The sequence below is a fragment of the Amycolatopsis sp. cmx-11-12 genome (genome assembly GCF_046269425.1).
Lineage (GTDB): Bacteria > Actinomycetota > Actinomycetes > Mycobacteriales > Pseudonocardiaceae > Amycolatopsis.
This window is the reverse complement of the sequence record NZ_JADNQM010000002.1, coordinates 1-112,507: the sequence shown is the minus strand read 5'-3', so window position 1 is coordinate 112,507 and position 112,507 is coordinate 1. Positions and strand designations below refer to the sequence as shown.

General features: G+C 68.8%; 108 protein-coding genes and 1 pseudogene (1 of these 109 cut by a window edge). 65 read left to right on the top strand and 44 right to left on the bottom strand.

Going from position 1 to position 112,507, the window contains the following annotated elements; all coding sequences use genetic code 11:
• Window positions 1-567: the 3' portion of an HAD family hydrolase gene (locus ACLARN_RS02905; protein ID WP_409489741.1), read on the top strand. It extends 96 nt beyond the left edge of the window; only the last 567 of its 663 coding nucleotides appear in the window; the start codon falls outside the window, past its left edge; its stop codon occupies window positions 565-567.
• 88 nt (window positions 568-655) lie between these two features.
• Here the strand turns inward: ACLARN_RS02905 and ubiA are convergent, their stop codons facing one another.
• Window positions 656-1,525 carry a 4-hydroxybenzoate octaprenyltransferase gene (gene ubiA, locus ACLARN_RS02900; protein ID WP_409489740.1) on the bottom strand — a complete coding sequence of 290 codons (870 nt, stop codon included), beginning with the start codon at window positions 1,523-1,525 and terminating at the stop codon, window positions 656-658.
• 318 nt (window positions 1,526-1,843) lie between these two features.
• On the opposite strand from ubiA, the gene groES reads away from it, so the two are divergent.
• Window positions 1,844-2,137, top strand: a complete 294-nt coding sequence (gene groES / locus ACLARN_RS02895; RefSeq protein WP_007031106.1) for a co-chaperone GroES — start codon at window positions 1,844-1,846, stop codon at window positions 2,135-2,137.
• A gap of 100 nt (window positions 2,138-2,237) precedes the next feature.
• Window positions 2,238-3,851: a chaperonin GroEL gene (groL, locus tag ACLARN_RS02890; RefSeq protein WP_409489739.1), complete on the top strand. Its 1,614-nt coding sequence runs from the start codon at window positions 2,238-2,240 to the stop codon at window positions 3,849-3,851.
• A 337-nt stretch (window positions 3,852-4,188) separates the two neighbouring features.
• Here the strand turns inward: groL and ACLARN_RS02885 are convergent, their stop codons facing one another.
• Window positions 4,189-4,491: a WhiB family transcriptional regulator gene (locus ACLARN_RS02885; protein ID WP_034305019.1), complete on the bottom strand. Its 303-nt coding sequence runs from the start codon at window positions 4,489-4,491 to the stop codon at window positions 4,189-4,191.
• Window positions 4,492-4,740: 249 nt separating this feature from the next.
• Here ACLARN_RS02885 and ACLARN_RS02880 point away from each other — a divergent pair, with 249 nt between their 5' ends.
• The 5 genes from ACLARN_RS02880 (at window position 4,741) to ACLARN_RS02860 (ending at window position 9,145) form a co-directional block, all read left to right on the top strand.
• A complete protein-coding gene (locus ACLARN_RS02880; protein ID WP_409490002.1) occupies window positions 4,741-5,655 on the top strand; it encodes a MerR family transcriptional regulator in 915 nt (304 codons plus the stop codon).
• Window positions 5,656-5,664: 9 nt separating this feature from the next.
• On the top strand, window positions 5,665-6,504 hold the full coding sequence (locus tag ACLARN_RS02875) for a hypothetical protein (protein WP_409489738.1): 840 nt from the start codon (window positions 5,665-5,667) through the stop codon (window positions 6,502-6,504).
• A gap of 140 nt (window positions 6,505-6,644) precedes the next feature.
• Complete coding sequence (locus ACLARN_RS02870) at window positions 6,645-7,241, top strand: response regulator transcription factor (protein ID WP_003073605.1); 597 nt, start codon at window positions 6,645-6,647, stop codon at window positions 7,239-7,241.
• 383 nt (window positions 7,242-7,624) lie between these two features.
• Window positions 7,625-8,197 carry a sigma-70 family RNA polymerase sigma factor gene (locus ACLARN_RS02865; protein ID WP_409489737.1) on the top strand — a complete coding sequence of 191 codons (573 nt, stop codon included), beginning with the start codon at window positions 7,625-7,627 and terminating at the stop codon, window positions 8,195-8,197.
• Entirely contained in the window at window positions 8,198-9,145 is a 948-nt protein-coding gene (locus tag ACLARN_RS02860) for an anti-sigma-D factor RsdA (protein WP_409489736.1), read from the top strand. It begins immediately after the preceding gene.
• Between the two features lie 73 nt (window positions 9,146-9,218).
• Here the strand turns inward: ACLARN_RS02860 and ACLARN_RS02855 are convergent, their stop codons facing one another.
• Window positions 9,219-9,605 (bottom strand): DUF5319 domain-containing protein, encoded by a 387-nt coding sequence (locus tag ACLARN_RS02855; protein WP_076163060.1) that lies wholly within the window; start codon window positions 9,603-9,605, stop codon window positions 9,219-9,221.
• Between the two features lie 123 nt (window positions 9,606-9,728).
• Here ACLARN_RS02855 and guaB point away from each other — a divergent pair, with 123 nt between their 5' ends.
• The 4 genes from guaB (at window position 9,729) to ACLARN_RS02835 (ending at window position 13,626) form a co-directional block, all read left to right on the top strand.
• Window positions 9,729-11,240 carry an IMP dehydrogenase gene (gene guaB, locus ACLARN_RS02850; protein WP_409489735.1) on the top strand — a complete coding sequence of 504 codons (1,512 nt, stop codon included), beginning with the start codon at window positions 9,729-9,731 and terminating at the stop codon, window positions 11,238-11,240.
• 81 nt (window positions 11,241-11,321) lie between these two features.
• Window positions 11,322-11,804, top strand: coding sequence for a DUF3574 domain-containing protein (locus ACLARN_RS02845; protein WP_409489734.1), 483 nt, complete (start codon window positions 11,322-11,324; stop codon window positions 11,802-11,804).
• A 171-nt stretch (window positions 11,805-11,975) separates the two neighbouring features.
• Window positions 11,976-13,109 (top strand): GuaB3 family IMP dehydrogenase-related protein, encoded by a 1,134-nt coding sequence (locus ACLARN_RS02840; RefSeq protein WP_076163063.1) that lies wholly within the window; start codon window positions 11,976-11,978, stop codon window positions 13,107-13,109.
• Window positions 13,110-13,281: 172 nt separating this feature from the next.
• On the top strand, window positions 13,282-13,626 hold the full coding sequence (locus ACLARN_RS02835; protein WP_409489733.1) for a hypothetical protein: 345 nt from the start codon (window positions 13,282-13,284) through the stop codon (window positions 13,624-13,626).
• A gap of 90 nt (window positions 13,627-13,716) precedes the next feature.
• Here ACLARN_RS02835 and ACLARN_RS02830 read toward each other — a convergent pair whose 3' ends face one another.
• A complete protein-coding gene (locus ACLARN_RS02830) occupies window positions 13,717-14,340 on the bottom strand; it encodes a DinB family protein (protein ID WP_409489732.1) in 624 nt (207 codons plus the stop codon).
• Between the two features lie 22 nt (window positions 14,341-14,362).
• Window positions 14,363-15,349: a helix-turn-helix transcriptional regulator gene (locus tag ACLARN_RS02825; RefSeq protein WP_409489731.1), complete on the bottom strand. Its 987-nt coding sequence runs from the start codon at window positions 15,347-15,349 to the stop codon at window positions 14,363-14,365.
• Window positions 15,350-15,460: 111 nt separating this feature from the next.
• Here ACLARN_RS02825 and ACLARN_RS02820 point away from each other — a divergent pair, with 111 nt between their 5' ends.
• The 4 genes and pseudogenes from ACLARN_RS02820 (at window position 15,461) to ACLARN_RS02805 (ending at window position 20,078) form a co-directional block, all read left to right on the top strand.
• Window positions 15,461-15,928, top strand: a complete 468-nt coding sequence (locus ACLARN_RS02820) for a VOC family protein (RefSeq protein ID WP_409489730.1) — start codon at window positions 15,461-15,463, stop codon at window positions 15,926-15,928.
• Window positions 15,929-16,076: 148 nt separating this feature from the next.
• Complete coding sequence (locus ACLARN_RS02815) at window positions 16,077-17,783, top strand: GMC family oxidoreductase N-terminal domain-containing protein (protein ID WP_409489729.1); 1,707 nt, start codon at window positions 16,077-16,079, stop codon at window positions 17,781-17,783.
• Window positions 17,784-17,848: 65 nt separating this feature from the next.
• The gene (locus ACLARN_RS02810) at window positions 17,849-18,571 is read left to right on the top strand and encodes a maleylpyruvate isomerase N-terminal domain-containing protein (protein WP_409489728.1); all 723 of its coding nucleotides are present in this window, start codon (window positions 17,849-17,851) and stop codon (window positions 18,569-18,571) included.
• Window positions 18,572-18,623: 52 nt separating this feature from the next.
• Window positions 18,624-20,078 (top strand): annotated as a pseudogene (locus tag ACLARN_RS02805) (FAD-binding oxidoreductase).
• On the opposite strand, the gene ACLARN_RS02800 reads toward ACLARN_RS02805, so the two are convergent.
• From ACLARN_RS02800 to ACLARN_RS02790, 3 genes are all read right to left on the bottom strand, one after another.
• Window positions 20,075-21,520 carry an aldehyde dehydrogenase family protein gene (locus ACLARN_RS02800; RefSeq protein ID WP_409489727.1) on the bottom strand — a complete coding sequence of 482 codons (1,446 nt, stop codon included), beginning with the start codon at window positions 21,518-21,520 and terminating at the stop codon, window positions 20,075-20,077. The pseudogene ACLARN_RS02805 and the gene ACLARN_RS02800 overlap by 4 nt on opposite strands.
• A gap of 19 nt (window positions 21,521-21,539) precedes the next feature.
• A complete protein-coding gene (locus ACLARN_RS02795; RefSeq protein WP_409489726.1) occupies window positions 21,540-22,574 on the bottom strand; it encodes a zinc-dependent alcohol dehydrogenase family protein in 1,035 nt (344 codons plus the stop codon).
• Window positions 22,575-22,649: 75 nt separating this feature from the next.
• Entirely contained in the window at window positions 22,650-23,180 is a 531-nt protein-coding gene (locus ACLARN_RS02790; RefSeq protein ID WP_409489725.1) for a DinB family protein, read from the bottom strand.
• 127 nt (window positions 23,181-23,307) lie between these two features.
• Here ACLARN_RS02790 and guaA point away from each other — a divergent pair, with 127 nt between their 5' ends.
• Entirely contained in the window at window positions 23,308-24,864 is a 1,557-nt protein-coding gene (gene guaA, locus ACLARN_RS02785; RefSeq protein WP_409489724.1) for a glutamine-hydrolyzing GMP synthase, read from the top strand.
• Between the two features lie 217 nt (window positions 24,865-25,081).
• On the opposite strand, the gene ACLARN_RS02780 is transcribed toward guaA, so the two are convergent.
• Window positions 25,082-25,318, bottom strand: a complete 237-nt coding sequence (locus tag ACLARN_RS02780) for a hypothetical protein (protein ID WP_409489723.1) — start codon at window positions 25,316-25,318, stop codon at window positions 25,082-25,084.
• Window positions 25,311-26,579: a PspC domain-containing protein gene (locus tag ACLARN_RS02775; protein ID WP_409489722.1), complete on the bottom strand. Its 1,269-nt coding sequence runs from the start codon at window positions 26,577-26,579 to the stop codon at window positions 25,311-25,313. The genes ACLARN_RS02780 and ACLARN_RS02775 overlap by 8 nt, the downstream gene beginning before the upstream one ends.
• A gap of 110 nt (window positions 26,580-26,689) precedes the next feature.
• Here ACLARN_RS02775 and ACLARN_RS02770 point away from each other — a divergent pair, with 110 nt between their 5' ends.
• The 3 genes from ACLARN_RS02770 to ACLARN_RS02760 are packed head-to-tail and all read left to right on the top strand — an operon-like array spanning window position 26,690 to window position 29,129.
• Complete coding sequence (locus ACLARN_RS02770) at window positions 26,690-28,045, top strand: PspC domain-containing protein (protein WP_409489721.1); 1,356 nt, start codon at window positions 26,690-26,692, stop codon at window positions 28,043-28,045.
• A gap of 7 nt (window positions 28,046-28,052) precedes the next feature.
• Window positions 28,053-28,760, top strand: coding sequence for a response regulator (locus ACLARN_RS02765; protein ID WP_125680018.1), 708 nt, complete (start codon window positions 28,053-28,055; stop codon window positions 28,758-28,760).
• Window positions 28,761-29,129: a DUF4345 domain-containing protein gene (locus ACLARN_RS02760; protein WP_409489720.1), complete on the top strand. Its 369-nt coding sequence runs from the start codon at window positions 28,761-28,763 to the stop codon at window positions 29,127-29,129.
• A gap of 166 nt (window positions 29,130-29,295) precedes the next feature.
• Here ACLARN_RS02760 and ACLARN_RS02755 read toward each other — a convergent pair whose 3' ends face one another.
• Window positions 29,296-30,234, bottom strand: coding sequence for a DMT family transporter (locus ACLARN_RS02755; RefSeq protein ID WP_409489719.1), 939 nt, complete (start codon window positions 30,232-30,234; stop codon window positions 29,296-29,298).
• A 100-nt stretch (window positions 30,235-30,334) separates the two neighbouring features.
• Between ACLARN_RS02755 and ACLARN_RS02750 the strand changes: the two genes are divergently transcribed.
• On the top strand, window positions 30,335-31,234 hold the full coding sequence (locus ACLARN_RS02750; RefSeq protein WP_409489718.1) for a LysR family transcriptional regulator: 900 nt from the start codon (window positions 30,335-30,337) through the stop codon (window positions 31,232-31,234).
• Window positions 31,235-31,352: 118 nt separating this feature from the next.
• Entirely contained in the window at window positions 31,353-32,021 is a 669-nt protein-coding gene (locus tag ACLARN_RS02745; protein WP_409489717.1) for an alpha/beta hydrolase, read from the top strand.
• A 51-nt stretch (window positions 32,022-32,072) separates the two neighbouring features.
• On the opposite strand, the gene ACLARN_RS02740 is transcribed toward ACLARN_RS02745, so the two are convergent.
• The 7 genes from ACLARN_RS02740 to ACLARN_RS02710 form a co-directional block, all read right to left on the bottom strand.
• Window positions 32,073-33,122, bottom strand: coding sequence for a serine/threonine-protein kinase (locus tag ACLARN_RS02740; RefSeq protein WP_409489716.1), 1,050 nt, complete (start codon window positions 33,120-33,122; stop codon window positions 32,073-32,075).
• Between the two features lie 13 nt (window positions 33,123-33,135).
• Window positions 33,136-34,740 (bottom strand): serine/threonine-protein kinase, encoded by a 1,605-nt coding sequence (locus tag ACLARN_RS02735; RefSeq protein WP_409489715.1) that lies wholly within the window; start codon window positions 34,738-34,740, stop codon window positions 33,136-33,138.
• 220 nt (window positions 34,741-34,960) lie between these two features.
• Window positions 34,961-35,803: a hypothetical protein gene (locus ACLARN_RS02730; protein ID WP_409489714.1), complete on the bottom strand. Its 843-nt coding sequence runs from the start codon at window positions 35,801-35,803 to the stop codon at window positions 34,961-34,963.
• Window positions 35,804-36,057: 254 nt separating this feature from the next.
• Window positions 36,058-37,305, bottom strand: coding sequence for a hypothetical protein (locus ACLARN_RS02725; protein ID WP_409489713.1), 1,248 nt, complete (start codon window positions 37,303-37,305; stop codon window positions 36,058-36,060).
• A gap of 337 nt (window positions 37,306-37,642) precedes the next feature.
• Complete coding sequence (locus ACLARN_RS02720; RefSeq protein WP_409489712.1) at window positions 37,643-37,948, bottom strand: hypothetical protein; 306 nt, start codon at window positions 37,946-37,948, stop codon at window positions 37,643-37,645.
• Between the two features lie 139 nt (window positions 37,949-38,087).
• Window positions 38,088-38,363 carry a chorismate mutase gene (locus ACLARN_RS02715; RefSeq protein ID WP_409489711.1) on the bottom strand — a complete coding sequence of 92 codons (276 nt, stop codon included), beginning with the start codon at window positions 38,361-38,363 and terminating at the stop codon, window positions 38,088-38,090.
• Between the two features lie 170 nt (window positions 38,364-38,533).
• The gene (locus ACLARN_RS02710) at window positions 38,534-38,953 is read right to left on the bottom strand and encodes a DUF1707 domain-containing protein (RefSeq protein WP_409489710.1); all 420 of its coding nucleotides are present in this window, start codon (window positions 38,951-38,953) and stop codon (window positions 38,534-38,536) included.
• A gap of 90 nt (window positions 38,954-39,043) precedes the next feature.
• Between ACLARN_RS02710 and pcrA the strand changes: the two genes are divergently transcribed.
• Window positions 39,044-41,452 carry a DNA helicase PcrA gene (pcrA, locus tag ACLARN_RS02705; protein WP_409489709.1) on the top strand — a complete coding sequence of 803 codons (2,409 nt, stop codon included), beginning with the start codon at window positions 39,044-39,046 and terminating at the stop codon, window positions 41,450-41,452.
• Between the two features lie 660 nt (window positions 41,453-42,112).
• Here the strand turns inward: pcrA and ACLARN_RS02700 are convergent.
• Entirely contained in the window at window positions 42,113-42,799 is a 687-nt protein-coding gene (locus ACLARN_RS02700; protein WP_409489708.1) for a M23 family metallopeptidase, read from the bottom strand.
• 624 nt (window positions 42,800-43,423) lie between these two features.
• On the opposite strand from ACLARN_RS02700, the gene ACLARN_RS02695 reads away from it, so the two are divergent.
• From ACLARN_RS02695 to ACLARN_RS02655, 9 genes are all read left to right on the top strand, one after another.
• Window positions 43,424-45,304: a hypothetical protein gene (locus ACLARN_RS02695; protein WP_409489707.1), complete on the top strand. Its 1,881-nt coding sequence runs from the start codon at window positions 43,424-43,426 to the stop codon at window positions 45,302-45,304.
• Complete coding sequence (locus tag ACLARN_RS02690; protein ID WP_409489706.1) at window positions 45,301-45,660, top strand: hypothetical protein; 360 nt, start codon at window positions 45,301-45,303, stop codon at window positions 45,658-45,660. Before ACLARN_RS02695 ends, ACLARN_RS02690 begins: the two co-directional genes overlap by 4 nt.
• 117 nt (window positions 45,661-45,777) lie before the next feature.
• Window positions 45,778-46,947, top strand: a complete 1,170-nt coding sequence (gene sucC / locus ACLARN_RS02685) for an ADP-forming succinate--CoA ligase subunit beta (RefSeq protein WP_005165132.1) — start codon at window positions 45,778-45,780, stop codon at window positions 46,945-46,947.
• Window position 46,948: 1 nt separating this feature from the next.
• Window positions 46,949-47,836 carry a succinate--CoA ligase subunit alpha gene (sucD, locus tag ACLARN_RS02680; protein WP_409489705.1) on the top strand — a complete coding sequence of 296 codons (888 nt, stop codon included), beginning with the start codon at window positions 46,949-46,951 and terminating at the stop codon, window positions 47,834-47,836.
• Between the two features lie 301 nt (window positions 47,837-48,137).
• Window positions 48,138-48,962, top strand: coding sequence for a DUF5336 domain-containing protein (locus ACLARN_RS02675; RefSeq protein ID WP_409489704.1), 825 nt, complete (start codon window positions 48,138-48,140; stop codon window positions 48,960-48,962).
• A 143-nt stretch (window positions 48,963-49,105) separates the two neighbouring features.
• Window positions 49,106-50,566 (top strand): DUF6350 family protein, encoded by a 1,461-nt coding sequence (locus ACLARN_RS02670; RefSeq protein WP_409489703.1) that lies wholly within the window; start codon window positions 49,106-49,108, stop codon window positions 50,564-50,566.
• A gap of 76 nt (window positions 50,567-50,642) precedes the next feature.
• Window positions 50,643-51,260 (top strand): phosphoribosylglycinamide formyltransferase, encoded by a 618-nt coding sequence (purN, locus tag ACLARN_RS02665; RefSeq protein ID WP_409489702.1) that lies wholly within the window; start codon window positions 50,643-50,645, stop codon window positions 51,258-51,260.
• Window positions 51,257-52,819: a bifunctional phosphoribosylaminoimidazolecarboxamide formyltransferase/IMP cyclohydrolase gene (purH, locus tag ACLARN_RS02660; protein ID WP_409489701.1), complete on the top strand. Its 1,563-nt coding sequence runs from the start codon at window positions 51,257-51,259 to the stop codon at window positions 52,817-52,819. The genes purN and purH overlap by 4 nt, the downstream gene beginning before the upstream one ends.
• 249 nt (window positions 52,820-53,068) lie before the next feature.
• Entirely contained in the window at window positions 53,069-53,824 is a 756-nt protein-coding gene (locus ACLARN_RS02655; RefSeq protein WP_409489700.1) for a hypothetical protein, read from the top strand.
• On the opposite strand, the gene ACLARN_RS02650 is transcribed toward ACLARN_RS02655, so the two are convergent.
• Window positions 53,821-54,528, bottom strand: coding sequence for an SRPBCC domain-containing protein (locus ACLARN_RS02650; RefSeq protein WP_409489699.1), 708 nt, complete (start codon window positions 54,526-54,528; stop codon window positions 53,821-53,823). The genes ACLARN_RS02655 and ACLARN_RS02650 overlap by 4 nt on opposite strands.
• A gap of 180 nt (window positions 54,529-54,708) precedes the next feature.
• Between ACLARN_RS02650 and ACLARN_RS02645 the strand changes: the two genes are divergently transcribed.
• Together ACLARN_RS02645 and ACLARN_RS02640 are read left to right on the top strand one after the other, a co-directional pair.
• Entirely contained in the window at window positions 54,709-55,206 is a 498-nt protein-coding gene (locus ACLARN_RS02645; RefSeq protein WP_409489698.1) for a pyridoxamine 5'-phosphate oxidase family protein, read from the top strand.
• Window positions 55,207-55,217: 11 nt separating this feature from the next.
• Window positions 55,218-55,667, top strand: a complete 450-nt coding sequence (locus tag ACLARN_RS02640; protein ID WP_409489697.1) for a VOC family protein — start codon at window positions 55,218-55,220, stop codon at window positions 55,665-55,667.
• Window positions 55,668-55,675: 8 nt separating this feature from the next.
• On the opposite strand, the gene ACLARN_RS02635 is transcribed toward ACLARN_RS02640, so the two are convergent.
• Window positions 55,676-56,269, bottom strand: a complete 594-nt coding sequence (locus tag ACLARN_RS02635; protein WP_409489696.1) for an HD domain-containing protein — start codon at window positions 56,267-56,269, stop codon at window positions 55,676-55,678.
• A gap of 228 nt (window positions 56,270-56,497) precedes the next feature.
• Between ACLARN_RS02635 and ACLARN_RS02630 the strand changes: the two genes are divergently transcribed.
• The 6 genes from ACLARN_RS02630 (at window position 56,498) to ACLARN_RS02605 (ending at window position 64,143) form a co-directional block, all read left to right on the top strand.
• On the top strand, window positions 56,498-57,202 hold the full coding sequence (locus tag ACLARN_RS02630; protein WP_409489695.1) for a hypothetical protein: 705 nt from the start codon (window positions 56,498-56,500) through the stop codon (window positions 57,200-57,202).
• Between the two features lie 14 nt (window positions 57,203-57,216).
• Window positions 57,217-58,818: a DNA polymerase Y family protein gene (locus ACLARN_RS02625; RefSeq protein WP_409490001.1), complete on the top strand. Its 1,602-nt coding sequence runs from the start codon at window positions 57,217-57,219 to the stop codon at window positions 58,816-58,818.
• Window positions 58,819-58,976: 158 nt separating this feature from the next.
• Complete coding sequence (locus ACLARN_RS02620; protein ID WP_409489694.1) at window positions 58,977-62,330, top strand: error-prone DNA polymerase; 3,354 nt, start codon at window positions 58,977-58,979, stop codon at window positions 62,328-62,330.
• A 105-nt stretch (window positions 62,331-62,435) separates the two neighbouring features.
• Complete coding sequence (locus ACLARN_RS02615; protein WP_409489693.1) at window positions 62,436-62,945, top strand: hemerythrin domain-containing protein; 510 nt, start codon at window positions 62,436-62,438, stop codon at window positions 62,943-62,945.
• Window positions 62,946-63,013: 68 nt separating this feature from the next.
• Window positions 63,014-63,496: a VOC family protein gene (locus tag ACLARN_RS02610; RefSeq protein WP_409489692.1), complete on the top strand. Its 483-nt coding sequence runs from the start codon at window positions 63,014-63,016 to the stop codon at window positions 63,494-63,496.
• Between the two features lie 59 nt (window positions 63,497-63,555).
• Window positions 63,556-64,143 carry a pentapeptide repeat-containing protein gene (locus ACLARN_RS02605; RefSeq protein ID WP_409489691.1) on the top strand — a complete coding sequence of 196 codons (588 nt, stop codon included), beginning with the start codon at window positions 63,556-63,558 and terminating at the stop codon, window positions 64,141-64,143.
• Between the two features lie 71 nt (window positions 64,144-64,214).
• On the opposite strand, the gene ACLARN_RS02600 is transcribed toward ACLARN_RS02605, so the two are convergent.
• Window positions 64,215-66,941, bottom strand: a complete 2,727-nt coding sequence (locus tag ACLARN_RS02600) for a TNT domain-containing protein (RefSeq protein ID WP_409489690.1) — start codon at window positions 66,939-66,941, stop codon at window positions 64,215-64,217.
• Between the two features lie 153 nt (window positions 66,942-67,094).
• Between ACLARN_RS02600 and ACLARN_RS02595 the strand changes: the two genes are divergently transcribed.
• On the top strand, window positions 67,095-67,394 hold the full coding sequence (locus tag ACLARN_RS02595) for a DUF3017 domain-containing protein (RefSeq protein ID WP_409489689.1): 300 nt from the start codon (window positions 67,095-67,097) through the stop codon (window positions 67,392-67,394).
• Window positions 67,395-67,398: 4 nt separating this feature from the next.
• On the opposite strand, the gene ACLARN_RS02590 is transcribed toward ACLARN_RS02595, so the two are convergent.
• Window positions 67,399-68,571, bottom strand: coding sequence for an MFS transporter (locus ACLARN_RS02590; protein WP_409489688.1), 1,173 nt, complete (start codon window positions 68,569-68,571; stop codon window positions 67,399-67,401).
• Window positions 68,572-68,766: 195 nt separating this feature from the next.
• Entirely contained in the window at window positions 68,767-69,084 is a 318-nt protein-coding gene (locus ACLARN_RS02585) for an ArsR/SmtB family transcription factor (RefSeq protein ID WP_409489687.1), read from the bottom strand.
• 278 nt (window positions 69,085-69,362) lie between these two features.
• Here ACLARN_RS02585 and ACLARN_RS02580 point away from each other — a divergent pair, with 278 nt between their 5' ends.
• Window positions 69,363-70,532 carry an MFS transporter gene (locus ACLARN_RS02580; RefSeq protein WP_409489686.1) on the top strand — a complete coding sequence of 390 codons (1,170 nt, stop codon included), beginning with the start codon at window positions 69,363-69,365 and terminating at the stop codon, window positions 70,530-70,532.
• Window positions 70,533-70,535: 3 nt separating this feature from the next.
• Here ACLARN_RS02580 and ACLARN_RS02575 read toward each other — a convergent pair whose 3' ends face one another.
• Window positions 70,536-70,724: a DUF1918 domain-containing protein gene (locus ACLARN_RS02575; protein WP_409489685.1), complete on the bottom strand. Its 189-nt coding sequence runs from the start codon at window positions 70,722-70,724 to the stop codon at window positions 70,536-70,538.
• A 115-nt stretch (window positions 70,725-70,839) separates the two neighbouring features.
• Here ACLARN_RS02575 and ACLARN_RS02570 point away from each other — a divergent pair, with 115 nt between their 5' ends.
• Genes ACLARN_RS02570 through ACLARN_RS02560 form a run of 3 tightly spaced genes read left to right on the top strand, consistent with a single transcriptional unit; the run spans window position 70,840 to window position 72,633 of the window.
• On the top strand, window positions 70,840-71,484 hold the full coding sequence (locus ACLARN_RS02570; RefSeq protein ID WP_409489684.1) for a spermidine synthase: 645 nt from the start codon (window positions 70,840-70,842) through the stop codon (window positions 71,482-71,484).
• Complete coding sequence (locus tag ACLARN_RS02565) at window positions 71,466-72,059, top strand: hypothetical protein (RefSeq protein ID WP_409489683.1); 594 nt, start codon at window positions 71,466-71,468, stop codon at window positions 72,057-72,059. The genes ACLARN_RS02570 and ACLARN_RS02565 overlap by 19 nt, the downstream gene beginning before the upstream one ends.
• Window positions 72,060-72,066: 7 nt before the next feature.
• A complete protein-coding gene (locus ACLARN_RS02560; protein WP_409489682.1) occupies window positions 72,067-72,633 on the top strand; it encodes a GNAT family N-acetyltransferase in 567 nt (188 codons plus the stop codon).
• On the opposite strand, the gene ACLARN_RS02555 is transcribed toward ACLARN_RS02560, so the two are convergent.
• Both ACLARN_RS02555 and ACLARN_RS02550 read right to left on the bottom strand, forming a co-directional pair.
• Window positions 72,634-73,221, bottom strand: coding sequence for an HhH-GPD-type base excision DNA repair protein (locus tag ACLARN_RS02555; protein WP_409489681.1), 588 nt, complete (start codon window positions 73,219-73,221; stop codon window positions 72,634-72,636).
• Window positions 73,222-73,259: 38 nt separating this feature from the next.
• Window positions 73,260-74,138, bottom strand: a complete 879-nt coding sequence (locus tag ACLARN_RS02550; protein WP_409489680.1) for a LysR family transcriptional regulator ArgP — start codon at window positions 74,136-74,138, stop codon at window positions 73,260-73,262.
• 66 nt (window positions 74,139-74,204) lie between these two features.
• Here ACLARN_RS02550 and ACLARN_RS02545 point away from each other — a divergent pair, with 66 nt between their 5' ends.
• Window positions 74,205-74,819, top strand: a complete 615-nt coding sequence (locus tag ACLARN_RS02545; protein ID WP_409489679.1) for a LysE/ArgO family amino acid transporter — start codon at window positions 74,205-74,207, stop codon at window positions 74,817-74,819.
• On the opposite strand, the gene ACLARN_RS02540 is transcribed toward ACLARN_RS02545, so the two are convergent.
• Together ACLARN_RS02540 and ACLARN_RS02535 are read right to left on the bottom strand one after the other, a co-directional pair.
• Window positions 74,820-75,647 carry an aldo/keto reductase gene (locus ACLARN_RS02540; RefSeq protein ID WP_409489678.1) on the bottom strand — a complete coding sequence of 276 codons (828 nt, stop codon included), beginning with the start codon at window positions 75,645-75,647 and terminating at the stop codon, window positions 74,820-74,822. It lies immediately after the preceding gene.
• Between the two features lie 2 nt (window positions 75,648-75,649).
• Window positions 75,650-76,513: an NAD-dependent epimerase/dehydratase family protein gene (locus tag ACLARN_RS02535; RefSeq protein ID WP_409489677.1), complete on the bottom strand. Its 864-nt coding sequence runs from the start codon at window positions 76,511-76,513 to the stop codon at window positions 75,650-75,652.
• Window positions 76,514-76,628: 115 nt separating this feature from the next.
• Between ACLARN_RS02535 and ACLARN_RS02530 the strand changes: the two genes are divergently transcribed.
• Window positions 76,629-77,063: an Lrp/AsnC family transcriptional regulator gene (locus ACLARN_RS02530; protein WP_409489676.1), complete on the top strand. Its 435-nt coding sequence runs from the start codon at window positions 76,629-76,631 to the stop codon at window positions 77,061-77,063.
• 3 nt (window positions 77,064-77,066) lie between these two features.
• On the opposite strand, the gene ACLARN_RS02525 is transcribed toward ACLARN_RS02530, so the two are convergent.
• From ACLARN_RS02525 to ACLARN_RS02515, 3 genes are all read right to left on the bottom strand, one after another.
• Window positions 77,067-78,062, bottom strand: coding sequence for a DUF2203 family protein (locus ACLARN_RS02525; RefSeq protein ID WP_409489675.1), 996 nt, complete (start codon window positions 78,060-78,062; stop codon window positions 77,067-77,069).
• Window positions 78,063-78,083: 21 nt separating this feature from the next.
• A complete protein-coding gene (locus ACLARN_RS02520) occupies window positions 78,084-78,674 on the bottom strand; it encodes a hypothetical protein (protein WP_409489674.1) in 591 nt (196 codons plus the stop codon).
• 74 nt (window positions 78,675-78,748) lie between these two features.
• Complete coding sequence (locus ACLARN_RS02515) at window positions 78,749-79,180, bottom strand: hypothetical protein (RefSeq protein ID WP_409489673.1); 432 nt, start codon at window positions 79,178-79,180, stop codon at window positions 78,749-78,751.
• Between the two features lie 326 nt (window positions 79,181-79,506).
• On the opposite strand from ACLARN_RS02515, the gene ACLARN_RS02510 reads away from it, so the two are divergent.
• Together ACLARN_RS02510 and ACLARN_RS02505 are read left to right on the top strand one after the other, a co-directional pair.
• Entirely contained in the window at window positions 79,507-80,730 is a 1,224-nt protein-coding gene (locus tag ACLARN_RS02510; RefSeq protein WP_409489672.1) for an NADP-dependent isocitrate dehydrogenase, read from the top strand.
• 202 nt (window positions 80,731-80,932) lie between these two features.
• Window positions 80,933-81,238: an SH3 domain-containing protein gene (locus tag ACLARN_RS02505; RefSeq protein WP_409489671.1), complete on the top strand. Its 306-nt coding sequence runs from the start codon at window positions 80,933-80,935 to the stop codon at window positions 81,236-81,238.
• Window positions 81,239-81,299: 61 nt separating this feature from the next.
• On the opposite strand, the gene ACLARN_RS02500 is transcribed toward ACLARN_RS02505, so the two are convergent.
• Window positions 81,300-82,043 carry an MBL fold metallo-hydrolase gene (locus ACLARN_RS02500; protein ID WP_409489670.1) on the bottom strand — a complete coding sequence of 248 codons (744 nt, stop codon included), beginning with the start codon at window positions 82,041-82,043 and terminating at the stop codon, window positions 81,300-81,302.
• Window positions 82,044-82,099: 56 nt separating this feature from the next.
• Between ACLARN_RS02500 and ACLARN_RS02495 the strand changes: the two genes are divergently transcribed.
• Both ACLARN_RS02495 and ACLARN_RS02490 read left to right on the top strand, forming a co-directional pair.
• Window positions 82,100-82,906, top strand: coding sequence for an exodeoxyribonuclease III (locus ACLARN_RS02495; protein ID WP_409489669.1), 807 nt, complete (start codon window positions 82,100-82,102; stop codon window positions 82,904-82,906).
• A gap of 11 nt (window positions 82,907-82,917) precedes the next feature.
• A complete protein-coding gene (locus ACLARN_RS02490; protein WP_409489668.1) occupies window positions 82,918-83,769 on the top strand; it encodes a hypothetical protein in 852 nt (283 codons plus the stop codon).
• Here ACLARN_RS02490 and ACLARN_RS02485 read toward each other — a convergent pair.
• On the bottom strand, window positions 83,763-84,263 hold the full coding sequence (locus ACLARN_RS02485) for a cupin domain-containing protein (protein ID WP_409489667.1): 501 nt from the start codon (window positions 84,261-84,263) through the stop codon (window positions 83,763-83,765). The two genes, ACLARN_RS02490 and ACLARN_RS02485, sit on opposite strands and share 7 nt — an antisense overlap.
• A gap of 65 nt (window positions 84,264-84,328) precedes the next feature.
• Between ACLARN_RS02485 and ACLARN_RS02480 the strand changes: the two genes are divergently transcribed.
• Entirely contained in the window at window positions 84,329-84,826 is a 498-nt protein-coding gene (locus ACLARN_RS02480) for a MarR family winged helix-turn-helix transcriptional regulator (protein ID WP_409489666.1), read from the top strand.
• A 59-nt stretch (window positions 84,827-84,885) separates the two neighbouring features.
• Here the strand turns inward: ACLARN_RS02480 and ACLARN_RS02475 are convergent, their stop codons facing one another.
• On the bottom strand, window positions 84,886-85,764 hold the full coding sequence (locus ACLARN_RS02475) for a glycoside hydrolase family 19 protein (RefSeq protein WP_409489665.1): 879 nt from the start codon (window positions 85,762-85,764) through the stop codon (window positions 84,886-84,888).
• A 399-nt stretch (window positions 85,765-86,163) separates the two neighbouring features.
• On the opposite strand from ACLARN_RS02475, the gene ACLARN_RS02470 reads away from it, so the two are divergent.
• A complete protein-coding gene (locus ACLARN_RS02470) occupies window positions 86,164-86,505 on the top strand; it encodes a hypothetical protein (protein ID WP_409490000.1) in 342 nt (113 codons plus the stop codon).
• Between the two features lie 608 nt (window positions 86,506-87,113).
• Here the strand turns inward: ACLARN_RS02470 and ACLARN_RS02465 are convergent.
• Entirely contained in the window at window positions 87,114-87,860 is a 747-nt protein-coding gene (locus ACLARN_RS02465) for a S1 family peptidase (protein ID WP_409489664.1), read from the bottom strand.
• Between the two features lie 163 nt (window positions 87,861-88,023).
• Here ACLARN_RS02465 and trpS point away from each other — a divergent pair, with 163 nt between their 5' ends.
• Both trpS and ACLARN_RS02455 read left to right on the top strand, forming a co-directional pair.
• On the top strand, window positions 88,024-89,043 hold the full coding sequence (gene trpS / locus ACLARN_RS02460) for a tryptophan--tRNA ligase (RefSeq protein ID WP_409489663.1): 1,020 nt from the start codon (window positions 88,024-88,026) through the stop codon (window positions 89,041-89,043).
• Window positions 89,044-89,084: 41 nt separating this feature from the next.
• A complete protein-coding gene (locus tag ACLARN_RS02455) occupies window positions 89,085-90,107 on the top strand; it encodes a YhjD/YihY/BrkB family envelope integrity protein (RefSeq protein ID WP_409489662.1) in 1,023 nt (340 codons plus the stop codon).
• A gap of 7 nt (window positions 90,108-90,114) precedes the next feature.
• On the opposite strand, the gene ACLARN_RS02450 is transcribed toward ACLARN_RS02455, so the two are convergent.
• Window positions 90,115-90,327 carry a hypothetical protein gene (locus ACLARN_RS02450; RefSeq protein ID WP_409489661.1) on the bottom strand — a complete coding sequence of 71 codons (213 nt, stop codon included), beginning with the start codon at window positions 90,325-90,327 and terminating at the stop codon, window positions 90,115-90,117.
• A 62-nt stretch (window positions 90,328-90,389) separates the two neighbouring features.
• Window positions 90,390-91,628 carry a D-alanyl-D-alanine carboxypeptidase family protein gene (locus ACLARN_RS02445; protein WP_409489660.1) on the bottom strand — a complete coding sequence of 413 codons (1,239 nt, stop codon included), beginning with the start codon at window positions 91,626-91,628 and terminating at the stop codon, window positions 90,390-90,392.
• 43 nt (window positions 91,629-91,671) lie between these two features.
• On the opposite strand from ACLARN_RS02445, the gene ACLARN_RS02440 reads away from it, so the two are divergent.
• Complete coding sequence (locus tag ACLARN_RS02440; RefSeq protein WP_409489659.1) at window positions 91,672-91,926, top strand: SCO4848 family membrane protein; 255 nt, start codon at window positions 91,672-91,674, stop codon at window positions 91,924-91,926.
• Window positions 91,927-92,006: 80 nt separating this feature from the next.
• Entirely contained in the window at window positions 92,007-93,425 is a 1,419-nt protein-coding gene (locus ACLARN_RS02435; protein WP_409489658.1) for a S8 family peptidase, read from the top strand.
• 350 nt (window positions 93,426-93,775) lie between these two features.
• Here ACLARN_RS02435 and ACLARN_RS02430 read toward each other — a convergent pair whose 3' ends face one another.
• Window positions 93,776-94,693, bottom strand: coding sequence for a hypothetical protein (locus tag ACLARN_RS02430; RefSeq protein ID WP_409489657.1), 918 nt, complete (start codon window positions 94,691-94,693; stop codon window positions 93,776-93,778).
• 162 nt (window positions 94,694-94,855) lie between these two features.
• On the opposite strand from ACLARN_RS02430, the gene ACLARN_RS02425 reads away from it, so the two are divergent.
• Complete coding sequence (locus tag ACLARN_RS02425; RefSeq protein ID WP_409489656.1) at window positions 94,856-96,073, top strand: M14 family zinc carboxypeptidase; 1,218 nt, start codon at window positions 94,856-94,858, stop codon at window positions 96,071-96,073.
• A gap of 71 nt (window positions 96,074-96,144) precedes the next feature.
• Here the strand turns inward: ACLARN_RS02425 and ACLARN_RS02420 are convergent, their stop codons facing one another.
• From ACLARN_RS02420 to sdhC, 5 genes are all read right to left on the bottom strand, one after another.
• Window positions 96,145-97,014 (bottom strand): hypothetical protein, encoded by an 870-nt coding sequence (locus ACLARN_RS02420; RefSeq protein ID WP_409489655.1) that lies wholly within the window; start codon window positions 97,012-97,014, stop codon window positions 96,145-96,147.
• A 251-nt stretch (window positions 97,015-97,265) separates the two neighbouring features.
• On the bottom strand, window positions 97,266-98,036 hold the full coding sequence (locus ACLARN_RS02415) for a succinate dehydrogenase iron-sulfur subunit (protein WP_400834200.1): 771 nt from the start codon (window positions 98,034-98,036) through the stop codon (window positions 97,266-97,268).
• Window positions 98,036-99,790 (bottom strand): succinate dehydrogenase flavoprotein subunit, encoded by a 1,755-nt coding sequence (sdhA, locus tag ACLARN_RS02410; RefSeq protein WP_409489654.1) that lies wholly within the window; start codon window positions 99,788-99,790, stop codon window positions 98,036-98,038. Before sdhA ends, ACLARN_RS02415 begins: the two co-directional genes overlap by 1 nt.
• Before the next feature lie 29 nt (window positions 99,791-99,819).
• Entirely contained in the window at window positions 99,820-100,233 is a 414-nt protein-coding gene (locus ACLARN_RS02405) for a succinate dehydrogenase hydrophobic membrane anchor subunit (protein ID WP_005165555.1), read from the bottom strand.
• Window positions 100,234-100,235: 2 nt separating this feature from the next.
• Window positions 100,236-100,679 carry a succinate dehydrogenase, cytochrome b556 subunit gene (gene sdhC / locus ACLARN_RS02400; RefSeq protein WP_101612306.1) on the bottom strand — a complete coding sequence of 148 codons (444 nt, stop codon included), beginning with the start codon at window positions 100,677-100,679 and terminating at the stop codon, window positions 100,236-100,238.
• A 578-nt stretch (window positions 100,680-101,257) separates the two neighbouring features.
• On the opposite strand from sdhC, the gene ACLARN_RS02395 reads away from it, so the two are divergent.
• The 7 genes from ACLARN_RS02395 (at window position 101,258) to ACLARN_RS02365 (ending at window position 112,194) form a co-directional block, all read left to right on the top strand.
• Window positions 101,258-104,722 (top strand): glycosyl hydrolase family 95 catalytic domain-containing protein, encoded by a 3,465-nt coding sequence (locus ACLARN_RS02395; protein ID WP_409489653.1) that lies wholly within the window; start codon window positions 101,258-101,260, stop codon window positions 104,720-104,722.
• A gap of 643 nt (window positions 104,723-105,365) precedes the next feature.
• Entirely contained in the window at window positions 105,366-106,502 is a 1,137-nt protein-coding gene (locus ACLARN_RS02390) for a BMP family protein (protein WP_409489652.1), read from the top strand.
• A gap of 81 nt (window positions 106,503-106,583) precedes the next feature.
• Complete coding sequence (locus ACLARN_RS02385) at window positions 106,584-108,158, top strand: ABC transporter ATP-binding protein (protein WP_409489651.1); 1,575 nt, start codon at window positions 106,584-106,586, stop codon at window positions 108,156-108,158.
• On the top strand, window positions 108,155-109,243 hold the full coding sequence (locus ACLARN_RS02380) for an ABC transporter permease (protein ID WP_409489650.1): 1,089 nt from the start codon (window positions 108,155-108,157) through the stop codon (window positions 109,241-109,243). The genes ACLARN_RS02385 and ACLARN_RS02380 overlap by 4 nt, the downstream gene beginning before the upstream one ends.
• Window positions 109,240-110,514, top strand: coding sequence for an ABC transporter permease (locus ACLARN_RS02375; RefSeq protein ID WP_409489649.1), 1,275 nt, complete (start codon window positions 109,240-109,242; stop codon window positions 110,512-110,514). The genes ACLARN_RS02380 and ACLARN_RS02375 overlap by 4 nt, the downstream gene beginning before the upstream one ends.
• Before the next feature lies 1 nt (window position 110,515).
• The gene (locus tag ACLARN_RS02370; protein WP_409489648.1) at window positions 110,516-110,914 is read left to right on the top strand and encodes a cytidine deaminase; all 399 of its coding nucleotides are present in this window, start codon (window positions 110,516-110,518) and stop codon (window positions 110,912-110,914) included.
• Window positions 110,911-112,194 (top strand): thymidine phosphorylase, encoded by a 1,284-nt coding sequence (locus ACLARN_RS02365; protein WP_409489647.1) that lies wholly within the window; start codon window positions 110,911-110,913, stop codon window positions 112,192-112,194. The genes ACLARN_RS02370 and ACLARN_RS02365 overlap by 4 nt, the downstream gene beginning before the upstream one ends.
• Window positions 112,195-112,507 lie beyond the last annotated feature (313 nt).

The following is a 112,507-nucleotide window of genomic DNA, read 5'->3' as shown; positions in this document are numbered from 1 at the left end:
GAGGTGGCCGACAGGCTCAAGCGACTCGTCGGGCCCGATCTGCCTCGTGAGGTGAGCGCTTCGGCGGATCCGTTCGACGTGCTCCGGTACGCGGCTACGTGTGGCCCGAACGCCGCGCACGTCGTCGAGCGGCAGCTCAGTCGTCTGGAGAACGAGGCTGTTTCGTCGGTGTCGCCCGCTCCGGGTGCCGTGGAGGTGATCCGCGAGTGGGTCGCGCAGGGGTTCACGGTGACGATCGTCAGCAACAACTCCGTCGAGGCGATCCGGGCGTTCCTGACCGTGCACGAACTCGTCGAGCAGGTCCGCCGGATCAGTGCGCGGGCGTCGAGCGACCCCGCGCATTTGAAGCCGCACCCGACCCTGATCGAGGCCGCGGTGAAGGCCCTCGGCACTTCGCCCGGGAAGTGCGTGATGGTCGGTGACTCCGCCGCGGACGTCCTCGCCGCTCGCGCCGCCGGAGTCGCTACGGTCGCCCTCGCGACTACGTCGGCGAAGCGCCGGTCCCTCGCCGCCCTGCGCCCCGATGCCCTGGTGAGCGACCTCACCGACTTGCGTTTAGCCCCCTAATCGCGATCCGGCGGCCGCGCTGCCTCCCGGCTGCAGCCCCAGGGCCCCGACTTGCGTTTAGCCCCCTAATCGCGATCTGTAGGGGCGCTCACCAGAGGGAATTCGCCAGCAGGCCCAGGAAGAGCACCAGCCCGACGTGGTTGTTGCTCATGAACGCCCGGAAGTAGCCGTCGCGCTCGCGTCGCGCGATCAGCCTCTGCTGGCGGACGAACAACGCGCCCGCGATCCCGACGGCGAGGTAGAACTCCCAGCCGAGCGAGCCCACTCGACCGACCATCGCCATGAGCACCAGCATCGTTCCCTGCAGAACGCCGATGGCCAGCCTGTCGTGGCGGCCGAACAGGATGGCCGTGGATTTCACGCCGATCTTCAGGTCGTCGTCCCGGTCGACCGCGGCGTACAGCGTGTCGTACGCGACCACCCACAGGAGATTGGCGAGGAACAGCAGCCAGCAGATCGGCGGCAGGGATTCCCCGGCGGCGGCGAAAGCCATCGGGATCGACCATCCGAACGCCGCGCCCAGCACCACCTGCGGCAGATGCGTGTAGCGCTTCGCGAACGGGTATGCGCACGCGAGCGCCAGTGCCACCACCGACAGCAGAACAGTGGTGACGTTGAGCGTCAGCACCACCAGGAAGGAGAGCGACACCAGCACGGCGAACAGGTAGCGAGCTTCTCTCGCCGTCGCCGCACCGCTGGGAAGCGGACGGTGCGCTGTTCGCTTCACGTGACCGTCGAACCCGCGGTCCGCGTAGTCGTTCACCACACAGCCGGCCGCGCGCATCAGCCACACCCCGGCCACGAAGGTGGCGAGGAGCCACGGTGACGGCTCACCGGCCGTCGCGATCCACAGCGCCCACAGCGTCGGCCACAAGAGCAGGAGCGCGCCGATCGGCTTGTCCGCCCACATCAGGCGCAGGTACACCGGCAGCTTGTTCCGCTCAAGGAGCGGCAGCATCTTCGTCCCCCTCAGCCCGACCGCAGGTCACAAGCTAGTTCCGTGACCGTCCGCGCTGCCCGGACTCGGGTCTAAGAGACAAGGAGCTCTAGCCGGACGGGCATGCGCATGCGGAACCCTGGCGGAACAAAACGGCCGGTCAGGCAGCTGGACACGGCATTTTCGCGAGGTGAGCGGACCCTCCTTGCGAAGCTGGCACTCACATGGCTAGAGTGCTAATTGCACGGCCCGAACACGCCCCGGCACCCGCGACGGCGGGGGTGGTAGGAGCCGTAACTCATCCTGCCAACGCTTTCGACGACCGTGGAGGTCAACCCGGTGAGCGTGAACATCAAGCCGCTCGAGGACAAGATCGTTGTCCAGACGAGTGAGGCCGAGGAGACGACCGCTTCCGGTCTCGTCATCCCCGACACCGCCAAGGAGAAGCCCCAGGAGGGCAAGGTTCTGGCCGTGGGCCCGGGCCGCATCGACGACAAGGGCAACCGCGTCCCGCTCGACGTTTCCGTCGGCGACGTCGTCATCTACTCCAAGTACGGCGGCACCGAAGTGAAGTACAACGGTGAGGACTACTTGATCCTTTCCGCTCGCGACGTGCTGGCCGTCATCAACTGACGTCCGCTCTCAGCGCATGACGCCCCGGGCCCCGCATTGCCGGGGGACGGGGCGTTCGTGTTTTCCGAGCTTTAGAACTGGAAGGTAAGCGGAACACGCCATGCCCAAGCAGATCAGTTTCGACGAGGACGCTCGTCGCGCGCTCGAGCGCGGGGTGAACAAGCTCGCCGACGCGGTCAAGGTCACCCTCGGCCCGCGCGGTCGCCACGTCGTGCTCGACAAGAAGTTCGGTGGCCCGACCATCACCCTCGACGGCGTCACCGTCGCTCGCGAGATCGAGCTCGATGACCCGTTCGAGAACCTCGGCGCCCAGCTCGCCAAGAGCGTCGCCACCAAGACGAACGACGTCGCCGGTGACGGCACCACGACCGCGACAGTGCTCGCCCAGTCGCTGGTGAAGGTCGGCCTTCGCAACGTCGCCGCCGGTGCCAACCCGACGGCCGTCGGCCGCGGCATCGAGGCCGCCGCGGAGAAGGTCATCGCGATCCTCAAGGAGAAGGCGACCCCGGTCAAGGGTCGCGACAACATCGCCCAGGTCGGCACCGTCACCTCGCGTGACGCGGCCATCGGCGCCCTGCTCGGCGAGGCCGTCGAGCGGGTCGGCGAAGACGGCGTCATCACGATCGAGGAGTCGTCCACGCTGGCGACCGAGCTCGTGATCACCGAGGGTGTGCAGTTCGACAAGGGCTTCCTATCGGCGCACTTCGCGACCAACCCGGAGGAGCAGAAGGCGATCCTCGAGGACGCCTACATCCTCCTGGTCCGCGAGAAGATCTCGGCTCTTGCCGACCTGCTCCCGGTGCTGGAGAAGGTCGTCGAGGCCAAGAAGCCGCTGCTGATCGTCGCCGAGGACGTCGACGGCGAAGCGCTGTCGACCCTCGTGGTGAACTCGCTGCGCAAGACGATCACCGCCGTCGCCGTCAAGGCGCCGTTCTTCGGTGACCGTCGCAAGGCGTTCCTGGACGACCTCGCGGTCGTCACCGGCGGCGAGGTCATCTCGGCCGAGATCGGGCACAAGCTGTCCGAGACCACGCTCGCCCAGCTGGGCGGCGCCCGCCGGATCGTCGTCACCAAGGACGACACCACGCTCGTCGACGGTGCCGGCACCAAGGACGACATCGCCGGGCGTGTTTCGCAGATCCGCAAGGAGATCGAGAACACCGACTCCGACTGGGACCGCGAGAAGCTGCAGGAGCGGCTGGCGAAGCTCGGCGGCGGTGTCGCGGTGATCAAGGTCGGCGCGGCCACCGAGACCGAGCTCAACGAGCGTAAGCACCGCATCGAGGACGCCGTGGCTTCGACCAAGGCGGCCGTCGAAGAGGGCATCCTGCCCGGCGGTGGCTCGGCGCTCGTGCACGCGGTCAAGGAGCTCGACGGCGGCCTCGGCCTCGAGGGCGACGAAGCGACCGGTGTGCGCATCGTCCGCGACGCGCTGTCCGCCCCGCTGTTCTGGATCGCGACCAACGCGGGCCACGAGGGTGCGGTCATCGTGAACAAGGTCCAGGAGCAGAGCTGGGGGCACGGCTTCAACGCCGCCACCGGTGAGCTCACCGACCTGCTGGCCGCCGGCATCGTCGACCCGGTCAAGGTGACCCGGTCCGCGGTGGCGAACGCCGCCTCCATCGCCCGGCTCGTGCTCACGACGGAGAGCTCCATCGTCGAGAAGCCGGCCGACGAGGAGCCCGCCGCGGCGGGTCACGGTCACGCGCACTAGCTCCATCTGTTCCACCACGAAGCGGGGCGGCACTCCACACGGAGTGCCGCCCCGCTTCTTTGTCCCTGGTCCGCCCACTTGCGTTTAGCGGGCAAACTGCGATCTGGCGCGCGGCCGCGACGGAGCGACTTTCGCGGGCTAAGTGCGATCCGGCGGCGGGGTGCCCCGCGACGGCACCGACCTGCGTTTAGCGGGCTAAACGCGATCTGGGGCGGCGGGGAGCGGGTGCCGAGCAGGGCGACTTTCGCGGGCTAATCGTGACGCGTCCGGGTCTGGACGAGCGGAAGGGCGGCACCCCACCCGGATGCCGCCCTTCCGCGTTGCCGACTCGGCCGGATCAGCCGTTCGACATGCTCAGTTGGCGCTTGTCCGCCTTGATGATGTGCTCGCGTTCCGACTCCGACAACCCACCCCAGATCCCGTAGGGCTCGTGCACGGCGAGTGCGTGGTTCCGGCACATGGCCAGCACCGGGCAGGCCAGGCACACGGCTTTGGCCCTCGCCTCGCGGCGGGCTCTGGCAGGCCCGCGTTCGCCGTCAGGGTGAAAGAAGGACGCGCTGTCCATGCCTCGGCACGACCCTTCGAGCTGCCAGTCCCATACATCGGCGTTGGGTCCCGGGAGCCTGCGTGTGTCCGCCATCCTGACCGCCTCCGTCATCCGGTCGAAGCGTTTAACCTGCTCTGCTGCGCTGCGGATACTCCATTCGGTGCAACGGCGGTAACGTTAGAAGCGCGCCAATACTTGTTCAAGAGATTCAAGACGATTCAGCCGTTAGGCATCCCCCGGATGTGTGAGCCGCACTTTCCGTTCCGGTTGCCGCGGCCCCGGCCTGCCTGGATATTGGGTCGAGTGGGATCTCGGATCAGCAGTGAAGAACCCACCCTGCCGGTGGCCTCAGTCGCTCGCCGGCTCGGGGTCGCACCGTCCACCCTGCGAACCTGGGACCGCAGATACGGCGTAGGACCGAGCCGCCACACCAACGGCCGTCACCGCCGCTATGGCAGCTCCGACATCGGCCGTCTCGAACTGATGCAGCGCGCGTTGCTCCGCGGCGCCTCGACGGCCGAAGCGGCGAAGTACGCGCTCGAGCAAATGCCCCGGACGGTGGCGGAGCACCCGGAAACTCCTGTGGTCCAAGTGGAGGAACAGGCCGCCGCGCCGCCCGCCGAGGATCACGACGTCCCGTCCCGCCTCGCCAGGCGCTTGAGCACGGCCGCGCTCGCGATGGATTTCGGCGCGGTTCAGCGCATGCTCGCCGACACGATCCGCGAACTCGGCGTCCTGCCGGCCTGGACCGGCGTCGTGTCACCGGTGCTGACCGCGCTCGGCGCACGCTGGCGCGGGGTCAGCGCCGGCGCGGAGGTCGAGTACCTGCTCGCCGAATGCGTGTACGCGGCCCTGGTCCGCGCGACACCGGTGCTCCGCGAACCGCGCAACCAGCGGCCGGTCCTGCTGACCTGCGTCCCGGACGAGCGCGACAACATGCCGATGTACGCGCTCGCCGCGGCGCTCGCCGGACGCCGGATCGGGGCCCAGCTGTTCGGCGCCTCCCTGCCCGCCGAGGTGCTCGCGGTGACCGTCCGCCGCAGCGTCCCGGCCGCGGTGGTGCTGTGGTCGGGACGGCACGCGACCGCCGATCCGCGCCTGTTCGCCAGGGTGTCCCGCGGCCGCCAGCGCAGCAGGCTGTTCGCCTGCGGTCCGGGCTGGGATCCCGCGACGCTTCCGGACAAGATCGAACTGCTCGGCGAATTGACGACGGCCGCCGACCGGATCGAGCACGTTCTTGTCGGTGCGAGGCGATAGAAAGGACGAATGGAAGCGTCCTTGCGGTCCGCCGCGTTCGGCGACGGTGTGCCGCCGCCGAACTCCTTCGCGGTGCCCGCGTCACCTCGTGGGCGGCTGCTCGCCGCGATCGGGCTCGGCGCCCGTGGCCGGTACGCGGCGGCGGCCACCCTGCTGAACGGTTTGCGCGCGAGCAAAGACCCGGTGCTCGCGTCGCTGGCCGCGAGCACGCTGGCGTCGCACCGGCGGCAGCTGGGCGGGCACGCGGCGGCTCTCGTCCTCGACGGGGAGGCGCTCGCGCTGGTGATCACGGAGCCGCGAGGTGAACCCGACCCCGACGGCCTGGACGCCGAGGGGGCACGGGCGGACGCCCTCCTCGGCCTCGCGGCGGACAACCTCGGCCGCGGCAGGCTGGCCGCCGCCCGGCGCCTGGTGGCCCGTGCGGAGGCGCACATCGGCAACTGGCGGAGCCGGACCAGGGCCGGTTGGGTGGCCGCGGAAATCGAACTGGCTAGTAACATTTCCGCTGCAGCGATCGCACCTGCGGAAATGGCACTGGAAACGGCGCGAACCCGGGGTGCCCGCCGACATGTCCTCAAATCACAGCTTGTACTCGGCGTGACGATGGCGAATGGGACTTCCGCTGAGCGGGACCGCGCGAAGACGCTGGTCGAGAGCGCGCGGGAAACCGCCGAGAAATACGAATTCAATTCACTTCTGTGGGTGGCGTGCCTGCTCGCGGCCGACCTCGGGGCAGGACACGCCGATGAGTATCGATTCAGAAGTGCCGAACTGTTGCACGCAGTGTTACGGCACGCAGATCCTTGCGGGAGGTGGCTCGCCCGGGAATCTCCGTGGGTCCCCCTCTGAGGGCGTCTAGCCTGTTGGAGGGCCCATTCCGGCAACCGGGCTAAGAAACTTTCAAAAAAGCCACCGGATCGTGTCAAGGTTCGGGCTAAAGCGTCCGATAGGGGAAGTGGAATGTCACCCGGCTGCAGGAAGGAAACCCCGTGACGACGGTCTTGATCTGCGACGACCGACGCAGTGTCCGCGAAGGGCTCACTCGAGTGATGTCCGCGGTCCCAGGGGTCAGTCGCATCGACTGCGTAGCGCACGGTGACGAGCTGCTGGCCCGGTACTCCCGTCAGCCGGTCGACGTCGTGCTGGTCGGAACCCAGCGCGCTGTCCCGACTGGCGTCGAAGCCACCAGGCGGCTCGTCTCAGCGAACCCCCAAGCGAACGTGATCGTGTTCGGCGCCCCGGACGATGCCGGCAGCATCGCCGCCGCCATCGCCGGCGGAGCCCGCGGCTACCTGCGTTGGGACGCCTCGCGTCCCGAGCTGGTCGCCGCACTGGCGCATACGCTCGCCAGCACCTCGGTGCCGGCGCCGCGCCAGCCGTCCGACCCCGGTGTTCAGCTCACCGAGCGCGAGCTTCAGGTGCTCCGTGGGATGAGCCAGGGTAAGAGCAACGGACAGATCGGCCGCGAGCTGTACCTGTCCGAAGACACTGTGAAGACCCACGCGCGCCGCTTGTTCCGCAAGCTCGGCGTGCGAGACCGCGCTCAAGCGGTCGCCCACGGATTCCGCCGTGGACTTGTTTCCTGACAACGCTTTCTTAATTTTTCTGGTCTGATAGCGGCAACGGGTGACAACGGGCCGGGGGCAAGCCCCTGGCCCGTACCTGTGTTCCCCGTCACGCTTCGCGCTTTTCCGTTCACTGCTCGGGCACGCTTGCCCGAGCGTGTCCGCCTTCGGGTGGACCGTCGTACCCCACTGCGCTCCCACTCGTTGAAAGTTCGACTACGAGCGAGGAGAACCAGGAAGACCCGGGTTTCAGCGCGCTCGCCGGAAGGGCGGCGCGCCGATGGCGGCCGTCAGCGAAGGCGGCGGGCCCGGGCGGTACGGTAGCTATCCACCGGTAGTGGCCTCCGAAGTCACACGCCGGACTCTTTGCACGCCTATACGTAACACTGGGACTGTTGTCTGCGATGGCCAATGTGGGGGACGGACTGGATGAGCCGGTCGCCGCTGCTGTTGAGGGTGATCCTCAAGCGGTCGAGCGGTTGCTGGCGGCCATCCGTCCTTTGGTAGTGCGGTACTGCCGCGCTCGGGTTGGCAGGCAGGAGCGTTCGTTCGCTTCCGCAGACGACGTTGCTCAGGAGGTGTGTCTCGCGGTGCTCACGGCATTGCCTTCGTACCGTGATCAGGGCCGCCCGTTCCTGGCCTTCGTCTACGGGATCGCCCAGCACAAGGTGGCCGACGCGCATCGCGCCGCGGCCCGCAACCGCTCCGAACCGGTCGCCGAGGTCCCCGATGAGATCGAGGGCGGCGTCGGTCCCGAGCAGCGCGCCCTCCAAGGCGAGCTGAACGAGCGCATGTCGCAGCTGCTGCGCGTCCTTCCCGATAAACAGCGTGAGATCGTGGTCCTGCGTGTCGTCGTGGGGTTGTCCGCCGAAGAGACGGCGGAGGCCGTGGGGTCCACCCCCGGCGCCGTCCGGGTGGCTCAGCATCGCGCCCTCGCGCGCCTACGTAAGGTTCTGGCCGCTGAGGAGGTGATCTGAGTGACCGATCGCGACCATCGGTTCTCCCCTGGGACCGATCGTGAACTGACGGCCTTCGAAAGAGGGCTGACGTCCTCCGAGGCCGAGTTCGCCGCGGATCTGTCGGCCGTTCAGGCCGACGACGCGCTGCTCGACGCGCTCGGCGGCTCGGACCCGAAGATGGCCGACGACCTCGGCGATCAGGAGCTCAACGCGCTGCTGCTGGCCTGGCGGCGCGACATCGACAGTGAACCGCTCGCGGAACTCGTCGACGTGGACACCGCCGTCACCACCGTGAAGACCGCCGCGCTCGCCCGCAAACACGGGGGAAGACGCCGGCTGCTGGTCCCGGTGGCCGCCGCCGCGGCCGTCCTGGCCATCGCCTTCGCCGGAACTGGTCTCGCCGCGAAGGACGCGCAGCCTGGTGACACGCTCTGGGGCCTGACCAAGGTGCTTTACGCCGACCATGCCCGGTCGGTCGAGGCCGCCGCGGCGGCCAAACTCGATCTGGAGAAGGCCAACCTCGCGCTCGCCGGTGGGCGCCTCGACGACGCGCGCAAGGCGCTCGACGAGGCACAGGCCGCGCTGAGCCAGGTGACCGACGAAGAGAACCGCGATCAGCTGCTCGAGCAGCATCGCCAGCTGAGCGCTCAGCTGCAGAACCCCGGCCAGCAGCCGCTGCCGCCGGATCAGCAGTCGCCGTCGCAGACCCCGGTCGCGACCACCCCTCAGCTCACTCCGCAGCCGACCGCTCCGCCGACGTCGCTGCCCGGAGGTGGAAACCCCGGCACCAGTCTGCCGGGCACCACGACTCCCACACCCACTCCGCCGACCACGACGAGCGAGCCGCCTCCGCCGACGACGTCGACGACCCCGCCCGCTTCGGGCAACGACCCCGGTGGCTCGCGTAACGAGCCGTCGCCGGGTGCCGGAGCACAGGCTCCCGGCGCCGCGGTCGAGACGCCGTAACACCCAAGAACAGCGAAAGGGCCTGGTGAGATCTCTCTCACCAGGCCCTTCGCCTTTAGCGGGCTAAACGCGATCAGTAAGCGCTCTCGTTCGCCGTGACTCCGTCCGCGAAACCGCGGCAGTAGTCCCAGCTCACATAGTCACCGGGGTTCGGATCGAACGCGGGCTCGTGCGGCCGCATCCTTCCGTCGGCGAGCAGTTGCTCGAGACTGGCGCGGAGCAGATGCCAGTCGTGGTAGTGGGGTTCGTCGCATTCACCGCAGTCGACCACGATCCCACGTACCCCGCGCGGTTCGAGAAGCGCCTGGTAGACGGCGAGATCGGAGAGGTCGGCCAGCAACTCGGTGCGCTCTTCGTCGCTGATCGGCTCGTCGAGCCGGTCAGCTTCGTCGATGAACGCGCGGGCCGGGTCGTCCGGGTCATCCGCGAACGGGTCTGGGGGCAACGCATCTTGCGGCACGCCTGCACGCTACCGGGCGCCCACCCGGGCCGGGCGGCCGCCCGGCCCGGATATCATGAGGGGCAGGCCCTCGCGTCGCTAGAGCGACTCGTTCATCACCGCCAGGAAGGCCCTTCGCCTGCTATGACCAGCGACAGCGTCACCGCCCCCGTCCCGAGCAAGTTCGCCATGCTCGGGCTGACCTTCGACGACGTGCTGCTGCTGCCGGCCGAGTCCGACGTGGTGCCCAGTGCGGTCAGCACCCGCACCCGGCTGTCCCGCAACGTCACCCTGAACATCCCGCTGGTCTCCGCCGCGATGGACACGGTCACCGAAGGCCGGATGGCCATCGCGATGGCCCGCCAGGGCGGCATGGGAGTGCTGCAGCGCAACCTGCCGATCGACGACCAGGCGTCCGCCGTCGAGGTCGTCAAACGCTCCGAAGCGGGCATGGTGACCGACCCGGTCACGTGTTCGCCGGAGGACACCCTCGCCGAGGTCGACGCGCTGTGCGCCCGGTTCCGGATCTCCGGGGTGCCGGTGACCGACGCCGCCGGGACGCTGGTGGGCATCATCACCAACCGCGACATGCGGTTCGAGGTCGATTTCACCCGCGCGGTGCACGAGGTGATGACGAAGCTGCCGCTGGTCACCGCGCAGGTCGGGGTCACCGCGGAGGCCGCGCTGGGGCTGCTGCGCCGCCACAAGATCGAGAAGCTGCCGATCGTCGACGGCGCGGGCAAGCTGCGCGGGCTGATCACGGTCAAGGACTTCGTCAAGACCGAGCAGTACCCCAATGCCACGAAGGACACCGACGGCCGTCTCATCGTCGGCGCGGCCGTCGGCGTCGGCCCGGACGGGCACAAGCGCGCGATGGCGCTGGCCGACGCCGGGGTCGACGTGCTGATGGTCGACACCGCGCACGGGCACTCCCGCGCCGTCGTCGAGACCGTCGCGCTGTTGAAGAAGGAACTGGGCGACACCGTCGACATCGTCGGCGGCAACGTCGCGACCCGGGCCGGCGCACAGGCGCTGGTGGAAGCGGGTGCGGACGGGATCAAGGTCGGCGTCGGCCCGGGCTCCATCTGCACCACCCGCATCGTCGCCGGGGTCGGCGTGCCGCAGATCTCCGCGATCTACGAGGCCGACCAGGCGGCGCGCCCGGCCGGGATCCCGGTGATCGGCGACGGCGGCATCCAGTACTCGGGTGACATCGCGAAGGCGATCGCGTCCGGCGCGTCCTCCGTGATGCTCGGCAGTCTGCTCGCCGGGACGGCCGAATCTCCGGGTGACCTGATCCTGGTCAACGGCAAGCAGTTCAAGACCTACCGCGGCATGGGCTCGCTGGGCGCCATGCAGTCGCGCGGCCAGGCGAAGTCCTACTCGAAGGACCGCTACGCGCAGGACGACGTGCTGAGCGAGGACAAGCTGGTCCCCGAGGGCATCGAGGGGCGGATCCCGTTCCGCGGGCCGCTCGCGAACGTCGTCCACCAGCTGGTGGGCGGGCTGCGGTCGGGAATGGGCTACGCGGGCGCGTCGACGATCCCCGAGCTGCAGGAGGCGCAGCTGGTGCGGATCACCGCGGCCGGGCTCAAGGAGAGCCACCCGCACGACATCACGATGACCGTCGAGGCGCCGAACTACACCACCCGGTAGTCCGCCCTTTAGGACACTTACGCATCCGGTTCCGTTCTCGGGAGACTTGGTCCGCTGATCAAGTCTCCTGGGAGGAATCCGATGTCTTTCTCGCTGACCACCTCGCGGCGTACCGCGCTGGCCGTCTTCGCGGCCGCTGTCCTCGGGCTCGGCGGCGGGGTGGCGGCTTCGGCCGTCCCCACCGCATCCGCCGCGCCTGCTCAGGCCGGAGAGACCGCCGGGCTTCAAGCGTCGCCGGGTGAGCTGTGGAAGCGCACCGAGCTGTACTTCGGCACGACGAAGCCGGGCGGCGGCGAACTGACCGACGCGGAATTCACCGCGTTCTCCGACGAGGTCGTCACCCCGCGGTTCCCGGACGGGTTCACCGAACTGACCGGGCGCGGCCAGTGGCGCGGTGCGGCCGGGGTGATCTCGCGGGAGAAGTCGAAGATGATCATCGTCGTGTACCCGTTCAGCGACCGCGACGCGAACCGCGAGATCGAGGAGATCCGGACCGCCTACAAGAAGACGTTCTCCCAGGAATCCGTCCTCCGGACCGACTCCGTGGAGAAGGTCTCGTTCTAACCCCCACCCCCACTCCGCCCACCGGCGCGCGTTTAGCGGGCTAAACGTGAAACTGGTGAGGCAGGTGGGGCTGGTGTGACTTCGGGGCCGGTTCGGGTGCCCCGTGCGCAGGTCACCCACGCGGCCTAGCGACAATGGGGTGTAACGGTCGTCGGTGAGAAGGGACTTGACGTGCGGGATCTGGTCGAGATCGGCATGGGCCGCACCGCGCGGCGGGCGTATGACCTCGATGACGTGGAGATCGTGCCGTCGCGGCGCACCAGGTCGTCTTCGGTCGTGTCCACCGCCTGGCAGATCGACGCGTATCGCTTCGAGCTGCCGCTGGTCACGCATCCCACCGACGCGATCGTGTCGCCGGGCACCGCGGTGGCCGTCGGCGAGCTCGGCGGGCTGGGCGTCCTCAACGCCGAAGGGCTCTGGGCGCGGCACCCGAACGTCGAGGACGCGATCTTCCGCCTCGTCCGGGCGGCCGAGGACACCGAGGACCCGACCGCGATCGTGCGCGAGCTGCAGGAACTGCACTCCGCCCCGATCCGGTTGGACCTGTTGACCGAGGCGATCAAGACCGTCCGCGAGTCCGGTGTCACGGTGGCCGCGCGGGTCAGCCCGCAGCACGCCGCCGAACTCACGCCGGATCTGCTGAAGGCGGGCGTCGAGATCCTGGTCGTGCAGGGCACGATCATCTCGGCCGAGCACGTCCAGCGGGACGCGGAGCCGCTGGACCTCAAGGACTTCATCGGGCGCCTCGACGTCCCGGTGATCGCCGGCGGGGTCAGCGACTACCGCACCGCGATGCACCTGATGCGCACCGGCGCGGCCGGCGTCATCGTCGGCCACGGCGCGAGCCGCGGTGTGACGAGCACCGACAGCGTGCTCGGGATCGGAACGCCGATGGCGACCGCGATCGTCGACGCCGCGGCCGCGCGCCGCGACTACCTCGACGAGACCGGCGGCCGGTACGTGCACGTGCTCGCCGACGGCGGGATGAGCGTGTCCGGCGACATCGCCAAGGCCATCGCCTGCGGTGCCGACGCGGTCATGCTGGGCGCGCCGCTGGCCGCCGCCTCCGAGGCGCCGGGGCAGGGGCTCTACTGGACGTCGGCGGCCGCGCACCCGTCGCTGCCGCGTTCGCGCGTGGCGCTGGGGCCGGACTACGCCGTCGACCTCAAGACGCTGCTCTTCGGGCCGTCCTCGGACGCCGAGGGCGTCGTGAACCTCTTCGGTGCGCTTCGCCGCGCGATGGCGAAGACGGGCTACTCGGACCTGAAGGAGTTCCAGCGCGTCGGGCTGACCGTCCGCCGCTGATGCTCGCTCCCCACCCCAGGATCGCGTTTAGCCCGCTAAACGCGATCCGGGGCCGGAGTCGTCCATATCCGAGACAGGAATGATCTTCGGCCGATAAGGTGCCTTCGGTTAGGCCATTTGGCCTTGGTGATTGTTACTGGAGGGATCATCAATGCTGCATAAGCTTCGTGTCTTGCTGCTGGGGGCAGTGGCGATAACGGGACTGGTGGTGGTGTCCGCGCCGGCGGCCCAGGCCGCCGGTTACACCGCGGTCGTCCAGGCTTCGGGTTATAGCCGGACGGTCATCCTGTGGCGGAACGACAACACGCAGTGCTTCCACGCCGAGGGGAAGAACCTGCTGAGGGGCGAGGTCGTCGCCGTGGTCAAGAACGAGTCGGAGGTACTCAGCGCGACCTCGCCGGCCGACGGATCGAACGTCAGCACGGCTTCGTTCTGTAGCCGAGGGTCCTACTACCATGGTGCCCTCGACCTGCGCGCCCCCGACGTCTTCGTCAAGACGCAGCCCTGGTCGACCTGATCCCGGCAGTGTGACGTGACCTGAGAGGGCTGGATGACCGCGGTGGTCCTCCAGCCCTCTCTTCGTGCCCAGCGGATCGCGTTTAGCGGGCTAAACGCGATCCGCTGGGCACGAAGAGAGAGCTGGGTCGGTTGCCTTGGCCGCCCGTTCGATTTCCGCTCGCCGGCTTTTCCAGAAGGTCGCGTCCTGCCCCCGCCGGGCCATGGCTTCCGCGTCCATCTCGACCTCGCCGTCCAGCTGTTCGCGCAGGATGTCGGCGTGCCCGGCGTGACGGCAGGTCTCCGTGAGGACGTGGACCAGAACGTTGAACAGCATCACGTCAGGACGGGGCCACCAGGGCACGTGGCCGGGCGAGTCGATGGCGAGCGCGGCGATCGTCGCGTCGGAGTGTGCACAGACGCGTCGGTAGCGGCCTGTGATCTCGTCGCGCGTTTCGTGCTCGGTCGCCCACATGTCGGTACCGCGCTGTTCGGGGTCGTCCCAGCGGGGAACGGGCTCGGGGAACGGTCGATCGAAGACCTCGCCGAAGTACCGGGACTCCCACACCGACAGGTGTTTGATCAGACCGAGAAGGTTGGTGCCGGTCGAGGTCAGGGGACGACGGATGTCGTACTCGGACAGCCCATCGAGCTTCCGAAGCATCGCATCGCGGATCTCTCGCAGGTCACTGTGCAGGTATTCCTTCGCGAAATCGTCGATCACGAGTACGAGCATGCCGCAGATCGCGTTTAGCCCGCTAAAGGCGAGCCGGTCCCGCGGCGCGGCCGGCCCGACGGGACAGCTCGGCGAACGCCGCGCGTAACTCCGGCGGACCGACCACCTCGATCTCGGTATCGAAGCGGGCCAGCGCCGCCGCGAGAGCGGCCCAGGACCAGGACCCCGTCGTCAGCCTGGTCCGGGCGGCGCCGAGTTCCTCGACGACACCGTCACCGGCGAACGGCGCCACGTCCGCCGGGGGCAGGTCGAGGATCACCTCGCCGCGGCAGGGCCAGGCGTTCGTGCTCTCGGAGCCCTTGAACCGGACGGACAGGAAGGCGGCTACGTCGCCACCCGGCACTTCGCGGGGAACGAACCGCGGTCCGGTCGGGACGCGCGGCGTCATCCGGTCGGCACGGTAAGTCCGCCAGTCTTCGCGGTCGGGGTCCCAGCCGACGACGTACCAGCGCCCGGCCCGCACCACGAGGTGGTGGGGTTGCACCCGGCGCGGTTCGGCGTCCTCAGGGCGGCCCGGCGAGCGGTAGTCGAACCGCAGCTCCTCCCCGGCGCGGACCGCGGCGCTCAGCGTGAGCAGGATCCCGGTGTCGACCTGTGGATCGACGCCGTGCCCTGCCGCGCTGATCTCGAGGGCGTCGACGCGGTGCCGCAGCCGCGACGGCAGCACTTGCCGCACGGTGGCCAGTGCCCGTGCGGCCGCCTCCTCGATACCCGCGCCCGTCCCGACGGCGATCCGCAGTGCCACGGCCAGCGCGACCGCCTGCTCCTCGTCGAACAGCAGGGGTGGCATCTGACTGCCCGCTTCGAGCCGGTAGCCGCCGTCGGGGCCCTTGACCGCCTGGACCGGATATCCCAGCTCCCGCAGCCTGTCGACGTCGCGGCGCACTGTCCGCTCGCTGACGCCCAGCCGCTCGGCGAGCAGACCGCCCGGCCAGTCGCGGCGGGCCTGCAGCATCGACAGCAGTGACAGCAGCCGGCTGGAGGTCGTCGTCGAAGGGGCGATCGGCATGTTTTCACCATCGCACAAGTAGCGGACGTTCCCTGACCGGTACTGCTGACAACGTGGTTCTGGTGCCGGAAGCCTCCGGCACCAGAACCACTCGTGAAGGACCGGAACGCCATGTCGCTCAACGCTGTCGCCCACCTGAACTTCCACGGCCAGGCCCGCGAAGCCCTGGAGTTCTACCAGTCGGTCTTCGGCGGGCAGCTCACCGTTGTCACCTACGCCGACTTCGGGATGCCCGCCGAACTTCCCGGCGCCACCCACGTCATGTTCGGCCAGGTCGTGGCCGACAGTGGCTTCCAGGTCATGGCCTACGACGTGCCCGGCGAGCACACGCCCGCGATCCCGGGCGTGCCCAGCACGCGTCGCGAAAACGGCACCACGACCACCAAGGAGCCGTTCTTCCTCTCCGTCCGCGGCGCGAGCGTCGACGAGGTCACCCCCGTGTGGGAGGGCCTCGCCAAGGGCGCCATCGTGATCGAGGCGTTCGGTCCCGCGCAGTGGGCGCCCGCCTTCGGGATGCTCGCCGACCGCTTCGGCGTCACCTGGATCGTCGACGTCGCGGCCGAGTACACGCAGGCCTGACCTTCCCCGCGAGGAGTGCGGTCGTTCCCGGCCGCACTCCCGCGCCGCACAGGAGAAACCTCATGCAGACCCGCGCAGACGGGTGGAAGGTAACTGGCCAGTAACTTACCTCTGGTCAGGAGGGGTGGCCGGGGTTACAGTCGAGGGTGTGACTGCCAGTAACACCACCACTGAAGACGACTTCGACTACGACGTGATCGTCGTCGGCTCCGGGTTCGGCGGCAGTGTCGCCGCGCTTCGCCTGACCGAAAAGGGCTACCGCGTCGCCGTCATCGAGGCGGGCCGCCGCTTCGCCGACGACGAGTTCGCGAAGACGTCCTGGGACCTTCGCCGCTACGTCTGGGCGCCCCAGGTCGGCTGCTTCGGCATCCAGCGTATCCACATGCTCAAGGACGTCATGGTGCTCGCCGGCGCGGGCGTCGGCGGCGGCTCGCTGGTCTACGCGAACACGCTGTACCGCCCGCTGAAGCCGTTCTACGTCGACCCGCAGTGGTCCCACATCACCGACTGGGAGTCCGAGCTCGGCCCGCACTACGACCAGGCCAGCCGCATGCTGGGCGTCGTCACCAACCCCAGCGTCACGCCGTCGGACGTCGTGATGAAGGGCGTCGCCGAGGACATGGGCGTCCCCGAGTCGTACCACCCGACGCCCGTCGGCGTGTATTTCGGCAAGCCGGGCGAGCGCGCCGAGGACCCGTACTTCGGTGGCGCGGGCCCGGCGCGCACCGGCTGCACCGAATGCGGCGCCTGTATGACCGGCTGCCGCGTCGGCGCCAAGAACACGCTGGTCAAGAACTACCTCTACCTCGCGGAGAAGGACGGCGCGCAGGTCATCCCGCTCACCACCGTGAGCGCGATTAGCCCGCTAAACGCGGGTGGGTACGAGGTGAGCATCAAGAAGACCGGGACGACCTCGCGCAAGTTCCGCCACAAGCTCACCGCCGCGCAGGTGGTGCTCGCCGCGGGAACCTGGGGCACGCAGAACCTGCTCCACGGCATGCGTGACACCGCCAAGCTGCCGAAGCTCTCGCCGCGCCTCGGCGAACTGACCCGCACCAACTCCGAGGCCATCATCGGCGCCGCCCGCACCTCGGTCGACGAGGAGCGCAACTTCAGCCGCGGCGTCGCGATCACCTCGTCGATCCACCCCGACGACAACACGCACATCGAGCCCGTCCGCTACGGCAAGGGCAGCAACGCGATGAGCCTGCTCCAGACCATCGCCACCGAAGGCGACTCGGCGGTCCCGCGCTGGCGCCAGGCCGTCAACTTCATGGTCAAGCACCCCGTCCAGACGGTCCGCCTGCTCAACGGCTACCGCTGGAGCGAGCGCACGGTGATCCTGCTGGTCATGCAGAGCCTGGACAACTCCATCACCACCTACACCAAGCGCGGCCTCTTCGGCCGCCGCAAGTACACCTCGAAGCAGGGACACGGCGAGCCGAACCCCAGTTTCATCCCCGCCGGGCACGAGGCCAACCTCCGCACCGCCGAACGCATCGGCGGGATGGCGGGCGGAACCTGGGGCGAGATCTTCGACATCCCGCTCACCGCGCACTTCATCGGCGGCGCGCCGATCGGCACGGCGGCCGACAACGGCGTGATCGACCCGTACCACCGGGTCTTCAACTACCCTGGACTGTCCATTGTGGATGGATCGGCGATCACGGCCAACCTCGGCGTGAACCCCTCGCTGACCATCACCGCGCAGGCCGAGCGGGCGTTCTCCCTGTGGCCCAACAAGGGCGAAACGGACAGCAGGCCGTCGCAGGACCTGCCGTACGCGCGGCTCGAACCGATCGCGCCCAAGAACCCGTCCGTTCCGGCGGACGCACCGGCTGCCCTTCGGCGGTAACCCGGACCCCGCCCCGCCACCACCCTCAACTGACAGGCTTCGCCTGACTGGCTAGATTCAAGGGCGTGACCGCCTCCGAACGCGCCCACGCCCTGCTCGATCGAGTCCGCGCCCTGCACGAAGAATGGGCGCGCGTGGCCCGTGGTCTCGGCGAGGACGCCGTGCACGCCCCCAGCGCGTTGCCCGGCTGGACGCGGGCGCATCTGCTCTCGCACGTCGCGCGCAACGCCGACGGCCTCGGCAACCTGTTGACCTGGGCGAAGACCGGCGTCGAGACCCCGATGTACGCCACGGACACGGCTCGCGACGAGGGCATCGAGGCCGGAGCCGACCGCTCCGCCGCGGCGATCGTCGCCGACGTCGTGGACTCCGGCGAGCGGTTCACGGACCTGGCCGCGTCCCTGCCGGACGAGGCGTGGGCCGGTGAGGTGCGTGATCGGCAGGGCAGGCCGGTCACCGGCGAAGGGGTGCTGCGCAAGCGGCTGGCCGAACTCTCGATCCACCTCGTCGACCTGGACTCCGGGTACGACTTCGACCGTGTCTCCGGGCTGCTCGGCCAGGAGTTCGAGGTCGTGGTGAGCAGCGCGATCGCCTCGTACGGCGCCGGACTGCCCGCGGTGCTCCTGGTCGCCGTCGACGGCGACGGGACACGGCACGAATGGCGGATGGGCACCGGCGAGCCTGCCAAGGTGACCGGCGCGCCCGGTGACGTCCTGGCCTGGATCACCGGCCGAGCCGACGGGTCCACTTTGGACGGCGAAGTGCCGCCGCTGCCGCATTGGCTCTGACCCGGCCGGGTGATCGCGGCAACCCGATCGCGGCACAGGCGTCTTCACAAGTATGAAGTTGGGGCGAAGGAACTTCCTCAAGCTCGCCGGTGCGGCTGCGGCGGGTGCCGCTGCGACGGCGTGCTCTGCCGCGCCTCCGGCGCAGGCGCCCAGTTCGGCACCCGGCACTTCGCTGCCGCCGAGCACCAATGTCACGCCGCCGTCCGGGCCGCCGGACTGGGCCGCTTTGCGCGAGAAGGTCTCACTGCTCTTGCCGGGTGATCCCGGCTACGACAACGCCAAACGTGTGTTCAATCCGGCCTTCGACGGCCTCAAACCCGCCGCGATCGCGAAATGTGCCAAGCCGGAAGACGTGCAGGCGGCGGTCGAAGCGGCCGCGCGACGCGTGCCGATCGCCGCTCGGAGCGGCGGTCACAGCTACGCCGGCTATTCCGTTCCGGACGGCGGCCTGATGATCGACCTCGGTGGAATGTCCTCAGTGGACATTCGGGGCGAACAGGTCGTGATCGGCGCGGGCGCGAAACTCAAGGATGTCTACGCCACCCTCGGTGGTGCGGGCCGTTGTCTGCCCGCGGGTACTTGCCCCAGTGTCGGGATCGCCGGGCTGACACTCGGCGGCGGAATCGGTGTCCTCGCTCGAAAGTATGGACTCACCTGTGATCACCTGGTGTCGGCGCAAGTCGTCACGGCGGACGGGAAACTCCGGACGGCTTCGGCGGATTCCGAGCCTGAGTTGTTCTGGGCGTTGCGCGGGGGAGGCGGCGGGAACTTCGGTGTCGTCACCTCGTTCACCTTCCGCACCGACCCGTCGCCCTCGGTCGTTTCGGTGTTCTCCCTGCATTTCCCGGCGGGCAGCGCGAACGAGGTCATCGCCGAATGGTAGCGATGGCTGCCCGAAGCTCCGCCGGAGTTGTGGGCGAACGTCGTACTGTCGGGAGGATCTCCGGTCGGTGCCCGGGTTTCCGGCTGCTATGTCGGCGATTCCGCCTCGCTGGGCAGGGAAATGGACAAGCTGACCGGCAAGGTCAAGGGTACGAGGACGGTGAAGCAACTCGACTACCTCGGTGCCATGAAGTACTTCTCCGGCAGCGAAAGCCGACAGTCCTTTGTGGCCTCTTCACGGATCCTTGGTGAGGCGGTGGATCCCGCGAAGCTGACGTCGATCCTCAACGGCAGGCGGGGAATGGACCTCCTGGTCGACGGTCTCGGCGGCGCCGTCGCCGACATCGCCCCGGACGCCACCGCGTTCTGGCACCGGAAGGCGATCGGCAGCGTGCAGATCTACAGTCAGGCGGATGCACGTAACCGTTCCGTGGCAACGGATTCCGTCGCGGAGGTGGTGACGGGGCTCGGGCTGAGCGGGGGTTACGTCAACTACATCGACCCGGCCCTGCCTGACTGGATGACGGCCTACTACGGCGACAACGCCGCCCGCCTCAAGCAGGTGGCGAAGACGTACGATCCGGAGAAGGTGTTCGGGTTCGCGCAGGCCGTCACTCCCGCCTAGAGGTCGATGCCGGTGAAGACGGTGACCCGTTCCTCGGTGAGGTCGTGCATCGCGGCGAGCACACCTTCGCGTCCGACGCCCGATCCCTTGACGCCGCCGTACGGCATCTGGTCCGCGCGGTAGGACGGGACGTCGCCGATGATCACGCCGCCGACCTCGAGTTCGGTCGACGCGTAGAAGGCGAGATGCACGTCGCGCGTGAAAACTCCGGCCTGCAAACCGTAGGCGGATTCGTTGACCGAAGTGAAAGCCTCGTCAACACCATCCACAATGGACACGGCGAGCACCGGCCCGAAGATCTCCTCCGCCCAGGCCTTTGTGGACGGTGGGACGTCGGAGAGGACGGTCGGCTCCACCGTCGCGCCGTCCCGCTTGCCGCCGGTGAGGATCTTCGCGCCCGCGGCGACGGCCTCGTCGATCCACGCGACGATCCGTTCCGCGGCGGCCTCGTCGACGACCGGTCCCACGTCGGTGTTCTTGTCGTAGGGATCGCCGGTTTGCTGCGACCGCACCGCTTCCACCAACGCGGGCACGAATTCCTCGGCGACCTCGCGCTCGACGATCACCCGCTGCACCGCGATGCAGGACTGTCCCGCCTGGTAGTTGCCGAACGTCGCGATGCGGTGTGCGGCGCCTTCGGGATCCGGCCAGTCCCGGAGCACGACGGCGGCCGCGTTGCCGCCGAGTTCGAGCACGATGTGCTTGCGTGGCGCGGCATCCGCCAGCGACCAGCCGACCGGCCCCGAACCGGTGAACGACACGACCGGCAGGCGGGGGTCCGCGACCAGCGCCGAAGTCTCCTCGTTGCCGAGCGGCAGCACCGAGAACGCGCCCTCCGGCAGATCCGTCTCGGCCAGGATCTCGCCGAGGATCAGCGCGGAGAGAGGCGTGCGCGGCGCGGGTTTGACGATGATCGGCGCGCCGACCGCGAGTGATGGCGCGACCTTGTGTGCCACCAGGTTCAGCGGGAAGTTGAACGGCGCGATCCCCAGCACCGGGCCGCGCGGGATGCGGCGGGTCAGCGCCAGCCTGCCTTCACCGGCCGGGTCGGTGTCCAACCGCTGTAGGTCACCGCTGAACCGGCGGGCCTCTTCGGCCGCGATCCGGAACACCGACACCGCGCGCCGCACCTCGGCGTCGGCCCATTTGAGCGGCTTGCCGTTTTCGGCGGTGATGACCTCGGCGATCTCCTCCGCCCGGCCGGCGAGGACCCGCGAAACGTGGTCGAGCGCCGCGGCGCGACTGTGCGCCGAGGAACGCCGGAACTCCTTCGCGACGGCCGCCGCCGCACTCACCGCTCGTTCGACCTGCTCCGGTCCGGGCACCGCGACGGTGGCGACTTCGCTTCCGTCGAACGGGTGGTGCACGGTGAGCGTCGAAGCGCCCTGTTCGGCGCGGCCGGCGATCCAGGCGGGACGAGGCTCCGGGGTGATCATGTCCATGGGTGACAAGGTATTCCAGTCAGGGCTTGACGAGCACCTTGAGCGCTTCGCGGTCCGCCATCGCGCGGTAGCCGTCCGGGACCTCTTCGAGGCCGATGGTCCGGTCGAACACCTTGCCCGGCTGGTACCGGCCCTCGACGACGTCGTCGAGCAGCTCGGGGATGTAGTGCCGCGCTGGGGCGACGCCGCCGGTGACGGTGATGTTGCGGCGGAACAGCGGCGGCCCGATCGGGCCCTCGTCGTACTGCGGCACGCCGACGCGGCTGATCGTGCCGCCGGGGCGGACCGCGCCGACGCCCATCTCGAAGGCGGGCTTCGTGCCGACGCACTCGAGAACGGTGTGAGTACCTTCGCCGTTCGTCAGCTCTCGGACCTTCTCGATACCTTCGTCGCCGCGCTCGGACACGACGTCCGTCGCGCCGAACTCGCGGCCGAGATCCGTGCGGGCTTGGTGACGGCCCATCAGGATGATGCGCTCGGCGCCGAGACGCTTCGCCGCGAGGACCGCGGAGAGGCCGACGGCGCCGTCACCGATGACAGTGACCGTCGTGCGCTCGGTGACGCCTGCTTTGGTCGCGGCGTGATGCCCGGTCGGGAAAACGTCGGAGAGGGTGAGGAGCGACGCGAGCAAGTCGTCGTCCTCGGTGTGCGGCAGTTTCACCAGCGTGCCGTCGGCCTGCGGGACGCGGACGGCCTCGCCCTGGCCGGCGTCGACGCCCTTCGCGCCCCAGAAGCCTCCGTGCAGACAGGAGGTGTGGAGGCCTTCGCGGCAGAACTGGCACGTGTTGTCGGAGTACACGAACGGGGCCACGACGAGGTCGCCGGCCTTGAGCGTGGTGACGTCGGAGCCGACGGCCTCGATGACGCCGAGGAACTCGTGACCGATCCGGACACCGCGGTCGCGCGCGGGCATGCTGCCGTACGGCCAGAGGTCGCTGCCGCAGATGCACGAGCGCACGACGCGGAGAAGGGCGTCGGTGGGTGCGCTCAGCTTCGGGTCCGGGACGGTCTCGACGCGTACGTCGCCGGCGCCGTAGATGACTGTCGCTCGCAAGGCGGGTCCTTTCCTGGGCTCGCCTCAGTATGAGCGCGTCGCCTTTAGCGGGCTAAACGCGACGCGTTTAGCCCGCTAAAGGCGACGCGCGTAGAGGTCGCGCAGGAGGAGGACCTCGGCGCCGTGGTGGATGGCCTCCCGGTTGATGTGCAGGACGAGCGCCGAGAACGGGTACTCGGCATACGGGCCCTCGGCCTCGCCGCAGGGGCGTTCGAGGTCTTCGGCGGTGAGGGCGCGGACGCCGTCGCGCCAGCGCGCGTACGCGTCGTCGATCTGCTTGAGCGCTTCGGCGGCGGAGGCCGCGTAGAGGAAGGTCTGGTAGTCGACGGGTTCGGCGCTGAAATGCGACGCGTTCCGCATCGCGAAGACGCCGACGATGATGTGGGTGAGCCGCCAGGCGATCGTCGTCACGGGCGGCGGCGAGGGCTCCGGGTACGCCCAGTCGATCATCAGGCCGCCGTCCTCCTGAGGACGGACCGACCAGCAGTTCTCGACGGGTTCCCAGAAGTATTCGTCGTCGGTGAGGGTGTCCAGCCGGGGCCGGAAGTGCTGGTTCCAATGCCAGTCGAGCTGCTCGGAGAGTTCCTTGCTCCAGTCGATGCTCATGTCCCCGGACGGTAGGCCCCCTAGCGGTCAGCCGCTGTCCTGAATCGTGAGGGGGTTGGCGGCGAGGTGACCCGGCCCACCTGGGACGATGGTGGGGAAGCGTACTGCTCTGATCTGGAGGTTTCAGGTGCCCAGTCCCACCGGTCCGGTACTCGTCGTGGACTTCGGGGCGCAGTACGCGCAGCTGATCGCGCGCCGTGTGCGCGAGGCTCAGGTCTACTCCGAGGTCGTCCCGCACACCGCCACCGCCGAGGACATCCTCGCCAAGGACCCCGCCGCGATCATCCTTTCCGGTGGTCCTTCCAGCGTGTACGCGGAGAACGCCCCCGCGCTCGCTCCCGGGCTGGTCGACGCGGGCGTGCCGATCCTCGGTATCTGCTACGGCCACCAGGTGCTCGCGCAGGCCCTCGGCGGCACGGTCGAGCCGACCGGGATCCGCGAGTTCGGCCGCACCGAGGTCCGCGTCACCGGTGAAGGCGGCGTCCTGCACGCCGGCCTCCCCAGCAGCCAGCCCGCCTGGATGAGCCACAACGACAGCGTCACCAAGGCCCCTGAGGGTGCGACCGTGACCGCGTCGAGCGACGGCGCCGCCGTCGCCGGGTTCGAAGACGTCGAGCGCCGCTTCGCCGGCGTCCAGTACCACCCCGAGGTGCACCACTCGCCGCACGGCCAAGAGGTGCTTCGCCGCTTCCTGCACGACATCGCGGGCATCCGGCCGCAGTGGACGACGTCGTCCATCGTCGACGACCAGGTCAAACGCATCGCCGAGCAGGTCGGCGACGGCCGGGCGATCTGCGGGCTTTCCGGCGGTGTCGACTCGGCGGTGGCGGCCGCGCTGGTCCAGCGCGCCATCGGCGAGCGGCTGACCTGCGTGTTCGTCGACCACGGTCTGCTGCGCTCCGGTGAGCGCACCCAGGTCGAACGCGATTTCGTCGCCGCGACCGGGGTCAACCTGGTGACCGTCGACGCGCGTGAGCGATTCCTCGACGCGCTGGCCGGGGTCACCGACCCCGAGGAGAAGCGCAAGATCATCGGCCGCGAGTTCATCCGCGTGTTCGAGCAGGCCGAGCGCGACCTGAAGGCCGAGGGCGACTACAAGTTCCTGGTCCAGGGCACGCTGTACCCGGACGTCGTCGAGTCCGGCGGCGGTGAGGGCGCGGCGAACATCAAGAGCCACCACAACGTCGGCGGGCTGCCCGACGACTTGCAGTTCGAGCTGGTCGAGCCGCTGCGCCTGCTGTTCAAGGACGAGGTACGGCGCGTCGGGCTGGAGCTCGGGCTGCCGGAGACGATCGTGCAGCGGCAGCCGTTCCCCGGGCCGGGACTCGGTATCCGGATCATCGGCGCCGTCGACGCCGAGCGGCTCGAGACGTTGCGCGCGGCCGACGCCATCGCGCGTGAGGAGCTCACCGCGGCCGGGCTGGACGGCGAGATCTGGCAGTGCCCGGTGGTGCTGCTGGCCGACGTCCGCAGCGTTGGCGTCCAGGGCGACGGGCGGACCTACGGGCACCCGATCGTGCTGCGGCCGGTGTCGTCCGAGGACGCGATGACCGCGGACTGGACGCGGCTGCCCTACGAGGTGCTTGAGCGGATCTCGACCCGCATCACCAACGAGGTCGCCGAGGTGAACCGAGTGGTCCTGGACGTCACGTCCAAGCCGCCGGGCACCATCGAGTGGGAGTGACCCGCGCCGCCCCCGACTTGCGTTTAGCCCCCTAATCGCGATCCGGCGACCCAAGGCACCTGAGCGACCCGGCGGCGACTTTAGCCCCCTAATCGCGATCCGGTGCCCGTCGGCAGCGGATCACGATTAGGGGGCTAAAGTCGCCGCGCTCGCGCAAGGCGAAGGCCCCGGCGAGGGGCCGGGGCCTTCGGAGTGGAGTGGATCGTGAGCGGCGCCGCTAGCGGCGGCTCTTGCGCACCGAAGCGGCGAGAAGCAGGACGCCGACGAAGATCGCCCCGCCCGCCATGACCCACCGGAAGTCGAACTGCGGGAGCCACGAGGACCCGTCCGAGAGGACGTACCCGGACACCAGCAGCGTCGCGATCCCGACGATCAGGGTGAAGATGTCCACCCCGCGCTTCGCGGGCTGAGCCGACTGCGTGCTGTCGTAGTTGTCGTAGTCGTACTCAGCCACGACGCACCTCCACGTTTCCGACACCGTTCTTGACCTGCAGGACGATTTTCTGGCCGCTGGTGCCCGCCGAGGTGAAGTCGACGTCGTCCACGCCGACCCCCGAGCGGGACTGGCCGAGGCAGTCGACGTCGCCCGCTCCGGTCTCGCAGGTGACCTTCACTTCGGCACCAGCCGGCACGAGCACCGTCGAGTTGCCCGCCCCGTTGGAGACCTTCGTGGTCACCGGCGTCCCCGCGGGCAGCTTGGTCAGGTCGAGGTCGATGTTCCCCGCAGAGCGGTGGTACTCCGGCAGCACATCGGACGCCGCGCTCGGTGTCGCCTTGATGTCACCGAAGCCGCCCTTCGCGGAGAAGTTCTCGAACGGGACCGTCGTCAGCGCCATCCCGACGATCGCCAGCGGCACCGCCAGCCCGATCAGCCCACGACCGCCCCGGACGAAAGAACCGGCGACCAGCCCGATGCCGACCACACCCAGGGTGAGCCCGACGACGTGCTGCACGGTGAACCACGCCTCGCCGTCCAGGCTCAGCACGGTGCCGATCCCGGCGACCAGCACGGCGATCCCGAAGGTCGCGGCGCCGATCCTCGACTTTCGGCCGCGAGGCGCCGGCGGCGCGGGAGGCGGCGGAGGGGTCTGCGGCGGAAGGCCGCCGGACGGCGAAGCGTTCGGCAGATCCCAGGCGGACGGGTCGGCCGCGAGCGGGTCCCAGCCGCCTTCGGTCGCCGTCGAGGCCGGGGCCGCCGCGGATGCCATCGAGAACGCGGCGGTCGGATAGGCCGGAGCGGGCATCACCGGCCGGTTGAACTGACCGCGGTTGCGGTGCAGCAGGTACAGCGCGACCGCCATCAGCGCGAAACCGATCAGCCCGGTGCCGTCGGTCATCCAGCCGCCGCTCAAGGTCCAGGTGAGACCGGGGAACAGCAGGATCAGCAGCAGCACCGCGAACGCGGGCGAACTCGACGCCCTGCCCCGGCCGATCAGGCCCTCGAACGCGGAAACCCTGTCGCCCTCCTGCGGCAGGAACAGCCAGCCCAGCAGATAGACGAAGACGCCGAAACCGCCGAACACGGTCGCCGCGACCAGCGCGACACGGACCACGGTCGGGTCGATGCCGTACCGGTAACCGATCCCGGCGGCGACGCCGGCGAACTTGCGGCCGTGCGCCGGGCGGACCGGCCTGCTCCGCCAGAAATCCTTGACGGTGTGTTCGAAGCCGGCGGCCGGGCCGCGCTTCGGTGTGTGTGTCTCACTCCCACTCATGCCACAAAGAATGCGCCCCGGTGACCCCTCGCCACATCCGGGAACGTCCCTGAGGTTTCTCCAGCGGGAAGAGTCAGGGGTTTCCCCGATGGATCAGTACCGCACTCCATGTGACCATGGAGAACGTGCAGGAATCCGCCCTCAACGACCTCGCCGAAAAGGTGAAGCCGACGATCATCGAGCGCACTCCGGTGCCCGTGCCCGGCAGCCTGTCGCCGGTGCCGTTCGAGCCGCCCAAGATGTACCGGCGCCGATCCGGCCGCGCCATCGCGGGTGTCGCCGCCGGCCTCGCCGACCACCTCGGCGTCAAGGTGCTTTGGGTCCGGACAGCGTTCGCGTTGCTGGCCGCGCTGAACGGCATCGGCCTCCTCGCGTACGGCCTGCTCTGGGTCTTCGTCCAGCAGCAGACCGGTGACGTCGAGCCGGAGAAAGCCGCGCCGAAGGATAAGCAGCAGGCATTCGGCCTGATGGCGCTGGGTGTCGGCCTCGCCGTCGCCAGCGGCACGCTGACCGGCCTGATCAGCGGCTGGGTCGCCATCCCGCTGGCGCTGGCCATGATCGGTGCGGCGGTCGTCTGGCGTGAGGCCGACGAGTCGCAGCGGAGGCGCTGGCGCCTCGGCGCGAAGGGCAGTGTCGCCGGGGCCTTCCTCGGCGGCGGGGGCTGGTCGGCCGCGATCCGCGTCGTCGCCGGTGTCGCGCTGGTGATGACCGGTATCGGCGTCGTGGTTTTGCAGAGCGGCAGTATCGACCAGGTCAAGTTCGCGCTGGTCGCGGTGATCGCGACGTTGTTCGGGGTGGCCGTGCTGACCGTCCCGTTCTGGCTGCGCCTTGTCCGCGACCTCTCCGACGAGCGCACCGCCCGCGTCCGGACCGACGAACGCGCCGAGATCGCCGCGCATCTGCACGACTCGGTCCTGCAGACGCTCGCGCTGATCCAGAAGCAGGCGGAATCGCCGCGTGAGGTCGCCAGGCTCGCGCGCGGTCAGGAACGCGAACTGCGCGGCTGGCTGTACGGGCCGACGGGGTACGGGAAGAGCCAGAAGACCGAAGAGGAAGCGATCAGCGGGCAGTTGTCCGAGGTACTCGCGGCCGCGTGCGGCGAGGTCGAGGACGCGTTCGCGATTTCGGTACAGCAGGTCGTCGTGGGGGAGGCCACGCTGAACGAGCCGCTGACCGCGCTGGTCCAAGCGGCCCGCGAGGCGATCGTCAACGCCGCCAAGCACGCGGGCGTCGAAGAAGTCAGCGTGTACGCCGAGGTCGAGCCGACGTCGGTGACGGTTTTCGTGCGCGACCGGGGCAAGGGTTTCGACCCCGACGTCGTGCCGGGCGATCGGCACGGTCTCGCCGATTCCATCCGGGGGAGGATGGAACGGCACGGGGGCAAGTGCAAACTGCGTACCGCACCGGGTGAAGGAACCGAGGTTCAGCTGGAGATGCCGGTCAAGGCGGGGAAGGGTGCGGCGTGAGGTCGCTATGCTCACGGGACAGGGCGAGCGAGGGAGCATCGTGACGGAGAACCAGCAGACGCGGGAGCCGGTCAAGGTCTTCCTCGTCGACGACCACGCGCTCTTCCGGGCAGGCGTGCGCACCGAACTGGACTCGATCACCGACGACGTGCGAGTGGTCGGTGAGGCGGGCTCGGTCGCCGAGGCGGTCGCGGGGATCGCGCGGACCAAACCGCAGGTCGTGCTGCTCGACGTGCATATGCCGGACGGCGGCGGCGCCGAGGTGCTGCGCCGGATCCGCCCGGAACTGCCGGACGTCGTGTTCCTCGCGCTGTCGGTCTCCGACGCCGCGGAGGACGTGATCGCCGTGATCCGTGCCGGGGCGCGTGGGTACGTCACGAAGACGATCTCGTCGAAGGAACTCGTGCGCGCTGTCGTGCGGGTCTCCGACGGAGACGCGGTGTTCTCGCCGCGGCTGGCCGGTTTCGTGCTCGACGCGTTCGCCGACCGGCCGGGTTCCGCGCCGATCAGCGACCCGGACCTCGACCTGCTGACCCCGCGGGAGCGCGACGTGCTGCGGCTGCTCGCGCGCGGGTACGCGTACAAGGAGATCGCGTCCGAGCTGTTCATCTCGGTGAAGACCGTCGAGACGCACGTGTCGAGCGTTCTGCGGAAGACGCAGCTTTCGAATCGGTACGAGCTTTCGCGCTGGGCTTCCGACCGGCGTCTCGTCTAGATGGCGCCTGTGTTCATCGGCCTGGTGGCCGTGTTCTTCCTGGGGATGGGGCTGCTCGGGCTCGTCGCGCCGGGGCGGCTGATCCGGCCGTTCGGGATCACGCTGGACTCCGCGACCGCGCGGACCGAGGTGCGCGCGGTCTACGGCGGTTTCGGCGTGGCGATCGCCGGGCTGCTCGGTTTCGCGGCCTTCGACGTCGGCGGGATCCAGCGGGGTGCCGCGATCGCCGTGGCCGTCGCGCTTGTCGGGATGGCGTTCGGGCGGCTGGTCGCCCGGTTCGCGGAGCGGCCCGAGCGGTTCTATCCGAGCTGGCTCTACTTCTGGGTCGAGCTGGTCATGGCCGCCCTGCTCGTCGTCTCCGCCCTCTGACGCGCGGCGACTTTCGCGGGCTAATCGCGATCCGGTGACCGCGGCGACTTTCGCGGGCTAAGTGCGATCCGGTGAGCCCCCAGGCCCCGCCGCGTCGCACTTAGCCCGCGAAAGTCGTCCCGTCGGCCCTGGGCGGGCGGAGCGCGATTAGCCCGCTAAACGCAGGTCATGGCGCCTCCCCGGCGGTCGCGAGGGGCCGCTCCACCACCGGGGCGGTAGCAAAGGTCCCCCGCTCCCTCGGGCGCAGCCGGGTCAGCGCGACACCGCCCAGCACGACGACCATCCCCGCGATCACCCGGAAGTTCAGCGGCTCGGCCAGGAACACCGCCCCCAGCAGCACCGAAACCACCGGCAGCAGGTACCCGACGATCGACGCCGCGACGGCGCCCTCACTCGCGAGGAGCTGGTAGTTCAGCGCGAACGCGATCCCGGTCGACCCGATCCCCAGTACCACGACCGCGACGACGGCGCCGGTGCTCAGGTGCACTGGTTCGAAGCCGCCCATCGGCATCGCCAGCAGCAGGAACCCGGTCGCGACCAGCATTTGCCCACCCGCCAGCGACATCGGCGAGTCGCCGGTGCCGGTCAGGTACTTGCCCTCGTAGACGAACGCGAACCCGTAACTCGCGGCCGCCGCGAGGCACGCCAGCGCACCCCAGCTGAGCAGCCCCGAGGCCTCCCACGGCGCGAAGATCAGCAGGATCCCGGTGAGCCCGGCGATCAGCCCGGCGACCCGGACCGCGGTCATCTTCGTCCGCGCGCCCAGCATCGGCGCGGCCAGCAGCACCCAGAGCGGCGTCGTCGAGTTCAGCACCCCGGTGATGCCGGAGTCGACGGTCAGCTCACCCCACGCGAACAGCAGGAACGGCAGCGCGTTGTGGAAGAACGCCGCGACGGTGAGGTGTCCCCAGATCCGCCGTCCCGACGGCAGCCGGTCCCGGCCGAGATAGCAGAGTCCGATCAGCACCGCCGCGCCGAGCGCCACCCGCGCCAGCACCAGCTGCACCGGCGAGAACGCGCCCAGCCCCAGTTTGATCCAGAAGAAACTCGATCCCCACATGAGCGCCAGCGCGCCGATCCGCAGCAGGGTCTTCGTCTCGCCCACCCAGTCCTCCTTAAGTACCGGCTCAGCTTCGCCGCGCCGACGCGTAAGGACAAGCGAAAATAACTGCAGGGAGTCTTAAGAAGAACTGTAAGATCGGACCATGCTGGACGTCCGCCGCATGCAGGTCCTCCGAGCCGTGATCAGCAGTGGTTCGATCACCGCCGCCGCTAGGAACCTCGGCTACACACCTTCCGCGATCAGCCAGCAATTGTCCACGCTGGAAAGGGAAGCAGGTGTCGAGCTGCTCGAGCGCGTCGGACGCGGCGTGCGGCCGACACCCGCCGGTTCGCTGCTGTCCGAACACGCGGAAACGCTGAGTACCCAGCTCGCCAAGGCCGAGGCCGCGCTCACCGAACTCAAGGAAGGCCGCACCGGCAGGCTCGCGATCCGCTACTTCGCCACGGCCGGTGCGTCACTGGTGCCCTTGGCCGTCGCCGCGCTGCGCCGGGACTTCCCCGGTGTCCGCCTCGACCTGAAACTGGTCGAGCCCGACGATTCGATGCCCGAGATCGAGTCGGGCAAGGCCGACGTCGCGATGATCGTCCTCCCGACCGCCATGCCCCGGGTCAAGGGTGTCGAGTACGTGCATCTTCTCGACGACCCGTACCGCGCGATCCTGCCGAAGAACCACCGGCTCGCCCGCAAACGCGTCCTCGATCTCGGCGAACTCGCGGAGGATCCGTGGGTCGGCGTCGACGGTCTGCCCGGCGCCTGCCGCGACATCCTGCTCGCCGCCTGCGGCGCGGCCGGATTCGCCCCGAACCACGTCGTCGAATCCGAGGATTATCAGACGGCGCAAGGGTTCGTGGCCGCCGGGCTCGGGGTCGCGCTGATCCCGGAACTCGGCCTCGGCGCCCCGCACCCCGGCGTCGCCATCCGCAAGGTCCGCCGTCCCGATCCGGTGCGTTCGATCCACGCCGCCGTGGCCGCGCACGCCAGGGAACACCCCGCGGTGCGACGGTTCCTCGGCGCGATCCGTGAAGCGGCGAAAGCGGCCTGACCGGACAGGCAACCGGGACTGATCAGGAGGGCACGAAAACCGGCTGAGCTTGTACACGCGAGCCGGCGGTCGACAACCTGGCAGGGAAGCCACGAATCCCGCCGGCGAAAGGACTTCCGTGCGTCCCCTGATCCTCCTGCACGGCTCTTGGCACCAGCCCGCCCATTTCGACGACGTCGCCGAACGGCTGCGCCGGGAGGGCGTCGAGGTCACCGTCCCCGACATCGGCGCGCGCCCGGTCGCCGAGTCCACCCGGATCGTCCAGGAGATCGTCGACCAAGCGGCCGAACCGCCGGTGGTTCTCGGGCACTCCTACGGTGGAGTGATCGCCAGCGGGCTCCAGGGGGTCTCGTACCTGATCCTCCTGGCCGCGATCGTCAGCGAACCCGGTGAGACCGCTCAGTACTGGATCGACCGGGTCAAGGAGGAAACCGGCCGCGAACCCGAGCCGCTGCCCTTGATCTTCGACGACGCGGGCCTGACGCATCTCGACCTCACCACCGTCCGCGAGGTCATGTACGCCGACTGCTCGGACGCCGTCGTCGAGCGGGCCACGGCCCTGCTGCGCCCGGAGCCCGTCTCGATCTTCACCGAATCGCCGATCGGGGCGGCCTGGAAGGACACCCCGAACACCTACATCACCTGCACCGAAGACCGGGCGCTCGCACCGGAAATGGTCGCCCACTTCGCCGCACGCTGCGAAACGACGGTGACCTGGCGGGCGAGCCACAGCCCGTATCTCAGCCGTCCCGTCGAACTCGCGACGCTGATTCGCGAGCGGCTTTAGCCCGGACCCCGCCCCGCCACCACCCTCAACGGACAGGCTGTGCCTGGCTGTTCAGATCAGGAACAGTTCCGCGAACAGCACACCGATGAGGATCGCCGCCACCACGGCACCCGCCGTGATCAGCCACTTCCGGGTGTCAGGTGCTTTCGCCGCGGCAGGAGCGGGTGCGTACTGCTGCTGTTGTTGTGGCGGCGCGTACTGCTGCGGCGGCTGATACTGCGGCGGCTGGTGCTGGGGGAACTGCGGAACCGGCTGCTGCGGCGCCTGCTGCATCGGCATCGGTACCGGCATCGAGGCGGGCATCGTCGGCATGGCGGGCGCGGTCGGCGGGATGAACGCCGTCTGCCGCCCCTCGGTGATCGCGCCCAGCGAGCGGACGGTGTCGGCCATCGTCGGCCGCACGTCCGGCTCGGCCCGCAGCATCTTGCGCAGCGCACCGGCCAGCGGACCGGCGGTCTGCGGCGGCCGTTCCGACGACTCGCCGTCCTCGCCGAACGGCGGCACGCCTTCGACGGCCGTGTACAGCGTCGCGCCCAGCGAGAACACGTCGGACGCCGACGTCGCCGGTTCGCCGCGTGCCACTTCGGGCGCCCGGTACGCCGGGGTCGCGCCGCCACCGGTGATGCCGATGTCGGTGAGCTTCACGCCGCCGTCGTCGGCCAGCAGGACCGTGCCCGGCTCGACGGTCCGGTGCACCACCCCGGCCTCGTGCATCGCGGCCAGCGCGCGGCCGAGCATGATGCCCAGCGCGGCGGCCTGTTCCGCGGTCAGCCTGCCGTGCTCGGCCAGGAAGGTCGCCATCCCGCGCGACGGGATGTACTCCATCACCAGCCACACGTCCGGCCCGTCGGGCAGCACGTCGTACACCTTGATGGCGGTGGCGTGCTCGAACTTGGCCGCGTCCTTGCCCTCTTGGACGACGACGGCCTTGGCCTGCTCCGCCCGGTCCGGCGGCAGGCCGACGGGCAGGTACATGCGCTTCATCGCGACCGTGCGCAGCAGGCGGGTGTCGAACGCCAGCCACACGATGCCCGCCCGGCCACGCCCGATGGGCTGGTCCAGGCGGTAACGGCCGCCGACGATGGAACCTTCAGAACTCAATGCAATCCTCGGATCACCCGTTAGCCGGCGGTGGAGATGACTCGGTCGGTTCGGACTTCGTGGGCGTCGGAGTCTTTGACGGAGTCGGTGTGTCACTCGACTTGGGGGTCGACTTCGTCGGAGTCGGCCGATCCGGCTCCTGCGGCTGAGTCGCCTTGCTCGAAGTCTTCTTCGACGAGCTCGCCGTCTCCTTGGGCGGCTCGGCCGATTGCGTCTCCGACGGCGATTCCGTCGTCTCGGGAGCCGAAGACGTCGCCGACGGGAGCGGCTTCGTCGAGGAGTTCCCCACCTGCGCGGGCGTCTCCGGGTTGTTCGGGCTCAGCAGCCAGAAGCCCAGCGCGGCCAGCGCCACGACCACGACACCGCCGATGATCGCGGGCTTCTTCCACGCGCCCGGCTTCTCGTCGTCCTCGTTCACCGGGCTGGTCTGCGCGCGGGTGGGCGGCGGCGGGGGAGGCGGCGCGTCGTCGTAATCGTCGTCGTAGTCGCCCCCGGGCACCGGGACGGCGCGCGTGGGCGCAGGTCCGCCGGGGTGGCCGCGTTCGGACAGCAACGCCGTCTCGTCGTAGTTGTCGTACCCGTCGTAGTCGTCTTCCGGGTACCTCGACGCGGCAGGCTGGTGGTAGTCGTCCTCGTCGTCGTAGTACGGACCCGCCGCGGCCTGCTCGTCGAGGAGCGAGCCCGAGTGCCCGGCGGCCTCGCTGTCGAGCGCCTGGGTCGCCCCGGCACCCGCGAGCGCGCCCGCGATGGGGGCGGCGAGCACGGTCTCGTCCGCGGGACCGCCCAGCGGCGTTTCACCCCGCGCGACAGCGGCGAGGAGTTCTTCGCACTCTTCGGCGGTGGGCCGGTGCCGGATCTCCGGGTGCAGCAGCACGGCCAGCACGCTGGCGAGCGGGCCGGACTGGCGCGGCGGGATGATCTGCCCGGCCGCGACCGCGTGCAGCAGGCTCAGCGTGTTCTCGCTGAGGCCGAACGGCGGCTGGCCTTCGCAGGCCGCGTAGAGCGTCGAACCGAGCGAGAAGACGTCGGACTCGGGGCCCGGGTCTCCGCCGATGGCCACTTCGGGCGCCAGGTAGGCGGGGGTTCCGGCGATCATCCCGGTCTTCGTGACCGTGACGTCGTCCTTGGCCCGCGAGATGCCGAAGTCGGTGATCTTCACGGTGCCGTTGGGCGCCAGCAGGATGTTGCCGGGTTTGATGTCCCGGTGCACGATGCCGACCGCGTGCGCCTCGGTCAGCGCCGCCGCGACCTGCGCGCCGATCCTGGCCACCTCGATCGGTGGCAGCGTCCGGTGCTCCTGCAACTCCTGGGCGAGACTGCTGGAGTTCAGGTACTCCATGATCAGGCACGGCTGCCCGTTGTCGTCGGTGACGACGTCGAACACCGAGATGGCGTTCGGGTGGTGCAGCCTGGCCGCGATCCGGCCCTCACGCATGGTGCGCTGGCGGGCGTCCTCGGCGTCGTGGGCCTCGAGGCCGGGTTGCAGCAGCAACTGCTTGATCGCCACCGTGCGGCCGAGTACCTCGTCGTGCGCTTGCCAGACGGCACCCATCGCGCCCGTGCCGATCCGCCCGGCGATGCGATATCGACCGGCGACCAGGCGACCCTCGTCGCTCACGCGACCTCCCTTTGGGCTCCGTCTTCACGTCGCGGAGTTGGTCCGCGCACGCGGTGCGGCCTTCAGCACGCCACAGCGTTGGAGCGTATGCACATGTAGTGGTCTGTGTGCCGGCTTTTCCGAGACCGACTCGTGACAAGGCTAGGCCCTCACTCTGCGCACACACACGCGGTACGCTCTGATCGCCCTGGGTAGAGGGCTGTTTCACGCCGGGTGTCCGTCACATGTGCTGCGCGGACAGCAGCCGGGCGTCGGTGATCAGACCCGTCGTCTCGTCGGCGAATTCCAGCACCTGCGTGACCCGGAGCAGGCCGCCGTCCGGATTGCGCATGGTCACCACGGTGAGGATCGTACCGTCGGCCTGCTCCCGGATGTCCTGGATCTGGATGGCGTCCATGGCACTCCACGCCTGCATCAGCCTGCCGGCTTCGGAGTCGGCCAGCACCGGCGTGAGCAGCGACATCGCGCCGTAGGGGTCGGCGTCGACGGTCTGGTAGAACTTCCGGACCGCGTCGATCTTGTCCTCGGCCGTGCTGATCGCGGCCGGTTTGGCGACCGGCTGCGAACTGGTGCTGCTGGACGCCGAACCGTGCGACGGAGCCGAACCCGAGCCGGTGCCCGAAGACGGATGGGCCGACGTGCTGGTGCCCGTCGGCGTCGGCGTCTCCTGCTTCTGCTGCGGCTCGGTGGCGTCCGGGACGGCGAGCCCGCCGAGCGCGGCGGCTCCGCTCATCACCTCGGGCGAGGCGGCGCCCGGCACCGGGTCCTGCCGCTGGGCTCCCGCGAGCACGCCCGCGGTGACGACGGCGCCCGCGACCAGCAGGCCGGCGGCGACCAGGCCTGCCAGCTTGGCCAGCCGGGCGGTGCGGCTTTCCGGCTCTTCTTCGGGCTCGGGCCGTGGTGACGGCTCTTCGCGGGTGCGGGTGGGAACGAACTTCTGCGGCTCACGGAAGACCTGCTCGAGGTACTCGCGGTCGACGCGGGTGTCGTTCAGGATCTCTTCCGGGATGACGTCCTCGACACGTACGGCGTCCTCACGCCGATTGCGCTGTCGATCAAGCACGAAATTCCTCGCTCTGGTCCGGGGCAGGCGCTGGGCCGTTCGGCCCGACGCCTTTGGTCCGCGCGGCCGTCTTTGAACGGTGCGGACCCTGCAGTCGTCAGGTAACCCTGTGAGACGGTCCGCGGCCAGGCTCTATCGCCGGAATGCCGTCGCCATACGACGAACGGCAGCTTAGGTCACCCACCCGGACCAGGGACAACCGCTCGCCGCACCGCACGTGCAGAGGAACAGGACACTTGCACGTGCGAGGACACCTACATGCCGTCGTCGACGATCTTGTCGTCCTCACCGAAGGTCAGCGTGCGCTGCTCCATGGTCTTCGTCCCGTCTTTGTGAGTGACCTCGACGGTGTTGACCGTGACGCCGCGGCGCTGGTCGATGCTGACCTTCTTCACCTCGAAGTAGGCGACGTCGGCGTAGCGCTCACGGAGGCCCTGCGCGCCTTCTTCGCGCAGGCCGCCGGAGGTGACGGAGGAGGCTTCGTGGGGGTCGGTGGTCACGGTGTTGAGGAAGACCTCGGTGTTGTCGCCCATCGCCTGCGCGTCCGGCTGCGACGCGTACCAGGGGGCCGTCGTGGTGGTGCGGTCGGCGGGCATGACCGGCGGCTTCTGCGGCCGGTCGCTCGACGACCGCGCGGGCTGCCCGCTCGTGACCGGTCCACCCGAGTCGGGCCGCGACCCGCTGGTGCCGGCGGTCTCGCTGTCTGAGGCGGTGCCCGAATTGGCGGAACTGCGGTCGTCCTGGGTGGAGGAGTCGGTCGCGGAACCGGACGGGTTGCCGGCCGCGCCGCCCTGCGGCGGGGTGGTCGGGTCGGCGACGACGCCTTCGTTGGTCAGTGGGCTGCCGCCGCGGTAGCCGGGCCAGCCGCCCTGACTCTGCTGCTCCGGGGCGGGTTTGCCGACCAGGAACGAACCGGCGAAGAGCAGGCCGACGACGACCAGCGCGGACGCGGCCGCGGCGAACCAGGCGGCCTTGCGCCAGGTCTTGGGCGGGGTCACCGAGGCGGGCACCGAACCGAGGTCGAAGGTGCTCAGACCGTCGACGGGCGGGGCCAGGTAGACACGGACGTCGTCGTCGTTGACCTCGGTCTCCACCGGTTCGGGGCGGCGGGGGGCGGGCGCGGTCAGTGTCACCTTCGTGCGCTGGGCGGCCTTCGCGCGCCGTTCTTCGGCGGAAGGCCGGACGGGTTCGGTGAACGAGACCTCGACGCGGGCCAGGCGTTCCACGGGTACCTCGCGAGCGGGCTGGGGGAGCGGCAGGCTGCCGCTCGATGGGGCGTAGCCGGGGCTCGGCGCCCTCCCGTTCCGCGGTGGCGGCAGGGGAAGGGAACCGGTGGAGGGTGGGGCGAACTCGCTGTGCGCGTGCTGCCCGTGCCCGGTCGGCCGCTGCCGCCTCGGCGGCACGGGCGGGGTCCAGCCCTCGCCGCCGCCTGCCCGGTGGCGGCCCGAGTGCGCGGCGCCGTCCCGTCCGGTACGTCCCTGGTGTTCCGCCCAGCCGTTCATGTCCGAGCGACCCCCTCGCGGGCCGGCCCTGACGGCGATGTGACACCGGTTAAGCCGAACGGAGCAGCGGTTTCACGGGATCCCTCGCTTGCAGACTCCCGGGCACTCTCGTGAGCAAATGCACGCGCATGCGACGGTGGACGCGCGGGGCTATTGCCCCCGCGCGTCATTCGGGCATCGCCCGACCCAGACGCAAGGGTCCTCACGGGAGCCACAGTAAAAGCTCGACACCCGCAAGTCTTCACCCACTCTGCAAGTTGCAGATGTTTCACTCGGTCGGGCGCGGCCGAACGGGCTTGGTGACGTAACGCAGTGCTATCCGGGCAGGTCAGGGCCTTCAGTTACCGCTGCGGTACTTCTGCTGGGTCGATTGCAGGGCCTTGGCGGCCGTGACTCCACTACCCGCTGCAAGCAAAATGGCGATGATGTCGAGCGTCGTTCCCCCACTAGTGAGCAACCAGGCGAACAGTGAGGCGGCAGTGGTACCCGCTGCGATCGGCCAACGCGACTTGACGTACTGGGCGATGGGCGTACCGCCCGCACGCTTACCCGCCGCATTGTTCAACATGGCGAGATACCCGAGATGGCCCAACGCGGCGAGCACGCCGGCGATCGCGATCACGACGGCGATGAGGTTAATCATGTGTCCAGTTTGCCTTGTCCCGAGCCGCCGTGGCTCGGGGAACACCCTGAGTTTCACCTCACGGCACGCGATCGTGACGCGGCCGCTTCGCGTTTAGCGGGCTAAACGCGATCCGGGCCGTGGGGCCTGGAGGCGTGGGTCAGCGGCCGAGCCTGCCCCGTCCCAGGTTCAGGAGAGCCATCGCCAGCTGCCGTCCCTCCGGCCCGAGTTCGCGGTAGCGCGCGAGCACGTCCATCTCGCGGTTGTAGACGATCTTGGTGCCGCCTGCCGCCATCCTGGCGGCGCCGATCGTCTTGGAGACCTCGACGCGGCGTTTGACCAGCCGCAGGATCTCGCCGTCGAGCCAGTCGATCTCCTTGCGGAGCTCACCGATCTCTTCGGCCGTGGCGATGGGTTCTTCGGCTGTGGTGTCCATCGGGACCTCTCTTCGGTCCGGATTCCCTGCTGGCCCCCGGAACAGCGTAAAGCCCCGGGGTCCGTGGACTCCGGGGCTTCGGGTGATGGCATTGAGGCACTATGCGATCACGGGAGCCGGAGTCCGGTTCCCGTAAAAAAATCGCATCGCGTGGTGCCGCATACCGATCATTATGCCACAGCGAAGTCGTCCTCCCGCTTGAAGCGGCGCCGCGCCCCACGGACGCGCGCGTGCACCAGGACGCTCATGGCCAGCCAGAACATCGGCATCGCCGGCCAGAAGAACGGCACATCCGAAACCGTCCAGCGGACGATCAGCAGCACCGAAAGCACCACGGCGACCGCCAGGTGGATCCGCACCGCCGGATGCCCGAAGGCGACAGGGCGCCGCTTCGGCGCGGGTTTCGGCAGATCCGAGGTGAGCGTGGCGAGTTCGTCCGTGTACCTGGTGGAATACACAGTGCTGAGCCGGTCTTCTACTTCTTCGAGAGTCAGACGACCTTCGCCGCCGGCGGCCTGGATGAGCGAGGCGACCCGCTCACGGTCGGTGTCGGCGGCCCTGAGCCGGGAGGGAATTCCGTTGGTGTCCATGGCATCCGATCCTCCGCCGCGAACACCGCCCGCGCGTCGGACGGCAGGCGACAACAGCGCCTACGCCCGGCGCTGTAGCGTGGACCGGCGATGAACACCCTCTTCGATCTCCCAGCGGACGGCCCGGCCAAGCCACGGCACGCGGACCTGCTCGACGACCTGAACCCGGCGCAGCGCGAGGCCGTGACCCACGCGGGCGCGCCGCTGCTGGTCGTCGCGGGCGCGGGTTCGGGCAAGACCAGGGTGCTGACCAGGCGGATCGCGTACCTGCTCGCCGAGCGGGACGTGCATCCCGGCCAGATCATGGCGATCACGTTCACCAACAAGGCGGCCGCGGAGATGCGGGAGCGGGTGAGCGACCTCGTCGGCCGCCGCGCCAACGCCATGTGGGTGTCGACGTTCCACTCCATGTGTGTGCGGATCCTGCGCCGTGAGGCCAAAACGCTGGAGATGTCGTCGAGTTTCTCCATCTACGACTCGGACGACACGAAGCGCCTCATCACGCTCGTCGCCCGTGATCTCGACATCGACCCGAAGCGGTACGCGCCGCGCACCCTCGCCGTGCACATCTCGAACCTCAAGAACGAACTGATCGACCCGGACACGGCGGTCGCCGACGCGGGCAACGATCTCGAACGCCGGGTCGCCGAGGTCTACGTCGAGTACCAGCGGCGGCTGAACCAGGCCAACGCGTTCGACTTCGACGACCTCATCATGCGGACGGTCGAACTCCTGCAGACCTTCCCGGACGTCGCCGAGTACTACCGGCGGCGGTTCCGGCACGTACTGGTCGACGAGTACCAGGACACGAACCACGCGCAGTACACGCTGATCCGCGAACTGGTCGGCACCGAGGCGAACGAGGCCGGGATCGACCCGGCCGAACTGTGCGTCGTGGGTGACGCGGACCAGTCGATCTACGCTTTCCGCGGCGCGACCATCCGCAACATCGAGGAATTCGAACGCGATTTCCCGAACGCGCGGACCGTGCTGCTGGAACAGAACTACCGCTCGACCCAGACGATCCTGTCGGCGGCGAACGCGGTCATCGCGCGCAACCCCAACAGGCGCGCGAAGCGGCTGTGGACCGATTCCGGCGACGGCGAGAAGATCGTCGGCTACGTCGCGGACAACGAGCACGACGAGGCGGCGTTCGTCGCGGGTGAGATCGACGCGCTGGCGGACAAGGGCGAAGCGGACTACTCCGACGTCGCGGTCTTCTACCGCACCAACAACCAGTCGCGTGTCTTCGAAGAGATCTTCATCCGCCTCGGCCTGCCCTACAAGGTCGTCGGCGGCGTGCGGTTCTACGAACGGCGCGAGGTCCGGGACATGCTGGCGTACCTGAGGGTGCTGGCGAACCCGGAAGACACGGTGAGCCTGCGTCGTGTCCTGAACGTCCCCAAACGCGGCATCGGCGACCGCGCCGAAGCGGTCATCGCGACGTACGCCGAGCGTGAGCGCATCTCGTTCGCGCAGGCGTTGCGCGGCGCCGTCAACGGTGAGGTGCCGCTGCTGAACCCGCGTAGCGCCAAGGCGATCACCGGTTTCGTCGAGCTGCTGGACGAACTCGGCGAAATCGCCGAGAGCGGCGCCGAGGTCGCCGACATCCTCGAAGCGGTCCTGGAGCGCACGGGCTACCGCGCGGAACTCGAGGAGTCCGACGACCCGCAGGACGCCTCGCGGGTGGAGAACCTGACGGAACTCGTCACCGTCGCACGGGAATTCACCGAGTTCACCGCCGAGGTCGCCGGTCCGGACGGCGAACTGCCCGAGGCTGATCCCGGCGTGCCGGAGCCGGGTTCGCTGCCAGCGTTCCTGGAGCGGGTCTCGCTGGTGGCGGACGCGGACTCGATTCCCGCGGCCGACGGCGGCGATGACGGCGACGGGCACGACGCCGGTGTGGTCACGTTGATGACCGTCCACACCGCGAAGGGCCTCGAGTACCCCGTCGTCTTCTGCACCGGTTGGGAAGACGGGATCTTCCCGCATATGCGCGCGCTCGGTGACCCGACTGAACTGGCCGAGGAACGCCGTCTCGCCTATGTCGCGATCACGCGGGCAAGGAAACGGCTGTACGTCTCCCGTTCGATGGTGCGCTCCGCCTGGGGTCAGCCGCAGATGAACCCGGCTTCGCGGTTCCTCGACGAGCTTCCCGCCGAACTGGTCGATTGGCGCAGGCTCGCGCCGTCGTCGTCCTCCGGCGGTTTCGGTTCGTCGGGCGGTTCGCCGCGTGCCGCGACGACCTGGGGGAGCCGTGGCGGTGGCTCAGCGTCGCCGTCGAGGTCGACGGGTACGAGCCCGTTCGGCAAGGGCTGGAAGGACACCGTCGCGCTCAAGCTCGACGTCGGCGACAGGGTCAGCCACGACAAGTACGGGCTCGGGACCGTCCTCGCCTGCGACGGAGCCGGACCGCGAGCCACCGCGACGATCGACTTCGGCGCCGCCGGCAAGGTCCGGCTGATGCTCATCGGCAGCGTGCCGATGGTCAAACTCTAGCCCTGACCTGCGGTTTCGCCACCGCATCCGAAAACTGTCGGACCCCTCCCGTATACCTGTGCCATCGAACACGAGTTCGATGCGCTGGGGTATGCTGGACAAGCCGGTGTCCCCCGACCAGGGAGGGGGCGCACGGTGTGGACGGGGTCTTGTTTGGGGTTCTCGCGGCTGGGGTACTCGACTACTTGCGGGGTGTTGAAGAAGGGGCGGGACCGGATCGGGGTCCGGAACCGCCGGAAGTGCTCAGGCTGGTCGCGGCCTGGCGCGCGTTACTGCGGGCGCACGAACCGGACGGGGTCGGACGGTGCGTCGTATGCGGGCACGCGCGGCAATGGCTGTTCGGGCCGCGGTCAGCCGGGTACCGAGATCCTTCTCGGGGAATTTTCGCCGGATGGCTGCCGACCAGACGGCGCCCGGCAGGGCTCTGCACGGTGTGGCAGGTCGCCGTGGGGTACTTCATCCGAAGGCCGCGCGACAGTGTCGTATGAGGCCTTTGAGGGCCCGGAAAACCGAACTCGCTCCACGGCGGTGGACCTACGACGCTCCCTTGTGCCCGAAACGGGGGGAGCGGAGGTTCTGAAGGCACGCCAGAGCGTCGTTGCCCGGCGTGCCCTTGCCTCGGGCGTGGTCACCGGTGTGGAGAGAGGAAAAGAGGCTCGATCAGCCGACGTTGACGCCGCGGGCGGAGAGCCACGGGCGCGGGTCGATCTTCTTCGTGCCGTTCTGCCACACCTCGAAGTGCAGGTGCGGGCCGGTGCTCTGGCCGCGGTTGCCGACTTCGGCGATCTCTTCGCCGCACTTGACCTTCTGGCCTTCGCGGACGGAGAACGAGTTCATGTGGCCGTAGACGTGGACCGTGCCGTCGGAGAGCTGGACCTTGACCCAGAGGCCGAAACCGCTGGCCGGGCCCGCTTCGATGACCGTGCCGTCGGAGGCCGCGACGATCGGCGTGCCGATCGGGGCCGCGATGTCGATGCCGAGGTGGCTCGTGCCCCACCGGGCACCGAAGCCCGAGGTGAAGCTGCCCTTGGTGGGCATGCAGGTCTTGGGGCGCTTGGCCTCTTCTTCGGCCTTGCGGGCCGCTTCGGCCTCACGCTTCACGCGGGCCTGGGTGATGCTGTTGCTGTCCGAGAGCTTCTGGGCCTCGGCCGAGCCGTTCGCCGACTGGCTGGTCGGCAGCAACTCGGGGGCGCCACCAGCGGCTCCGCCACCGAGGGCGAACGAGGCGCTCGCGTCCTGGGTGCTGGCCAGCGGGGTGACGGCGGCGTCGGAGGTTTCCGAAACGGACTTCAGGGTTTGCCCGGCGACGGCGGCCGCGAAGGCGCCGGCAGCGACGGCCGAGACCACGACACGGCCGCGGAGGGCCGAGGACGGGGGCGACAGTCGGTGCGAGCCCCGGACGCGAACGACCGCACCATCGAGTGCGTTCTCGAGCGCCGGGGAAGGAGCTTGGCCGCCGGGGGAGCGGTGTGAAGCCAAGACGGGGCCTTCCATGTTCGGGGAGTCGGATCAAGAGCCCGGGCGGGGGAACCCGGTGAACGACCTCGGGGGTGGTTCGTTCGATGCTCTCATTCGTGATCTGACTGTAATGGGGACCTGGGGACAGTAACGAAGCGGCACCCCCGTCAGCAAGATTTGGTCGCGCCCTCGGCCGATCGGGCGACGGCGATCTGGCCGTTATCCAGTGAAGATTACCCAAAGTTAGTGGAGGTTTACTCGTAACCTTGTGACTTGCGTTACAAGATCATGGGGCCATTCGGGGGTACCGGAGGGCCGGGAAGGAGGCAAACGAGGGAAATAACCGGTTGCCCGGTGATGTTGAAGGAGGTTTACCCACTCTCGGTCTCCGTCCTCCGTCGAGGCCCTCCGTGAGCACCGCTGAGCGCCACTGAGTGCCGCTGAGCGCTGGTGGGACCCGCGACGCCCCTGCTGGCGGGCCCGCGTGAACCCGGCTTGCTAGCGTCGCCGTCGATGACTTCGCGCTCACGGCACCCCGGTGACGAATCCGCAGTGACTTCAGTACCCGCGGACTCCACCGGGCAGGCCGTCCCCGGGACCGCGTCCGCCGAACCACTCCGGAGCGAACCGGGCGCCCGCCCGCGAGCGCTCCTGCCCTCGGCGGGGCTGGTGTCGGCCGGTGCGGTCGCGCTGGCCGTCGGCGCGCTGATGCCCGCCGTCCGGGGCGGTTCGCCCGGTTTCGCCGCCGGGCCGTTGCTGGTCGTGCTGGCCTTGGCGCCCGCGGTGGCCGTGGTCTACGCGGTGGTGTCCGGACGTCCGGGGCTCACGGCCGGGCTGGTGCTCGGGCTGACCGCGCTCGCGCCCGGGCGGCTGCTGCTGGACCTGCAACTGCTCGCGGACGGATCCCTCGCGGCGCGTCCGGAACTGTTCCTCGCCGACCGTCTGCTCACGCTGCCTCCGGCCGGGCCTGGACTGTGGCCGCTGGTGGCGGGCCACCTCCTCACGCTCGCCGCCGGGGCGTTCGCCGCTGGGCCCGCCCGCGACGAGGCGGAACTGGCGGGCGAACTCGACGGACGGCGCCGCTGGCGGCTGCTCGGGCCCGTGCTCGGCGTGGCGGGAGGGATCGGCCTGCTGCTCGCACCGCTCGGTTCGGACAACGCGTACCTCCTGGCGAAGAACGCCTTCGAGGGACCGACGGTCGCGATGGCCGGATACCTGCTGCTCGCGGCCCTGCTTCCGCTGACCGTGCTCGTGGCGGTGAGTTCGCCCTCGGCAGCGGTCGGCAAGGGCGGGTTCGCCGGTGCCGGACTGGCGGCGCTCGCGGTCGGTGTGCCGCCGGTGGTCGCGGGGCTGGTCGTGGACCGGCTCTCGGTCGCGCCGGGTTCGGTGCTGGTGACCGTCGCGGGCCTGGCGCTGCTCGGGCTGGCCTTCACCCGGTTCGACGTCGAGAAAGTGGGCGAGACGGCGACCGGTGATCTGGCGGGCGAGGCCAGGCTGCCCGGGCTGTTCTGGTGGCGGTCGGCCACCGGTGGGCTGGCGCTGCTCGCCGCCGCGGCGGCGGTCGCGGGCGCGCTGACACCGGTGCTGAAGGCCAACGGTCCGACGCCCGTCCCGGAGACGCCGGCGCGCTGGCTGCTGCTCGGCGCCGCCGTCGTGCTCGCCGTGCCCGCGCTGTTCGTCTTCGTGCCGCGGCTCTCGCCGTTCGCCAGGGGAGTCGTCGCGGCCACGTGGGCGGGTGTGGTCCTCGCGGGCGCGGGCGTCCTGAGCGCGGCTTTGTCCGTGACCGAGGACAAGGCGGTCGACCCGGCGCTGTTCGGCGTCGACCTCCCGCTGCCGTTGCCGGACAAGGTCGGCTACTCGGCGGGCCCGGGCGTCACCTGGACGTTCCTCGCGCTCGCGCTGGCGGCCGTCGCCGCGCTCGCCGCGGTGATCACCGGGGTCGTGGAACGTGACGTCACCGACGACGCCGCGATGGACGCCGCGATGGACAGTGAGCTGGACGGCTCGCGGGCGAACGGCACCGTGCTCACCCCGGTCGCCGCCGCGGCGGTGCTGGCGATCGCCGCGTTCGGCACGCCGGTGTTCACCGCGCCCGGCTACACCGCACCGGGCTTGTGGTCGGACTTCGGCGCGGCGTCGTGGGGTCTGCTCGGCGCGCTCGCGGTCGTCCTCGGCCTGTACGCGCTCGTCGTGCGCTCACGCCCGATCGCGGCCGCGGCCGCCTTGGCCGGTGCCGCGCTGGTGCTCGGCCTGCGCGCGGCGGAACTGCCGCTCGTCGGGTCGGAGTACGACGGCGCGTCGGCGGGGATCGGGTTCTGGCTCGCGCTGGGCGCCGCCGTCGTGTCCCTCATCGCGGCCGGGATGGCCATCGCGGGCTCGCGGCGGTCCGGGTGACCCGTCGCCTCCTGCGTGTCGTGCTGGCCGAGTACGGCGTCGAGGAAGGTTCGGCGGTCGCGCTCGGAAGGCTGTTGCGTGACGACGGCGTCGAGGTCGTCTACGCCGGACGCCTCGACACTCTCGAACACTTGGTCCGGACGGCCGAACAGGAGGATCCGGACATCCTCGGCGTCGTACGGGGCGCGAGTGAGCCGGAAGGGCTCGCCGACGCGCTCCCGGACGTCCTTCTCTTCGCGGTCGGTAACGGCGCCACCGAGTTCGAAAACGCCTTCGAAAGCCTGGAAGAGGCGGCGAACTGGGTCTCCGGTGTGCGGTCTCACACCGTGGAAACACCGTCTGACCGCGTACGGTGACCGACTTCACCAGGTGCGGAGTCCCCTGCTTCTACGCAGGTCGCTAACCTCGACTGGTCCGACAGCGCGGTCCGGCAACGGACCACCACAGTGGCGTGTCGTCAGGAGACTGGAGTAGTGGACCTCTACGAATACCAGGCGAGGGATCTCTTCGCCGCCCACGGAGTACCGGTTCTGCCGGGTGCCGTGGCAAACACCCCCGAAGAAGCCAAGGCCACCGCCGAGAAGATCGGCAACCAGGTCGTCATCAAGGCGCAGGTCAAGACCGGCGGCCGCGGCAAGGCCGGCGGCGTCAAGCTGGCTCAGACGCCGGACGAGGCCGCGGAAAAGGCCGAGGCGATCCTCGGTCTCGACATCAAGGGTCACATCACGCGTCGCGTGCTGGTGGCCGAAGCCTCGGACATCGCCGAGGAGTACTACTTCTCCTTCCTGCTGGACCGTGCGAACCGCACCTTCCTCGCGATGGCTTCGGCCGAAGGTGGCGTGGAGATCGAGCAGCTGGCCGTCGAGCGTCCCGAAGCGCTCGCGAAGATCCCGGTCGACGCGATCATCGGTGTCGACAAGGCGAAGGCCGTCGAGATCCTGACCGCGGGCAAGTTCCCGGAGAACGTGGTCGACGAGGCCGCCGACGTCGTCGTGAAGCTCTGGGAGACCTTCGTCTCCGAGGACGCGACGCTGGTCGAGGTCAACCCGCTGGTCCGTGACCCGCAGGACAAGATCATCGCCCTCGACGGCAAGGTCACCCTCGACGAGAACGCCTCGTTCCGTCAGCCGGGCCACGAGGCCCTGGTCGACAAGGACGCGGAGAACCCGCTCGAGGCGAAGGCCAAGGCCAAGGACCTCAACTACGTCAAGCTCGACGGCGAGGTCGGCATCATCGGCAACGGCGCGGGCCTCGTGATGTCCACTTTGGACGTCGTGGCCTACGCGGGCGAGAAGCACGGCGGCGTCAAGCCCGCCAACTTCCTCGACATCGGCGGCGGCGCCTCGGCCGAGGTCATGGCGGCCGGGCTGGACGTCATCCTCAACGACACCGACGTGAAGAGCGTTTTCGTCAACGTCTTCGGCGGCATCACCGCTTGCGACGCGGTCGCGAACGGCATCGTCGAGGCGCTGAAGATCCTGGGCGACGAGGCCACCAAGCCGCTCGTCGTGCGGCTGGACGGCAACAACGTCGTCGAGGGTCGCCAGATCCTTGCCGACGCGAACCACCCGCTGGTCACCGTGGTGGACACAATGGACAACGCGGCCGACAAGGCCGCCGAGCTCGCCGCGGCAGGTGCGTGAGATGTCGATCTTCATCAACGAGAACAGCAAGGTCATCGTCCAGGGGCTCACCGGCTCCGAGGGCATGAAGCACGCGACCAAGATGCTGAAGTCCGGCACGAACATCGTGGGTGGCGTCAACGCCCGCAAGGCCGGCCAGACCGTCTCCATCGAGGGCAAGGAACTCACCGTGTTCGGCACGGTCGAGGAGGCCATCAAGGAGACCGGCGCCGACGTTTCGGTCATCTTCGTGCCGCCGAAGTTCGCCAAGGCCGCGGTCATCGAGGCGATCGACGCCGAGATCCCGCTCGCCGTGGTGATCACCGAGGGCATCCCGGTGCACGACTCGGCCTACTTCTGGGCACACGCGGTCGCGACGGGCAACAAGACCCGCATCATCGGGCCGAACTGCCCCGGCGTGATCAGCCCCGGCAAGTCGAACGCCGGCATCATCCCGGCCAACATCACCGGTGCCGGCCCGATCGGGCTGGTGTCGAAGTCCGGCACGCTGACCTACCAGATGATGTACGAGCTGCGTGACATCGGTTTCTCGACTGGTGTCGGCATCGGCGGCGACCCGATCATCGGCACCACGCACATCGACGCCCTCGAGGCGTTCGAGGCGGACCCCGAGACCAAGGTCATCGTGATGATCGGCGAGATCGGCGGCGACGCCGAAGAGCGTGCCGCGGCCTACATCAAGGACAACGTGACGAAGCCGGTCGTCGGCTACGTCGCGGGCTTCACCGCGCCCGAGGGCAAGACCATGGGCCACGCCGGCGCCATCGTCTCCGGCTCCTCCGGCACGGCCGCCGCCAAGAAGGAGGCCCTCGAGGCCGCCGGCGTCAAGGTCGGGAAGACCCCGAGCGAGACCGCCGTCCTGGCGCGCGAGCTGTACAACAGCCTCTGATCTTTCGGAGACTGAGCGCTTCCCCGGCGGGCCGGGCACCCACCCAGGTGCCCGGCCCGCCGTTTCGCGTTTAGCCCCCTAATCGCGATCCGGCGACCGGATCGCGATTAGGGGGCTAAACGCGAAACGGACGTCGCTGAGGGGTTCCGCGCGGAACCCGATGGGGTGTACAGACGTCTCAGAGCCCGAGGGGCGAGATGACCGCGTGCGTGCGCTAGCGTTCGAGCATCACAGCCGCCTCGTTTTGTCCCGGGGGTCCCGCGTGCCCCGGGTGCCGGTCCAACGACAGGAGAGCATTCGGATGTCCTATCCCAGCGGTGGGCCCGGCTACCCCCAGCAGGGTGGCGGGCAGCAACACCCCAACCCAGGATCGGGAGCCTTCCCGCAGCAGCAGGCGCCGTCGTCACCGGCGACTCCGCTGAACCTGGCGCTGCTGCTCGCGCTCGCCGTCACCGTCCTCGGCCTGGTGCAGTTCTTCGTCGGTTTCTCCGACGAGGCCGACGCCGCCAAGGAGGTCTCGGTCTTCCTCCTGGTCGGCGGTCTGCTCGCGGCACTGCACGCGTTGCCGCGCGGCCCGAAGGTGCTGCCGTTCGCCGCGCTGTTCAGCGTGCTCGGCGCGTTCGGCGCGCTCGACCTGATCATCGGCTACCCGACCGTCGACGGCGGCGAGGGCCGCCCGGAGGTCTCGGTCCCGGGCATCATCACCGTGGTGCTGATCCTCGGCATCCTGCAGATGCTGGTCGCGGTCGCCGCGCTGCTGTTCGAGCACGACGTCCTCAAGCTGCCCGTCGCGAAGCCCCAGCAGCAGGCGCCGCAGGCCCCCTACAGCCAGCAGTTCCCGCAGCAGGGCCCGCAGGGTCCGTTCGGCCAGCAGGGTCAGCAGGGTCCGGCCGCCACGCAGGTCCAGCCGTTCCCCGGCGCGGGCCAGCAGCAGGGGCAGCAGCAGGGTGAGCCGTCCGCCCCGTTCGCGCAGCCGGGCGGGTTCCAGCCGCCGGTCACGCAGCCGCCGGGCCAGCAGGCCACGACGTACGCGCCGCAGCAGGGCCAGTTCTTCCAGCAGCCGCCGTCCTCGGAGCAGGGCCAGAACCCGGGCACGCCGCCGGGTGGGTTCGACCGGCAAAGCTGACCTTTCGCACAAAAAAGCACCCACTGTGACTCTCCGTGTCACAGTGGGTGCTTTTCTTTTCCGGGTTACCCGACCGGGTGGGTTGGGCCACGCGCGTCACCCGGTGGCGGCGTGCCTCACCCGGACGGCCCAGTCCGGATGTCATGGTGCGGATCATGAAGCTGCTCACCCGCGACGAACGCCCGCCGGGCGAAGAGCCGGTGAGCGACCCCGTCCCCGAGCCGGAGGTGTCCAGGGCGAAGCGGGTTCGGGTGTTGCTCGCCGCGGCCTGCACGCCTTTGCTCTTCTCCTACACCGCTGTCGCGATGGTTCTCGCGGTGGTCGCGTTCGCCGCCGACCGTTCCCGGTTCTCCGCCGTGGGCGCCGTGCTCGCCGCCGGACCGGGCTGGCTCGCCGCGTGGCAGGTGGAACTCGAAATCGGCGGTCATCCGCTCGGCGTGCTGCCGCTGCTGCCGACGCTCGTCGTCGCGGGGCTCGCGGCGCGGACGGCCGCGCGCGCCGTGCGCCGGATCGGCGGCCGGACCCCGGCGGACGCCGTCCCGGTGGTGGCGGTGACAGCCGGCGCGCACGCGCTGTTCGGCGTGTTCATCGCCCTGCTGGCAGGCGGATCGCCGATCGGGGTGAACCCGCTGACCGCCTTCTGCGTACCGGGACTCATCGCCGGACTCGCCGCCGTCGCGGGCGTCGCCAAGCGCTGCGGACTTCCCGCCACGGTGCGGGACCGGTTCGACCCGGTGGCCGTCCATGGCCTGCGGGCGGGCGCGCTCGGTCTCGCCGCGATGGTCGCCTGTGGCGCGGTGGTGTTCACCGTCGCCACCGCGTTCTCCTGGTCCACTGTGGACAGTCTGTTCGAACCCGGCCTCGGCGCGAGCCTCGGCCTGTTCGTGCTTTCCGTGGCGTACCTGCCGAACGCGGTCGTCGCCGCGCTGTCCTTCACCACCGGTCCGGGTTTCTCGGTCGGTTCGCTGACCGTCGGCATGTTCGGCTACCAGGAAGGACAGTTGCCGGGCGTGCCGGTGCTGGCGGGGATCCCGTCGCACCACGCGGTCTGGTGGCCGGCGTTGCTGCTCCTGCCCGCGCTGACCGGCGCGCTCGTCGGCTGGAAGATCCGCGCGATCGACGAGGATCCGATGCCGCGGATGCGGGCGGTCGCCGTCGCGGGCGCGCTCGTCGCGTTCGGCTGCGTCATCCTCGGGACGCTTTCCGGCGGCAGGCTCGGCGACGGGCCGTTCGACCCGGTCAGCGTGCCGGTCGGGGTCGCGTCGGTGATCGCCTTCTGCTGGATCGTCATCCCCGGCGGGTTCGTCGCCTTCTTCGCCGGAGCGCACGAGCCGCCCGCGCCGCCGACAGAGCCCGAAGCCACCGTCGAGGTCGAGGTCGAGGAAGAAGTCTTCGAAGCTGAAGAAGAAGCCGTCGAGGCCGAAGAAGACGAAGCAGTGCCGGCCGACGACGATCTGGACGACGAGGCCGAAGCGGAACTCGCCCGCGAGCTGGGTGAAGATTCCGGCGAAACCCCGCCCGAAACCGAGCCCGAGCAGGACATCGCTGTGACCGAGTCCACCGACGGGTCCGGCGACGAAAGCGCGCCCGGCGGCGACCGTTAGGGTTGTCGCGACCAGGTGAAGCGCCGTACGCCCGAGTGCGTACCGCCGTGGCAAGGAGCCCGTTCTGGCTAGTCGGTTGGACCTGCCCACTCCGGTGAAGCTCGTCGTCCTCGCGTCCGGTTCCGGCACGCTGCTGCAAGCCGTGCTCGACGCGGTCGAAAAGCCGAACTTCCCGGCGAAGGTGGTCGCCGTCGGCGCCGACCGCACCGGGATCGAAGCGCTCACACGCGCCGAACGCGCCGACGTGCCGTCGTTCACCGTGCGGATGGCCGACCATCCGGACCGCGCGGCGTGGGACAAGGCGATCACCGAAGCCGTCGCCGCCTACCAGCCCGACCTGGTCGTCTCGGCGGGGTTCATGAAGATCCTCGGCGCCGAGTTCCTCGCGCGGTTCCCCGGCCGCGTGATCAACACGCATCCGGCGTTGCTGCCGTCGTTCCCCGGCGCGCACGCCGTGGCCGACGCGCTGGCGATGGCCGTCAAGATCACCGGGTCGACGGTGCATTTCGTCGACGCCGGAGTCGACACCGGGCCGATCATCGCGCAGGCGCCGGTGATCGTGGAATCCGATGACGACGAGCACGTCCTGCACGAGCGGATCAAGGCCGTGGAACGCAGGCTCCTGGTGGAAACGATCGAAAAACTCGGCCGGAGCGGGTGCGCGGTCGAGGGACGAAAGGTGAGGTTTTCGTGAGTACCGCACAGGGACAGCGTCCCGTCCGGCGCGCGCTGATCGGCGTCTCGGACAAGGCCGGCCTGCTCGAACTCGCCACCGGGCTGCACGCGGCGGGTGTCGAGATCGTGTCGACCGGCGGCACGGCGAAGGTCATCGCGAACGCCGGGGTGCCGGTGACGCCGGTCGAAGAGGTCACCGGGTTCCCCGAGTCCCTCGACGGCCGGGTCAAGACGCTGCACCCGCGCGTGCACGCGGGCCTGCTCGCCGACCGCGACCGCCCGGAGCACGTCGAGCAGCTCAGGCAGCTGGACATCGCGCCGTTCGACCTGCTCGTGGTCAACCTGTACCCGTTCACGCAGACCGTCGCTTCGGGCGCGAGCCCGGAGGATTGCGTCGAGAACATCGATATCGGCGGCCCGGCGATGGTGCGTGCCGCGGCGAAGAACCACGGCAGTGTCGCCGTCGTGGTCGACCCGTCCCGCTACGGGTGGGTGCTGGAGCGCGTCGCCACGGGCGGTTTCGAGCTGGCCGACCGCAAGCGGCTCGCCGCTCAGGCCTACGCGCACACCGCGGCGTACGACACCGCCGTCGCCTCGTGGTTCGCCAACGTCTACGCGCCCGCGGACGACTCCGGCTTCCCGGACTTCACCGGCGCTTCGTGGGAGCGCGGCGACGTGCTGCGCTACGGCGAGAACCCGCACCAGAAGGCCGCGCTGTACAAGCACTGGCGGCCGGGCCTCGCGCACGCGGAACAGCTGCACGGTAAGGCCATGTCGTACAACAACTACGTCGACACCGACGCCGCGCGCCGCGCCGCCTATGACTTCGACGCCCCGGCCGTCGCGATCATCAAGCACGCCAACCCGTGCGGGATCGCCGTCGGCGAGGACATCGCCGAGGCGCACCGGAAGGCGCACGCTTGCGACCCGGTTTCGGCCTACGGCGGGGTGATCGCGACCAACCGGCCGGTGAGTCGCGAGGCCGCCGAGCAGATCTCCGAGGTGTTCACCGAGGTCGTCCTGGCGCCGGACTTCGACGCCGAGGCGCTGGAGATCTTGCAGCGCAAGAAGAACGTGCGGCTGCTGAAGCTGCCCGCGATCACGTCGCCGGATCCGATCGAGTTCCGGCCGATCTCCGGCGGCATGCTGGTGCAGACCGTCGACACGATCGCCGCCGAGGGCGACGACCCGGCGAACTGGACCCTGGCGACCGGCGCGGCCGCCGACGACCGGACGCTGGCCGACCTCGAGTTCGCGTGGCGTTCGCTGCGCGCGGTGAAGTCGAACGCGATCCTGCTGGCGAACGACGGCGCGACCGTCGGTGTCGGCATGGGGCAGGTCAACCGAGTCGACTCCTCGCGGCTCGCGGTCTCGCGGGCGGGGGACCGGGCGAAGGGCGCCGTCGCCGCTTCGGACGCCTTCTTCCCGTTCCCGGACGGTCTCGAGGTCCTGCTGGAGGCCGGTGTCCGCGCCGTCGTCCAGCCGGGCGGCTCGATCCGCGACGCCGAGGTCATCGCCGCCGCCGAGGCCGCCGGGGTCACCCTGTACCTCACCGGCACGCGCCACTTCGCCCACTAGCACCGACTTGCGTTTAGCCCCCTAATCGCGATCCGGCCGGTCCCAGCGCCGACGTCGCCTTTAGCGGGCTAAACGCGATCCGGCGCCGACTTGCGTTCAGCCCCCTAATCGCGATCCGGGGGCGCCCGCGGACAGCACCGCGGGCGTTCCCGGTGCCCGGCCCCGGCCGCCGTGCCATGCTGGCCGCGTGTCGCCTTTAGCGGGCTAAACGCGACGCGTGAGCGTACGCGAGGATCGGTAGGAGGATCGGTGCATCAGCCGCCGCAGGGGTACGGCCAAGGTCCGGGTCAGGGCCCGCCACCTGGACCGGGATACGGACAGCAGCCGGGTTACGGTCCGCCCCAGCCCGGGGGGCCGGGGTACGGTCCCCCGCCCGGCTACGGGCAGCCGCCCAAGAAGAAAAAGACCGGGCTGATCGTCGGCCTGATCGTGGGTGGCGTCGTCCTGCTCGGCCTGGGCATCCCGGGCGGCATCTTCGCGTCGGAGTACTACTCGTCCGTCGGCAAGGCGCCGGTCTCCCAGCAGCCGCCCACCGAGTGCAAGGTCTCTCCGGAGACCCTGAACAAGACGGTCACCAGCAGCTTCCAGGGCGTCCGCGAGAACGAGATCAAAGCGGGCGACATCGTCACCAAGCAGTACGGCTGCTCCTGGGCGGCGCCGGAAGGTGACAACGTCCACGACCGCACCCTCCAGGTCATGGTCTACCGCCACGAGGGGCCGGACGCCGAGAAGCGCGCGGCCGAGTCCTCCGTCGGGTCGGCCGCGCCGTCCGAACGCCAGCAGCAGGTGCAGGGCATCGGGGAGAAGGCGGTTCTCGTTTCTCTGGACACCGACAGCGCCTTCAGCGGAGCCGAATTGCGCTTCACCCAGGGCGTGTACGTCGGCATCGTCACCTACAAGGGCTGGGACAAGGGGTTCTTCACGAACTCGCCGATCCCGCCCGCGGAGTCCGCCGAAGCGGCGAAGTCCGTCGGGGCCGAGCTCGCGAAGAACCTGCCCCGCTAGGCGTACAGGCCGTTCAGCCAAGCCGTCCACGCCTTCTCGGCCTTGTCCGCGTCGGCGTCTTCGGCGAACAGGTGGTGCCCGATGCCGACAGGCCAGCCCCAGACGTTCCGGCCGTAGAAGCGGTACAGCGCGTCTTCGGTCCGGACGCCGATGAAGGCCTGCGTCAGATAGTCGACGACGCCTTCGATAGTGCCGACGCCCGGCACCTCGAAGCGCACCTGGTCGCCCGCGACCGTCGCGCCGATCGCGGCCCGCACGACCTCGAACGCCTCCGGGGCCTTCGAGGCTTCGGGCGCGTCGGTCTTGAAGTACTTCACCTCACGCCGGTTGAAGTGCGTCAGGTACTCGCCGAACGAGTGGTAGTAGAACGCCGTGTGCCGCTCGCACGCGTCGTATTCGACGTCGTCGAGGACCGTGGTGTGTTCGTAGCGCAGGTAGGTCCCGCCGTCCTTCGGTTCGAGGACGTACTCGAGCGTGTTGAACCAGCCGTTCTCGTCTTCCGCGTAGGTGACGAAGCGCTGTGACGGCTTCCAGACGGTCACCATGCCGCCGTTCGGCGTGAGGCCGGACTCGGCGCCGCCGTCGCGCGGTTCGTACTGGATCGGCCAGAGCCAGCCGCCGCTGCCCGTCGTGATCGCGGCCCAGGTGTCGGCGGGCGTGGTGGGCAGGAAGCCCTCGAAACGGACCTCGGTTTCCTTCGTCATGACTGTCCTCTCTCGCGTGCCTTCACAGACGCGACGCCTGGCCAGGTGCCGTTTCGACAAACAGATCGCGTTTAGCCCGCTAAAGGCGAAGTGACGCGGGTCGCATTCTGGAGTGTCGAAGTGCCGGGGACAGCGGCGTCCCTGGGGTGTCCGTGAAGACAGCGACCCGAGGAGAGCGACATGCGGCAGAGCACGATCGACGAGATCCTGAACCGCCCGCACAGCCAGGAACTCCTGGCCCGTGACCTGGCCCGGCTGGCCTACACCGCGCTCGACGGCACGCCGCGGGCGATCCCGATCGGGATCCACTGGAACGGCGTGGAGATCGTCATGTGCACCGCGACGAACGCGCGGAAGCTGCCCGCCCTGCGCCGCAACCCCGCCGTCGCCTTGACGATCGACACCGAATCGCATCCGCCGAAGGTGCTGCTCATCCGCGGCACGGCCGAGCTGGACCTCGTCGACGGCATCCCCGACGAGTACCTGCAGTGGAACGGCAGCTACGAGATGACGCCCGAGCAGCGGGTCGAGTGGGAAAAGGAAGTGCGGTCGCTCTACGACGGCATGGTCCGCATCGTGGTGACCCCGACCTGGGTCAAGCTCATCGACTTCGAGACCACCCTGCCTTCCGCCGTCGAAGAACTCCTGCGTCAGCGGGCAGCGCGCCAGAGCGCCTGAAAGGACCTGTCATGAAACTGAAGAAGCTGGAACACGTCGGTGTCGTCGTCCACGATCTCGAAGCGGCCAAGGCGTTCTTCATCGCGCTCGGTCTCGAACTGGAAGGCGAGGCATCGCTCACCGGTGACACGGTCGACCGCCTCACCGGGTTGAAAGGGGTCCGGACGGATATCGCGGTGCTGCGGCCGCCGGACGGCCACGGAGGAGTGGAGCTGATCAAATACCGGACGCCGGAGAGGTGGGAAGGTGATTCGCGCGCGCCGATGAACACGCCCGGCATTCGCCACTTCGTGTTCTCGGTCGAGGACATCGAGGACGCCCTCGAACATTTGCGGCCGCACGGCGGCACACTCGTCGGCGAGTTGGTGCGATACGAGGACAGTTACCGGCTCTGCTACGTCCGCGGCCCGGAGGGGATCGTCGTCGAGCTGGCGGAAGAGCTCGTACGCCGGGAAGCGTAGGCGAAGGACTACGTTTCCGAGGCGGGATGGCGCGCCTGGAAGGCCAGCCTCCCGTCGGCGTCTGCCGCGATCCGATCGAGTATGTCGTCCAGCGCCAGAAATACCTCCCACGACGACTGTCCACTCGCGACGGTCAAGCGGTCGACCAGCAGCTGCTCGAGATCCTCGACCCGCTTCGCCTTCCATACTTTGTCCGCGGTGCTCACGAGCAGATTCTCGACGCCGACGTCCTCACCCCAGGCGGCGTGCGTTCGCGCGAATCGAGCCCGCTCTTCGCTGATTCCTTGGGACAGAAGGAGTTCGTAACCGGCTTGTTCGTGCGCGGAGCCGGGTCCGGACAACTCCCCGGGGTGGATCGTCTTGCCGATGTCGTGGACGGCGGCGCCGAAAAGGGTCGCTTCGCGGTCGAAGTCCACCTCCGGATGCCGCTTTTCCAGCCAGTCGGCCAGCGTGACGGCCACGTCGTGGACCGCTCGCAGATGGGCGGCGAGCCGCGGGGGAGCGGCCAGCCGGTCCAGCAGGGCGGCGACCTCGTCCGGCAGTGGGCGCAGCGGCGGCTCGCCGGGGTCGGTCAACGCGCGACGCAAGGCTTCCGAGGGCATGGCGTCCAGAATGACAGAAACCGCCTGGTAACTGGTGAAGTCGATGGTCCCGCGGCTTCCCGGCTTCGGCATGACAGGTCCGGTGATCGTTCCCTCATCGCTTGACAACCACAGCGAGACCCGGTCTACTGGAGTCATCGAACACCTGTTCGAGATGCCGCCTTCCCCGTGGCATGCCCAGCGCCGTCCTCTATGGACGGTCTAGGTGTCGTGGGGAGGCGAGGTCCGGTGACAGCGGAGGTGGTCGAGGCACGGGCCTTGCCGTTGGCGAGGCTGGCGGCCTTGCCAGGAGTGAGCACGGCCAGTGGCGTGGCTTCCGCGGCCGAACACGCGAGGACTACGGGAAGGGTGCTCCCGGTGTCCCCGGCGTTGTCCGGTCTGCTGCCCGCCGCGGGGCTCCGGCGCGGGAGCACCGTTTCGGTGCTGGGGTCCACGTCACTGATGCTCACCCTGCTCGCCGCCGCGACCGCCGGCGGTGCGTGGGCGGTCGCGGTCGGCCTGCCTGCGCTCGGGGTGGTCGCCGCCGCGGAACTCGGGGTCGAGGTGGGCAGGCTCGCGCTGGTCCCCCGTCCCGGTGCCGAGTTCCCGGCGGTGACCGCGGCCTTGCTCGACGGCTTCGATCTCGTGGTCGTCGGTCCGGGGCTCGCCCGGCCCGACGTGGCGAGACGGCTGTCCGCGCGCGCTCGCAACCGTGGCTCGGTGCTGCTTTCGCTGGGTTCCTGGCCCGGTGCGGAGGTCGAACTGAGCTGCCGCCGTTCGCGCTGGACGGGCTTCGAGGGCGATGGTGCGGGCTACCTGCGTGCCCGTGAGGTCGAGGTGCGGGCCGGTGGCCGGGGTGCGGCCGCCCAGCCGATGTCGGCGTTGCTGCGGTTTCCCGGCGAAGGTGAGGTCGAGCGGGCGGACTTTCCCGCGACCAGGTGGGGGACGGCGTGAATCCGCCCGTGCGCATGCTGGTGCTGTGGTGCCCGGACTGGCCGGCGGTCGCCGCCGCGGCCGTCGCAGGTGAGCCCGTCGGCCGTCCGGCCGCGGTCTTCTCGGCGAACCGTGTGGTCGCTTGCACCGCGGTGGCGAGAGGGGACGGCGTCCGCCGCGGGATGCGGCGGCGTGAGGCCCAATCCTGCTGTCCGGAGCTGGCGGTCTTCGGCGAGGACGACGGCCGTGACGCCCGGCTCTTCGAGTCCGTCGTGCGGGCGGTGGAGGAACTGGCCGTCGGGGTCGAGGTGGTGCGGCCGGGGATCGTCGCCGTCCCGGTCGAGGGCGCGGCCGGCTACTTCGGCGGTGAACACGGCCTCCTCGAACGGCTGGTGGACGAGGTGTCCGTGGCGGCGGGGGTGGAATGCCAGGTCGGCGTCGCCGACGGCTTGTTCGCCGCGACGCTCGCCGCTCGCCGGTCGACGCTGGTCGAGCCGGGCGAGACGGCGGAATTCCTCGCCCCGTTGCCCATCCGCGAACTCGATCAGCCCGAAACCGGCCGAGCCGAACTGGTCACCCTGCTCCGGCAACTCGGCCTTCGCACGTTGGGTGCCTTCGCGGCACTCGACGAAAGCGACGTCTCCGCGCGCTTCGGGATGGAGGGCGTCCTCGCGCACCGGCTGGCACGAGGACGGTCCGAACGGCCGCCGTCGCGCCGCCGTCCGCCGCCGGAACTCTCGCTCGCGCGGGCGTTCGACCCGCCGATCGACCGGGTCGACGCCGCCGCGTTCGTGGCGAAAGGGCTCGGTGAACGATTCCACGCCGGGCTCGCCGCGCACGGGCTGGCCTGCACCCGCCTCGGCATCTACGCCACCACCGAGACCGGCGAACAACTCGGCCGAGTGTGGCGCTGCGCCGAACCGCTGACCCCGCTCGGTGTCGCGGACAGGGTGCGCTGGCAGTTCGAAGGCTGGCTGAAAGTCCGGGACACCTCGGCACGGCCCCGGTCCGGCGTCGTCCGGTTGCGGCTGGAGCCGGAGGAGACCGTCGAAGGCCGGTCGCTGCAACTCGGGTTGTGGCAGGCGGCCTCGGCAGGCGGGCTACGGCCGTCCACAGAGGACGAAGGCCTGTCCGGCGAGCGCGCCGGCCGTGCGCTGGTGCGGGTGCAGGGGCTACTCGGCCCGGAGAGCGTCTTCACCGCGGTCCTCGACGGCGGCCGCGATCCCGCCGAGCGGGTCCGGCTGGTGCCGTGGGGCGACAGACTGGAGAAGTCGGCGCAGGTGGACGCGAACTGGGCCGGACGGCTCCCGTCGCCTTCCCCGGCGACGGTGTTCGCTCGGCCGGTACCCGCCCAGGTGCTTGACGAGAGCGGGCGCGTCGTGGAGATGACCGCGCGGCGCCGGATCACCGCAGCGCCGTTCCTTGTGAGCTTCGAGGGCGGTGAGCCGCGTGAAGTCCTTTCGTGGGCCGGTCCATGGCCGGTCGGCGTCCGGGCCGGGGCAGGCCACGCGCGGTCGGGGACCCGGATCCGGATGCAGGTGCTGCTGGCCGACGAGCACGAAGCCGAGGAGGCGGTGCTGCTCCGCTTCGAACCCCACAAGAATCCGATGTGGACACTGGAAGGGAAGTACGACTGAACATGGACGAGGAGTACACGCGGCTGGTGCGGAGCTGGCTGGAGGAACCGGCCATTCCGGTGCAGCGCGCCGAGTCGGACACGGCCTGGGCGGCGTGCGTCCCACGAGCGGAAGTGTTCGTCCCCCCGCCGAGACGTTCGACCGAGAATCGGTGACCGATGGGCTGGGACAACCCTCCACGGCCGTGGAGGGACCTCGCCCGTGAACTCGCGGGCGAGGTCCAGCCCGGCGACGGCGGTGACAGCCCCGCGTGGAGCGCCAAACGGGAGGGCTACCAGCCTCCCGCCGACCTCTCGGGGCTGATCGGTGAAGACGACGGGGCCACCGCGCGCCGGGTGCCGTACGCCGAACTGCACTGCCATTCGAACTTCAGCTTCCTCGACGGGGCGAGCCATCCCGAGGAGCTGGTGGAGGAGGCCGCGCGGCTGGGCCTGGACGCGATCGCGCTCACCGATCACGACGGCATGTACGGCGTGGTGCGCTTCGCCGAAGCGGCCAGGGAACTGGGCGTGCACACCGTCTTCGGCACGGAGCTCAGCTTCGGGCTGTCCGGACCGCAGAACGGTTTCGCCGACCCCGAGGGCGAGCACCTTCTCTTGCTGGCCAAGCAACAGGCCGGTTACCTGAGCCTGAACCGGGCGATCACCGCCGGACAGCTGTATGGCTTCGACAGGCAGTCGTTGTCCCCCAAGGAAAGGGCGGAGAAGGGCAGGCCGGTCTACGACCTGCGCGCGGTCGCCGAAGAGGTCGACGGGAAATGCGTCGTGCTCACCGGCTGCCGCAAGGGCGCGGTGCGGAAGGCACTCGTCGCCGAGGGGCCTTCCGCGGCGGTGGGGAAACTGAAGGAACTCATCGACTGTTTCGGCCGGGACAACGTCTACGTCGAGCTGACCGATCACGGTCTTCCCTTGGACAGCACGCACAACGACCTGCTGAGCGAGATGGCCGACGAGTTCGGGCTGCCGACGGTGGCGACCACGGCCGCGCACTACGCCCGACCGGAACGGGCCCCGCTCGCCGACGCGCTCAGCGCCATCCGCGCGCGGCGGGGCCTGGAGGACATGGAGGGCTGGCTGCCCGCGGCGGGGACGGCGTTCCTGCGGTCGGGGGAGGAGATGGCCGAGATCTTCGCGCGGTACCCCGGTGCGGTGCAGCGGGCGGCGCTGCTCGGCCGGGAGTGCGCGTTCGAACTGCACCACATCGAACCGAAGCTGCCGCCCTTCAAGGTGCCCGAAGGCCACACTGAGGCGACCTACCTGCGGCATCTCACTTACGAAGGTGCGAAGGACCACGAGAAGAACAAAACCGCCAAGTACCGCCGAAAAGCCCGGAAGCTGATCGAGCACGAGCTGGAGATCATCGAGGAGCTGGGCTTCCCCGGCTACTTCCTGATCGTCTGGGACATCGTGCGGTTCTGCCGGGAGAAGAAGATCCTTTGCCAGGGCCGGGGTTCGGCCGCGAATTCGGCGGTCTGTTACGCGCTCGGCATCACCAAGGTCGACGCGGTGCGCTACAACCTGCTCTTCGAACGGTTCCTCGCCCCGGATCGCGACGGCTACCCGGACATCGACCTCGACATCGAATCCGATCGCCGTGAGGAGGCGATCCAATACGTCTACGAGAAATACGGGCGGCTGAACACCGCGCAGGTGGCGAACGTGATCACCTACCGGGCGCGGTCCGCGGTCCGGGACGCGGCGCGGGCGCTGGGGTACTCGCCAGGTCAGCAGGACGCGTGGAGCAAACAGATCGACCGCTGGGGTGCGTTGCGCTCCACGGAGAAGGACCACGATCACGACATCCCCGGCGAAGTCGTCGAACTCGCCTGCGCGCTCGAAGACTTTCCCCGGCACCTCGGCATCCATTCCGGCGGGATGGTGATCTGCCACCAGCCGGTGAGCGAGGTCGTGCCGATCGAATGGGCCCGGATGGCGGACCGCAGTGTCGTGCAGTGGGAGAAGGACGACTGCGCCGCCGCGGGATTGGTCAAATTCGATCTGCTCGGGCTCGGAATGTTGTCGGCCCTGCACTATATGATAGATCTGGTTCACGACCACAAAGGGGAAGAGGTCGACATCTCCGAATTGGATCTCAAGGATCAGAACGTCTACGAAATGCTCTGCCGCGCCGACGCGATCGGCGTCTTCCAGGTGGAGAGCCGCGCGCAGCTGGCCACCCTGCCCCGCTTGCGCCCCAAGAAGTTCTACGACCTCGCGGTCGAGGTCGCGCTCATCCGCCCCGGCCCGATCCAGGGTGGTTCGGTGCATCCCTACATCCGGCGCAAGAACGGGCAGGAGAAATGGGATTTCGACCATCCGAAGCTGGAGAACGCGCTGGAGAAGACCCTCGGCGTCCCGTTGTTCCAGGAACAGATGATGCAGATCGCCCTCGACGTCGCCGATTTCACCCCGGCGGAGGCCGACCAGTTACGGCACGCCATGGGGGCCAAACGTTCCGAGCAGAAGATGGAACGGCTGAAACGACGATTCCTCGAAGGCGCCGCGAAGCACGACATCGGCGAGGAACTCGCGGAGAAGATCTTCGGCAAGCTCAAGGCGTTCGCGAATTTCGGCTTCCCGGAGAGTCACGCGCTGAGTTTCGCCCTGCTGGTGTTCGCGAGCGCGTACTTCAAGTACTACCACCCGGACGCGTTCCTGGCCGGACTGCTGCGCGCTCAGCCGATGGGGTTCTATTCGCCGCAGTCGCTGGTCGCCGACGCGCGGCGGCACGGCGTGAAGGTGCTCGGCCCCGACATCAACGCGAGTCTCCCGCACGCGACGCTGGAACCGTTGCCGGACAAGGGAGAACTGCTCGCCGTGCGGGGCGGGCTGTCCACCGTGCGGATGATCGGCGAGAGCCTGGCGAAGGAGATCGTCGAGGAGCGGGAACGCGGCGGCCCGTTCGCGGACCTGTCCGAGGTCGCCCGGCGCGTGCGGCTGACCAAACCGCAGGTCGAGGCGCTGGCCACGGCGGGCGCGTTCGGTTGTTTCGGCGAGAGCAGGCGGAGCGCGCTCTGGGCGGCGGGCGCCGTCGCCGATGAGAGCCTGGAGAAACTGCCCGGGCTCACCACCGGGGTCAAGGCGCCGATGTTGCCGGGTATGGACGAAATCGACGTCGCGGCCGCGGACGTCTGGGCCACCGGGGTGTCGCCGGACAGCTTCCCGACCCAGTTTGTCCGGGAGAACCTCGACGAACTCGGCGTCGTCACGGCGGCGGGCCTGCGCGAGGTTCCGCACGGTACGCGGGTGCTGACCGGTGGCGCGGTGACCCATCGCCAACGGCCGGCGACCGCGGGCGGCGTCACCTTCATGAACCTCGAAGACGAGACGGGGATGATCAACATCATCTGCACGATGGGCGTGTGGCAGCGCTATCACCGGGTCGCCCGCGGCAGTCCCGCGTTGCTGGTCCGCGGTGTGGTCGAGCGCACCGGAGAGGTGGTGAACGTTCTCGCGGAACAGATCCGGCACCTGCCGTTGCGGATCACCGCCAAATCCCGTGACTTCCACTGAGCCCCTTGACGATCACCCGGGAGTCGTGCTGAAGTTCATCCAGCGTCGCAGTGCACCCGGCAAAGAGACCGCCGTGGGCGCGGAGGCGTCGGACCATGGGAAATCATGGAAACCCCTTCTTCATCGAACGGCCGGCTGACGGCGTTCGGAAATCAACTCGTTCAGGTTCACAACTGGCTGCGTAAAGAGCTGGCCAGGCTGCATGACGACCTCGGATCGGTCGCGGACGGGCGTGCCGAGCGGCTGCGCGATCTACGGGCGCATTGCCTCACCTTCTGTTCGGCGCTGACCAGGCACCACACCGGGGAGGACGGCGGTGCTTTCCTTGTGCTGGCGGAGAAATACCCCGAACTGCGGCCGGTGCTCGAAGAACTCGCGCACGACCACGAGGTCATGACCGGGATCATCGAACGGCTCGAAGAACTGGTCGGCGGCGTCGGCCCGGCGTCGAGCCCGGCCGAGATCCTGCATGTCCAGCGGGAACTCGACGGGCTCACGGCGATCATGGAGACGCATTTCCGCTACGAGGAGAAGCGCATCGTCGAGGCGCTCAACTCCCTGGACATGCCGGATTGGCAGGACGCGAAGCCGTCCTTCCTGCTGAAAACGCATTAGGACAAGATCTGTCCTATACGGCCTTTAGTGTTCTTCTCAACGCGCCACGACGACTGAGGAGAACCCTGATGAGCAACCCGATCCCCGACGGCTACCACTCGGTCACCCCGTGGATCATCTCGCGCGACACCGCGGGCGTGATCGACTTCCTGAAGCGGGTCTTCGACGCCGAGCCGATGGGCGAACCGGTGTACGTCGAGGGCGGGAAGATCGGGCACGCCGAGGTCCGGGTCGGTGACTCGGTCGTCATGCTGTTCGACGCGCAGGACGACTGGGTCGACACCCCGGCGTACCTGCGGCTCTACGTCGAGGACAGCATCGAGACACAACGCCGGGCCGTCGAAGCGGGCGCCGAAGAGGTCACGAAGCAGACCGAACTCTTCTTCGGCGACCGCGTCGGCCGGGTCCGCGACCCGTTCGGCAACCTGTGGTGGATCCAGACCCGGCTCGTCGACCTCGAGTACCCGGAGATGGAGCGCCGCATGAACGACCCGAAGTTCGTCGAGGCCATGCGGTACGTGTCGGGTTCGAAGATCATCCCGAGCCGCTGAAGCCGGCAGGGTGGTGATCGCGATCCCGTGGCCCTGAGCGGGTGTGCGATCCTGAACGGGTGATCGAGACCGCCGAAGACTATCGAGAAGCCGTCCTTTCCCAGCAATGGTGGGAAAAACGCAGTTTCGTCGGCTGTGACTTCACTGAGGCCGACCTGCGCGGGCTGCGCACCCAGGGCTGCACCTTCGACCAGTGCGACTTCACCAAGGTCGACTTCGAGGGCTCGCGCCACGAGGCGTCGGCCTTCCGGTCTTGTACTTTCGACCGCAGTGTGCTCGCCGGGACCCGGTGGAGCTCCTGTTCGATGCTCGGATCGTCCTTTGTGGACTGCCGGTTCCAGAAGGTCGCGTTCACCGAATGCGACCTGTCACTGGTCTCGTTGAGCCGCAACCGACTGTCCAAAGTGGATCTGTCCGGACTGCGGCTGCGCGAGGCCAACCTGACCGAGGCGGACCTCACCGGGGCCGATCTGCGCCGCTCCGACCTCACCGGAGCCCGGCTGGCGGGGGCGAAACTCGAAGGCGCCGACCTGCGCGGCGCGCGGATCGACGCCAACGGCCTGGTGCAAGCGAACCTCTCCGGTGCCCACGTGGACACCGAGACCGCGGTGGCCTACGCCGCCGCGCACGGCCTCGTCATCCACTGACCCCGGATGTTATGAACGGACCTTTCATAACAAATCTTGTTATGAAAGGTCCGTTCATAACACGCCACGGGCTAGTCGATCGGCGGTTCGCCCGGGTCCAGTTCGATGAGGTCGCCCTCGGCGAGCAACTCCTCGATGGACGCCGGCAGCAGGTACGCCGACCCGCCACCGGGCTGGTTGAACCACGGGATCGCGACACCGGCGAGCGCTTCGAGCGGACGTTGCACGCGGTACACGTGATACGGCCGGTTCACCCACTCCGGCACGAGCGAGCGCTCCTCGAACGGCGTCCCGGCGGCGTAGGTCAGGTTGCCGTTCGGGCCACCGAAGCGGTCCAGTTCGCTGCCCGCGGGCAGCTCACGCAGCTCCTTGCCGCGGAACAGCGTCAGCGGCGGCTCGCCGTTGAGCGGTGAGATCGGCCAGTTCTGCTTCGCGTCGGGAGGTCCGGCGGCCGGTGAAACCGGCGGGCGAGCCGGTTCCTCGCGCCGCATCGGCGGCGGAGGCGGCGGCGCCACCGGCGGTTCGCGCCGGGGCGGGGCGGGCGGCGGGCTCGCCAGCACCGGGTTCGCCCGCACCGGGGGCGCGGGCGGGACCGGTGCGGGGGCGGGCTCGTCGTCCAAGTCGTCCCCGAGCAGCTCCTCGGCCGTCGTGAACGCCGTCTGTTCCTGCGCCGGGATCGACTCCCGCGGCGGAATCGGATGCGAACCGGTCGCGATCTCGGGGGAGAGCGTCGTCAGCACGGGCCGCGCCGGAGCCGGGGGCGGCTCCTCGACCGGCTGCTCCTCGGCGGCGGGTGGCTCCTCGTAAGGCTCCTCGGTGACCGGCGGAGCGCCGTTCGGGTTGAGGAGGACCTTGCCGAGCATGAACGCGGCCGCGTCCTCGGCGTCGCCGAACACCGCCGGGTTGGTCAGCTTCCCGTCGTACCAGCCGACCCGCCAGCCACCGCCGTCGACCTGTTCGACACTCCAGCCGTGCTCGGCGGGAGAGCCGATGCGGTAGACGTCGTCGGGCACGTCGAGATCGTCGAACTTCGCTTGCAGTTCATTCAGGACCGGGACGGGGTGCTCGGCGCGGCGCGGCCGCTCCGGCGCCGCCCGGCGCGGGGCTTCCTCGCGCTGAGGCTCTGGCTCCGGGCGGGACACGGGGGCGGTAGCAAAGGTCCCCCGCTCCTGCGGTGGGCCGTCGACCTGGGTGATCTCCGAGTCCGACGGCGGGGGCGCGCTCGGCGGCTCCGCGTTGTGCGTGAGGAGAGGTAGCTCAGGACCGGCGTCGGCCTGCTCGACCGGCGTGTAGCCGGTGGTCGTCTCTTCCTCGGGGGGCGAGTACGGCTGGTTCTCTTCCTGCGGGGCGTACGCGTCCTGCACTTCTTCGTGAGGCTGCTCGTAGGTGTCGACCTGCGGAGGCCGCGCGTACGTCGTGGCCTCGGGGTCGGCGACCAGCGGCTCGGGCTCGGCGCGCTGGTGCGGCGCGTCGTCCTGCCGGGCTTCGTCGGTGTAGGCGTCCTGTTCGGACTCGTGGAACTGCGCCTCTTCGTGCCCGTACTGGCCGTCGTAGCCGTCTTCGTACTGCTGTTCGGCGGCGGCTTCGTGGAAGTCCTGCGCCTGGTAATCCTGGGTGTCGTAGTCCTCTTCGTACCGCTGGGCCTGCTCGGCCTGGTCCGGGACGGTCGCCTCGGCGGCGGGGACGGCCGCGGCGGCGGAGACCGGTGCGGCGGCCGCGGCGGCCAACGAGGCCGCGTCCGGGCCCTGCTGCTGGTGCGGCGGCGGGACCGGCGGCTGAGCGGCCTGGTTCGGGCCGGGACCCGCGGGACCGTTGGGGCCGGGGCCCTGGTTGACCGGGGCCTGCGGCGGCGGCACGGGCGCGTTCTGGGCCGGTCCGTTCTGCGGCGGGCCTTGCGGAGGCGGGCCGGCGGGGCCACCGGGGCCGCCATTGGGCCCACCCGGGCCGTTGGGGCGCTGCTGCGGGGGCTGATTCCCCCGGGTGAGGTACCCCGCCGCGGCCTGCAACGTCGGGTCGTCGACCTCGGGCAGCGTGAAGCCGTTCTGCCGGACGTGGTCGATCAGGTCGAGTTCCGGCGAGACGCCGTACTCGCGCAGATAGAAGTTGACGGCGGCGGGCCAGATCCACTGGCCGTCGCTGTGGAAGGCGACCGGGACGGTGGCCTCAGGGGTCTGGGCGAGCCTGTCGATGTCGTAGCCGCGCTCGGTGACCACCAGCGGCGCGTGGTCGAGGTACTCGAGCAGCCTGTCCTGCTCCTCGATCTCCAGGTCGGGCCGGTTGATCACCGGGCGCCCGGCCGGGCCGATGGTGTCGAAGATGCGGGCGATGCGGAAATGCGGTCCCGGCTGTTCGGGGCCGAGACCGGACATGCGCCGGATCAGCCATTCGGGCACATTCTCCTCGGAGCGGGGGAACATGCGCAGTTCGTCGGAGAGTGCCTGCGGAGGCGGCGCGAGGCGCCACTGGGGCTCGTCGCGGTTGTACTCGAGGTTGTAGCTGGACGGGTGGTCGAGCTGGTACCGCGCGTTGAACCAGGTGCCGCGGCCGTCGCGGTACATCCCGGCACGGAGCCTGCCGAACAGCGTCGCGATGTCGTGCGTCGCGACCCATTCGTGCGCGGTGCCGTCCTCGGTGATGATCTCGCCGGTCATCTCGTGGTACCTGCCGACGGCTCGGTACTCGGCGCTCACCTTCCGCCAATCACGAGGCGCGGCCCGCAGCAGGGCGAGGCCGATCTGTTTGACCAGGGTGTCCTGCTCGGTCGCGTTCAGCTGAGTCGTCGGTTGTGCCACGGTCACATTTTGACCGTATCCGCGCCCGTGTGCACCCCGCATGTGGGTTTTGCCGCTCTTGACAACGCGGAAGACGCCCTGACCTGCTGTCCGGTTACTCACCCGGGATACTGACGGCGTGAACCGATTCGCCCGCGAGACCATGAAGGACGAGGACTGATGGCGGTGGCCGGACAGCGGCGTGACCGTGGGGCACTGCTCCGTCACCTGCCGTTCCTGCTGGTGATGCTGGTGGTGGCCGTCGCCGCCCTGCGCATCGGCCAGTACCACTGGCGTCAGGGCGCCGCGCTGATCGGCGGCGCGCTGATGCTCGCGGGCCTGCTGAGGGCGATCCTGCCCGACGCGAAGGCTGGGCTGCTGGCGATCCGGGGCAAGCCTGTCGACATCCTGACCTATGGCGCGCTTTCCGTCTTGATCCTTTTCATCGCCTTCACCATCACCGGCGGCCCGCTGTCCTGAGGGGTCAGGAGGCCATGGCGGGCGTGAGTCGCGCTTCGCGGCGGTCCAGGCCGCCGGAGACCACGGCCAGCGAGAGCCCCAGCACGGCCAGCGACGCGCCGACCCAGTTGGGCGCGACCAGGCCGAGCCCGCCCGCGATCACCAGGCCGCCGAGGTAGGCGCCGATCGAGTTCGCGATGTTGAACGCCGACTGCACGGCCGCGGACACCAGCGACGGCGTCCCCCCCGCCTTCTCCATGATCCTGGCCTGCATCATCGGGCCGATCATGAAACCGGCGAGGCCGACGAAGAAGATCGTCACCGCGGCGCCGACCTTGCCGTTCGCCGTGACGGTGAAGATCGCGAGCACCGTGGCCAGCCCGAACAGCGATACGTAGAGGCTCGGCATCAGCGCCTTGTCGGCGAGCCTGCCGCCGAGGTAGTTGCCGATCGTCATACCGACCCCGGCCAGCGAGAGCAGCAGGGTGACGTTCGACGGCGAGTAGCCGGTGACGTCGGTCAGCATCGGCGTGATGTAGGACAGGCAGGCGAACACGCCGCCGAGGCCGAAGGTGACGATCGCGAGCGCGAGCCACACCTGGGGACGGCGGAAGGCGCCGAGTTCGCCGCGCAGCGACGGCTCGGCCGGTTTGCCCTGGTGGGGGACCAGTTTCGCGATCGCGGCCATGGCGACCAGTCCGATCACGGCGACGACGCCGAAGGTCGCGCGCCAGCCGACCTTCTGGCCGAGCAGCGTCCCGAGCGGCACGCCGACGACGTTGGCCAGGGTCAGGCCCATGAACATCATCGAGACGGCCTTCGCGCGTTCGCCCGGCTTGGCCAGGCTGGACGCGACGACCGCTCCGGCGCCGAAGAAAGCGCCGTGCGGGAGGCCGGCGAGGAAGCGGAAGGCGACGCCGAACTCCTGGTTCGGCGAGAGCGCGAAGAGGACGTTGCCGAGCGTGAACAGCCCCATCATCGCCAGCAGCATGGTCTTGCGTGGCAGCCGGACGGCGGCCGCGGTGAGCAGCGGGGCGCCGACCACGACGCCGAGGGCGTAGCCGGAGATGAGGTAACCGGCGGACGGGATCGACACGCCGAAATCCTTGGCGGCTTCGGGCAGCACGCCCATCATGACGAATTCGGTGGTCCCGATGCCGAAGGCACCGATGGCGAGCGCGAGCAGCGCGACGGGCACGGCTCTCCCTTCGAGGGTCGTACGTGAGTAAACGATTACTCGCCCACCGTCGCGGATGGGCACCTGAATCGATTTAGGTCTCGGACATGAAAGAAGACAGCGCGTTCGGCGCGTGCGTCGACGAGCTGTCCTGCGTCCAGTTCAACGGATCACGAGGGCTTTTGTCATCCCGGTTTCGGGTGAGGCTGCCCACCCTCAGCGGCGGGCGGCGAGCACTCCCTGGAGCAGTCCGGGGAAGAGCTCGTCGAGATCGTTGCGGCGCAAGGAGTTGTAGCGCGTGGTGCCGTGCTGGCGGCCCATGATGATGCCCGCTTCGCGCAGGGTGCGCAGGTGATGGGTGAGTGTGGACTTGGTCACGGCGACGTCGAAACCGCTGCACGAGATCTCGGTGCCGGGTCCGGCCAGCTGGCGGACCATGTCGAGTCGCACCGGGTCGGCGAGCGCGGCGAGGACAGCCTCGATCCGGATCTCGTCCTGCCCGGGGTAGACGTACTGCTGGGTCGGCGTGGCCATTCGTCCATAGTACGACGCCCCTCGAACTTTCCGCGAGTTCGTAGTACGGTCACCATCGAACTACGACAACCATCGAACAACGACCCCCGCGCGACTTTCGCCCCCTAATCGCGATCCGGCGGCGGCCGGGCTCCCGCGGCACCGGCTCGACTTTCGCGGGCTAAGTGCGCTCTGTCCGGCACCTGGGTGACCGGGGCCCGGAGCGCGTTCAGCCCCCTAATCGCGATCTGGGCCGGGAGTGGGAAGTGGGCGCAAAAGGGGTCTGGAGCTGGGGAGTCATGACTTTCGCACCACCCAGGACCGCGGTGCTGGCACTCGGCACGTTCGCGGTCGGCACCAGCGGCTACGTCGTCGCCGGGCTGCTGCCCGCGCTGACCGGCGAGCTCGGGGTCTCCGAGACGGCCGCCGCGCAGCTGGTCACCGCCTTCGCCATCGCGTACGCGGTCGGCTCACCGCTGTTCGCCGCGGTCACGGGCCGCTGGGAGCGGCGCACGCTCCTGGTCGCCGCCCTCGTCGTCACCGCCATCGGCAACGCCCTCGCCGCCCTCGCGCCCGGCTACGTGACCCTGCTCCTCGCGCGGGTCGTCACCGCGATCGGCGCGGCGGTCTTCACCCCGGCCGCGAGCGCCGTCGCCGCCGAACTCACCTCGCCGGAACGCCGGGGTCGCGCGGTCGCGCTCGTCTTCGGCGGGCTGACCGTCGCGACGATCCTCGGCGTCCCGCTCGGCAGCGTCCTTTCGCAGAGCGTCGGCTACCAGGCCGTCTTCGCACTCGTCGCGGCCTTCTCGCTCCTCGGCGCCTTCGCGGTCCGGATGGTGCTGCCCGCCGTCCCGGCGCCGCCCCCGGTCCGCCTGGCCGAACGGTTCACCGTCGCCAAGGACCCGCGAGTCCTCGCCATGCTCGCCGCGACCGTGCTCGGCTGCCTCGCCGCGTTCTCCGTCTACACCTTCATCTCGCCGGTCCTGTCCGCCACGGCGGGCGTCCACGGCACGACGGTCAGCCTGCTGCTGTTCGTCTACGGCGCGGGCGGCGCACTCGGCAACGTCCTCGGCGGCCGCGCGGCCGACCGGTGGGGTGCCAGGGGACCGCTGCTGGTCGTCTTCGGCGGGATCACCGTGGTGCTCGCGCTGCTGCCGCTGGTGGCGACCACCGTCGCGGGCGCGGCCGTCGTCCTCTTCCTCTGGGGACTGGCCACCTGGTCGGTCAACCCGCCGATCCAGCACCGGCTGATCGAGCTGTCCCGGCACAACGCCGGACTGCTCCTCTCGCTCAACGCGTCCGCGATCTATCTCGGCGTCGGGCTCTCCGGCCTGGTCGGGGGAGCGGTGCTGAGCGGCGGCGGACCACTCCTGCTGCCCGAGGTCGCGGCGGTGCTGACCGCGCTCGGCGCGGCCGTGGTCGTGACGGGCTGGCGGAGCCGCGTCAGGCAGCCCGCCCTGGCCGAGTGACGCCTATTCGGCGCGAGACTGGACTTCGCAGTCAGGGCCGGGAAAGACCAGCCCTTCGTGTCCGTCGGCGAACCGGACGAGATACGGCGGGGCACCGTGCTCGCCGCGTACCTCAAGGATTTCACCGCGTTGTTCAGCCGAACCCACCGTGCGTCCGTGCACGTGGATCTCGTCTCCGACGGTCGCGTGCATGAGTATCACCTCCGACGCTTCAAGGTTAGGAGCGCCGGAGGTGATCCCGCTACGGCGCTTGCATGATCCGCGAAATGCGCGAGCTCGCGTCGACCGTCGCCGATAGGCTGCCCGGATGACCGACGTACTCGACGTAGTGGCCGGGAAAAGTGGCGAACTGGTACTTCGCCGGGCCGGTGAGGACTTCGAGGTCATCGCCAACGGCGTCTTCCTGATGGACACCCGGAACGGTGAATCCGAACGGCTGCTCGTCTCGGTGGCGGCGGACCTGGTGCCGGGCAAGGCGCGGATGCTGATCGGTGGCCTCGGTGTCGGCTATTCGCTGCGCGCCGCGCTGGATCACCCCGGTGTCGGCGAGATCGTGGTCGTGGAGCGCGAACCCGCCGTGATCGGGTGGAACCGCGAGGGCCCGCTCAAGGACGTCCACGACGACGCCCTTTCCGACAAGCGGGTCACCGTCGTCGAGGCCGATCTGGTGAAGTGGTTGCGCCGAACGGAAGAACGGTTCGACGCGCTGTGCCTCGACATCGACAACGGTCCTGAGTGGACGGTCACCGACGGCAACGCCGCGCTGTATCGGAACGACGGACTCGACATGCTCGCCGCTCGGCTGCGGCCCGGCGGGGTGCTCGGAGTGTGGAGCGCCGAGGCGGTGCCGTCGTTCGCCAAGCGGGTGCGGGCGCGGTTCGGTGACGTGCGGGAGCTGAAGATCCCGGTGCCGCAAGGCGAACCGGACGTGCTGTGGTTCGCGCGGGTGTAGCGGACGCCGCGCGCGTCAACGCCCGCTGGTGCGACGTGGTGTGCCGGGTGCACGGGATCGCCGGAACGTTCGGCCGTCATGCCTGGACCGCGCCGCGCCGGACGCCGCCGCTGTACCCGGACGCGGTGACGTTGACGCCTGCCGCGTCGGTGGCGGACGTGCTGGACGGAATCGACTCGTCGCCGGGTTGTTCGGTGAAGGACAGCTTCGGCCGCCTGGATCTTTCCGGCGCGGGCTTCGAGGTGCTCTTCGAAGCCACCTGGATCACACGCACCGCTGAGGTGCCCCTCGAACCGGGCTGGGCACGCGTCGATGACCGGTTCGAAGACTCATCCGTCGCCCAGTGGTCCGACGGCGTCTCCGGCGTGATCGCCAACCGGGACGGCGACTTCGCCGGACTGTCCAATTTGTACACTCACGGCGACCTCGACGACGCGTGGCGCGGCGCGACCTCGGCCGTCGCCACGACGTTCCCCGGCCTGCCGATCACCGGCTACGAACGCGGCGACGACCTCGACGCCGCCCTCCGCAACGGCTACACGGCTCTCGGGCCGCTGCGGGTGTGGCTGAAATGATCCCTGGATGGAGATCACGACCTGGCACCTCGAACAGACCTCGCCGGACGACCTGAGCGCGGCGAAACCACCCGCCGTCCCGGTGACGGTCACCCGCGCCGAGCTGGTCAGCCCCGAGCTGAACCGGTACCTCTACACCGCGGTCGGCGGCGACTGGTTCTGGATCGACAGGCTGGGCTGGACGTGGTCGCGGTGGATCGAGTGGCTGGACAGGCCGGGCGTCGAGACTTGGGTGGCGTACGCGCAGGGGACGCCGTGTGGCTTCTTCGAACTCGACGGCAGCGCGGATAGCGAAGTCGAACTCGCGTACTTCGGCCTGATGTCGTCCTTCGTCGGGAAGGGCATCGGTGGGCACCTGCTGACCTTCGCGCTGCGGGAGGCGTGGGCGCTCGCGGAGCGCTGGCCGGGCAAGGCGGCCACGCGCCGCGTGACGGTCCACACCTGCACCACGGACGGCCCGGCCGCGCTCAAGAACTACCAGGCACGCGGCTTCCGGCTGTTCCGCACCGAAGTCGAGCAGGCCGAACTGCCAGCCGAGACACCGGGACCGTGGCCGGGAGCCGCGAAGAAGTAGCTACTTCGCCGGAGCCTTGGCAGCGGCCTTCGCCGCCTTCTTGAACGCCCGCACCTCGCCGAGGGTCTTCGTGTCGACGACGTCGGCGATCGAACGCCGGGAGCCGCGGTCACCGTACGAGCCGGTGGCCGCGCGCCAGCCCTTGGGCTGCACGCCGAGCTGCTTACCGAGCAGTGCGAGGAAGATCGCGGCCTTCTGGTCGCCGAAACCGGGCAACGCCTTGAGCCGCTTGAGGACCTCCGGGCCGTCCGGTTTGGGCCGCCCGGCGGTCCAGATCCCGGCGGCGTCGCCGTCGTAGCGTTCGACGACGTGCTCAGCGAGGTCCTTCACCCGCCGGGCCATCGAACCGCCGTAGCGGTGGATCGCGGGCGGGACGACACAGAGTTCGACGAAGGTCTCGGTGTCCATCGCGTGGATCTTCTTGATGTCGAAACCGTCCATCCGGTCCGCGATCTTCTGCGGGCCACGGAACGCGTGTTCCATCGGGAACTGCTGGTCGAGGAGCATCCCGACGAGCAGCGCGAACGGGTCTTCGGTCAGCAGCCGGTCCGCTTCCTCGTCTCCGACCAGGTGCAATGCGCGCGTCATGCGCCCAGGATCTCACGAACGCGCCGCCGCGCGCGTCCTCATCCGTGTGGGTCGACCAGCAGGTCCGCGGCCGCGGTGGTGACGGCGGCCGACACCGCCGCCAGCGCGGGGGAGTCGAGTTTCCACTGCTGCCAGAACAGCGGTACGTCGATCGGGTGGTCCGCGTCGAGGCAGACGAAGTGCCCCTCGCGCAGGCGGTCGCCGATCTGCGCGAGTGGCACCATGCCCCAGCCCATCCCGGCCGCGACGGCGTCGAAGAACCCTTCGGACGACGGGACGTAGTGCCGCAGCGAACTCGCGATCGTGCCGCGTTCGCGCGCGAAGCGGTCCTGAAGGTCGTCACGGCGGTCGAAGACGACGACGGGCGCTTCGGCGAGATCGAGGTCTGTCCCGAGGCGAGGGCTCACGACGGCCAGGTAGCGCATGTGCCCGAGCCGGTGCACCGAACAACCCGCGACCGGCTCCGGCGACGACGTCACGGCCGCCATCACCAGGCCCTCCCGCAGCAGCGTCGTGGTGTGGCCCTCATCTTCACGGTGCAGTTCGAAGCAGATCTTCTGCTCGGGCGGCACGCGCGTGAGCGCCGGCAGGAACCACGTCGCGAGCGAATCGGCGTTCACCGCGATCGGCAGCCGGACGGATTCGTCACCCGTGGTCATGCCGAGTTCAGCCCGGGTGTCGGCCTCCAGTAACGCCAGCTGACGGCCGAAGCGCACGACCGCCTGTCCGGACTCGGTCAGGCGCACCGGTTTCGTGCGGATCAGCAGGACCCGGCCGGTGCGCTGTTCGAGTGCCTTGACGCGCTGGCTGATCGCCGACGGCGTCACGTGCAGGGCCGAGGCGGCCGCGTCGAACGTGCCTTCGTCGGCGACGGCCAGCAGCGTACGGACCAGGTCGAGGGGCAGATCTGTCATCATGAGCGCTAATGTTACGTAAGAATCTTTAGCTGTACTGTTGACGATTCGCTTCCTAGTGTCATCCGTATGGGAAACGTCCTGCTCAGTGCGGCCGCCGGTTTCGGCGCCACCATGGCCCTCATCGTCGCGATCGGCGCCCAGAACGCCTTCGTGCTGCGCCAAGGCATCCGACGGGAAGCGGTGCTCGTGGTGGTGCTGATCTGCATCGTCTCGGACGTCATCCTGGTCAGCCTCGGCGTCGGGGGAGTCGGTGCGCTGATTGGGACATCGCCGGAAGCACTGACCATTGTCGGCCTGGTCGGGGGCGCTTTTCTACTTTGCTATGGCGCGCTCGCGGCCCGTCGCGCGTTCAAGCCGGCGGCGCTGCAAACCGGTGGTCCGGAGACCGGCGGATCGCTGCGCCGCATCGTGCTGACCACGCTGGCGCTCACCTGGCTGAACCCGCACGTCTACCTCGACACCCTGCTCCTGCTCGGCGCGATCGCCGCGGGGCACGGCGGCGGCCGGTGGGCGTTCGGCGTCGGCGCGGTGTCGGCCAGCGTGATCTGGTTCCTCCTGCTCGGCTTCGGCGCGAGGCTGCTCAGCGGGTTCTTCCGCAAGCCGTCGTCGTGGCGGGTGCTGGACGGCCTGGTCGCCGCGATGATGATCGCCCTCGGTGTCACGCTGGTGGCCAGCGCCTGATCACGGCAGGCGAGCCAGATCCTCGGCGGTGAGCACCAGATCGGCGGCGGCCGCCGAATCGCGGATCGTCGCCGGCCGCGTCGAACCGGGGATCGCGATCATCGACGGCGACTTCGCGAGCAGCCAGGCCAGGCACACCCGTTGCGGGCTGACACCGTGAGCTTCGGCCACGGCGAGGAATTCCCCGCCGATCCCGCTGAGCGGACCCCACGGCAGATAGGCGAGCCCGAGTTCCGTGCACAGCGCCAGCTCCGGTTCGTGCGCCAGCTGTGCGGGCGAGTGCTCGTTCTGCACCGAAACCAGCTTCTCGCCGAGGATCTCCCGTGCTTCGAGGATCTGCGCACTGGACACATTGGACACTCCGGCGAGCCGGATCTTGCCTTCGTCGGCCAGTTCCTTGATCGCGCCGACGGACTCCGCCCACGGCACGTGCTCGTCGGGCTTATGCAACTGGTAGAGCCCGATCGCGTCGACGCCGAGCCGTTTCAGCGAGCCCTCGCAGGCGTTCTTGAGGTGCGCGGGCGTCCCGGTGACGGTCCACGAGCCGTCACCGGGCCTGCCACGGCCGCCCTTGGTCGCGACGAGCACCGCGTCCGAGCCGCCGCCGTAGGTGGCCAGCGCGTCGGCGATCAGCACCTCGTTGTGCCCGGTTTCGCCCGCGTACCAGTGGTAGGAGTCCGCCGTGTCGATCAGCGTGACCCCGGCGTCGAGCGCGGCGTGGATGGTGGCGATCGCGCGGCCCGAATCCGGGCGGCCCTCGATCGACAACGGCATCGCGCCCAGCCCGATCGCGCTCACTTCGACGTCCCCGATGCTGCGGTAGCGCATGCTCAAGTTGCCTTTCGGATTTCTTCGACGGCTTCGCCGAGCCAATCGGTGGTGGTGGAGAAGGAAAAACCGAGATCGGTCGCGCGCGAGGTGTCCAAGACGGTGTACCGGTCGAACGAGAACGGCGACGCGTCCCGCTCGACGATCCGGAACCGGGGTTCGGCGGTGATGGCGGCGGCGAGGTCCACCGCGGTCAGCTCGCCGTGCGAACCGGCGTTGATCGGACCCGTGAAGTCCGCTCGCGTGGCCCAGGCCAGGAAGTCCGCGATCTCACGCTCGTGGATGAACGTCGACGGCCGCGGTGCCGCGTGGACCGCGATGGCTTCCCCCGCGTCCAGCCGTTCGACGTAATGCCGCAGCCGCCCGGTGAAATCCTCGCCGCCGAGGACGTGCGCGACCCGCACGGAAGCGAACGGCACGTCTCCGGCCGCGAAGACCGCCTCGGCCTGCCGCTTGCCGTCGCCGTAATGCGCTTCGAGGAAATCCTCGTCTTGCCAAGGAAGTTCGAAGTCGACGGGGGAACGGGAGACCAGCGATTCGGCCATCGGGGTATGCGTCCGGACCCGGTCGTAGACCTCGATCGTGGACGTCATCACGTACCGGTCCGTGCGGATGACGCGGCGCGCGATGTCCGCCTGGACCGGGGTGTAGCAGACCTGGTCGAGAACGACGTCGAAAGACCGGGAACCCAGCGCGGCCTTCAGGCCCGCCGTGTCGTCGCGGTCGGCGATCAGGTGAGCGACGCCGGACGGCGCCGGGGTGGAGCCGCGATTGACCACGGTGACGTCCAGCCCGGCGTCGCGCAGCCGCTCGACCACCCCACGGCCGAAGTACCGGCTTCCACCCAGAACGAGCACTTTCTTCATGTCGACCAGTGTTACGGTGGCGAACCGGGTGCTTGAAGGGGAGAACATGGGCGAATCAGCGGAATCACTGAAAGAAACTTGGTCAAGGCGTGGTTTCACTGAAAGCTCACTGGACGTGATCGACCGGCGACTCCTCGAACTCCTCCAGGAGGAGGGCCGCATCACCCTGAGCGAACTCGGGCGCCGCGTCTCACTGAGCCCGGCCGCCGTCGGCGAACGCGTCAAACGGCTCGAAGCCGACGGCACGATCATCGGCTACGCGGCGCTCGTCTCGCCGTCCGGGATCGGCCTCGGGCTGCGGGCGTTCGTACGGATGGCGCCGCACAGCGGGTTCACCGTCCGGCATCCGCGCACGCGGAAGATCATGGACCGCCCGGAGATCCTCGAACTGCACCACGTGGTCGGGGAGGACTGCTGGATCCTCAAGATCGCCGTCCGCGACACCGCCCACCTGGAAGACCTGCTCGAAGACCTGTCCACGCTGGGCACCACGACGACGTCGATCGTCATGTCCAGCCCGATCGAACGACGGGTCCTCCTGCCCTCGTGACCCTCAGGGTTTGGTCGCGTGCACCACGAACACCGACCGGACCCTGTCCTCGGACTCGACGTCGAGGCGCTTCACGGTCACCTCGGTGAAGCCCGCTTCGGCGGCGAGCCCGGCCGCGTCGTCCTCGGTTTCCGGGAGCGTCAGGTCGGTGGGGACGATCGCGGCGAACGCCTCCGACGGCCGGAACGCCGACGCCAACGGCAGACTGAAGCCCAGCCTGCCGCCAGGACGCAGGGCACGCAGCCAATCGCGGAGCGCGGCCGCGCCGAGGAAGTGCAGCGAGGACGCGCACAGCACGGCGTCCGCGCCCTCGTCCTCCACCGGCGACGGCACCGCCGAGGCGACCTGCCAGGTGATGAGCTTGCCGGGGTCGTGCGCCGCCGCCTTCGCCTCGGCCTGGGCGATCATGCCCGGCGAGATGTCGATCGCGAGGACCTCGCCCGGCTTCAGACGCAGCGCAGCGAACGCGGCCACGCCGGTCCCGGTCGCGACGTCGAGAACGCGTTCGGGAGCTGTGCAGCCGAGGCCGTCGACGAGCGCGTCGGCGACAAGACCGTGAAAGGTGTCTTCGTCGTAGTGGGCCGCGACGCCGTCGAAGAGGCCCGCCGCGATCTCCTCGCGCACGGCCTCGACCCGGTTCGGGAGGCGGCGGCGCCCGGCGAACCCCAGGTCGGTGCGGTGGTACCAGGACAGCTCCGGGTCGCCTTCGAGCCAGCAGAGCAGGACGTCGACGCCGTCGAGTTCGGCGGGGAAGTCGATCAGGAGCGGTGCGAACCCCTTCAACTCCGCGCCCGTCCGTTGGACGGTGGTCATCAGATCGTCCAGCCTGGCCTGCGCGGCCTTCCACTCCGGCATGCCGCCGAGCGCGGTCTCGCGGCCGCCCGGACGCAGGGACGCGGCGAGTTCGGCCGCGTCGGCGCGGAGGCGGACGAGTTCGTCGAGCACAGGGCGTAGCCGGGCGAGTTCGGCGCGGGCTTCAGGAACGGTGAACAATCCCATGCGCCGATGGTCCCAGCCTCCTCAGCGGCGCCGCCGGGCGAGTCTCGATGCGAGGCCCGCGCCGATCAGGAGGAAGCCCGTCCCGAGCAGGCCACCGATGAACAGCCAGCTCGTGACTCCATAGGTGACGTCGTTCTGCGGCAGGTACTTCACCAGGCGGAAGCCCCATTCCGGGACCGCGGCGGCGGTCACGCCGGGTGCGACGCCCCAGACGAGGCCGCCGAGGATCGGGCCGGTCGCCGAGAGCGCGCCGAGCAGCCCGACCGCCAGCAGCAGGATCCCGCCGCCCACGAGCAGTCCGATACCGAAGACGTCACGCTGGGTGCTGAGCGTCGCCTGGACGAGCATCTGCTGCCGCAGGCCGCCCCAGGCCAGCAGGCCGAGGGCGACCGGCGTCAGGATCAGCCCGCCCGCTCCGCTGAGGGCGCGACGCGCGCCTCGGCCCGCGCGGGTGTCTTCGGCGACCAGGTCGTCTTCGTAAGGCTGCTCGTACGGTTCGTACGACTCGACGTCCTCGTAGGGCCTTCGCGGGTCTTTCGGTTGCTGCTCGTACTCGCCGTACTCCTGGTAGTCCTCGTCGTCGTACTCCGCGACGTACCGGTGCGATGACATGGGCGGGTCACCTCCCTTAACCGGACTACGGACGCGAAGCCCCTTCGGTTCACTTCGATCTCCGCAGAGCGCGTTTAGCCCGCTAAACGCGAAATTGAGCGGCGCCGGGTGAGGGTCCCGACCAGGCCGGCCCCGACCAGCAGGAAACCGGCCCCGAACAGGGCGCCCATCACGAGCCAGGTCACCAGGCCGACGCCGAGTTCGCGGCCGCCGAGGTCGTACATGGTGCTCATGACGCTCTGCCCGCCCAGGAGGGTGGTCAGCCCCGGCACCACTCCCCAGAGCAGCCCGCCGATGACCGGACCGAGTCCGGACAGCGCGCCGAGGAGCGCGACGCCGAGCAGGAGAAGGCCGCCGAGGATCAGCAAGAACAGGCCGAGAGGGTCTTCGCCGACGGTGTAGGCCTGCGCGTACATCCGCTGTAGTCGCGAGCCGCCGTAGATCACCAGGCCGAGCGCGACCGGCGTGAGCAGTACCCCGCCGACCGTGCTGAGCACGCGAGGCACGGCGCGGCTGCTTTGCTTAGGCTGGAGGTACGGCTCCGGTGCCGGTGGCTGCTCGTGCGGCGGCACAGCATAGGGGTTGGTGGACATGGGGACCGCCCTTTCCGGTGGCCGGCTGAGGAGTGCGGTTCGATGATGTCGCGGTCTCGCGGGTCGCGTGACGGCCGGATGGCCGTCGTCCGACCGGGTGACGTCGGCCACATCGGCCTCGTGGAGACTTGATACCGACCACTACTGGAACCATCCAGGACCGTTAAGCAGTACGCTTGTACCGCTACCGGAGAGACTTAAGAAGAACGCGAAGATCCGCGGAAGGAGCACCGCTGCTCATGGCCAAGATCAAGGTCCAGGGCACCGTCGTCGAGCTTGACGGCGATGAGATGACCCGCATCATTTGGCAGTTCATCAAGGACAGGCTGATCCACCCGTACCTGGACGTGAACCTGGAGTACTACGACCTGGGCATCGAGGAGCGGGACCGCACCGACGACCAGGTCACCGTCGACTCGGCCAACGCGATCAAGAAGCACGGCGTCGGAGTCAAGTGCGCCACGATCACGCCGGACGAGGCACGCGTCGAAGAGTTCGGCCTGAAGAAGATGTGGCTCTCGCCGAACGGCACGATCCGCAACATCCTCGGCGGCGTGATCTTCCGCGAGCCGATCGTCATCCAGAACATCCCGCGCCTGGTGCCCGGCTGGACCAAGCCGATCATCATCGGCCGTCACGCGCACGGTGACCAGTACAAGGCGACCAACTTCAAGGTCCCCGGTCCCGGCACGCTGACCATCAGCTACACCCCGGACGACGGCTCCGAGCCGATGGAGTTCGAGGTCGCGAAGTTCCCCGAGGGCGGCGGCGTCGCCATGGGGATGTACAACTACCGCAAGTCCATCGAGGACTTCGCGCGCGCCTCGCTGCAGTACGGCCTCGACCGTGAGTACCCGGTCTACATGTCGACCAAGAACACCATCCTCAAGGCCTACGACGGCATGTTCAAGGACGTGTTCGAGGAGATCTACCAGGCCGAGTTCAAGGCCGACTTCGACGCCAAGGGCATCTCCTACGAGCACCGCCTGATCGACGACATGGTCGCCGCGGCGATGAAGTGGGAGGGCGGCTACGTCTGGGCCTGCAAGAACTACGACGGTGACGTGCAGTCCGACACGGTCGCGCAGGGCTTCGGCTCGCTGGGCCTGATGACCTCGGTGCTGCGCACCCCGGACGGCAAGACCGTCGAGGCCGAGGCCGCGCACGGCACGGTGACTCGGCACTACCGCCAGCACCAGCAGGGCAAGCCGACCTCGACCAACCCGATCGCGTCCATCTACGCGTGGACCCGTGGCCTCGAGCACCGCGGCAAGCTGGACTCGAACCCGGAGCTGATCGGGTTCGCGAACAAGCTGGAGCAGGTCGTCGTCGAGACCGTCGAGAGCGGCAAGATGACCAAGGACCTCGCGCTGCTGATCGGCAAGGACCAGCCGTTCCAGACCACCGAGGAGTTCCTCGCGACGCTGGACGAAAACCTGGCCAAGAAGATCGCCCAGGGCTGATTTTCGCTTTGAATACGGTGAAGGCCCCTTCCTCGCGGAAGGGGCCTTCGTCGTTCGTGCCCTGCCCGTGACGGTGGGTAGTACGCGACTCGCCGGGTTGGCGCCTCCGGGTGGTTGGCAATCCGGGATCTGGGCGACCGCCCCGGCTTCTGCCACTCTGGTCAAGGCAGAAAACGATTCCCTTGTTCGAGGAGTGACCATCATGGCCATCTCGAAACCGGTCTTGTTCCTCGGTGCCGGCGTGGCGCTGATCGTCGTCGTCGCCATCTCGGGACAAGACAGGGAGTCGAGCGCTTCGAGCCCTACCGGTTGCCAGGTCGTGGTGACCGCCGACGTGCTCAACGCGCGCGACACCCCCGGCGGGCAGAAGATCGTCGGCAAGTACGTCAAGGACGCGAAGATCGACGCACAGCCGGTGGTCGAGAACGGCTTCCGCAAGGTCGCCGAGGGCAAGTGGGTCTCCGCCCAGTACGCGACCCCGGTCGACGGCTCCAAGTGCGGCCCGTGACCTGCGGCTTCGCGTTTAGCCCGCTAAACGCGACTGGGGTGCGTGGCCTGCCGCGTCGCGATTAGGGGGCTAAACGCAAGTGGGCGCCTTCTTCGGCCGCTAGCACCTCGCCGCTGAACGCCTTCCGCGCCTCGGCCACCGAGACCTCGCGGGCGGAACCGGGCCAGAAGTGGGTCAGCAGCAGTCGCCGGGCACCCCCGCGCTCGGCCCAGTACCCGGCCTCGCCCGCCGTCGACACCAGCCGCGGCGTCTCGTCGGGAGACGGGCCCTGCAGCGTGGCGTCGGCGATGAGCAGGTCGGCGTCGCGCGCCAGCTCCGCCAGCAGCGGGCTGGGTCCGCTGTCGCCGGTGTAGGCGACGGTGAGCCCGGGCGCGGTCAGCCGGACACCGTAGTTCGGCACGTGGTGCGGCAGAAGGAACGTGGTCATCCGAAACGGCCCGACCTCGCGCGGCTGGCCCAGTTCGTGCACGTCGAAGATGGTCGTCGGATGCGGGCGCGGTTCCATCGCTTCGAGCCGCCGCACGGTGCCCGGCGTGCAGTGCAGCGGAATCTTCGGGTCGTCCGGCAGCCCGTAGGCGCGGGCACGGCCGAGCGCGCTGACGTCGGCGCAGTGATCGGGGTGTTCGTGCGTCACCACCACCGCGTCGACCCGGCCGCCGGGGCAATGTTCGAACAGCCGCGACGCCGCGCCGTAGCCTAGATCAAGAACGATCTTGAAACCGTCGTGGACCAGGAGGAAGCCGGCGCAGGCCCGCCCCGGTTCAGGCCAGGCGCCGCAGCTGCCCAGCACGGTCAGCTCGCTCATCCGCCCAGTCTTGCAGAGCGAACGCCCTGACGTTTCTGTCGGACCCTCCGGGTAGCGTGCGAAGGGTGCTGACCGTCTCCACTGTGAATGTCAACGGCCTCCGTGCCGCCGCGAAAAAGGGCTTCGTCGAGTGGCTCGGCTCCACCAAAGCCGACGTCGTCGCCTGCCAGGAGGTCCGGGCCGAGCTCAAAGAGCTCCCAGCCGGTGCCGCCGCGCCCGAAGGGTGGCACGTGGTGCACGCGCCGTCCGCGCAGAAGGGGCGCAACGGCGTCATGCTCTTCAGCCGCGCCGAGCCGGACGAGGTCCGCATCGGCTTCGGCGAGCCCGAATTCGAGGACAGCGGCCGCTACGCCGAGATCCACCTGCCGAACGTCGTGGTCGCGAGCCTGTACCTGCCCAGTGGTGACGTGGGGACCCCGCGCCAAGACGAGAAGGAACGCTTCATGGCGGCGTTCCTGCCGTATCTCGTCGACCTGCGCGCCAAGGCCGAGGCCGGTGGCCGTGAGGTCGTCGTCGTGGGCGACTGGAACATCGCCTACGAGAAGACCGACCTGAAGAACTGGCGTGGGAACCAGAAGAGTTCGGGCTTCCTGCCGGAGGAGCGGGAATGGCTCGGCCGCGTGTTCACCGAGGCCGGTTACGTCGACGTGCAGCGCAAACTCGACCCGGAGGGCCCCGGCCCGTACACGTGGTGGTCGTACCGCGGGAAGGCGTTCGACAACGACTCCGGCTGGCGCATCGACTGCCAGATCGCCACCCCCGGTCTGGCCGAGCGGTGCACCTCCGTCGTGGTCGAGCGCGCCGAGTCCTACGACCAGCGCTGGTCCGACCACGCGCCGGTGATGGCGACGTATTCCGGCTAGCCGAGGCGGTCATGGAGACGAACGAGGCCCGGCGCGTCGAGGCGACGAACGCCGAGCGCTACCAGATGTCCGGTCAGTACGGGTGGGAGTTCAGCCCGGACGCGCCGAACCTCCTGGAGCGCTGGACGGTGCTGCCGTTCAACCAGCGCGGCGACAAGCGGATGGCGTTCGGCGCGCTGAGCGGCGCGTACAACGGGCTTCGGTTCAGCGTCTTCGACTACCACCGCCGTCCGACGGTCACGAGCGTCCACACGCGGTGGACCAACAAGAAGGTCAACGAGCTCGACACGCTCTCGATCGACTCGGTCTGGGTGGTCGCCCTGCCCGCGCCGATGCCGAACTTCCAGATCGTGTCGAGCATCGAATCGGCTTGGGACGTCGAGCGGTACCCGGAGCCCGCCACCGCGGACCGGAAGTTCAACCGCTGGTACAAGCTGATCGACACCGATCCGAACGTCGCGATCCAGGTGCTCACGCCGCAGGTCGCCGCCACGATGCGATCGTTGAAGCTGCACACCTGGTCGCTGGTGGGGGCGGAACTGGTCTACGTCGAGAATCCGACGTTCGGCCGGACCAAACCGGACGACGTACTCGCGACGCTGGGCAGGCTCGCGCAACTGGTGCCGCTGCTGCCGTTCCACCTCGGTGGCGGGCAGCCCGTCGCGCCGCCACCGCAACAGCCGTATCCGCCGCGGAATCCCCAGTACCCGCAGCAGTATCCGCCCCCGCCGCAGTACAGGCAGCACCCCGGATACCCGCCGCAGCAGCCTTATCCGCCCCAGTACCCGCCGCCCCAATACCCGCCGCCCGGGTATCCACCGCAGGGGTATCCGCCGCCGGGATACCCGCCGCGCGGCTACTGACGCGCCTTCGCTGTCTTCGTCCACACTGGACTCTCGACGAAGTGGTTGTCGAATTCTTCCTGGCTGTCCAAGAGATCCTGGACAGTCGCCTTGCCGTGGCCGACCTGCTCCAGTAGCCGGAAGTAGCCGAACCGTTCCACGCCGGGGATGAACACGATCAACACGTCCGCCGATGAGCCGACGGCCGCGCGGAAAGCGTGTGTGGTCAGCGGCGGGACGACGAGCATGTCGCCCTCGGAAACGGTGACGATCTCTTCTCCCACAAGGACTTCCAGGTTTCCGCCGAGCATGAAGAACATCTCGGAGGAACCGGTGTGGTAGTGCGGCGCCGCGCCGTCCGCGCCGACGCCTAACTGTGTTCTCGCGCTGCTCAGGAGTCCACCTGTGGTCGAGACGTCGGCGAGCAGCGTGACGAGAGCGGGGGCCGCGCCGACGGTCTCGGCTTCGGCCGCGCGGACGAGGACGGGTTCACGGGTCTCGATGTGCTGGGTCATACCCGAGATAGTTCCAGTGCTGATAGTTCGCTGTCAAACTATCTCCCGTCGAATAGACTGCCGTCGTGAGTGATGAGCGAAACGCCGACGCGATCGACGCGGTGGTCGGCGCCTGGCGGCGGGAACGACCGGAACTGGACTTGGCCGCGATCGGGGTCGCCGGTCGCCTCGGCCGCGTGGCGATGCTGACGACGCCGATGGTGGAGGCCGTGTTCGCGAAACACGGGCTGAAGCAGGGGGAGTTCGACGTGCTCGCGGCGCTCAGGCGGTCCGGAAAGCCGTACACGCTCATCCCGTCCGAGCTGTCCACGACGCTGATGATGTCGAGGGCCGGGATGACCAGCCGGATCGACAGGCTCGAGTCGGCGGGGCTGGTCGAGCGCGCGCTCGACCCGGAGGACCGGCGCAGTTTCCGGGTCACGCTGACCGAGCGCGGGTTCGAAGTCGTCGACGCCGCGATGACCGAGCACACCGCGAACGTCGCGAAGCTGCTTTCGCCGCTCGGTGACGACCTTGACGTCCTGGACGCCTCGCTGCGCCGACTGCTCGGCGCTCTTGAGTGACGAAGGGGCCCTTCGCCGCGTCAGATGCGGCGAAGGGCCCCTTCAGCTCCCTGGACGGATCAGCAGTACAGGTTGCCCCCGGGGTCGACGCCGAGGATGCCGGTGAACTGCTGGTACTTGTTCACTCGGCTCTGCACCTGGCCTGGGTTGCCTCCGTTGCACTCGAGGCTGCCGTTGATGCTGCGGATGGTCTCGCCGAAGCCGCGGCTGTTGACCATCGCGTTGTGCGGGGTCATCGTGCCAGGGCCGTTCTGGGTCATCCAGTACCAGATGCCGGTCTTCCAGGCGACCGCCGCGTCGTTCTGCACCAGCCACGGGTTGGTCAGCAGCGGCAGGCCCAGCGCGTCGCCGGCGGCCTTGTAGTTGAAGTTCCAGCTCAGCTGGATCGGGCCGCGGCCGTAGTACGCGGCGTTGCCCGCCGGGCAGCCGTAGGACTGGCTCGTGTCGCAGTAGTGCGGGTAATTGGCCTCGTTCTGCTCGACGATGTGGACCAGGCCGCCGGTCTCGTGGCTGACGTTCGCCAGGAAGGCCGCCGCCTCCTGCTTCTTGACGGTGTCGCTGCCGGTGCCCGCGAAGGCCGGGTACGCGCTGAGGGCGGTGACCAGGCCGTTGTAGGTGTAGAAGGGGTTCCGGCTGGGGAACATCTGGTTGAACTGAGCTTCACTGACCACGAAACCGGACGGGTTCTGCGACCCGCCGCCGCAGGCGCCCTGATCGGCCCAGACCTGCGCCGAACCGGGCGTTTCGTTCTGTGTCCACCATTTCGCGGACCAGTTGTGCCCGTTGTGGGAGGCGGTGTTGCCGCCCCAGTAGACCGAGCTCGCGTTCCACGGCGCCACGCAGTCCGCCGCGGAGGCGGACTGGGCCGGGACGACCACGGCGACCGTGGTGGCGGCGAAGGTGGCGGCGACCGCCGCGAGAATACGTCGAAGAGACATCGGTGGCTCCTTCGTACGAGGGGACCATGCAGGGAGATTGGTCTATACCTTTTAAGAGGTATGGCCAACAGGTATAGACCATTGCGCACAAGAAACCAACCGGGGAAAGTCGGATCGTCCCTGTTCGGCCCTGTGGTGGCATCCGAACGGCCTAATCCATGTCTTGTTCTGTCAGAAACCGTTTGGCCCGCGACAACTCTGAGAAGAGGGGTGCTCGAAACATCCCCCCTGTGAGGGGCTAGTCTCGTGCCCCGAGTTGATCAGAACCCACAGGTCTTGACACGCTCGGTAGTTTTTTGACCAGCAGCCTGGAAATGTTAACTCGTTCGGGTTAGCGTTCCGGTTCAGCAATGTCACGTCACGGGAGGCACTCCGGTGCGGAACCCAGTTCATCTCCTGATGCGGTCGGCTCTGCCCGCGGCCAGGGCCGCGGCGGTCGTCGCGATCCCGGTCGCACTGCTCGTCGCAGGAGCCGGCCCGGCCTCGGCCGCGGAGTCGACTTCGCGCTCGGAGATGGCGTTCGGTCTCTTGGGCCCGGTCGGCCTGATCGCCGTCGCGCTCGGCATCGTCGGCATGGCCTTCGGTGTTTTCCGTCAGCGCCGGAAGGCCCGCGCCGCCACCGGCGGCCCCGCCGCTCCCGCTGTCGTCACCTCGCTCCAGCCCGCCACCCCGGACGTCGCCGCGATGGCCGAGGCCGTGCTCGCCGAGGGCGACGCCCTCACCCGCCCGCAGCGCCCCTGACCTGCGCCTCCCCGGGCCCATTTCGCGTTTAGCCCGCTAAACGCGCCTCGCCCGAGCTTCGCGATTTGCCCGCTAAAGTCGCCCTGGCGCCGACCCCGGTCGGATCGCAGTTTGCCCGCTAAAGTCGAGTCCGCCCGCGCGGTGCCCCCCGGCCTCCGGATCGCGTTTAGCCCGCTAAACGCGAGGCGGTGGCGGGACCGGACAGATCGCACTTAGCCCGCGAAACGCGGCGTGTCGGATTTCTTGGGTAGGGACACCTAGTCCGGCCCGGATTGTTTAGCCGCGCGCTGATCGCCACGCTCAGGTCCATGACGGTGACGCGGCGTCGCAGCCGGCCCGGTGATCCCTTCCCGCGAGCTTTGGACCGGGCGATCACGGACAGCGGTCTCGGACTCGACCGGATCCGGCACCGGCTCGCCCAGCAGGGCGTCCGGGTCAGTGTCGCGACCTTGAGCTACTGGCGGACCGGAAGAAGCCGCCCCGAGCGGTGCGACTCCCTGAAGGCGGTCGCGCTGCTGGAGCGGCTCTTCGAACTTCCGCACGGTTCCTTGCTGAACCGGCTGGGACCGCGTCGCCCCAGGGGACGGTGGGGCGACGCGGGGACCGGATCAGACTCCGGAGTTGGTGCGGATCCAGCTGCGGAAGTAGGGGACGTCCACGTAGATCGACGGCCCGGTCGCGCAGGTGCTGCTGTTGTTCCCCGCGCGGCTGGTGGCGCCGACCAGCTGCCAGACACCGTTGACCTGCTTCACCTGCGGGCCGCCCGAGTCGCCGTAGCAGGCGCCCTTGTTCCCACCGGGGTTGTTGGTGCAGATCTCGCTCGCGCCGCGGATGCCGGAGCAGCTGCCGTCGGAGACGATCGAGGTGTTCAGCTCCTGGAGGTTGATCGGGGCGCCACAGCCACCGCGGACAGGGCAGGTCTGGCCCCAGCCGATGATCCGCGTCGCGGTGCCAACGGCCCCCGACGTGTCGGCGATCGTGATCGGCGCCTGCGACACCGCCGTCGAGAGACGCAGCAGCGCCAGGTCGGCGCTCGGGTGGGCGATCCGCTGGGCCACGCGGGCGACGGTGCCGCCGCTGGTGCGGTTCGTGGTGCCGACCCGCACCTGGTACGGCGTTCCACAGTGCGCCGCGGTGACCACCCAGGTCGAGCTGATCAGTGAGCCACCACATTGGTGCCCGCCGCCGCTCGACTGCTGGGACGCCATGAACGAGTAGACCTGGGTCGCGTTGCCGCCGCCGACGATGTTCGGCTGGACGCCTCCGGTGGGCTCGGCGGCTGCCGCGACGCCGGAAAGCGAGAAGACGGCCGCAGCCGCCATGGCCAAGCCCATCAGTAGGGATCGTGCCTTCATCTGGGTTCTCCTTCGGTGTGGCCGGATGATCCGGTGCCATGAACGGTAGGAATCGGACACCGCGCCCAGAACCGTCGGAAGTATGTGCCGGTTAACCGTTTACATCTTTCGGCCGGGACGAGGCCGGGTGACCCGACGGCGCACGGCCTGACAGAATCCGGGCGTGTCCGACGAACTGAAGCGCCCGCGGGTGCTCTCCGGGATCCAGCCGACCGCCGACTCGTTCCACCTGGGCAACTACCTGGGTGCGCTGCGGCAATGGGTGCGGCTGCAGGACACCCACGACACCTTCTACATGGTCGTCGACCTGCACGCGATCACCGTCGAGCAGGACCCGAAGGTGCTGCGGGACCGCACGCGCCGCTCGGCCGCGCAGTTGCTCGCGCTCGGCGTCGACCCGGCCCGCAGCGCGCTGTTCGTCCAGAGCCAGGTGCCCGAGCACGCCCAGCTGGGCTGGGTGCTGGAGTGCCAGACCGGGTTCGGCGAGGCGAGCCGGATGACGCAGTTCAAGGACAAGGCCGCGAAGCAGGGCACGGATCGCGCCAGTGTCGGCCTGTTCACCTACCCGGTCCTGCAGGCCGCGGACATCCTGCTGTACCAGGCGAACGAGGTCCCCGTCGGCGAGGACCAGCGGCAGCACCTGGAGTTGACGCGCAACCTCGCGCAGCGGTTCAACAACCGCTACGGCAAGACGTTCACGGTGCCGGAGCCGCATATCGTCAAGGACACGGCGAAGATCTACGACCTCCAGGAACCGACCGCGAAGATGAGCAAGTCCTCGTCGACCGGCAACGGCCTCATCGAGTTGCTCGAAGACCCGAAGAAGTCGGCGAAGAAGGTCCGCTCGGCGGTCACCGACACCGGCCGCGAGATCGTCTTCGACACCGAGAACAAGCCGGGCGTCTCGAACCTGCTGACGATCCTCTCCGCGCTGACCGACGAGCCGGTCGCCGAACTCGAAACCGCCTTCGAGGGCAAGGGTTACGGCGATCTGAAGAAGGGTGTCGCCGAGGCGTTCGTCGACTGGGTCACTCCGGTGCAGGAGCGCGTCCAGTCCTATCTGGATGACGTCGCCGAGCTCGACAAGGCGCTGGCCCTCGGCGCGCAACGGGCACGGGAAGTCGCTTCGGTGACTTTGCGGAACGTCTACGAGAACATCGGTTTCCTTCCCCCGGCAGGCTGATTCGCGCTGCGAGCCGGGGTGGACGTGGTTAGCGTCGACAGGTGGCGAAAGATGACGGCGCGAAGCTGGCCGAGGACAAGCTGCTACCGCGGTTGAGGCGGAAGTACGGCTGGCTCGATCACCTCATCCGGGCGAACGACGCCTTCACCGAGCGCTACGGCAACCACTACGCCGCGGCCATCACCTACTTCAGCGTGCTTTCGGTGATCCCGATCCTGATGGTCGCGTTCGCGATCATCGGGATCGTGCTCGCCGGCGACCAGGCGGTGACGAACCAGCTCATCGACGGCATCCAGAAATCGGTGCCCGAAGGGCTGAGCGATCTGGTCGGCAGCATCATCAAGGCGGCGCTGGAGTCCGGCGGTGGCATCGGCGTGTTCGGCCTGGTGCTCGCGCTGTACTCCGGCGTCGGCTGGATGACGAACCTGCGTGACGCGCTGACCGCCCAATGGGGTCAGGAAAAGCAGCAGCTGCCGCTGGTTTCGACGACCATCAAGGACCTGCTGTCGCTGGTCGGGCTTGGCCTCGCGCTGGTGGTCTCGTTCGGTCTCACCGCGGCGGGCAGCGGCGTCGGGCGATTCCTGCTCGAACTGGTCGGCCTGGAAAACCAGAGCTGGGCGGTGTTCCTGCTCAAGGTCGCGACGATCCTGCTCGGCCTGCTCGCGAACACGCTGGTGTTCCTCTGGGTCATCGCGAGGCTGCCTCGCGAGCACGTCGCGCTGCGCAGCGCGGTCAAGGGCGCGGTGTTCGCCGCGGTCGGGTTCATCGTGCTCCAGCAGGGCGCGACCCTCTACCTCGGCAGCGTCACGAAATCACCAGCGTTCACGTTGTTCGGTCCGGTGATCGGCCTGCTCGTCTTCGCGAATCTCGTTTCGCGGTTCCTGCTGTTCGTCACCGCGTGGACCGCGACGGCGAAGGAGAACATGTCGACGGTCATCGAGCCGCCGCCCCCTGTGTCCATTCACCCGAGGGTGACCGTTCAGCAGGGGCCGGGCACCGCGGCCGTCGGCGGGGCTTTCGCGACCGGTGCGCTGTTGGGCTGGTTCGGCCGCCGAAAGTCCTGACTGTCGACTACTGGCCGGGTGGCGCGGGCTCGGCCCGCGCGGCCTTGTTCTTGCGAACGAGGCCCGCGACGAGCAGGGCCACCCCGAGCACGCCGACGACGATGCCGAGCACCGGCTGGTAGTCCTCGGCCCACATCAGCAGGACGAGCTGACGGTCGGTGTAGGTCAGCGCGACCGAGCCGAAACCGAGCAGGATGAAAAGGAACGCGAGTCTCTGCATGGAGACCGCAGAGTAGCGGCCGGAGCCGCCACTGTCCGCCGATTTCCGAATCCGGGGCTTTCCTATTCGCCTGCCATGGCTTTCTTGCGCTGGTGACCGATGACGAAACACGCCACGATGATCAGGAAGACGACCAGCGTGATGATCCAGCCGATCGTCCCGAACGGGTCTTCGGCCGCGGCGGCGGCGCCGCTGTTCGACGTGCCGTCGGCGTTCGCCGCGGCCTTGGCCGGGCCCGCGTCCACGGCGTCCGCCGGTTTGTAGTCGATCCGCCCGACCGATTCGGCCTTCGCCTCACGCAGCGCGATGCCGTAGTCGAGGAGCTTCGCGGCCTGGTCGGTGACCCGTGTCGGGCGCTGCTCGGCGCGAAGCATCACGACCGCGACCCGGTGGCCGTTCTGGAGCGCGCCACCGACGTAGGTGTGGCGCGAGTCGTCGGTGAAGCCGGTCTTTCCGCCGAGGAATCCGGGATAAACGCCGAGAAGCTTGTTGTCGTTGTAGATCGTGATGACCGGTTTTCCGCCGGTGGGCGGGATTTCGAAGCTCTTGGTCTTGACCACCTTCGCGAATTCCGGCTGCTTCATCGCGTGGTGGAAGATCAGGCTCATGTCGTAGGCCGAGGTCGACATCCCCGGGCCGTCGAGCCCGGACGGGGTCGCGGCCCGCGTGTCCGTGGCGCCGATGCGGGTGGCCAGGGCGTTCATCTTGGCGACAGTGGCGTCGACGCCGCCGAGCACGGTCGAGAGCGCGTGCGCCGCGTCGTTGCCGGAGTGCATCAGCAGCCCGTGCAGCAGTTGGTCCACTGTGTACTGACCGCCGGCGGCGATGCCGACGCAGGTGCACTCCTGCTCGGCGTCCTCCTTGGTCGGGGTGATGATCTTGCGCGGCGGCAGTTCGGTGACCACGACCAGCCCGAGCAGGGTTTTGATCAGCGACGCCGGCCGCTGGCGGGCGTGCGGATCCTTCGCCGCGATGATGTCACCGGTTTCGAGGTCCTGCAGCACCCAGGACGCGGCGGTGGATCCCTCGGGCGGGTTCAGCGCGCGCTTCGGGAGCACGAGTCCGCATTCGGCCATCCGTTCGCCGCCCACCGGGACCGGCGGGACCGGCAACGGCGCCGGCGCGACCTCGCCGGGGCGCGGCTTCTCGGAGGTGTCGATCGGTGCGGGAGGCGTCGTCTTGTTCGCGCACGGCTGCGCCTGGGCTGGTGGCTTCGGCGCGGCTGTGGCCACCGGCGTCACCGCGAGGGCGAGCACACCGGAAACGAGGACCATGAGCGACCGGGAGATAGCGCTGTGCACCCGAGCAATGTAGCGTCGCCGGGCTCGGTTCATACTCAGGGGCATGCGCATTTCGCGAGGTACTTCGATGTTCCTGCTGGGTTTCGGCGTGTGGTCGTGGATCATCTGGATCACGTTCGCCAAGAACCTCTGGGACAGCGACCGCGCCTGGGCCGCCGACGGCTCGCCCACCGCCTACTTCATCGTGCACGCGGTGCTGACGGTCGTCTCGTTCGTGCTCGGCACCATCATCGGCCTGATCGGTCTGCGCACGCTTCGTGGCGCCAAGTCACGAGGCGAGGAAAAGGCCGACGCCTGATCGGAGTTTGTCGTCCTTTTGACGGTGGCGAGCCCGGCTCTCGCTCCCTAACGTTCACTCCACCGAATCATGGAGGTTGAATGTCCCGGATCAGACGCCTGCTCGTCCCCGCGCTCGTCGCGGCGGCGGCGGGAAGTGTGTTCGCGGCCCCGTCGGCGAGCGCCGCGCCCGCGCCCGCAGCACAGTGCGACACCGCGAGCGCGCCGTTCAATTACGTGGTGCTCTACAACCCGCGTACCCCGGAGCGCAAGGTCGACACCGAGCTGCGCGCCAAGTGCGGCGAGAAGGTGGCGTACTACCCGGAGATCGGGGTCGCGGTGGCGACCTCGCGCAACGCCGACTTCCAGGCGAAGATCGGTGTCTACCGCGCCTACTCGGGCGGCCGTGACGTGGCGTTCCCGCCCGCGGCCTCGTCCCGGTCGACCCGCTCCGCCGTGGTCGACACCAAGGAAAACGAAGAGACCACCAGCGTCGCCGCCGACGAGGACCTGTCGGCCCAGCAGTGGGACATGCGGGCGATCCAGGCTCCCGAGGCGAACAAGGTCTCCGGTGGCAGCCGTTCGGTGACCGTCGGCGTGCTGGACTCGGGCATCGAGCCCACCCACCCCGGGCTGAAGAACGCGCTGGACCCGAAGGTGTCCGCCGGCTGCAACACGGGCGCGCCCGACACCACGCCCGCCGCCTGGGCGCCGACGAACTCCGACCACGGCACGCACGTCGCCGGCACGATCGCGGGCAAGGACACCGCGCGCGGCTTCACCGGCGTCGCGCCCGGCGTCAAGCTGGCGTCGGTGAAGGTCGTGAACGACGACGGCCTGATCCTCCCCGAAGCCGCCGTGTGCGGGTTCATGTGGGCGGCGAAGCACCGCTTCCCGGTCACGAACAACAGCTACTACATCGACCCGGGCATGTTCTACTGCTCGAAGGAGCCGGGCGACGCGGCCGCGTACGAGGCCGTCCGCCGCGCGGTGGTCTACTCGACCGGCCGTGGCGTGCTGAACGTCGCCGCCGCCGGCAACAGCGGCTTCGACCCGGACGAGCAGACCACCGACCCGAACCGCCCCCACCCGGTCGACGAGAGCTGCGGCATCCTGCCCAAGGCCATCGACGGCGTCGTCAACGTCTCGGCCATCGGCTACGCGGGCACGAAGTCGTCGTACAGCAACTACGGTGACGACGTTTCGGTCACCGCGCCCGGCGGCGACCGCGTCCAGCTGCCGCCCGCCGGCCAGGGCGTGGGCTGCCCGCTGTCGACGATCTTCAACGGTGCCTACGGCGCCAAGTGCGGCACCTCGATGGCGTCCCCGCACGTCGCCGGTGTCGCCGCGCTGCTGGCGTCCCGCTACCGGCACGCTCCCCCCGCGGCGCTGAGGTGGCTGCTCGAGCACCAGGCGGACACGGTTCCCTGCGGAACCGCGGCGCCGGTCTGTGAAGGCCCGGCGAAGGACAACTCGTACTACGGCCACGGCCGCGTCAACGCTCTGGACGCGGTGAAGTAGTTCGCTTTCCGTCATCGGGGCCGGTCCACCTGGTGGGCCGGCCCCGAATGCGTTCCGCTGGGAAAGGGCGGCTTGCCGAAAAGCAAGATTCGTTCGGTGATCGTCCGATCACGTGCCGGATTCTTCGGTCTTGATGGTCTCCGGGCGAGGTAAACTCGTATGGGTGAAACCCCAATGGGGTAGCTGTCGAGTGGTGCTCCAGGGACTTCGGTTAGTGTCCCTCCACCACATCGGCAGCCGATGGGGGCGACCGATCAACCTCGCGAATGGATGCACATGATGACCGGCGGTTCTGAGACGGGTGGCAACTAGCCATCGCCTGGCTCCGGCATGGAACCCGTGCCGGAGCGTCAGCCGTTGCGTGTGTAGTCGGCGACGAAGCCCATCCGCTGGCTCAACTGGGGATCGCGAGCGGAGAACTCGACGATCACGTCCTTGTGCCGCACCTTTTTCTTGAAATTACGCGCGCCCTGATTGCGTACGGTGAGGGCAGCGGGGTTCGGTACGTCGCGGAAGACGACCCGGTGGGTGAACTTGCAGACCTGCTTGTCGAAGACCACGTCGAAGTCCTCCGGCTCCGCGCCGTTCATCAGGTCCGCCGACATCTTCGGCCACCACCACTCGACGGTCACGAGGTCGCCGTCCGCGACCCGGTTTCCCAAGTGGACATAGATGTCGAGGCGGGGTTTACCGGTCTTCGAGTTCTTCCAGACCGACGTCGCCTTCGCCCGTGTGCGCTCGGACGCGCTTTCCGGTCTCGCGTGGTACGCCTTGCACGAGATCCGCCGTTTCGCCCTCGCGGTCAAAGGGGTGATTCCGTAGTAGGTCATCTTGAGCGAAACGTATCTCGGCTTGCCGTCGGACGCGGCGTTGAGGATCATGTTGCGTTTGCAGTAGACGTCGCCGTTGTTCTCGACGATGGTTTCCTGCCGCCACTCACGGAGGACGATCGGTGAATCCGTGTGCATACTGTCGGCGTAGTCGTGAAGAATATTCTCCACATTGACGAGCTTGTTGCGTTGTCGTTGCGTTCCCGCGAAGGAGACCAGCGCGGCCAAGACGAACAAGGCGCCGGCGGCGGTGGCGAAAGCCGTTCTGAGCCAGGCGATGCCGAGTACCTGGCCGAGCAGGCCGACGGTGCCCAGCATGGTGATCGCACTTCCGAAGACGCGAATGTAGCCGTGTTTGTAAACCAGTTCTTCGATTTCCGCGATCAGAGGCACGAGTCGCTGCGAAAGGATCGCGCGCAGCTCCGAACCAGCACCCATCGCCTCGCCGCCCCTCGATCACCCGGCTTGGTGACTCTCCAGGCTATCTCAGTCACACACTGTTTCCAACGGTCTTCTTGGCGTCGAAGCACCTTTCGTCGGATTCGCGACCGGTGTCGGACTCGCTACGTTGTGGACACCTTCGACAGTGGGGAGTTCACGATGTCCGTGTTCGGTCGGTTGGTTCCCGTGATGGTGGGCTTGGCGGTGCTCCCGCTCGTCAGCGCGCCCGCCGCGGTGGCGGCGCCCGTCCAGGCTTGCAGTGAGGAACCGCGAGAGCTGCCGATCAACGAGTTCACCGACTACCGGGAAATGGTCCGTGAGCTCGGCAGGCTCGAGCGCGTGAGCAAGGGGCGAGTGGCGGTCAAGGAGGTCGGGCGGTCGAACCGCGGCCGGGTGATCCACCAGGCGACCGTCGGGACCGGGCCGAAGGTCTTCGTGGTGTCCAGCGAGATCCACGGCAACGAGAAGACCGGCACCGACGCACTGCTGCGGATTCTCGACTACCTCGGCACTTCGGAGTCACGGGACGCCGAGCGGCTGCGGAAGACCATCACGTTCGTCGCCGTCCCCAAGTTGAACCCCGACGGCGCCGAACTCGACCGGCGCGGCAACGACCTTTCGTGGGCCGAAGTGCAGCGGAAGTTCCCTCAGCTCAAGGACCGGCCACCGGCCTGGAATTACCTCAGCGACGTCATCCAGGGCGACGACTACCGGAAGCGTCCCGGCTTCGACGTCAATCGAGACTTCAACCCGGACTTGAACTACGTCCCGCGTGCGGAGGACTTCCCGGGTGCGTCGGAGAAGCCGGGCTGGTTCATCACTCCTGAGGCTCGGGCGTTGCGTTCGGTGTACGTGGAGCTGACCCGGCAGCGCGGGAAGGTGCCCGACGTCTACGTCGATCTGCACCATCAGGGAGCGTGCGTCCGGCAAGAGGGCAGCAACCGGCTCCTCGACGTCGGCATCGACTACCCGCCTTTGCCCGACAAGTTCTTCGAGCCCGGCCAGAAGTACGCGAAGTACCGTGATGTGTACACAAAGGACGAATCTCGGCAACTGGCGATCAGCGGTTTCAACGGGATGACGTCACGTGGTTTCGTCGGGGCGCGGTACCCGCACACGGCCGATCGCGATCTGCCCGGCCAGGCGCGGTGTTCGTTCGCTTTGAACGGGACGGGGACGGTGCTGTTCGAGGTGCGCGGGCAGACGCAGACGCTCGGGCAGCAGCACCGGGAGCACTTCACGCGCGCTGTGATGGCCGGGCTGTACAACATGCTTCGCGACGTGAGCACGGGCGCTGTCGACTACATCGACCCGGAGGCCTTTGACCTTCTGCCGGGTACCGCGGACTCGGCTGCTGCCGCTTCTGTGCTGGAGTAGCGCTTGGGCTGGGTTTCCGTGAAGGCCTCCTTTCCTACCCTCAGGGTAGGGAAGGAGGCCTTCACGGACCGTCAGGCAGCCTCGGTGAAGCGGACATCCGGGCGAGGCCGAGAAGCGGCGACCCGCCAAGCGGTCTCCAGGTCCGCGATCACCGCGGCCGGATCGTTCAACAGCTGCGAAGGCAGCGTCTGAACGACGACGATCCCGGCAGTCGTGTACCGGGTGTTCCTGTCCACGGTCCTCCGGTATCCGGACCGGCGGAAATGAAAATCGAACGAATCTATTTCCCAAGCCAGGCCGACAGCGTCCCACCACGCGTCCGGCCGCCCCAGGTATTTCCCCGAGCAGTCGAACAGTTCTGCGTTCCAATGGCTGGGCGGCGCGGCCAGTCCCCGGCTGAGCAGCTTCGCCCGGGCCTCGGCCATGGAGCGGATGTCCACCCAATCGGTCAAGAGACGCCTGGGCACGGCCGTACCTCGTTGAGTGCCGTGATCGAGTTCCCACAGCAGGGCCTTGGGATGGCATTTGCCTTGCTGGATCGCTTCGATGAGCAGTTCTTCCGACACCAGCGGATCGGCGAGTCGCCGGACAGTGTCAGTGGTCGCACGGACCAGAGGTGCCAGAGGCACACCGTTCCGGTTCGACGGTGACGGCAGCCGCACAGTTCGTTCCGTGGTGACGAAGCCGACGCTACGGACCTTCCGATCATGCGGTATCAGCAGATGCAGACCTTGGGCATCCGGCAACGCGGATGGACGCAGTCCGTGAAGTCTGCAAGCCTCGGTGCCGGAGAGCAGCGCGTTCGCGCCCGCATAAAGAAGTGCGGCGGTGACCATCTCCGACGACGTCGGGTTCTGATCGTGCAGCAGGACGACTCCAGGTAGGAGCCTTTGCCAAGGCCCGCCCGGCAAGCAACGGGTGTAGATCGTCTTGCTGGGCATATCCAAGGATTCCAGGTCCGCGACCCGGACAACGCCATTACGGCTTCGCGCTAGCAGCAGTTCGGGATGCTGGGCCCATCTCCCCCTTTTGACCATGGGGCCAGCCTGTCCGTACTTCCGCGTGCGCGGCAGCCCCACATTCTGAACCTGTGGATAACTGGGGTCCTGTGGATAACTCCCAGAATGCCGTGAAGGCCTCCTTCCCTACCTTGAGAGTAGGGAAGGAGGCCTTCACGGACAGCGCAGAAGCGTCAGACGCGCTTGAAGAGCAGGGCGCGCTTCACTTCCTGGATCGCCTTCGTCACCTGGATGCCTCGCGGGCAGGCGTCGGTGCAGTTGAAGGTCGTCCGGCAGCGCCAGACGCCTTCGGAGTCGTTCAGGATGTCGAGACGCTCTTCGGCGCCTTCGTCACGCGAGTCGAAGATGAACCGGTGCGCGTTGACGATCGCGGCCGGGCCGAAGTACGAGCCGTCGTTCCAGTACACCGGGCACGAGGACGTGCAGCAGGCGCACAGGATGCACTTGGTCGTGTCGTCGAACCGGTCGCGGTCGGCCTGCGACTGGATCCGCTCGCGGGTGGGCTCGTTCCCGTAGGCGATCAGGTACGGCTTCACCGCACGGTAGGCCTCGAAGAACGGGTCCATGTCGACGTAAAGGTCCTTGAGCGTCGTCAGGCCCTTGATCGGCGCGATGGTGATGGTGGTCTTCTTGCCACCGGTCTCCAGCAGGTCCTTCATCAGGACCTTGCACGCCAGCCGGTTGATGCCGTTGATCTGCATCGCGTCGGAACCACAGACGCCGTGCGCGCACGAGCGACGGAACGAGAACGTCCCGTCGATGTAGTCCTTCACGTAGAAGAGCAGGTTCAGCAGTCGGTCGGTGCGCTGCGCAGGGACGTCATAGGACTCCCAGTGCGGCTCGTTGTCGACCTCGGGGTTGAACCGCAGGATCTTCAGCGTGACGGTGATCGGCGTGTGGTCGGAGGACACGGCCTCCGACTTCTCGGGGGTGGCCGTGGTCATCAGTACTTCCGCTCCATCGGTTCGTAGCGGGTGAAGGTCACCGGCTTGTAGTCCAGTCGGATGTCGGCGGACAGCTCGGCACCCTGCTTGTAGGCCATGGTGTGCCGCATGAAGTTCGTGTCGTCGCGGTTCGGGTAGTCCTCGCGCGCGTGCCCGCCGCGGGATTCCTTGCGCGCCAGGGCGCCGACGACCAGGACCTCGGCGAGTTCGAGCAGGAAGCCGAGTTCGACGGCTTCGAGGACGTCGGTGTTGTACCGCTTCCCCTTGTCCGACACGGTGATCCGCTCGTACCGCTCCTTCAGCGACTGCACGTCGGTCAGCGCCTGCTTCAGCGTGTCCTCGGTGCGGTACACCGAAGCGTGCGAGTCCATCGTCTTCTGCAGCTCGGTGCGGATGTCGGCGACGCGCTCGTCGCCGTGCTCCGAAAGCAGCAGCGACAGCTGCTCTTCGACCACGCGAGTCGGGTTCTCCGGCAGTTCGATGTGCTCGTGCGCCAGCGCGTACTCGGCGGCGGCGATGCCGGCGCGGCGGCCGAAGACGTTGATGTCGAGCAGCGAGTTGGTGCCGAGCCGGTTCGAGCCGTGCACCGAAACACACGCGACCTCACCCGCGGCGTACAGGCCGGGGATGACGTTCTCGTTGTCCCGCAACGCTTCGCCGTGGATGTTGGTCGGGATTCCGCCCATCACGTAGTGGCAGGTCGGGAACACCGGCACCGGCTCGGTGACCGGGTCGACACCCAAGTACGTCCGCGAGAACTCCATGATGTCCGGGAGTTTCGCGTTCAGCGTCTCCTCGGGGATGTGCGTGACGTCGAGGACGACGTAGTCCTTGTTCGGCCCGCAACCGCGGCCCTGCAACACTTCCTGCACCATCGACCGGGCGACGATGTCGCGCGGCGCGAGGTCCTTGATCGTGGGGGCGTAGCGCTCCATGAACCGCTCGCCGTCGGCGTTGCGGAGGATGCCGCCTTCACCGCGCACGGCCTCGGAGATGAGGATGCCGAGCCCGGCGAGACCTGTCGGGTGGAACTGGAAGAACTCCATGTCCTCCAGCGGCAGGCCCTTGCGGAAGATGATGCCGAGGCCGTCACCGGTGAGGGTGTGCGCGTTCGACGTCGTCTTGAAGATCTTGCCGGCGCCGCCGGTGGCGAACACGATCGACTTCGCCTGGAAGACGTGCAGTTCGCCGGTCGCCAGCTCGTAGGCGACGACGCCGGAAGCGGCCGGGTTGCCGTTCTCGTCCGGGGTCAGCACCAGGTCGAGCACGTAGAACTCGTTGAAGAACTCGGTGCCGTGCTTGACGCAGTTTTGGTACAGCGTCTGGAGGATCATGTGCCCGGTGCGGTCCGCGGCGTAGCAGGCGCGGCGTACCGCGGCCTTGCCGTGGTCACGGGTGTGCCCGCCGAAGCGGCGCTGGTCGATCTTGCCTTCGGGCGTCCGGTTGAACGGCAGGCCCATCTTTTCGAGGTCGAGGACCGCGTCGATGGCTTCCTTCGCCATGATCTCGGCGGCGTCCTGGTCGACCAGGTAGTCGCCGCCCTTGATCGTGTCGAAGGTGTGCCACTCCCAGTTGTCCTCTTCGACGTTCGCGAGCGCGGCGCACATGCCGCCCTGCGCCGCGCCGGTGTGCGAACGCGTCGGGTAGAGCTTGGTGAGGACCGCGGTGCGGGCGCGCTGGCCGGATTCGATGGCCGCGCGCATGCCGGCGCCACCGGCGCCGACGATCACCACGTCGTACTTGTGGAACTGCATTGAGGACTCCGCTTAACGTGTGGTGGGCGTCAGTTGGCCGAGATACCTGGGTCGAAGGTGAAGATCACCATCGTGCCGACGGCGAGGATCAGCACCATCGAGACGTAGAGGACGATCTTCAGCCAGAACCGGGTGCTGTCCTTGCGGGCGTAGTCGTCGATGATCGTGCGCAGCCCGTTGCCACCGTGGATCTCGGCGAGCCACAGCATCGACAGGTCCCAGAACTGCCAGAACGGCGAAGCCCAGCGGCCGGCGACGAAGCCCCAGTTGATGCGGTGCACGCCACCGTCGAGGATGTTCATGATGAACAGGTGGCCGAGCACCAGCACGATCAGGGCGAGGCCCGAGATGCGCATGAACAGCCAGCTGTAGAGCTCGAAGTTGCTGCGGCGGGCGGCGGCGCGCTTCGGTGCGCGCGGGCGCTCGAGTGCGAGTTCAGCCATGGTCAGTGCCCCCCGAACATAACCTCGACGGTGCGCTTCATCATGAAGAAGGCACCGGGAATCATCACCACGACCCAGATGGCCAGGATCGTCCAGAGCATCGGCTTCTGGAACTTCGGTCCCTTTTCCCAGAAGTCGACCAGCATGACCCGGATGCCGTTGAGCGCGTGGAACAGCACCGCGCCGACGAGGCCGACTTCGAGGAGATTGACCAGCGGGGTCTTGTAGGTCTCGATGACCTCGTTGTACGTGTCGGGCGACACGCGCACGAGCGCGGTGTCGAGCACGTGCACGAAGAGGAAGAAGAATGTCAGCACGCCGGTGATGCGGTGCAGCACCCAGGACCACATGCCGGGGTCGCCCCGGTAGAAGGTCCCTTGCCGGCGTGAGGCACCCGCCCGATCGCTCGCGGCCGCCTCAGAGGCGGTGCTAGCCGTGGTGGACATCGGTGAACGGCCTCCAACGTCATGGCTTTGGGCCCGCTGACCGCTGGTTTCCGCGCCTGCGCCGGGTCGCCCACCTGGGGACGGCTCCGGCGACGGTGCCGAGATCATGGTCATCGAGCGTGGATGAAAAGGATGCTAGACCCGCTCCTCACGGTGGGCTCACCTCCGGGTTCGTCTGTGTGATGGACCAGACATCACGCCCCGTCGCGGCCGACCCCGCCGGATCCGCCCCGGTTCGTCGCATCCGCCCCGGTCCCAGGTGCTCAGAGCGCCGAACATCAGATCTCTCTCAGCGGTACATCCGGAGAGGGTTCGCCAGGCTCGGCCGAATGAGTTGTCAATCCGGTGATTCGTTGACGAGGTATATGTCATATCTTACGTTCACTCCGATCAGACATCCGACCAATCGGCCGAGATCACGATGGGGTGACTATGGGCCAGTCCGCTGGTTTCCCACGACGCGACCTGCTCGGCGGCCGTCACGGGGAGTACTCCTTATCGGTGCGCTCCCCGCGACGGCGGCCGAGGCCGATGAGACCTCTGTGGACACCGGCGGATCACCCGCCGGATGCCACGGGATGAGCACCGACGCGGACTGGTCACGGTTCCTCGCCGGACAGGATCCGCGCTGGGAACGGCTGCCGCGCACCTGGTACGAGGGACCGTTCCTGGGCAACGGCTTCGTCGGCGCGCAGGTCTACCGCGACCAGGACGCGCTCAAGTTCACCGTCGACCACAGCGAATCCCAGGACCACCGGCCCGCCTTCGGCAACGAATGGGGTGTCGCGCGTCTCCCGATCGGCAAGGTCCTGCTCACACCGGTGGGTGAACTTACCGGCGCCCGGCTGCGCCTCGACCTCTGGAACGCCGAGCTCACCGGGACCGTGACCACCGACAAGGGCACCCTCGAAATCCGCGCGTTCGTGCACAGTTCGCGTGATCTCTTCGTGGTGGACGTCGCACCGAGCGCGGGAGAACGAGGCTTCGGTCTCACTTTCGCGCCGGTTCCCGCGGTGAGCCCGCGCATCGTCCGCGAGCAGCCGCCGAAGGGCTTCGAGCCCAACCCGCCGCCGGTGACCCGCGCCGAGGGCGACACCACCGTGGTCGTCCAGCCGCTCGTCGCCGGTGGGCAGAACGCGACGGCGTACCGGGTGCGCCGGGCCGGGCACGGCGGCAAGACGCTCCTTCTCTCGACGTCACACAGTCATCCGGGCACGGAGGCCGAGGGGCGGGTGCGGTCCGTCGTCGCGGGAGCGTCCACGGTGGACTCGCTGGCGAGACTGCATCGGCACTGGTGGCACGTCTTCCACCGGCGGAGCTTCCTGTCCATTCCGGACGCGAGGCTGCAGGGCTTCTACTGGATCCAGCTGTACAAACTGGCCTCGGCCGCCCGCGCCGGAGCGCCGATCATGGCGACCACCGGGCCTTGGCTGGAGCCGACGCCGTGGCCGTCGGTCTGGTACAACCTCAACGCCCAGCTCGAATACTGGCCGGTGCACGGATCCAACCATCTCGAACTCGACCCGATCCCGCGGACGATCGACGAGAACCGGCAGGTCCTCGTCGACGGTCTGCGGCCCGAGTACCGCGCCGACTCGATGGGGTTGCGGCGCAGCGCCGACGCGCGCTTCGCGGACGCCGGGTTCGTCGGCGTGCCGGGGCCGGACGCGGACGCCGAGATCGGTGACCTGCCGTGGCTGCTGCACAACGTCTGGCTGAGCTATCGCCACACCATGGACATCGGGATCCTGCGCGACGTCCTGTTCCCGGTGCTGCGCAAGGCGATGAACTACTACCTGCACTTCCTGAAACCCGGCGCCGACGGCCGCCTGCACCTGCCGCCGACGTTCTCACCGGAGTACGGCCGCGCCCCCGACTGCCACTACGACCTCGCGCTGATCAAGTGGAGCTGCCAGACCCTGCTCGACGCCGCGAAGACCTTGCGGATCGACGATCCGCTGGCGCCGAAGTGGCGCGAAGTGCTCGACAAGCTCGTCGCCTTCCCTGTCGACGAAAACGGCCTGATGGTCGGCACTGGTGTCCCGTTCGCCAAATCTCATCGCCACTACTCGCACCTCCTCGCGGCTTATCCGCTGTACCTGCTGAACGTGGACGATCCCGCGCAGGCGGAGCTGATCTCGAAGTCGCTGGCGCACTGGATCAGCTTCGAAGGAGCCTTGCGCGGGTTCAGCTTCACCGGTGCCGCTTCACTTTCCGCGGCGCTGGGACGCGGGGACGACGCGCTGAAGCACCTGCGTGAGTTCGTCACGCGGTTCGCGCAGCCCAACACGATGTACTACGAAGCGGGCCCGGTCATCGAAACGCCGTTGTCCGCGGCGCAGTCGATCCACGACATGCTGTGCCAGAGCTGGGGCGACACGATCCGGATCTTCCCCGCGGTGCCCGCCACCTGGCGCGATGTCACCTTGCACGACTTCCGCACACAGGGTGCGTTCCTGGTCAGCGCGGTGCGCAAGGCTGGGATCACGAAGTTCGTCCGCGTCCGGAGCTTGGCGGGCGAGCCGCTGAAACTCAGGCCGTCCATCCCGGGAAGGCTCGAAGTCGAGGGTGCCCGTGGCTGGCGGCAACATCCCGACGGCACCGTCACCATCGACCTCGCGCGCGGCCGCGAGGCGCTGGTCTACGCACGCGGAAGGCGCCCGGACACGACGATCGCGCCGGTGCCGGTCGGCGAACCCGCGCCGCCGTGGGGACTTCCCGCCTTGCCGCCCGCCGGTGACCTGGTCACGGTGGATCTCGCCGCGGTGCTGAACTCCGACGGCGTCACCAGCGAGTTCTACCTCGGTGACGGCGATTTCGACGGCGCGGGCAACACCTATCCCGCCGCCCAGCTGCCGCAGACCGGGCAGGTCACCGACGACGGTGCCGGAGTTCCTGTTCGTCAACGGCAGCGAGGGCACGCCGAACAACGTCGTCGGCGCGACGATCCCGGTGCCCGCCGGGAAGTACGTCACCCTTCACCTGCTCGGCGCCGCCGACACCGGCAACGCCGACACCATGCTGAAGGTGTCCTATGTGGATGGATCGGCCGAGGTTCCCCTGCGGCTCACCGGATGGCGCGGGGCGGCGGCGTTCGGCGAGAGCGAGGCCGTCGTCACGAACCAGCTGCACTCGCGGGCCGGGATCCAGTCCGTGAAGCTCGCGATCTTCCACCAGCGTGTGCCGCTCGACCCCGCGCGCGAGGTCGTGTCGGTCACGCTCCCTTCCGCCGCCACCCCGCGACCGCACGTCTTCGCGGTCACTCTCGAGAAGGGAAAGTAACCATGGAGAACCTCGACCGCCGGAAGGCGCTCATCCTGGGCGCGGGGGTGCTCGGCGCGGCCGCGCTCGGCACCGGGACGGCGCACGCGGCCACCTGGACACTCCGATGGAGCCCGGACCCGGCGAAGGACGGCCTGCGCGCGTTCGAAGGTCTGGAGGACGACCGTGCCGGGTCACATCCCGGCGTCAAGCACATCTACCCCGAAGGTGACCACTGGCGCTTCGACATGCACACGCGGGATGTCGACACGTCGACAGACCGGCAGTGCAACGAGGCGAAGGGGATGCGCGACGGCGACACGACGTACAAGATCCTGCGGGACCAGACCTGGCGGATCTCGTACCAGGCCTTCTGGCCCACCGCGCTGACCGCGACGACGGCGTTCACCCACCTGTTCCAGATGAAGGTCCCCGACGTCGGCCCGCCGCAGTGGACCCTCACGCCGCGTCAGAAGGGCGGCAAAGGGGTGCTGACCATCGCGGGCGACTCGGGCGCGGAGGCCGACCTCGCCGACTACGCGCCGTTACAGAACAAGTGGATCGACGTGTCCTGGGAGTTCAAGGCGTCGCACAGCGGCTACCTGCGCTGCGTGCTCAAGGACGGCGCCAAGACCGTCGCCGACGTCCGGAAGGTCGCGGATCTATGGCGGGACGTGCACTACCTTCGGCCGAAATGGGGCGTCTACCGCAGCCTGAACTCGTCCGGCCTGAAGAACTGCCACCAGAACATCCGCGGGCTGAAGTCCTTCCAGCTCGTGTGAGTGGCGATGAGGGTGGCGTGTCCCTGGTGGTGGAGTGGGGACATGCTCGCACTGCCCGAAGCCACCGCGGTACCCGCTGCGGGGGTGTGGTCCTCGTGACCGCAACGCGCTGACCCGGACATGTCGCGAAAGCCACTTTCGGGACATCAGACGTCGCGAAAGTGGCTTTCGCGACACGCCACCTTTGCCCTACCCCTCAAGAGAACCCTTATCGCCACTCGCTGGACGGACCCGGCAGGCCGAGGTCTCGGACGCCCCTGGTTCGCCGCCGTAACTTTCGCGGCGGGTCAGCCAAGAGCGACGTGCCCGAGCGCGGTAGCCGCCGCACGTGCTCACCGACGGTGGCGACGGCGGGTGGTCGGGCATCGCCGCGAATAGCCCCTGAACAGCGCGTGAAGGCCCTCTTCGCCCGGCTCAAACGGGGGAGGGACCTTCACGCGACTACTCCGTCGCGATCACCGTAAGTGCTCCGTTCGTCGCGCGTACGACTCATGAGTAAACGTTTGTGTTACGTAGCGTGCCTTTCCTATGGCGGCTAAGCGGCCGTTAGGTACCGTCTCTCGGTCGAACCCGGCAGTATTGCCGGGTCGTTTCTTCGGACCATCCGCTGGATCAGCGGGGAGGGAGACACACGTTGCGTCGCATGCGTGGAACCGCGCTGGCCGCCGTCACCATGGCCGGTGCACTCGCACTGGCCGGGTGCGCGAAGGATTCCGGAGCGGGGAACAACAACAACGCGAGCACGGGGGACCAGTCCGCCAGCTGCGTGACCGCGCCGAAGCCGCCCGCCGCGGCCGCCGCCTCGAGCAGCACCCAGAGCGGTGAGAAGGTCGACGGCAGCAAGCTGAAGGTCGCGCTGGCCTTCGACGTCGGCGGTCGTGGCGACGCGTCGTTCAACGACTCCGCCGCCGCCGGTACCGACAAGGCCAAGGCCGAACTCGGCGTGACCACGGTCAGCGAGAGCACCGCGGCGACGTCCGAAGACGAGGCCGCGAAGTCGCAGCGTCTCGACCAGCTCGCCGCGCAGGGCTTCAGCCCGATCATCGCGGTCGGCTTCGCCTACGCCAAGGCCGTCGGCGCCATCGCGCCGAAGTACCCGAACACCCAGTTCGCGATCGTCGACGACGACTCCGTCAAGGCCCCGAACGTCACCCCGCTGGTCTTCGCCGAGGAGCAGGGCTCGTTCCTGGCCGGTGTCGCCGCCGCCTACAAGTCGAAGAAGTGCCACGTCGGCTTCGTCGGTGGCGTCAACACGCCGCTGATCCAGAAGTTCGAGGCCGGCTTCCTTCAGGGCGTGAAGGCCGCTTCGTCCAAGGCCGTCATCGAGGACGAGTACCTCACCCCGGCCGGTGACTTCTCCGGGTTCCAGGACCCGGCGAAGGGCAACGTGAAGGCCGCGGCGCAGATCTCCAAGGGCGCGGACGTGGTCTACCACGCCGCCGGCGCCTCCGGTAAGGGCGTTTTCGAGGCCGCGAAGACCGGCAACGCGCTCGCCATCGGCGTCGACTCCGACCAGTACAACCAGAAGACGGTCGAGGCGTCGAAGGACGTCATCGTCACCTCGATGCTCAAGCGCGTCGACGTGGCGGTGTTCGACTACCTGCGCGCGCTGGCCAAGGGTGACCTGACGTCGCTGCCGAAGCGCTTCGACCTCAAGGTCGACGGCGTCGGCTACGCCACCTCCGGCGGCAAGATCGACGACATCAAGGACGTCCTCGACGGCTACAAGGCGCAGATCGTCTCCGGGGCGATCACCGTCTCGGACAAGCCGCAGAAGTAAGGTTCGTCTTGCAGCGGGGCTCGGGAGGGTAACCCCTTCCGAGCCCCACCTGTTTTGTCTCCCAGAACTGGATGGCTTTTCATGAGCGCTCCCCAGGCCGAGGTCACCGACGCCCCCGACCGGGGTGAACCGGCCGTGCAGCTGACCGGGATCACCAAACGATTCCCGGGTGTGGTGGCCAACTCCGACGTCAACCTCACCGTCGTCAAGGGCGAGGTGCACGCCGTCTGCGGCGAGAACGGCGCCGGCAAGTCCACCCTGATGAAGATCCTCTACGGCATGCAGCAGCCGGACGAGGGCAGCATCGCGATCAACGGTTCGCCGGTGAAACTGCGCAACCCGCAGGACGCCATGAAGGCCGGCATCGGGATGGTCCACCAGCACTTCATGCTGGCCGACAATCTGACCGTCGGGGAGAACGTCTTCCTCGGCGCCGAGGCGCTGCACGGCATCGGCCGCGCCGCCAAGGCGAAGCTCGCGAAACTGGCCGGGCAGGTCGGCCTGCGCGTCCCCCCGGACACGCTGCTCGAAGAACTCGGCGTCGCCGACCGCCAGCGCGTCGAGATCGTGAAGGTGCTCTACCGCGGCGCGCGGATCATCATCCTCGACGAGCCGACGGCGGTGCTCGTGCCGCAGGAGGTCGACGCGCTGTTCGAGACGGTCCGCGGCATGCAGGCCGAGGGCTTCACCTTCCTCTTCATCTCCCACAAGCTCGACGAGGTGCGAGCGATCGCCGACACGGTCACCGTGATCCGCCGCGGCACCACCGTCGGCACGGCCGATCCGAAGGCGATCACCTCGCGTCAGCTGGCCGAGATGATGGTCGGCTCGGAACTGCCCAGCCCGGAGACCCGCGAGTCCACCGTGACCGACCGGCCCGTGCTGCGCCTGGACGACGTCTGCCTGAGCGTCGAGGGTTCCGAGCGGAACGTCCTCGACCACATCACCTTCACCGTGCACGCGGGCGAGGTGCTCGGCATCGCCGGTGTCGAAGGCAACGGGCAGACCGAACTCGTCGAAACGATCATGGGCATGCGCAAGGGCGGCGGCCGGATCGAGCTCGTCGGCACCGACGGCAAGGCCGTCGAACTGCACAAACTGGGGACGCTCGCCCGTCGCGAGGCAGGCATCGGCTACATCGCCGAAGACCGCACGCGGCACAGCCTCCTGCTCACCCAGCCGTTGTGGGTCAACCGGATCCTCGGCTACCAGACGCGGAAGCCGGTCGCGAAAGGCCAGCTCCTCGACATCCTCGGCGCACGCCAGGACACCCGCCGCATCGTCGAGCAGTACGACGTCCGCACCCCGGGCATCGACGTCCCGGCCGCCGCGCTTTCGGGTGGTAACCAGCAGAAGCTGATCGTCGGCCGTGAGCTTTCCGGGAACCCGGTGCTGCTGATCGCGTCGCATCCGACGCGTGGTGTCGACGTCGGCGCGCAGGCGTTGATCTGGGAACAGATCCGCCAGGCGCGGGCGGCCGGGCTGGCCGTGCTGCTGGTGTCGGCCGACCTCGACGAGCTGATCGGGCTTTCCGACACCATCCAGGTCATGCTCCGCGGCCGGCTGGTCGGCGAGGCCGACCCCGCGACCGTGACCCCGCAGCAACTGGGCTCCGCGATGACCGGGGCTTCCGAAGACGAAGAAGGTGCACCGTGAGTTCTTGGCGCACGAGGCTCCTGCCGCCTCTGCTCGCGATCGTTTTCGCCGTCATCCTGACCGCGATCGCGCTGATCATCTCGGGCGCCGACCCGCTACAGGCGTACGGCACGATGATCGGCCAGCTGTTCAAGGGCTCGACCGCGGTCGACACGATCAACCTCGCGACGGTTTACTACCTGTCCGGTCTCGCGGTGGCCATCGGCTTCCAGATGAACCTCTTCAACATCGGTGTCGAGGGCCAGTACCGGTTCGCCGCCATCGTCACCGCCATCATCGGCGGGGCGCTGAAGCTGCCGCCGGTGATCCACGTGCTGGCGATCCTTCTCGTCGCGGTGGCCAGCGGCATGCTCTACGCGGCCATCCCGGCCGTGCTGAAGGTGACCCGCGGTGTTTCCGAGGTCATCTCGACGATCATGCTGAACGCGATCGTCGGTGGCATCGTGGCGTTCCTGGTCAACGCCGACCAGTTCGGCGTGCAGACCGGCAACAACATCGCCACCCGCGAGATCGCCGAAACCGGCCGGATCCCCGGCATCCCGATCGGCTCCGGCGAGTTGTTCGGATTCGTGATCATCGCGATCCTGATCGGCGCCGCCTACTGGTTCATGCTCAACCGGACCCGGTTCGGTTTCGAGCTGAAGGCCAGCGGTGAATCGACGACGGCGGCCGCCGCGGGCGGTGTGAACGCCAAGAAGATGACGCTGATCGCGATGCTGCTTTCCGGCGGCGTCGCCGGTCTGATCGCGATGCCGGAACTGCTCGGCCGCGATTTCACCTACGGCATCACTTCGACCCAGATGTACGGCTTCACCGGCATCGCGGTCGCCCTGCTCGGGCGTAACCACCCGGCCGGGATCGCGCTGGGCGCCCTGCTGTGGGCGTTCCTCGACCGGTCCGCCGTTTCGCTGGAGCAGATCAACGTGTCCAAGGAGATCGCGGTGATCATGCAGGGCGTGATCGTGCTGTCGGTCGTCATCGCGTACGAGATCGTGCGCCGCGCGGACCTGGCCGCCGAACAGCGACGCGTCGGTCGCGCGCTGGCGGGTAAGGGTTCCAGCGTTTCCGAAGGGGGTGCGGTGTGAGCACCGCCGACGTACTTTCGTCCAACGCGGGCGGGACGACCATGCCGGTCAAGCGGCAGAAGCGCCGTCTTCCCGGCTGGGCCAAGGGCGCCATCTGGGGTCTGCTGGCGGTCGGCGTGCTTGCGATCGCGTCGTACGCCACCGGCGTCAATACGCTGACCTCGACCAACACCGCGCACACCGCGCTGCGGCTGGCCCTGCCGATCCTGCTGTGCGCGCTCGGCGGCCTCTGGGCCGAACGCGCGGGCGTGATCAACATCGGCCTCGAAGGCATGATGATCCTCGGCACCTGGGGTGCCGCATGGGGCGCCTTTTACGGCGGTGTCTGGGCAGGGCTGCTCGCGGCGGTCGTCTTCGGTGCGCTCGGCGGCCTGCTGCACGCCGTCGCGACGGTGACCTTCAACGTCAACCACATCGTCTCCGGTGTGGCGATCAACCTGCTCGGTCTCGGCGTCGCGAAGTACCTGGCGAACCTGGTGTTCACCCCGCTTTCGGGGAACCCGCGCCAGTCGCCTCCGGTCCCGAAGTTCGACACCTATTCGGCGACGTTCCTCTCGGACTGGCTTTCGGACCTGGAGAAGATGCAGCGCGTCTTCATCTCCGACCTCGCCGGCATCCTCAATGGACTGGTCACCGAGGTCGCGCCGCTGACGATGATCGCGATCGCGCTGGTCCCGATCAGCTACCTCGTGTTGTGGCGGACGCGGTTCGGCCTGCGGCTGCGGTCCTGCGGGGAGAACCCGGTCGCGGCCGAGTCTCTCGGCGTGAAGGTCTACCTGCACAAGTACGTCGCCATGATCATCTCCGGCGGGCTCGCCGGAATGGGTGGCGCGTCGCTCGTGCTGCTCGCGGGCGGGGCGGACTACCTGGAGAACCAGACCAACAACCGCGGGTACATCGGCCTCGCGGCGATGATCTTCGGCAACTGGCGGCCGGGTGGCCTGCTCGGTGGCGCGGCGCTGTTCGGTTACGCGGACGGTCTCCAGCTCGCCGGTGGCGGCACCGCGGTGCTCGCGCTGCTGTACGGCGCGGTGATCCTGCTGGCCGTGATCGTGGCGGTGCAGCTGTTCCGCCGTCAGTGGATCGCTTCCGCGCTCGGTGTCGTCGGCGCCGGGCTGCTGTACGCGATCTACTGGACCAACGACGACCTGCCCAGCGACCTCATCCCGTACACGGCGCACTTCGTGACGCTGATCGTGCTCGCGGTCGCTTCGCAGCGGCTGCGGCCGCCCAAGGCGATCGGCGCCACCTATCGGCGAGGTGAGGACTGACATGGCGGAGTACGACTGGGAAGCGCTGCGGGCTCAAGCCGTTGAAGCGGCGAAGTCGGCGTACGCGCCTTACTCGGGTCTGCACGTCGGCGTCGCCGGTGTCGTGGACGACGGTCGGATCGTCGTCGGCTGCAACGTCGAAAACGCTTCGTACGGCTTGGGAATGTGCGCGGAATGCACGATGGCGGGGCAGCTGCGGCTGACCGGCGGCGGCAAGCTCGTCGCCGTCGCCTGCCGCAGCGGCGCCGGTGATCTGCTGATGCCGTGCGGGCGCTGCCGCCAGATCCTGTTCGAGCACGGTGGCGCGGAGTGTCTCGTGGACACCCCCAGCGGCATCCTGCCGATGTCCGCGGTGCTGCCGGACGCGTTCGGGCCCGACGACCTGCCGGAGAACAAGTGAGCGCGTTCGCCGCCGTCGACGTCATCCGGGCGAAGCGGGACGGCGGGCGGCTCACCGACGAGCAGATCGACTGGACCATCGACGCGTACACGCGCGGAGACATCGCCGAGGAACAGATGGCCGCGCTCGCGATGGCCATCTTCCTGCGCGGCATGGACTCCGGCGAGATCGCGCGCTGGACCGGCGCGATGATCGAGTCGGGGGAGCGGCTGGACCTGAAGGTCAGCCGTCCGACCATCGACAAGCATTCGACGGGCGGAGTCGGCGACAAGATCACGCTTCCGCTGGCGCCGCTCGTCGCGGCGTGCGGGGCGGCCGTGCCGCAGCTGTCCGGGCGCGGGCTCGGGCACACCGGCGGGACACTGGACAAACTGGAGTCGATCCCGGGCTGGCGTGCCGCTTTGTCGACGTCGGAGATCATCCGGCAGCTCGACGAGGTCGGCGCGGTGGTCTGCGCGGCGACCTCCGGGCTGGCGCCCGCGGACAAGAAGCTGTACGCGCTGCGGGACGTGACTTCGACGGTGGAGTCGATCCCGCTGATCGCGAGCTCGATCATGAGCAAGAAGATCGCCGAGGGCTCGGCCGGTCTCGTCCTCGACGTGAAGACCGGCTCGGGCGCGTTCATGAAGACGCTTCCGCAGGCGCGGGAACTCGCGCGGACCCTGGTGGAGATCGGGACCGCGCACGGCGTCGCGACGACGGCGCTGATCACGGACATGAACGTGCCTTTGGGACATGCCGTCGGGAACGCGATCGAGGTCGCGGAGTCGGTCGAGGTGCTGCGCGGCGGCGGTCCGGCTGACGTCGTCGAGCTGACCGTGGCTTTGGCCAGGGAGATGCTGGCGCTGGCGGGTCTGTCCGATGTGGACCCGGCCTCGGTGCTCGCTTCCGGGCAGGCGTACGAGACGTGGTGCCGGATGATCGCCGCTCAAGGTGGGGATCCGGAGGCCGCTCTGCCGCGGCCTCGGCACGTGCATGTCGTCGAGGCGCCTTCGGACGGCGTGTTGTCTTCTCTGGACGCCTACTCGGTCGGGGTCGCCGCTTGGCGGCTCGGGGCCGGGCGGGCGCGCAAGGAGGATCCGGTGCAGGCCGCGGCGGGCGTGCTGTGCCTTGCGAAGCCGGGCGACGAGGTGGCGGCCGGGCAGCCGCTGCTGGAGCTGCACACCGACACCCCGGATGCCGTCCCTTCGGCGCTCGCTGCGCTCACCGACGCCTACGCGGTCTCCGCGGAGGCCCCGGCGGCTACGCCCCTGGTCCTGGAGACCGTGCGCCCCACCTGATCGCGTTTAGCCCCCTAAACGCGACGCGCCCTCCTCCCGCGTTTCGTCCTCTGGTTGCGGTAGTTCGTACTACGCACTACCGCAACCAGGGGACGAAACGCGAGGGGCCTGAGCGCGTTTAGGGGGCTAAACGCGACGCGCTGGGGCACGAAGCGGCTGGAGCAGCGTGAAGGCCCCCTTCCCTCGGGGCGGGTTCTAGCGATCCCCGCAACACCCTGGATTTCAGGGAGTTGTGGGGATCGTGGTTTCTGAGGGGTTGAAGGCGAGGTTTTTCGATGCTCTGGACCGGGAGATGGGCAGTGTGTCGGGTGCT

What these genes read in the sequence shown, in the direction of transcription:
- ubiA (WP_409489740.1), bottom strand. Translation starts at nt 1,525, where the DNA reads ATGCTGCCGCTCCTTGAGCGGAACAAGCTGCCGGTGTACCTGCGCCTG.
- groL (WP_409489739.1), top strand. Translation starts at nt 2,238, where the DNA reads ATGCCCAAGCAGATCAGTTTCGACGAGGACGCTCGTCGCGCGCTCGAG.
- ACLARN_RS02885 (WP_034305019.1), bottom strand. Translation starts at nt 4,491, where the DNA reads ATGGCGGACACACGCAGGCTCCCGGGACCCAACGCCGATGTATGGGAC.
- ACLARN_RS02875 (WP_409489738.1), top strand. Translation starts at nt 5,665, where the DNA reads ATGGAAGCGTCCTTGCGGTCCGCCGCGTTCGGCGACGGTGTGCCGCCG.
- ACLARN_RS02865 (WP_409489737.1), top strand. Translation starts at nt 7,625, where the DNA reads ATGGCCAATGTGGGGGACGGACTGGATGAGCCGGTCGCCGCTGCTGTT.
- guaB (WP_409489735.1), top strand. Translation starts at nt 9,729, where the DNA reads ATGACCAGCGACAGCGTCACCGCCCCCGTCCCGAGCAAGTTCGCCATG.
- ACLARN_RS02845 (WP_409489734.1), top strand. Translation starts at nt 11,322, where the DNA reads ATGTCTTTCTCGCTGACCACCTCGCGGCGTACCGCGCTGGCCGTCTTC.
- ACLARN_RS02830 (WP_409489732.1), bottom strand. Translation starts at nt 14,340, where the DNA reads ATGCTCGTACTCGTGATCGACGATTTCGCGAAGGAATACCTGCACAGT.
- ACLARN_RS02825 (WP_409489731.1), bottom strand. Translation starts at nt 15,349, where the DNA reads ATGCCGATCGCCCCTTCGACGACGACCTCCAGCCGGCTGCTGTCACTG.
- ACLARN_RS02820 (WP_409489730.1), top strand. Translation starts at nt 15,461, where the DNA reads ATGTCGCTCAACGCTGTCGCCCACCTGAACTTCCACGGCCAGGCCCGC.
- ACLARN_RS02800 (WP_409489727.1), bottom strand. Translation starts at nt 21,520, where the DNA reads ATGGACATGATCACCCCGGAGCCTCGTCCCGCCTGGATCGCCGGCCGC.
- ACLARN_RS02790 (WP_409489725.1), bottom strand. Translation starts at nt 23,180, where the DNA reads ATGAGCATCGACTGGAGCAAGGAACTCTCCGAGCAGCTCGACTGGCAT.
- ACLARN_RS02775 (WP_409489722.1), bottom strand. Translation starts at nt 26,579, where the DNA reads ATGAGTGGGAGTGAGACACACACACCGAAGCGCGGCCCGGCCGCCGGC.
- ACLARN_RS02765 (WP_125680018.1), top strand. Translation starts at nt 28,053, where the DNA reads ATGCTCACGGGACAGGGCGAGCGAGGGAGCATCGTGACGGAGAACCAG.
- ACLARN_RS02760 (WP_409489720.1), top strand. Translation starts at nt 28,761, where the DNA reads ATGGCGCCTGTGTTCATCGGCCTGGTGGCCGTGTTCTTCCTGGGGATG.
- ACLARN_RS02750 (WP_409489718.1), top strand. Translation starts at nt 30,335, where the DNA reads ATGCTGGACGTCCGCCGCATGCAGGTCCTCCGAGCCGTGATCAGCAGT.
- ACLARN_RS02725 (WP_409489713.1), bottom strand. Translation starts at nt 37,305, where the DNA reads ATGAACGGCTGGGCGGAACACCAGGGACGTACCGGACGGGACGGCGCC.
- ACLARN_RS02720 (WP_409489712.1), bottom strand. Translation starts at nt 37,948, where the DNA reads ATGATTAACCTCATCGCCGTCGTGATCGCGATCGCCGGCGTGCTCGCC.
- ACLARN_RS02715 (WP_409489711.1), bottom strand. Translation starts at nt 38,363, where the DNA reads ATGGACACCACAGCCGAAGAACCCATCGCCACGGCCGAAGAGATCGGT.
- ACLARN_RS02710 (WP_409489710.1), bottom strand. Translation starts at nt 38,953, where the DNA reads ATGGACACCAACGGAATTCCCTCCCGGCTCAGGGCCGCCGACACCGAC.
- pcrA (WP_409489709.1), top strand. Translation starts at nt 39,044, where the DNA reads ATGAACACCCTCTTCGATCTCCCAGCGGACGGCCCGGCCAAGCCACGG.
- ACLARN_RS02695 (WP_409489707.1), top strand. Translation starts at nt 43,424, where the DNA reads ATGACTTCGCGCTCACGGCACCCCGGTGACGAATCCGCAGTGACTTCA.
- sucD (WP_409489705.1), top strand. Translation starts at nt 46,949, where the DNA reads ATGTCGATCTTCATCAACGAGAACAGCAAGGTCATCGTCCAGGGGCTC.
- ACLARN_RS02675 (WP_409489704.1), top strand. Translation starts at nt 48,138, where the DNA reads ATGTCCTATCCCAGCGGTGGGCCCGGCTACCCCCAGCAGGGTGGCGGG.
- ACLARN_RS02670 (WP_409489703.1), top strand. Translation starts at nt 49,106, where the DNA reads ATGGTGCGGATCATGAAGCTGCTCACCCGCGACGAACGCCCGCCGGGC.
- ACLARN_RS02650 (WP_409489699.1), bottom strand. Translation starts at nt 54,528, where the DNA reads ATGACGAAGGAAACCGAGGTCCGTTTCGAGGGCTTCCTGCCCACCACG.
- ACLARN_RS02645 (WP_409489698.1), top strand. Translation starts at nt 54,709, where the DNA reads ATGCGGCAGAGCACGATCGACGAGATCCTGAACCGCCCGCACAGCCAG.
- ACLARN_RS02640 (WP_409489697.1), top strand. Translation starts at nt 55,218, where the DNA reads ATGAAACTGAAGAAGCTGGAACACGTCGGTGTCGTCGTCCACGATCTC.
- ACLARN_RS02635 (WP_409489696.1), bottom strand. Translation starts at nt 56,269, where the DNA reads ATGCCCTCGGAAGCCTTGCGTCGCGCGTTGACCGACCCCGGCGAGCCG.
- ACLARN_RS02625 (WP_409490001.1), top strand. Translation starts at nt 57,217, where the DNA reads ATGCTGGTGCTGTGGTGCCCGGACTGGCCGGCGGTCGCCGCCGCGGCC.
- ACLARN_RS02620 (WP_409489694.1), top strand. Translation starts at nt 58,977, where the DNA reads ATGGGCTGGGACAACCCTCCACGGCCGTGGAGGGACCTCGCCCGTGAA.
- ACLARN_RS02615 (WP_409489693.1), top strand. Translation starts at nt 62,436, where the DNA reads ATGGAAACCCCTTCTTCATCGAACGGCCGGCTGACGGCGTTCGGAAAT.
- ACLARN_RS02610 (WP_409489692.1), top strand. Translation starts at nt 63,014, where the DNA reads ATGAGCAACCCGATCCCCGACGGCTACCACTCGGTCACCCCGTGGATC.
- ACLARN_RS02595 (WP_409489689.1), top strand. Translation starts at nt 67,095, where the DNA reads ATGGCGGTGGCCGGACAGCGGCGTGACCGTGGGGCACTGCTCCGTCAC.
- ACLARN_RS02585 (WP_409489687.1), bottom strand. Translation starts at nt 69,084, where the DNA reads ATGGCCACGCCGACCCAGCAGTACGTCTACCCCGGGCAGGACGAGATC.
- ACLARN_RS02580 (WP_409489686.1), top strand. Translation starts at nt 69,363, where the DNA reads ATGACTTTCGCACCACCCAGGACCGCGGTGCTGGCACTCGGCACGTTC.
- ACLARN_RS02575 (WP_409489685.1), bottom strand. Translation starts at nt 70,724, where the DNA reads ATGCACGCGACCGTCGGAGACGAGATCCACGTGCACGGACGCACGGTG.
- ACLARN_RS02570 (WP_409489684.1), top strand. Translation starts at nt 70,840, where the DNA reads ATGACCGACGTACTCGACGTAGTGGCCGGGAAAAGTGGCGAACTGGTA.
- ACLARN_RS02560 (WP_409489682.1), top strand. Translation starts at nt 72,067, where the DNA reads ATGGAGATCACGACCTGGCACCTCGAACAGACCTCGCCGGACGACCTG.
- ACLARN_RS02555 (WP_409489681.1), bottom strand. Translation starts at nt 73,221, where the DNA reads ATGACGCGCGCATTGCACCTGGTCGGAGACGAGGAAGCGGACCGGCTG.
- ACLARN_RS02550 (WP_409489680.1), bottom strand. Translation starts at nt 74,138, where the DNA reads ATGATGACAGATCTGCCCCTCGACCTGGTCCGTACGCTGCTGGCCGTC.
- ACLARN_RS02545 (WP_409489679.1), top strand. Translation starts at nt 74,205, where the DNA reads ATGGGAAACGTCCTGCTCAGTGCGGCCGCCGGTTTCGGCGCCACCATG.
- ACLARN_RS02540 (WP_409489678.1), bottom strand. Translation starts at nt 75,647, where the DNA reads ATGCGCTACCGCAGCATCGGGGACGTCGAAGTGAGCGCGATCGGGCTG.
- ACLARN_RS02535 (WP_409489677.1), bottom strand. Translation starts at nt 76,513, where the DNA reads ATGAAGAAAGTGCTCGTTCTGGGTGGAAGCCGGTACTTCGGCCGTGGG.
- ACLARN_RS02525 (WP_409489675.1), bottom strand. Translation starts at nt 78,062, where the DNA reads ATGGGATTGTTCACCGTTCCTGAAGCCCGCGCCGAACTCGCCCGGCTA.
- ACLARN_RS02520 (WP_409489674.1), bottom strand. Translation starts at nt 78,674, where the DNA reads ATGTCATCGCACCGGTACGTCGCGGAGTACGACGACGAGGACTACCAG.
- ACLARN_RS02510 (WP_409489672.1), top strand. Translation starts at nt 79,507, where the DNA reads ATGGCCAAGATCAAGGTCCAGGGCACCGTCGTCGAGCTTGACGGCGAT.
- ACLARN_RS02505 (WP_409489671.1), top strand. Translation starts at nt 80,933, where the DNA reads ATGGCCATCTCGAAACCGGTCTTGTTCCTCGGTGCCGGCGTGGCGCTG.
- ACLARN_RS02500 (WP_409489670.1), bottom strand. Translation starts at nt 82,043, where the DNA reads ATGAGCGAGCTGACCGTGCTGGGCAGCTGCGGCGCCTGGCCTGAACCG.
- ACLARN_RS02490 (WP_409489668.1), top strand. Translation starts at nt 82,918, where the DNA reads ATGGAGACGAACGAGGCCCGGCGCGTCGAGGCGACGAACGCCGAGCGC.
- ACLARN_RS02485 (WP_409489667.1), bottom strand. Translation starts at nt 84,263, where the DNA reads ATGACCCAGCACATCGAGACCCGTGAACCCGTCCTCGTCCGCGCGGCC.
- ACLARN_RS02475 (WP_409489665.1), bottom strand. Translation starts at nt 85,764, where the DNA reads ATGTCTCTTCGACGTATTCTCGCGGCGGTCGCCGCCACCTTCGCCGCC.
- ACLARN_RS02470 (WP_409490000.1), top strand. Translation starts at nt 86,164, where the DNA reads ATGCGGTCGGCTCTGCCCGCGGCCAGGGCCGCGGCGGTCGTCGCGATC.
- ACLARN_RS02465 (WP_409489664.1), bottom strand. Translation starts at nt 87,860, where the DNA reads ATGAAGGCACGATCCCTACTGATGGGCTTGGCCATGGCGGCTGCGGCC.
- ACLARN_RS02450 (WP_409489661.1), bottom strand. Translation starts at nt 90,327, where the DNA reads ATGCAGAGACTCGCGTTCCTTTTCATCCTGCTCGGTTTCGGCTCGGTC.
- ACLARN_RS02440 (WP_409489659.1), top strand. Translation starts at nt 91,672, where the DNA reads ATGCGCATTTCGCGAGGTACTTCGATGTTCCTGCTGGGTTTCGGCGTG.
- ACLARN_RS02435 (WP_409489658.1), top strand. Translation starts at nt 92,007, where the DNA reads ATGTCCCGGATCAGACGCCTGCTCGTCCCCGCGCTCGTCGCGGCGGCG.
- ACLARN_RS02430 (WP_409489657.1), bottom strand. Translation starts at nt 94,693, where the DNA reads ATGGGTGCTGGTTCGGAGCTGCGCGCGATCCTTTCGCAGCGACTCGTG.
- ACLARN_RS02425 (WP_409489656.1), top strand. Translation starts at nt 94,856, where the DNA reads ATGTCCGTGTTCGGTCGGTTGGTTCCCGTGATGGTGGGCTTGGCGGTG.
- ACLARN_RS02420 (WP_409489655.1), bottom strand. Translation starts at nt 97,014, where the DNA reads ATGCCCAGCAAGACGATCTACACCCGTTGCTTGCCGGGCGGGCCTTGG.
- ACLARN_RS02415 (WP_400834200.1), bottom strand. Translation starts at nt 98,036, where the DNA reads ATGACCACGGCCACCCCCGAGAAGTCGGAGGCCGTGTCCTCCGACCAC.
- sdhA (WP_409489654.1), bottom strand. Translation starts at nt 99,790, where the DNA reads ATGCAGTTCCACAAGTACGACGTGGTGATCGTCGGCGCCGGTGGCGCC.
- ACLARN_RS02405 (WP_005165555.1), bottom strand. Translation starts at nt 100,233, where the DNA reads ATGGCTGAACTCGCACTCGAGCGCCCGCGCGCACCGAAGCGCGCCGCC.
- sdhC (WP_101612306.1), bottom strand. Translation starts at nt 100,679, where the DNA reads ATGTCCACCACGGCTAGCACCGCCTCTGAGGCGGCCGCGAGCGATCGG.
- ACLARN_RS02395 (WP_409489653.1), top strand. Translation starts at nt 101,258, where the DNA reads ATGAGCACCGACGCGGACTGGTCACGGTTCCTCGCCGGACAGGATCCG.
- ACLARN_RS02390 (WP_409489652.1), top strand. Translation starts at nt 105,366, where the DNA reads ATGCGTGGAACCGCGCTGGCCGCCGTCACCATGGCCGGTGCACTCGCA.
- ACLARN_RS02385 (WP_409489651.1), top strand. Translation starts at nt 106,584, where the DNA reads ATGAGCGCTCCCCAGGCCGAGGTCACCGACGCCCCCGACCGGGGTGAA.
- ACLARN_RS02370 (WP_409489648.1), top strand. Translation starts at nt 110,516, where the DNA reads ATGGCGGAGTACGACTGGGAAGCGCTGCGGGCTCAAGCCGTTGAAGCG.